Source organism: Paenibacillus sp. FSL R5-0912 (assembly GCF_000758605.1).
Taxonomy (GTDB): domain Bacteria; phylum Bacillota; class Bacilli; order Paenibacillales; family Paenibacillaceae; genus Paenibacillus_AQ.
On record NZ_CP009282.1, the window covers coordinates 1,672,475 to 1,787,817 of the forward strand.

The 115,343-nt window shown below is 45.0% G+C and carries 72 protein-coding genes and 4 pseudogenes (2 of these 76 running past the window's edge); 58 read left to right on the forward strand and 18 right to left on the reverse strand.

The genetic code is table 11. The annotated features are described in order from the left end of the window. The 3 genes from R50912_RS07235 to R50912_RS07245 form a co-directional block, all read right to left on the reverse strand. Window positions 1-290 carry the 5' end (the start) of a tyrosine-type recombinase/integrase gene (locus R50912_RS07235; protein WP_042233534.1) on the reverse strand. The gene continues 805 nt to the left of window position 1, outside the view, so the window shows 290 of its 1,095 coding nt (coding positions 1-290); it begins with the start codon at window positions 288-290; its stop codon lies off the left edge, out of view. Window positions 291-294: 4 nt separating this feature from the next. Next, window positions 295-1,824: a tyrosine-type recombinase/integrase gene (locus tag R50912_RS07240; RefSeq protein ID WP_042233536.1), complete on the reverse strand. Its 1,530-nt coding sequence runs from the start codon at window positions 1,822-1,824 to the stop codon at window positions 295-297. A 733-nt stretch (window positions 1,825-2,557) separates the two neighbouring features. Next, window positions 2,558-3,172: a hypothetical protein gene (locus R50912_RS07245; protein WP_042233537.1), complete on the reverse strand. Its 615-nt coding sequence runs from the start codon at window positions 3,170-3,172 to the stop codon at window positions 2,558-2,560. Window positions 3,173-3,409: 237 nt separating this feature from the next. Here R50912_RS07245 and R50912_RS07250 point away from each other — a divergent pair, with 237 nt between their 5' ends. The 23 genes and pseudogenes from R50912_RS07250 to R50912_RS07360 all read left to right on the forward strand — a co-directional run bounded on the left by R50912_RS07250 (window position 3,410) and on the right by R50912_RS07360 (window position 43,070). After that, the gene (locus R50912_RS07250; protein WP_042233540.1) at window positions 3,410-4,360 is read left to right on the forward strand and encodes a helix-turn-helix transcriptional regulator; all 951 of its coding nucleotides are present in this window, start codon (window positions 3,410-3,412) and stop codon (window positions 4,358-4,360) included. A gap of 60 nt (window positions 4,361-4,420) precedes the next feature. Then, window positions 4,421-7,330, forward strand: a complete 2,910-nt coding sequence (locus R50912_RS07255; protein ID WP_042233542.1) for a PD-(D/E)XK nuclease family protein — start codon at window positions 4,421-4,423, stop codon at window positions 7,328-7,330. After that, window positions 7,323-10,562 carry a UvrD-helicase domain-containing protein gene (locus tag R50912_RS07260; protein WP_042233544.1) on the forward strand — a complete coding sequence of 1,080 codons (3,240 nt, stop codon included), beginning with the start codon at window positions 7,323-7,325 and terminating at the stop codon, window positions 10,560-10,562. The genes R50912_RS07255 and R50912_RS07260 overlap by 8 nt, the downstream gene beginning before the upstream one ends. A gap of 209 nt (window positions 10,563-10,771) precedes the next feature. Then, entirely contained in the window at window positions 10,772-12,835 is a 2,064-nt protein-coding gene (locus R50912_RS33150; protein WP_052416081.1) for a DUF4145 domain-containing protein, read from the forward strand. Window positions 12,836-12,869: 34 nt separating this feature from the next. After that, on the forward strand, window positions 12,870-14,441 hold the full coding sequence (locus R50912_RS07270; RefSeq protein WP_042233546.1) for a type I restriction-modification system subunit M: 1,572 nt from the start codon (window positions 12,870-12,872) through the stop codon (window positions 14,439-14,441). Further along, complete coding sequence (locus R50912_RS07275) at window positions 14,425-15,648, forward strand: restriction endonuclease subunit S (RefSeq protein WP_052416083.1); 1,224 nt, start codon at window positions 14,425-14,427, stop codon at window positions 15,646-15,648. Before R50912_RS07270 ends, R50912_RS07275 begins: the two co-directional genes overlap by 17 nt. Further along, window positions 15,645-18,794, forward strand: a complete 3,150-nt coding sequence (locus R50912_RS07280; protein ID WP_042233548.1) for a type I restriction endonuclease subunit R — start codon at window positions 15,645-15,647, stop codon at window positions 18,792-18,794. The genes R50912_RS07275 and R50912_RS07280 overlap by 4 nt, the downstream gene beginning before the upstream one ends. Window positions 18,795-18,920: 126 nt before the next feature. Further along, window positions 18,921-20,117 carry an exonuclease SbcCD subunit D gene (locus R50912_RS07285; protein ID WP_042233551.1) on the forward strand — a complete coding sequence of 399 codons (1,197 nt, stop codon included), beginning with the start codon at window positions 18,921-18,923 and terminating at the stop codon, window positions 20,115-20,117. After that, entirely contained in the window at window positions 20,074-23,166 is a 3,093-nt protein-coding gene (locus tag R50912_RS07290) for an AAA family ATPase (RefSeq protein ID WP_042233553.1), read from the forward strand. The genes R50912_RS07285 and R50912_RS07290 overlap by 44 nt, the downstream gene beginning before the upstream one ends. 350 nt (window positions 23,167-23,516) lie before the next feature. Continuing rightward, window positions 23,517-26,087 carry a UvrD-helicase domain-containing protein gene (locus R50912_RS07295; protein WP_042233555.1) on the forward strand — a complete coding sequence of 857 codons (2,571 nt, stop codon included), beginning with the start codon at window positions 23,517-23,519 and terminating at the stop codon, window positions 26,085-26,087. Window positions 26,088-26,408: 321 nt separating this feature from the next. Beyond that, a complete protein-coding gene (locus R50912_RS07300; protein WP_042233557.1) occupies window positions 26,409-26,936 on the forward strand; it encodes a hypothetical protein in 528 nt (175 codons plus the stop codon). Window positions 26,937-27,243: 307 nt separating this feature from the next. Then, the gene (locus R50912_RS34820; RefSeq protein ID WP_063840065.1) at window positions 27,244-28,044 is read left to right on the forward strand and encodes an NERD domain-containing protein; all 801 of its coding nucleotides are present in this window, start codon (window positions 27,244-27,246) and stop codon (window positions 28,042-28,044) included. Further along, entirely contained in the window at window positions 28,028-28,237 is a 210-nt protein-coding gene (locus R50912_RS07310; RefSeq protein ID WP_042233558.1) for a hypothetical protein, read from the forward strand. The genes R50912_RS34820 and R50912_RS07310 overlap by 17 nt, the downstream gene beginning before the upstream one ends. Further along, window positions 28,238-28,618: a hypothetical protein gene (locus R50912_RS07315; protein WP_042233560.1), complete on the forward strand. Its 381-nt coding sequence runs from the start codon at window positions 28,238-28,240 to the stop codon at window positions 28,616-28,618. A 1,689-nt stretch (window positions 28,619-30,307) separates the two neighbouring features. Beyond that, window positions 30,308-30,536: pseudogene (locus R50912_RS36410) on the forward strand (MrcB family domain-containing protein); the annotation flags it as partial. 381 nt (window positions 30,537-30,917) lie between these two features. Then, the gene (locus R50912_RS07325) at window positions 30,918-32,414 is read left to right on the forward strand and encodes a DUF2357 domain-containing protein (protein WP_042233562.1); all 1,497 of its coding nucleotides are present in this window, start codon (window positions 30,918-30,920) and stop codon (window positions 32,412-32,414) included. A gap of 190 nt (window positions 32,415-32,604) precedes the next feature. After that, window positions 32,605-32,844, forward strand: coding sequence for a hypothetical protein (locus tag R50912_RS07330; protein WP_042233564.1), 240 nt, complete (start codon window positions 32,605-32,607; stop codon window positions 32,842-32,844). Between the two features lie 119 nt (window positions 32,845-32,963). Beyond that, window positions 32,964-34,025, forward strand: coding sequence for a restriction endonuclease-related protein (locus R50912_RS07335; protein WP_042233565.1), 1,062 nt, complete (start codon window positions 32,964-32,966; stop codon window positions 34,023-34,025). After that, window positions 34,022-37,105, forward strand: a complete 3,084-nt coding sequence (locus R50912_RS07340) for a pPIWI_RE_Z domain-containing protein (RefSeq protein ID WP_052416087.1) — start codon at window positions 34,022-34,024, stop codon at window positions 37,103-37,105. Before R50912_RS07335 ends, R50912_RS07340 begins: the two co-directional genes overlap by 4 nt. Then, window positions 37,102-39,588 carry a pPIWI_RE module domain-containing protein gene (locus R50912_RS07345; protein WP_042233569.1) on the forward strand — a complete coding sequence of 829 codons (2,487 nt, stop codon included), beginning with the start codon at window positions 37,102-37,104 and terminating at the stop codon, window positions 39,586-39,588. The genes R50912_RS07340 and R50912_RS07345 overlap by 4 nt, the downstream gene beginning before the upstream one ends. 144 nt (window positions 39,589-39,732) lie before the next feature. Further along, window positions 39,733-41,634, forward strand: coding sequence for a DUF262 domain-containing protein (locus tag R50912_RS07350; RefSeq protein WP_042233572.1), 1,902 nt, complete (start codon window positions 39,733-39,735; stop codon window positions 41,632-41,634). Continuing rightward, window positions 41,621-42,280 carry a hypothetical protein gene (locus R50912_RS07355; RefSeq protein WP_197073048.1) on the forward strand — a complete coding sequence of 220 codons (660 nt, stop codon included), beginning with the start codon at window positions 41,621-41,623 and terminating at the stop codon, window positions 42,278-42,280. Before R50912_RS07350 ends, R50912_RS07355 begins: the two co-directional genes overlap by 14 nt. 118 nt (window positions 42,281-42,398) lie before the next feature. Beyond that, the gene (locus tag R50912_RS07360; protein WP_042233578.1) at window positions 42,399-43,070 is read left to right on the forward strand and encodes a uracil-DNA glycosylase; all 672 of its coding nucleotides are present in this window, start codon (window positions 42,399-42,401) and stop codon (window positions 43,068-43,070) included. A 226-nt stretch (window positions 43,071-43,296) separates the two neighbouring features. Here the strand turns inward: R50912_RS07360 and R50912_RS07365 are convergent, their stop codons facing one another. Next, on the reverse strand, window positions 43,297-44,829 hold the full coding sequence (locus tag R50912_RS07365) for a hypothetical protein (RefSeq protein ID WP_042233580.1): 1,533 nt from the start codon (window positions 44,827-44,829) through the stop codon (window positions 43,297-43,299). A gap of 350 nt (window positions 44,830-45,179) precedes the next feature. On the opposite strand from R50912_RS07365, the gene R50912_RS33160 reads away from it, so the two are divergent. The 13 genes and pseudogenes from R50912_RS33160 to R50912_RS07430 form a co-directional block, all read left to right on the forward strand. Continuing rightward, complete coding sequence (locus R50912_RS33160; protein ID WP_156122994.1) at window positions 45,180-45,515, forward strand: helix-turn-helix domain-containing protein; 336 nt, start codon at window positions 45,180-45,182, stop codon at window positions 45,513-45,515. Between the two features lie 45 nt (window positions 45,516-45,560). Continuing rightward, the gene (locus tag R50912_RS33165) at window positions 45,561-46,355 is read left to right on the forward strand and encodes a hypothetical protein (RefSeq protein ID WP_197073049.1); all 795 of its coding nucleotides are present in this window, start codon (window positions 45,561-45,563) and stop codon (window positions 46,353-46,355) included. Continuing rightward, window positions 46,352-47,284, forward strand: a complete 933-nt coding sequence (locus R50912_RS07380; protein WP_052416092.1) for a zinc metalloprotease HtpX — start codon at window positions 46,352-46,354, stop codon at window positions 47,282-47,284. Before R50912_RS33165 ends, R50912_RS07380 begins: the two co-directional genes overlap by 4 nt. 220 nt (window positions 47,285-47,504) lie before the next feature. Continuing rightward, window positions 47,505-49,049: a hypothetical protein gene (locus R50912_RS07385; RefSeq protein WP_042233581.1), complete on the forward strand. Its 1,545-nt coding sequence runs from the start codon at window positions 47,505-47,507 to the stop codon at window positions 49,047-49,049. A 30-nt stretch (window positions 49,050-49,079) separates the two neighbouring features. Continuing rightward, window positions 49,080-50,375 carry a hypothetical protein gene (locus tag R50912_RS07390; protein ID WP_042233583.1) on the forward strand — a complete coding sequence of 432 codons (1,296 nt, stop codon included), beginning with the start codon at window positions 49,080-49,082 and terminating at the stop codon, window positions 50,373-50,375. Window positions 50,376-50,395: 20 nt separating this feature from the next. Further along, a complete protein-coding gene (locus R50912_RS07395; RefSeq protein ID WP_042233585.1) occupies window positions 50,396-52,723 on the forward strand; it encodes a dynamin family protein in 2,328 nt (775 codons plus the stop codon). A gap of 15 nt (window positions 52,724-52,738) precedes the next feature. Then, on the forward strand, window positions 52,739-55,093 hold the full coding sequence (locus R50912_RS07400; RefSeq protein WP_042233587.1) for a dynamin family protein: 2,355 nt from the start codon (window positions 52,739-52,741) through the stop codon (window positions 55,091-55,093). Between the two features lie 17 nt (window positions 55,094-55,110). Further along, window positions 55,111-57,522, forward strand: a complete 2,412-nt coding sequence (locus tag R50912_RS07405; protein ID WP_042233589.1) for a dynamin family protein — start codon at window positions 55,111-55,113, stop codon at window positions 57,520-57,522. Then, window positions 57,510-58,703, forward strand: a complete 1,194-nt coding sequence (locus tag R50912_RS07410; protein WP_042233591.1) for a hypothetical protein — start codon at window positions 57,510-57,512, stop codon at window positions 58,701-58,703. The genes R50912_RS07405 and R50912_RS07410 overlap by 13 nt, the downstream gene beginning before the upstream one ends. A gap of 23 nt (window positions 58,704-58,726) precedes the next feature. Beyond that, window positions 58,727-59,641 carry a coiled-coil domain-containing protein gene (locus R50912_RS07415; protein WP_042233593.1) on the forward strand — a complete coding sequence of 305 codons (915 nt, stop codon included), beginning with the start codon at window positions 58,727-58,729 and terminating at the stop codon, window positions 59,639-59,641. 1 nt (window position 59,642) lies between these two features. Continuing rightward, complete coding sequence (locus R50912_RS07420) at window positions 59,643-59,966, forward strand: hypothetical protein (protein ID WP_042233595.1); 324 nt, start codon at window positions 59,643-59,645, stop codon at window positions 59,964-59,966. A 199-nt stretch (window positions 59,967-60,165) separates the two neighbouring features. Then, window positions 60,166-61,671: a recombinase family protein gene (locus tag R50912_RS07425; RefSeq protein ID WP_042233597.1), complete on the forward strand. Its 1,506-nt coding sequence runs from the start codon at window positions 60,166-60,168 to the stop codon at window positions 61,669-61,671. 18 nt (window positions 61,672-61,689) lie between these two features. Continuing rightward, window positions 61,690-62,097 (forward strand): annotated as a pseudogene (locus R50912_RS07430) (sigma factor-like helix-turn-helix DNA-binding protein); the annotation flags it as partial. Here the strand turns inward: R50912_RS07430 and R50912_RS34100 are convergent. Then, entirely contained in the window at window positions 62,033-62,881 is an 849-nt protein-coding gene (locus R50912_RS34100; RefSeq protein ID WP_081956410.1) for a helix-turn-helix domain-containing protein, read from the reverse strand. The pseudogene R50912_RS07430 and the gene R50912_RS34100 sit on opposite strands and share 65 nt — an antisense overlap. A gap of 139 nt (window positions 62,882-63,020) precedes the next feature. On the opposite strand from R50912_RS34100, the gene R50912_RS07435 reads away from it, so the two are divergent. Together R50912_RS07435 and R50912_RS07440 are read left to right on the forward strand one after the other, a co-directional pair. Continuing rightward, entirely contained in the window at window positions 63,021-66,104 is a 3,084-nt protein-coding gene (locus R50912_RS07435) for a glycoside hydrolase family 2 TIM barrel-domain containing protein (RefSeq protein WP_042233601.1), read from the forward strand. Between the two features lie 157 nt (window positions 66,105-66,261). Further along, on the forward strand, window positions 66,262-66,915 hold the full coding sequence (locus tag R50912_RS07440; RefSeq protein WP_042233602.1) for a hypothetical protein: 654 nt from the start codon (window positions 66,262-66,264) through the stop codon (window positions 66,913-66,915). A gap of 356 nt (window positions 66,916-67,271) precedes the next feature. On the opposite strand, the gene R50912_RS07445 is transcribed toward R50912_RS07440, so the two are convergent. Then, on the reverse strand, window positions 67,272-70,436 hold the full coding sequence (locus R50912_RS07445; protein WP_081956412.1) for an amidase family protein: 3,165 nt from the start codon (window positions 70,434-70,436) through the stop codon (window positions 67,272-67,274). Between the two features lie 237 nt (window positions 70,437-70,673). Between R50912_RS07445 and R50912_RS07450 the strand changes: the two are divergent. Further along, window positions 70,674-70,903: pseudogene (locus tag R50912_RS07450) on the forward strand (RNA polymerase subunit sigma-70); the annotation flags it as partial. 416 nt (window positions 70,904-71,319) lie between these two features. On the opposite strand, the gene R50912_RS07460 reads toward R50912_RS07450, so the two are convergent. Next, window positions 71,320-72,285, reverse strand: a complete 966-nt coding sequence (locus R50912_RS07460) for an NAD(P)H-dependent flavin oxidoreductase (RefSeq protein WP_042233606.1) — start codon at window positions 72,283-72,285, stop codon at window positions 71,320-71,322. Between the two features lie 348 nt (window positions 72,286-72,633). Between R50912_RS07460 and R50912_RS07465 the strand changes: the two genes are divergently transcribed. Further along, window positions 72,634-75,705 (forward strand): ATP-binding protein, encoded by a 3,072-nt coding sequence (locus R50912_RS07465; protein WP_042233608.1) that lies wholly within the window; start codon window positions 72,634-72,636, stop codon window positions 75,703-75,705. Between the two features lie 31 nt (window positions 75,706-75,736). Beyond that, entirely contained in the window at window positions 75,737-75,949 is a 213-nt protein-coding gene (locus tag R50912_RS07470) for a LytR/AlgR family response regulator transcription factor (protein WP_042233610.1), read from the forward strand. A gap of 437 nt (window positions 75,950-76,386) precedes the next feature. Here R50912_RS07470 and R50912_RS07475 read toward each other — a convergent pair whose 3' ends face one another. Together R50912_RS07475 and R50912_RS07480 are read right to left on the reverse strand one after the other, a co-directional pair. Beyond that, complete coding sequence (locus R50912_RS07475) at window positions 76,387-76,590, reverse strand: hypothetical protein (protein WP_042233612.1); 204 nt, start codon at window positions 76,588-76,590, stop codon at window positions 76,387-76,389. A 129-nt stretch (window positions 76,591-76,719) separates the two neighbouring features. Next, window positions 76,720-77,127 carry a MerR family transcriptional regulator gene (locus R50912_RS07480; protein ID WP_042233614.1) on the reverse strand — a complete coding sequence of 136 codons (408 nt, stop codon included), beginning with the start codon at window positions 77,125-77,127 and terminating at the stop codon, window positions 76,720-76,722. Between the two features lie 120 nt (window positions 77,128-77,247). Between R50912_RS07480 and R50912_RS07485 the strand changes: the two genes are divergently transcribed. Together R50912_RS07485 and R50912_RS07490 are read left to right on the forward strand one after the other, a co-directional pair. After that, a complete protein-coding gene (locus R50912_RS07485; RefSeq protein ID WP_042233616.1) occupies window positions 77,248-78,297 on the forward strand; it encodes an NAD(P)-dependent alcohol dehydrogenase in 1,050 nt (349 codons plus the stop codon). Window positions 78,298-79,030: 733 nt separating this feature from the next. Continuing rightward, window positions 79,031-80,181: pseudogene (locus R50912_RS07490) on the forward strand (IS110 family transposase). A 300-nt stretch (window positions 80,182-80,481) separates the two neighbouring features. Here the strand turns inward: R50912_RS07490 and R50912_RS34825 are convergent. After that, entirely contained in the window at window positions 80,482-80,718 is a 237-nt protein-coding gene (locus R50912_RS34825; protein ID WP_156122999.1) for a hypothetical protein, read from the reverse strand. Between the two features lie 310 nt (window positions 80,719-81,028). After that, the gene (locus tag R50912_RS07495; protein WP_042233618.1) at window positions 81,029-81,484 is read right to left on the reverse strand and encodes a GNAT family N-acetyltransferase; all 456 of its coding nucleotides are present in this window, start codon (window positions 81,482-81,484) and stop codon (window positions 81,029-81,031) included. 146 nt (window positions 81,485-81,630) lie between these two features. On the opposite strand from R50912_RS07495, the gene R50912_RS07500 reads away from it, so the two are divergent. The 3 genes from R50912_RS07500 to R50912_RS07510 all read left to right on the forward strand — a co-directional run bounded on the left by R50912_RS07500 (window position 81,631) and on the right by R50912_RS07510 (window position 84,998). Continuing rightward, on the forward strand, window positions 81,631-82,083 hold the full coding sequence (locus R50912_RS07500; RefSeq protein ID WP_042233619.1) for a MarR family winged helix-turn-helix transcriptional regulator: 453 nt from the start codon (window positions 81,631-81,633) through the stop codon (window positions 82,081-82,083). Between the two features lie 68 nt (window positions 82,084-82,151). After that, on the forward strand, window positions 82,152-83,558 hold the full coding sequence (locus R50912_RS07505) for an amino acid permease (protein ID WP_081956413.1): 1,407 nt from the start codon (window positions 82,152-82,154) through the stop codon (window positions 83,556-83,558). A gap of 159 nt (window positions 83,559-83,717) precedes the next feature. Further along, window positions 83,718-84,998 (forward strand): bacillibactin exporter BcbE, encoded by a 1,281-nt coding sequence (locus R50912_RS07510; RefSeq protein ID WP_042233621.1) that lies wholly within the window; start codon window positions 83,718-83,720, stop codon window positions 84,996-84,998. A gap of 11 nt (window positions 84,999-85,009) precedes the next feature. On the opposite strand, the gene R50912_RS07515 is transcribed toward R50912_RS07510, so the two are convergent. Further along, the gene (locus R50912_RS07515; RefSeq protein ID WP_231637799.1) at window positions 85,010-86,878 is read right to left on the reverse strand and encodes an ATP-dependent DNA helicase; all 1,869 of its coding nucleotides are present in this window, start codon (window positions 86,876-86,878) and stop codon (window positions 85,010-85,012) included. A 398-nt stretch (window positions 86,879-87,276) separates the two neighbouring features. On the opposite strand from R50912_RS07515, the gene R50912_RS07520 reads away from it, so the two are divergent. The 4 genes from R50912_RS07520 (at window position 87,277) to R50912_RS07535 (ending at window position 97,392) form a co-directional block, all read left to right on the forward strand. Next, on the forward strand, window positions 87,277-88,563 hold the full coding sequence (locus tag R50912_RS07520; RefSeq protein ID WP_042233625.1) for a hypothetical protein: 1,287 nt from the start codon (window positions 87,277-87,279) through the stop codon (window positions 88,561-88,563). A 77-nt stretch (window positions 88,564-88,640) separates the two neighbouring features. Next, on the forward strand, window positions 88,641-90,056 hold the full coding sequence (locus tag R50912_RS07525) for a PAS domain-containing sensor histidine kinase (RefSeq protein ID WP_081956414.1): 1,416 nt from the start codon (window positions 88,641-88,643) through the stop codon (window positions 90,054-90,056). Between the two features lie 401 nt (window positions 90,057-90,457). Further along, a complete protein-coding gene (locus R50912_RS07530; RefSeq protein ID WP_042233629.1) occupies window positions 90,458-91,660 on the forward strand; it encodes an ATP-binding protein in 1,203 nt (400 codons plus the stop codon). A gap of 17 nt (window positions 91,661-91,677) precedes the next feature. Beyond that, window positions 91,678-97,392 carry a HAMP domain-containing protein gene (locus R50912_RS07535; RefSeq protein ID WP_042233631.1) on the forward strand — a complete coding sequence of 1,905 codons (5,715 nt, stop codon included), beginning with the start codon at window positions 91,678-91,680 and terminating at the stop codon, window positions 97,390-97,392. A gap of 63 nt (window positions 97,393-97,455) precedes the next feature. On the opposite strand, the gene R50912_RS07540 is transcribed toward R50912_RS07535, so the two are convergent. Beyond that, complete coding sequence (locus R50912_RS07540; protein ID WP_197073050.1) at window positions 97,456-98,505, reverse strand: LacI family DNA-binding transcriptional regulator; 1,050 nt, start codon at window positions 98,503-98,505, stop codon at window positions 97,456-97,458. Window positions 98,506-98,849: 344 nt separating this feature from the next. Between R50912_RS07540 and R50912_RS07545 the strand changes: the two genes are divergently transcribed. From R50912_RS07545 to R50912_RS07560, 4 genes are all read left to right on the forward strand, one after another. After that, entirely contained in the window at window positions 98,850-100,355 is a 1,506-nt protein-coding gene (locus tag R50912_RS07545) for a DUF5605 domain-containing protein (protein WP_042233636.1), read from the forward strand. A 14-nt stretch (window positions 100,356-100,369) separates the two neighbouring features. Then, window positions 100,370-101,413 carry a Gfo/Idh/MocA family protein gene (locus R50912_RS07550; RefSeq protein ID WP_042233638.1) on the forward strand — a complete coding sequence of 348 codons (1,044 nt, stop codon included), beginning with the start codon at window positions 100,370-100,372 and terminating at the stop codon, window positions 101,411-101,413. Window positions 101,414-101,601: 188 nt separating this feature from the next. After that, the gene (locus tag R50912_RS07555) at window positions 101,602-102,813 is read left to right on the forward strand and encodes a sensor histidine kinase (RefSeq protein ID WP_042233640.1); all 1,212 of its coding nucleotides are present in this window, start codon (window positions 101,602-101,604) and stop codon (window positions 102,811-102,813) included. A 70-nt stretch (window positions 102,814-102,883) separates the two neighbouring features. Next, complete coding sequence (locus R50912_RS07560) at window positions 102,884-103,519, forward strand: serine/threonine-protein kinase (protein ID WP_042233642.1); 636 nt, start codon at window positions 102,884-102,886, stop codon at window positions 103,517-103,519. A gap of 22 nt (window positions 103,520-103,541) precedes the next feature. Here R50912_RS07560 and R50912_RS07565 read toward each other — a convergent pair whose 3' ends face one another. Together R50912_RS07565 and R50912_RS07570 are read right to left on the reverse strand one after the other, a co-directional pair. Then, window positions 103,542-104,015, reverse strand: coding sequence for a hypothetical protein (locus R50912_RS07565; protein WP_042233644.1), 474 nt, complete (start codon window positions 104,013-104,015; stop codon window positions 103,542-103,544). Further along, window positions 104,008-104,541, reverse strand: a complete 534-nt coding sequence (locus tag R50912_RS07570) for a hypothetical protein (RefSeq protein ID WP_042233646.1) — start codon at window positions 104,539-104,541, stop codon at window positions 104,008-104,010. The genes R50912_RS07565 and R50912_RS07570 overlap by 8 nt, the downstream gene beginning before the upstream one ends. A gap of 368 nt (window positions 104,542-104,909) precedes the next feature. Here R50912_RS07570 and R50912_RS07575 point away from each other — a divergent pair, with 368 nt between their 5' ends. Next, on the forward strand, window positions 104,910-106,433 hold the full coding sequence (locus R50912_RS07575) for a glycoside hydrolase family 43 protein (protein WP_042233648.1): 1,524 nt from the start codon (window positions 104,910-104,912) through the stop codon (window positions 106,431-106,433). A gap of 92 nt (window positions 106,434-106,525) precedes the next feature. Here the strand turns inward: R50912_RS07575 and R50912_RS07580 are convergent, their stop codons facing one another. Together R50912_RS07580 and R50912_RS07585 are read right to left on the reverse strand one after the other, a co-directional pair. Further along, on the reverse strand, window positions 106,526-107,470 hold the full coding sequence (locus tag R50912_RS07580; protein WP_042233650.1) for an NAD(P)-dependent oxidoreductase: 945 nt from the start codon (window positions 107,468-107,470) through the stop codon (window positions 106,526-106,528). A gap of 57 nt (window positions 107,471-107,527) precedes the next feature. Continuing rightward, the gene (locus tag R50912_RS07585) at window positions 107,528-108,388 is read right to left on the reverse strand and encodes a helix-turn-helix domain-containing protein (RefSeq protein WP_042233652.1); all 861 of its coding nucleotides are present in this window, start codon (window positions 108,386-108,388) and stop codon (window positions 107,528-107,530) included. 129 nt (window positions 108,389-108,517) lie between these two features. Between R50912_RS07585 and R50912_RS07590 the strand changes: the two genes are divergently transcribed. Beyond that, entirely contained in the window at window positions 108,518-110,227 is a 1,710-nt protein-coding gene (locus tag R50912_RS07590; protein WP_042233655.1) for an ABC transporter substrate-binding protein, read from the forward strand. 59 nt (window positions 110,228-110,286) lie between these two features. On the opposite strand, the gene R50912_RS07595 is transcribed toward R50912_RS07590, so the two are convergent. Next, window positions 110,287-111,183 (reverse strand): AraC family transcriptional regulator, encoded by an 897-nt coding sequence (locus tag R50912_RS07595; RefSeq protein ID WP_042233657.1) that lies wholly within the window; start codon window positions 111,181-111,183, stop codon window positions 110,287-110,289. A gap of 344 nt (window positions 111,184-111,527) precedes the next feature. Here R50912_RS07595 and R50912_RS07600 point away from each other — a divergent pair, with 344 nt between their 5' ends. Together R50912_RS07600 and R50912_RS07605 are read left to right on the forward strand one after the other, a co-directional pair. Beyond that, complete coding sequence (locus tag R50912_RS07600) at window positions 111,528-114,911, forward strand: tetratricopeptide repeat protein (RefSeq protein WP_042233659.1); 3,384 nt, start codon at window positions 111,528-111,530, stop codon at window positions 114,909-114,911. A gap of 37 nt (window positions 114,912-114,948) precedes the next feature. Beyond that, a protein-coding gene (locus R50912_RS07605) for a glycoside hydrolase family 2 protein (RefSeq protein WP_042233661.1) crosses the window boundary here: on the forward strand, window positions 114,949-115,343 show its 5' portion. 1,567 nt of this gene lie beyond the right edge of the window; 395 of the gene's 1,962 nt are visible here — the first part of the coding sequence; the start codon lies at window positions 114,949-114,951; its stop codon lies beyond the right edge, outside the window.

Consider the following 115,343-nt stretch of genomic DNA (forward strand, 5'->3'; position numbering starts at 1 on the left):
AACAAATATGGAGCTTCCGGTAGTGAATTAATGAAAGAAACAAACTGGTTCAATTCAGATCGATAAGTCTTTTGAGTAGCTTCGCTCTTTCGTGCAAATTCAGAACTTTGTAAGTACCAATGAACAGCTTCTCCAAACGTTATATCTTTCGGTTTTTTAGGCTCCTCTACGAAAATAAGATTGCTTTTTTCCAAAGCTTGCTTCATATTATCATGACTGTTGGTCGCAGCAAGTTTTTGCAATTGGGCCATTAGATTAGTAACAGGTGAGAGGCCTTCTACTTTGAACATATATTCATCTCCATATAGAATCGATTTTGTGCATTGCATCATTGAGCTCTTGATCTTGTCTATGCAAATATTTTGATGTAGTCTCAAGTCTGTCATGTCGAGCTAAACGTTTGACCAATTGCGGATGAACTTTTTTTCTGAGGCTAAGTTTTGTAATGAATGTATGCCTGAACAAATGAAGACCTCCAGGGAAATTCCATCCGGAAATCATCGCGTATAACCTGTATTTATCTAACATCTTTTTATAGAAAACTTTTTCAGGGCGGGTTCTCTTAAAAACAGACCCTTCACGAGAGCTGATTTTATGCAAAGATTCAAAATATTGATAAAGTTTTATCGGTAAGTGTAAAGGTACAGGTTTTCCAACTTTACCTTTACCACGGATTTTTATTATCCTTGCTTGGAAATTAATATCATCCCAAATAAGTCGCCCGGCTTCGCAGAAACGCAGTCCGAGATGAAGAAGCGATCCAAAGAACGCCATATCAAACTCTGGTTCATCAGAGTAACTAGCTATAGTATTGAAGAAATTTGACAATTGATCATCACTGGGAATATCTCGATGTATGTACCTCTCTGCGGTAATTCCTCTTATTGATCCGATATTCTTTGGAATAATTCTGGTGTTATACAGGTACTTAAAGAAAGAGATAACACAGTAGAATTTATTGCTGACAGTTATCTCGCTATAAAGGCCTTTTAAATGGCAACGTTTTAGGTAGTTCTCAAATTCTATAATATGGTCTCTTTCAATTAACCAAACTGGTATCCCATTCGCTGAAAGTTCATAAAAACTAGCGTAATTATCAACAAGCCAATTTAAAAATTGCATCACATTTCGATTTGTTTCCTTGGCATGGCCTTGTGTATAACCTTCCGATTCAAGTTCGTCATTGAATTTAATTAAAAATGGATGTAGATTAAGTTCATTTAGTTTAGGTCTAGTTTTAGTATTGATTTTGACTACACTAAACTTCTTGTTTGGAAAAAACAACTTTGCGATCTGACAAAAGAAAGACTTTCTTATTTCCGAATCGACATATTTCAAACAATGTTGAAAGCTCTGTTCTGTAATGTCTAAATCATTCAGATTCCATACCGGTTTTTTAATATATGTAGAGATTCGGTTTTGGAATTCCAACGCTTCGGTGTAATAATTATAAAGTTTGATCGGTTCCTTTGATGTCTGAATCCGTTTCAAAAATATTTTCACTTTGTCCAATTTGATATTTGGCTGAACTCTGTTTTGCCATAACCAATCAGAGATGCTTCTTTTAGAATGGGAGGCATCAATTGAATCGTTGTAGTCATAGCTAAATAGCGTATCCATAGTGTTCCTCACTTTGCTCTTATTAACGTCCCAAACGGCGTTAGTTATAGGATGATCATCGTGAGGACTTTTTATTCCATCTGTAATTATTTCTGTAGAAGAAGTATTCCACAGAAATAATTCTGTTCCTTTCCACAATTCGTTTTCTGCTACGAAGCTACTGTTCATTAAATCATTAATCACGTTTTTTGAATCTTGATCCATCAGGAAACCTCCTCAAATTGGGCATGTTTAAATTTCAAAAAGTTATAACAGAGGTGAGGAAATGGCAAATGTGCAACCCGTCGAAATCAAAGTTAATTTTGGATACAATCATAAAAAATCACTTTGGTCAGCAATCGATCTTTTGAAGTCTAAAGCAATAGATGAGACTCCGGATACGTTAAGGAAAAGAACGAGTTCAGTTAACGTTTCAAAGCCTGTTTAGTTATTGAACTTTGCGTCTCTATTAATTTTGCTTTTGCAATGGTCTTAATCGCCGACTGAATGTTATGCTGAAAATATTCACCCTTAATACATGTGATTCGCTTAGGCGTAACAAGTGCCATAACATTACCTCTTTCAAAAGTGCATGGGAAAAACAAAAAAAGGGATCCAGAATACCACAGTTACCTGTGGAAATTCGGATCCCTTTCGCCGCATGGCCAGAGACTTATATTCATTAACAGTTGAACTATTAAGAATTCAGCAGAAAATTATACCAAAACACTGCTTATAATTTAAACTATAAAATAAATTAGGGCTTGATGTCAACTTATATTGAAGTATCAGCATTCCACTCGAGTCATACCTAATCATAATCAGTAAAACTTACATAACCTGATTCCTTTCCTCGTACATAGCGAGGAGGATTCGGGTTTTTTATATCGACCAAGGCACATGTGATAGAACCACCGATAGGGCATCCATGTAAGTTAATCCACATTCAACATGATTTTTAATCTCGGTGCATGAAAAATTCCGGTTTAATCAAGTATTCAACTGGATAGACGTCTTTGCGGGAAGAAAGTAAACCTTTGAACAAGGCGATGGGCTGCATCTCCGAGTCATTTGAATAGCGGATTCCAAGATCTTCAGCTTTTCTGAGTTGCACAATTACAAATGCATCCTCTGCATCGGTCAATTTATAAAGGATATTCTCAGGATGCAGAACATTCTCTAAATGGTCGAGAGTAATCAAATGAAACTCCTGACCGCTCCTTTCAGTTCGAATTACTTTGAAGGCTTGGTTGCTCACTAGATTAATAAAGTTTTTTGATGACAAGCTCAATTCGATACCGGTAATATAGCCTAGCTTATCCATGTCGTTACCATACTCAGTATCGTATGCTTTACCATAATCCGCTCTGAATGTATTCTCACTAAAAGGCATGCGAATGAGTTCTGAAGTTATATTTAAATCCGTTACATAGGGTATATATAGATTTTCGTCACTAATATATTGGCTTATTTCGTTTCTATTGCTATGTACGTCATTGTACTCAGTTTTTGGTGGGGTAAGATAAATGTATCCCATATCAGAGTAGTCCCCGTGGAAGCAAGTAATTCTCATATATTGTGCTCCTTTAAGCTTAATGGTTATTAGACGCAATGATTATATAAAGGTTTCTATTTATTGGATGACGATAAAGGAATATATTAACAAACGTACGTTCCCTGACAAGTTATAGCGTTAATGATTAGGTATACTGTGTAAAAGAGCTTTTCAGTAGGCCATAGAGTGAAAGCTGCAGTAAAGCAGTGGGTAGACATCATAGGAATTCGAATTCTTATTGTAAGGAGACTAATCATGATCGAGAAATTTATACGTTTATTCAATATCATTAATGCGATCCAATCAAACCCTGGTATCTCCGCAGCCGATTTAGCTTTTAAATGCGATGTAGACATACGGACGACTTATCGGGATCTGCGCTTATTAGATGCCATCACTCCTATAACGAATACAGGCAAAGGGACTGGCTACCGATTTATGGGCAATTTCTTTATGTATCCTCTTAATTTTTCAGAACAAGAAGCGCTAGTATTCTCCCTGTTGCCCTCAATGGTGGACGAGGACAAATTGCCTCCCGGATTCCATACAGCTTACGATAAAGTTATGGCCACACATCACAAAGAAAAATCCAAGCAAAACAATATCATTGAGGACATATCCAATATTATTCAGATGGGTACACCAGCTTACCGTAAGGAAAGCCCCAATTATCTGCAGCCGATTATTCAAGCGATTTTAGAGCAGAAGACAATTGAAACCACATATCATACCCAGTATCGGAATGAGACTTCTGAGCGAAAGATTGATCCGTTCTACCTTGTGCCTCGTGATCAGCGCTTCTATTTAATCGGTTTCTGCCATACCAAGCAGGACATTCGGACGTTTCGAATCAGTCGCTTCCTCAAAGTGGAACCTACAGCCGAATCGTTCGACAAGAGTGATTTTAATATCAAAAAGTATCTAAAGAACACGTGGTCAATTGAACAAGGTGAGAAAAATATTACCTTTAAAGTGCGGTTTAATGCTGAGGTTGCCAGGTACATTAGGGAGGAAGAATTGTTCGTTCATCCGCGTATGACAGACAACAAAGACGGCAGTATGATTTTTGAGGTGACTGTAAATAACGAAAAAGAGTTTATCCGCTGGATTCTGCAGTACGGGCCAGCCGCTGAAATATTAGAGCCAGCTTCTGTGCGTGAAACAATTAAGAGTCAATTAGCTGAGTGGACCGAGATGTATAAATAAACTAAGCAGGAACTGATCATAATTACTCGAAATATACAAGGTAGGAAGGATGTGGGTCTCTTGAACCATAATTGGTTTGCGGATTTGTATGAAATATGCAATAACGATCCCTTTCGTAGAAAGATCCTCCTTGTGGATCATTATGATCAGGGTGAGCAGTGGCTGAATCGGATAACAATGGAACACGGCCCTCTTTTAGGTGTGGAAACAGAAACGTTGAGGTCTCTCGTTATGAAGCGGACAAAGCTGGAACTGGTTAAACGAGGGCTTCGTCTTGTAAATAGTAAACAGACGTTCTGGGTTGTCCAAAATCTTATGGTTGATATGGCAGAGCGTGACGATAAATATATACCAGCCGTGATGATTACCCCAGGTATCGTTCAAAGCTTTCACCACGCGATTGAGGAACTCCGAGGGGCGGGGATTTGCGCTTCAGAGCTTTCTATTTCTGTTTTTGAACATGAGCAAAAAGGTCTCTACATAACTGAACTGCTCGTTTTATATGAACAATGGCTGGAACACAATCACTTTACTGATTTTGCAGGTCTGCTTGATTACATACCAGAAGGTGATAGATCAGCGGATAACCATCTCTTCATCCTTAGAGATTGGGAGCGGTTCTCTTCAGTGGAGAAAGAAATGCTGAGACGCATCGCTGGAGATGGACTGCTCATTCTTCCGCAAACTGGAGCTTTCCCGTCAACCCTGCAGAATGGTGATCATGTTGCTGTTCAGTTGTACCATGCCACAGGAATCTTAGCTGAGGTTCGTGAAGCATTCCGTCGTATCTGCAATACGGATTCTTCCTTCGATCACGCGGAGATCGTAGTCTCTAATTATGAGGCTTATAGTTCAACGATTTATACCCTCAGCCAAACTCTCGATATTCCTTGTACATTTTCCCAAGGTATGCCCGTTACTTATACAAAGGTCGGAAAGGCTGCGCTTGTTTATCTCGAATGGCTGGAATGCAACTACGATGTAGAGTGCTTACTTAAGGCTCTTCGGCACGATTATATATCATTTCATCCTATTGGAAACTCTGTGGACCAGGCTGATCTCATCCTTGCTTTGGAGCAAAGCGGAATCGGCTGGGGGAGACAACGGTATTCCATGTTAGAGGCCGCAGGTAATGCTGAGTTAAAGGGACGACATGCTGAAGCGATCAGGCTGTTAAACCGGGGGTTTAAAGGATTGTTTCAAAGTCTGCCTGATGCGCATCAAGTGACGTGGACTCCTATGATGATTCTGCATTCATTAATAAATCTTCTTGAAAAGCACACTGTTTCGTCCAGTGAGGCTGACTCACTCGTTATCACTGAACTGATTGATCAAATGAAGCTGCTGGAAGTTGTCTCTCCTCGTACGTTCTCCAGCGAGACCGCGCTGCGTTATGTAAAAGACATGGTAGAGGGTATTCGTATCTTTGGAAGCGGACCATCTTGCGGAAAGCTGCATATCTCTTCGCTTCAAGATGGCGGCATATCGGGAAGAACTCAGACGTACATCCTGGGCATGAGTAATGAGGCTTGGTCCTTACAGCTTCGGCAGGATCCTGTATTACTGGATATGGAACGCAAGAGTCTTGATGGGTTACTCTTATCTACTGAGTGGACAGAGAATATTATTCGTGAACGTGAGACCCGATTAGGATTGCTGTCAGGACAAGTTACGCTGAGCTATTCCAGCTATGATCCGGCAGAGCAGAAGGAAATCATTCCGGCTTTTGCGTTATTACAGGCTGCTAGAATCGTAACGGGCGATAGTCAGATGGATCTGACTGGACTAGGACAGGTACTGGGTAGACTGGTTGGATATATGTCGATTGATCCGAATGGAGAGCATTTGTTGGATGGGACGGATCGCTGGCTTGGACGGTTCCACACTGAGGGGGAACTGAAAGATGGCTTTTCATCACTACGTCAATCCTTTCCATTCGCCGCTAAGTTGGAACAAGCAGAGATGCGTATTAGTGAAGGAACCCTGTCAGAATATGAGGGAGTGCTCTCTACGGATACTTTTACGGTTAGTTATCTAAACAATCCTGAGGCGTACCTGAGTGTGACGCAACTTGAAAGATATGCGGAATGCCCAAAGAGGTTCTTCTTTTCTCAGATTCTGAAGCTCAGGGCAAAAGAGACTGCTGAATTCGATCGTTCCAAATGGCTGGATGCAGCTAGCAGAGGCAGCTTGCTTCACAGTATCTTTTACCACTATCTGAAAGAAATGTCCGCAGGTTCTATAAATGAGAATAGGCCTAAACATGATGAACACAGGCTTCAGGAAATCACAGAGCAGGTCATCCGTGAGTATGAAGCGAAGGTACCGCCGCCAACTCCCCATATCTTTCATAAAGAATGTGATTCGCTGCGGAGGGATGTCGCCATTTTTTATCAGATGGAGCAAAAAGCCGAGGGACGGCCACGTTTTTTTGAACTCGAATTGACAATAGATGGTCAACCTATGAGTGTTAATCTGGATAATGGTCTTGTCATAAGAATGAAGGGATTTGTGGACAGGGTTGATGAGATCGGGCCGCACAAGTACAAGATCTATGATTACAAAACAGGCAGTCCGGCGAAGTATGACGAGAATGAGTATTTCTCACAGGGGACGCAGCTTCAGCATGCATTGTATGCTGTTGCGGTTGAACAGTGGCTTAAGCATACCGGTATGGATACGGAGGCGCGTGTTGTAGAGGCAGCCTATTACTTCCCAACGGAACGAGGCAAAGGCGATGAGGTATCCCGGGTTCAAAATAAGACGGCCGAACTCTCGGAGTTAGTGGGACATTTATTAGCTTCGATGGAGTCAGGAACATTTACCGCAACAACAGAGTTGAAACGATGTTCCTATTGCGATTATGGAGCGGTATGCAAGGATGAATCAGAACGTACGAAGGCAAAATGGGATTTAGAACCCAATACTCCATTGCTTCACCATATCAAGGAGGTAGAGCGTTTTGGTTGATGATAGGGCGGCCAGAGAGCGAATTGCAGAGATACTAGACCGGACATTGATGGTGGAAGCAGGGGCAGGATCGGGGAAGACGACATCACTCGTTGGCCGAATGATAGCTCTGATTGAGTCAGGGAGCGCCATGGCCGAGCAGATTGCAGCCATTACGTTCACGCGGAAAGCGGCGGATGAGCTGAAGAGTAGGTTCAGTCTGGAGCTGGAGCGGCTGATACGTAAGGCGATAGAGCCGCAGAAGGCTCTGCTGCAGCGGGCATTACAGGAGATCGATCGGTGCTATATTGGCACGATTCATTCTTTTTGCGGCAGACTGCTTAGGGAGAGACCGATTGAGGCGAGACTGGATCCCATGTTCCGTGAGATTGAAGAAGATGAAGCTAGCTTATTGCAGGACCAATGCTGGGATGAGTATCTGGCGAGCTTGATCGAGAAGGGTAAGGAAGATGAGATGGCGGACCTTGCGTCCTTGCAAGTAAACGTGGAGGATCTGCGCCAGGTATATAAACGGGTATGCGGCTATACCGATGTACACATTGAGACGGTTGCCTCTCCTAGACCTGACTTTGACCTTATTCGCTTATCTCTGCCGCAGATGATAGAAGAAGCGGGTCGTTATATTCCAACACAGAAGCCAGCACAAGGCTGGGATACGCTGCAGCTACTAGTTCGTGATGGCAAGAGAATGTTGCAGCTACACGGACTTGATGATGATATGCGTATACTGCAGCTCGCATTGATGTTTGAGCGAAAAATCAATGTTACCTTAAATCGATGGACAGATAGTGCTATGGCAAAGGAATACAAAGTTATGTTCCTGGAATGGCAAAGCCGCGTCTTGTTTCCCTTCCTTGGTGCTTGGCGCGAGCATCTATATCCGCAGTTGATTGATTTCGTCAGTCCTGCTGTTGATTATGGCGCACACAAGCGAAACGAAATAGGCGTTCTGGACTTTCAGGATCTGCTGATGCGGGCAACAGCTTTACTCCGTGAGCATGAGCATGTACGGCGTTTTTTTACTGCTCGTTATACACGTCTGTTCATAGATGAATTTCAGGACACCGATCCCATTCAGGCAGAGCTGATGTTTCTGCTGACAGGTGATGACCCGAGAGAGGCGAATTGGAGACGGATTACACCTAAACCGGGCTCCTTATTTGTTGTTGGAGATCCTAAACAGTCGATCTATCGGTTCCGGCGCGCGGATATTTCTACCTATAATTGGGTCAAGAACAGGATCAGTTCCTGTGGTGAGGTCCTGCAGCTAAGTGCGAACTTTCGCTCAATCCACCATCTTGGTCAATTTACAAATGATGAGTTTCAAAGTCGCTTTCCGGAGGCTGAATCTGAACATCAGGCGGCTTTTGTACATATGGATACACGAACGGCTAATCCGGAGAATGGTGTACAGCATGGAGTCTACACAATGACTCATGCGAAAATGGCTGGAGGGCAAGCGGCGATTGCCGAAGCAGATGCAAACCGGGCCGCTCGTTATATTGCCTGGGCTTGCAGCGGCAAATTGAAGATTCAGGAGAAGCAGCCGGGAAGTGACGGTAGTTATATTTTTAGAGACGCAACTCCGAGTGACTTTCTGGTACTGCTGAAACGAAAAGATTTCCTACATCTCTACGCTGCAAAACTGGAGCAGTATGGAGTTCCTTCTATTACGGCTGGAAGCTCGGCGATATACGAAGAGATCGATGCGCTTGCTGTGCTGGCAAGTTGTCTTAATGACCTTGGAGATCCAGTATCCCTGCTAGCTGTGCTGAAGGGGATGTTATTTAGTTGCAGTGATAATGCACTCTTCCATTATAAGATGCAAGGGTTTCCGTTAACCTATACTACTTTACCGAATCAGGCAGAGGTCGGGACGATAGCACTGCCAGTATATGAAGCACTGGTACGACTCGCTGAATATGCGGATCTGATCCGGAAGATGCCGGCATTACCGGCACTGTTACATATCATAGAGAATCTAGGGATGATTCCCCTCGCAGCAGTTAGTAAGACCGGCCGGGCGCGTGCCGGCACATTGATCAAACTGTTACATCTGCTGCACAAGGACAGCCTAGTTGCAGCAAGTTGGCCGGAACTGAGCTCGTATCTGATGCGGGTCGTAAAAGAAGCGAAGCTAGAGTGTGGAGATCTGTTCGTAGGTGAGCAGGATGCTGTTCGCATTATGAACCTACATAAGGCCAAAGGGCTTGAGGCACCAGTTGTACTGCTGGCTTGTCCTTGCGGAGAGTCTGACCATGATGCCGCAGAGCATGTGGACCGGATGGGAGATTCCGCGCGCGGATATTTCAGCATCACACGGCGAAGAGGATATCAAGAGGATGTGATTGCTCATCCACCAGGCTGGCAAGAACTGGCTGAGCGGGAGCGATTGTATATGAATGCGGAAAAGGAACGGCTGCTATATGTCGCAGCTACCCGCGCCAAGCAGCTTATGATCATTAGTCGATATCCGGACAAATCGGCGATCGATCCATGGAGCAGCTTCGATAGTGGGATTCAGGAAGATAGAGAGCTGGATGATCCTGAAGTTATGCCAGAGGTGCCTTCACGTTACGAAGGGGTACATGATGAAATGGCTGACGAAGATAAGGGCCGTCAGTGGCGAAGCCGGCTGGCACACCCAACGTATCAGACGACTTCGGTAACGAAACTGGCGAAGTCCGGAGCCGTTCAGCCACCTCGACCGCTTACGGGCAGAGGCATGGCGTTCGGCAGCGTGGTTCATCGCTGTATTGAGCTGCTAGGGACGGGCATCGGAGCCGAGGAGATGGAACTGAGCATCGGGATGATCGCTGAAAAAGAGGGTATGGATGAAGCGCTGATATCGGATGTTAATAAGATGCTGGAAGATGTTGTGAATCATCCGTTGTGGATACGTGCGCTGGCGGCGAAGCGGCGGATTCATGAGTTGTCGTTACGTACGGTGAGGACGGATATGTATCTGGAGAGTGAAGCATCGACAGCAGGCTCCACAGCAAAGACACTATATTTGAAAGGCGTTATTGACTTCCTATTTGAAGAGGAGGACGGCTGGGTAGTTGTAGATTTTAAGACGGATGTATATGAAGAGGGACAGCAGGCGGCGTTTGTGGGATTTTATAAGCCGCAGGTTAGGGCTTATGTGGGAGAGTTGGAGAGAGCGTTTGGAATGAAAGTGAAAGAGGCGGGGCTTTATTTTTTGAATGGTAATGAGTATGTGATATTATGAAAAAGCCTTTGTTCGATATAATTTGCATAAATGGATATATATTTCTTCCTCAAAATAGTACTATAGAAGTATAGATATAGACTTATGCCGCAGAAGAAAAGTAACAATCTTTGTACGCAGATTATATTGCGTGTATCTTTGGAGCTGCGTAAGATGGCGACCAGTGATACACGTTTTTCTATTTTATACAGGAGGCGATCAACCAAGTTATGGTGTCATTATTCTCCTTTTTGGAAGAGGCCCATAATGGGCTCTCCGTCTTAGCTGTTGAAGCGGAAGAAGCGGTGTGGAGCAATCCACGTGCTACGCTAACGCAAGGCAGGCTATTCAGTGAAGAATTGGCCGCTATCGTATCCAAGCAAGAGAATCTGGAAAATGTATTTGCCTTAAAACATCACGAGCGAATACATAAGCTGTCTCGGGAAGGGATCTTGCCTGAAGAGATCAAGACTAGTTTTGAATGGCTGCGTTTGAGTGGAAATCAGGCCTCCCACGATGTCAAATCAATTCCCATTGAGCTCGCATTTACAGCCCACAGACATATCTTCGCGCTGGCTTCGTGGTATGTAGAATCCTATGGATCCTTGGAGATTGAGACACCAGCCTATCAGATGCCCTTGCAGCCTTCGAAAAGCAGACCCGATCTCGCTCCAAATGAATTTGTAAGTGAACAATTGGGTCAGCTATTGAATGAGCAGATTGAGACGAAGCTGCTTCCGACATTGACGGAACAGTTCAAATTTCTACATGATAGCATCTCCAAGGTGGCAGGCAGTCTGGATGAATGGACACGGCAAAAACCGGTGGCAGTAGAAGAGAGCAATTTAAACGGCGGAATGCCAGCTCCAGCAAAAGTGTCTAATGTAGCTGAGTTAATCGAATCTCCAGATATAAAAGTGAGGCTGGAAATCGGTAACTACCTGGTCAGCCGCGGGCTTTCCACCATTGACAAACGGCCAAACAATGGAGCTCTGTGGGTGATCGGTGGATGGGAACTCAAAGATGAACTATTTCCGTTGAAAGATCAGGGTCTTTATTTCAAATTCGCCAGAAACGGTAGCCAATCAACCAAACGGCAGCCGGCTTGGTTCTTGACCGGGAAAGACCCTTCCGCTGAGCGCAACTTGAGTTTAAATGGGATTCAGGTGCAAGAGACGGTTCGAGTTCTTGAGGACCATAGATTTGCACTTGAACTGGTTAATGATGATCTGTCGATAATTGATCAAACTGAGGGGCTATTCGAACCGTCAGTTGAATTATTGAATGAAACGAACCAGCGGGAAGTTGAGAAAACTCCTGATATACAGGGAGCGAAAGAATCGAGCGCAGAGGTAGTTTTGGAAGAACTGCTTACAGATAGCTCACCTGCTGACACTGAAGATATCGTTCGTACCTATCATCAGCGCGAAATTCGTTTTCCAGCATCTATGTCCGATCTTACACTGGACGAACTGCAAATCACGGGCTGCGATGCGCTACTTCGTTGTATGAGCGAAGAATGCGGATGGTTATCAATCCATGATCTTCCACAGGAGCTTTCGAAAATCACAGAAGGTGTTAGTGGGGCTGGGGAGAAGACCATTGCCAAATTCATTAAGCAGCTGGAACAATCGATCCAGGATGAGAAGAAACTAATCGGTTCCGGTAACCGCAAGGCCAATCTGGTTATTGCGTATAGAGCGCAGAAAAAGAAACTGGGCAGACGCCCAACGTACATGGAAATGCATCAGCAGGGCACTTGTGACAGTAAGGAGTTTCGCCAACTGTTTGGCTCATACTACATGTTTCTGTTGAAGGCCAAAGAAATGGACAAGCAAGAAGCCGCAGCGGCTCAGCGCTATGAGAAATGGCTGCTTGAAGTAGAGTCGACGATCATGCGGAAAAGCTATAAGATGGTTGTTCTGCTCAGTATGTTGGAGCGCGGACTGGAGGGCTGGATGCAGCCGATTACAGCCGAAGAATCTGCTCCCTTTTTCTATGCCTATTATATGAATGACCCGGATAAGAAGAGCATTGATTTCTCGGATGATGAGTCGCGTAAGCTTTGGGACGAACCGCTTGACAGAACAGCTCGCCTTATTGCGCGGATGCCTATGGGTACCTGGAGCAGCAGCTCCGATAAGGTGGTAGCCTACGCGAAAGGGCAGTTCAAACTGTTGTTTAATATCCGGGAGAATGACCGGCAATTGCTTTATGTGTGGACGCGTGAGATTTGTGATTATCGGCTTGCTAGTTATTTTGAGCGTAAGTCTGAGCTGTTTAGAATGTTATAAGAGATTTCTATTAAACACAAGAGGAGAATATATAATGGCTATAAAAAAACAAACCAAACAAGTCAGTATCGAAGAAACCCTTTGGGATTCTGCTAATAAGCTACGTGGCTCAGTTGAGTCATCAGAATACAAACACGTCGTTCTCGGGCTTATATTTTTGAAATTCGCTAGTGATAAGTTTGAAGAACGCAGAGCAGAACTGGTCACCGAAGGAAAAGAGAAGTATGTAGAAATGGTAGAGTTCTACACCATGAAGAATGTGTTTTACTTGCCCGACATTTCACGATGGAGTTTCCTGATTGAAAATGCAAAACAAGAGGACGTTGCTCTAAAAATTGACACTGCGCTCTTTACTCTTGAAAAGAACAATCCGTCTCTTAAAGGTGCTTTACCTGATAACTATTATTCGCGATTAGGTCTGGATGTAAGTAAACTTGCTTCCTTAATTGATACAATCAATAATATTGACACTCTAAAAGACAAACAGCAAGACATTGTGGGGCGTGTTTATGAATATTTCCTTAGTAAGTTTGCACTGGCAGAAGGAAAAGGCAAGGGAGAATTCTATACCCCTAAAAGTATCGTAAACCTTATTGCTGAGTTGCTTGAACCTTATAAAGGTAAAATCTATGACCCTGCTTGTGGATCGGGTGGTATGTTTGTTCAATCTGTAAAGTTTATTGAAGCGCACCACGGAAATACAAAGGATATTTCTATTTATGGACAGGAGTACACCTCTACTACTTACAAACTGGCTAAGATGAATCTTGCTATCAGGGGGATTTCTGCCAACCTTGGTGATACGGCTGAGGATACTTTTTTCAAAGATCAGCACAAGGATTTAAAAGCTGATTTCATAATGGCAAACCCTCCGTTTAACCAAAAACAATGGAGAGCTGATACTGAGTTGACAGATGATCCGCGTTGGGCAGGTTATGAAGTCCCCCCCACTGGAAACGCCAATTATGCATGGATTTTAAATATCGTTTCTAAATTGTCTGACAATGGTGTGGCTGGATATTTGTTGGCGAATGGTGCACTAAGCGGCGGTGGAGATGAATATAAAATACGCAGAAAGCTTATTGAAAATAATCTGGTGGAAGCCATTTTGGTTCTACCCCGAAACCTGTTTTATACCACAGATATCAGTGTTACACTTTGGATACTTAATAAAAATAAAAAAGCCCGGACAATAGAGCAAAATGGAAATCTTAAAAAATATCGTAACCGCGCAGATGAAATCCTCTTTATGGATTTAAGGCAAATGGGCGTTCCGTTTGAAAAGAAATACATCCAATTTTCAGATGCAGATATTAAAAAAGTGGCCACTACTTACCATAATTGGCAACAAAGTAATTACGAAAATACCTACCAGAATACCGCGGAGTTTTGTTACAGTGCAAAGTTGCATGAAGTAGTGAAGAAAGATTTCTCTTTAGTACCTAGTAAATATATTGAGTTCGTTAACCGTGATGAGAGCATTGATTTTAGTGAGAAGATGGCGGCTTTGCAATCAGAATTTGCTGAATTACTGAAAGCTGAAGAAAATTCTAAGAAAGAATTACTTACCGTTTTTAAGGAGCTAGGTTATGAAATCAAATTATAAGCGACTCGGTGATTATATCCACAAGGTCGATAATCGAAATACTGCTCTATTAGTAGATAAACTATGGGGTCTAAGTATGACCAAAGAGTTTAGAGAAACTACTTCAAACACTGTCGGTACAGATATGTCTCTTTATAAAGTAATGAGTAAATGGCAGTTTGCTTGTGATTTTATGTCTGTTATTCGGGTTAACAAATTGCCCGTCGTATTAAAAACAGACGATGAACCGAATTTGGTATCGCCTGCGTATCCTGTTTTTGAAGTGAATGACATTAATGCACTTCATCCTGAATATTTAATGATGTGGTTTAGTAGACCTGAGTTTGATAGGTATGCTGTCTTTAAATGCGACAGTGCAATCCGTGGAGGATTTGATTGGGAGGAACTCTGTGACACATCTCTTCCAGTTCCACCCATTACTAAGCAAAAAGAAGTTGTAAAAGAATACAAAGTGTTGGTGGATAGAATAAATCTGAACAACCGTGTCATTCAAAATTTAGAGGAAACCGCACAGGCTATATACAAACAGTGGTTTATTGATTTTGAATTTCCCGATAATAATGGAAAACCATATAGATCATATGGTGGGAAGATGGTAGAAAGTGAATTGGGAGATGTTCCTAAGGATTGGGAAGTGATTTCTATCAAAGAACTTTGTGTAGAAATGAAATCAGGCGGAACTCCAAGCAGAGATAATGTAGAGTATTGGGATAGCAGAGATGTACCTTGGTTGAAAACTGGAGAAGTTAGCAATAAAGTATTGGTTGAAGCCGAAGAGTATATTTCTTTCAAAGGGTTAAAAAATAGTTCAGCAAAAATTTTACCAATTAATTCAGTGTTAATTGCTATGTATGGTGAAGGAAGAACAAAAGGGCAAGTAGGTTATTTGAAATTTGAAGCGTCAACAAATCAGGCATGTTGTGCAATGATTTGTGAAAATGAATATATTTCTTCATACCTATATTATTATCTTTTAATAAACCGAGACGAGATTTCAAATATGGCTAATGGTGGAGCTCAACCAAACCTCAGTAAAGCGCTTATTGAAGAGTTGAGAATTATAAAGCCAACAAGAGAGTTACTTTTAAGGCACCCATTCATAAAAATTCTCAATTCAATAGAAAGTATAACAAGAGAAAATATAAGTCTTGAAAAAATCAAAGGCTTGTTGCTCTCCAAACTTGCAACAATGGAGGATAAACTATGAAATTCACAGAAGAATCCTTAGAGCAAGCAGTTATAGAGTTGTTTGAAGCTGAAAACTATCAACACCAAAGTGGTATGTATATTCACAAGGAAATGAGCGATGTACTTCTTCGTGATGATATAAAAATATATTTGCGCAATCGTTATTTAGAAGATGAGATTACAGTAAATGAGGTAGAAAGCATCATTCGCCAAATGGAAGTGATGCCGTCTTCTGCCTTGTACGATAGCAACAAAGCCATTATGAAAATGATTTCAGATGGCTTTGTTTTAAAACGAGAAGACCGTAGTAAGAAAGACTTATTTATTCAATTGATCGATTTTGAAACTTTAGATAATAACCTATTTAAAATAGTCAACCAGTTAGAAATACAAGGTTATGAAAAACGCATTCCTGATGGAATTGTATATGTGAACGGTTTGCCTTTAGTAGTATTAGAGTTTAAGAGTGCCGTCAAAGAAAACACTACGATTAAAGATGCCTATACACAGCTTACAGTTCGTTATCGTAGAGATATTCCTGAACTTTTTAAATATAATGCTCTTTGTGTTATTAGTGACGGCGTAAATAACAAATCAGGTTCGCTATTTGCTCCTTATGATTTCTTTTATGCCTGGCGTAAAATTGAAGGCAGCGATTTACTGGATAAAGAAGGAATTGATTCGCTTTTTACGATGGTAAAAGGTCTGTTTAACCAAAAACGTCTGCTCGATGTAGTTCGACACTTTGTATATTTTCCAGATACAAGCACCAAAGAAGAAAAGATTGTCCCTCGCTATCCGCAATACTATGCCGCTAACAAATTGCTTGAAAGCATTAAGCGGAATATGAAACCACACGGAACTGGTAAAGGTGGTACTTATTTTGGGGCAACAGGATGTGGCAAGAGTTTTACAATGCTTTACCTCACAAGGCTTTTGATGCGTAGTGTGCATTTTCAAAGCCCAACAATTGTCCTGATAACTGACAGAACTGATCTAGATGATCAGCTTTCAGGACAATTTAACAACGCTAAGAGTTTTATTGGTGATGACTTAGTAGTAAGTGTAGAAAGTCGTGCCGATTTGAAAATCTATTTGCAAAGCAGGAAGAGTGGTGGAGTATTCTTAACTACTATTCATAAGTTTAATGCAGACACTGACTTGCTTACAGAAAGAGCAAATGTAATTTGTATTTCAGATGAAGCACATCGTTCGCAAATCAATCTCGATCAGAAAATAAAAATCACAAAAGATGGTGTAGAGAAGAAATATGGATTTGCCAAGCATTTGCACGACTCCTTACCCAATGCCACTTATGTAGGTTTCACAGGAACTCCAATTGATGCCACAATGGATGTTTTTGGTGAAGTAGAAGATTCATATACAATGAAAGAGTCGGTTTATGACGAAATCACTGTTAGGATTGTGTATGAAGGTAGAGCTGCCAAAGTGAATTTGAATAATATCAAGTTACAAGAGATTGAAGACTATTATAAAGTATGCGAAACAGCTGGCGCCAATGAGTATCAGATAGATGAAAGTAAAAGAGCTGTAACTCAAATGGATGTTATTCTGGGTGATCCTAAACGCTTGAAATTAGTGGCAAAAGATTTTGTCGAGCATTACGAGAAGCGACTTGAAGAAGGTGCAACTGTAAAAGGTAAAGTAATGTTTGTGGCTTCCAATCGTTCGATTGCTTATGAACTATATAAACAGATAATTGCCTTGCGCCCACAATGGGCAGAGATCGGGGAATGTGATGAAGGTGTAGAGCTTACAGAAAAAGAAAGACAAGAAATAAAGCCAATTGAAAAGATTAAAATGGTCATGACTCGAAACCAAGATGACCCCAAAGAGTTGTACGATTTACTGGGTACAAAAGATTATCGAAAAGAACTAGATAGGCAATATAAAAACGAAAAATCAAACTTCAAAATTGCCATTGTAGTAGATATGTGGCTTACTGGTTTTGACGTACCTTTCTTAGATACAATCTACATAGATAAACCTATTCAACAACATTCCTTAATTCAGACCATATCGCGAGTAAACCGTGTATATGAAGGGAAAGAGAATGGTTTGGTGGTAGATTATATTGGCATTAAGAGTAATATGAACGTGGCGTTAAAAAAATATGGTGTAGTAAATGGTGAAAACTTTGATGGCACTGACAAGGCTGTTGTTATTGTAAAAGACCAATTAGATTTGCTGGCGAGGCTGTTCCACAAGTTTGATAGTTCCGCTTATTTTAAGGGAACTCCATTACAACAATTACATTGCTTAAATCGAGCAGCAGAATTTGCACAGCAAACAGAGGAAGTAGAAAAGAGATTTATGGCAATTGTTAAGAAACTTCGTTCCGCATATAATTTATGTTGCTCAAGTGAAGATATTAACCAATCTGAGAGAGACCACATCCACTTCTATTTTGCTATCAAATCCATCATTCATAAATTAACCGTAGGAGAAGCCCCTGATACATCTCAGATGAATGAGAAAGTAAGACAGATGATACAGGAAGCATTGATTAGTGAAGGTATTGAGGAAATATTTAAACTCGATAAAAATGACCCTAATAATAATGCGGATATATTCAGTGATGAGTACTTGGCGAAAATTGATAAAATCAAATTACCAAACACTAAGATCAAGCTCTTACAGAAGCTATTGGCCAAAGCCATTGAGGAGTTTAAGAAAACCAATAGAATCCAAGGTGTGGATTTTTCAAAGAGATTAAAGAAACTGATCGACGTTTACAATGAAAGAAAAGACTTTCAAGCAATGCAAAGTGATATATTAGACGATGTCGCGGACCAGTTTGCAAATTTGTTTGAAGAACTTGTAAGAGAACGAAACTCATTTAAAGATCTTGGGATTGATTTTGAGGAAAAAGCTTTTTACGATATTTTGAAGGCAATTGCCGAAAAATATAAATTTGAATACGCACATGATAAACTGCTGAAACTCTCGCAAGAGATTAAAAAAATTATTGACGACAAAGCTAGATACACTGATTGGTCGCACCGTGAAGATATCAAGGCAGAATTGAAAGTGGATTTGATTTTAACACTTGCTGATAATGGATATCCACCAGTTCCAAAAGATGAAATATTTAAAGAGATTTTTGAGCAAGCAGAGAATTTTAAGAAGTATAGAGTTGATTGAAATAAGAACAAAAGTTCGCTGACAACCTCCTGTCAGCGAACTTTTGCTTATAATAGACTTACACAATAGCAAGGAACCCAGTAGCGGCTACGTTTGGGAAATGACAATCCGAAAGGACGGAGAACCATGAAAATATTCCACACAGCAGACTGGCATCTCGGCAAGCTGGTGCAAGGCGTCTATATGACAGAGGATCAGCAATACATCCTTGAACAATTTATCAAGGATATTGAGTCAGAGCAGCCCGATGCCATCATTATCGCAGGCGATCTATACGATCGTGCGGTTCCACCTACGGAAGCGGTGCAGTTGCTTGATCGGGTGCTGCAGAAGATTATATTGCAGTTGAAAATTCCTGTACTGGCGGTGGCGGGTAATCATGACAGTCCAAGCCGTCTTGACTTCGGCAGCACCATTATGAGAGCCTCGGGGCTACATATCGCCGGAGAACTTACTACCTCCATGGAGCCCGTGGTATTGAGTGATGAGCATGGTGAAGTTCACTTCCATCTCATCCCTTATGCTGAGCCGGGGAAAGTACGTTATTTACTTGGTGATGAGAGTATTAGAACACATAATGATGCCATGCAGAAGATTACGGAGAATATTAAAAGAGCGATGGACCTGAGCGCCCGCCATATTTTTGTGGGACATGCTTTTGTAACTCCTGGTGGTGTAGCACAGGATAATACAAGTGATTCTGAGCGGCCGTTGTCAATCGGTGGGGCTGAACATGTGAGTTCCGAATATTTTGAAGGATTCCATTACACTGCATTAGGTCACTTGCACCAGGCACATCATGTTGGAAACGAAACAGTCCGGTATGCCGGCTCACCGCTTAAGTATTCGATTTCGGAAGAACATCATAACAAGGGATATTTAATTGTCCACCTAGATCAGCATGGAAACACAACGATTGAACGAAAATTGCTGACCCCACGACGTGATATGCGTACAGTCGAAGGTTTTATCGCAGATATTGAGCGGCATGTCATCAATGAGGATTATGTGTTCGTCCGCTTGCTGGATGAAGTGTTGGTGTCATCGCCAATGGAACGGGTACGCTCTGTATATCCTAACGCAATGCATGTAGAACGCAAGATGACGATCCCAGGGTTGATTGGGGAGCCACTGATGGTTGAAGGACGAGCAAAGATGGATGGACTTTCGTTGTTCAAAGCTTTTTATAAAGATGTAAGAGGAACAGAGCTATCGCCAGAAACAGAGAAGTTGTTTATCGAAACGCTGCAGGAGATCTTGGAGAAAGAAGGAGAGCGTTATGAGACCGTTGAAGTTGACAATGACGGCGTTCGGGCCGTATAAGGATACAGAGATTATTGATTTCTCTGAACTTAAAGAGCATCGCTTATTTGTGGTATCAGGAAATACGGGTGCTGGGAAGACATCGATTTTTGACGCGATCTGTTTCGCTTTGTACGGAGATGCAAGTGGTGAAGATAGAAATGATAACAAGATGCTCCGGAGCCATTTCGCCGATGACCAGGTCCACACGTCAGTTGATTTGGAATTTGAGCTGAAAGGTCGGACGTACCGTGTATTTCGGCAGTTGGCCCATGTGAAGACCGGAAATAAAGGTGCGACAGGAGATAGTTATGAACTGTACGAAATTAGCAGTGGAAAGGCTGTCCCCATTGTCGATCGTTTTATCGTGTCGCAGGTAGATGAGAAAATTCGCGGACTTATTGGACTCACCAAGGAGCAGTTTAGTCAGATCGTTATGCTGCCACAGGGTGAATTCCGCAAGCTGCTCACCTCAGAGACAGAGAACAAGGAAGAGATCTTGCGCCGGATTTTTAAGACAGGGTTATATAAACAGGTCACGGACCATTTGAATGAACAACGCAAGGACATACAGCAAATTTGCTCGGAGCAAGCGAAGATGCTGGAATATCATATCGGTAATGTGAAAGGTGCTCTAGGCGGGCGTGAAGTCTCTGACTTATACAAGGTTTTTGAGCAGGAGAACTACAATACTTATCAAGTGCTTGAAGCATTGGATAAAGAGATTGAATATTATACTGTGCAACTGAAAGAAAAGAAGCTGCTGTTGCAATCTGAACTCACCAAATTCCAAGAACATACGGCTATTTATCATCAAGCACAAGCGGTGAATGGACAATATGATCTGTTAGATCAGAAATCTGAGGTGAAGCAACAGCTAGTAGCGAAAGAGGATGTTATCAAGCAGCAAACAGTGCAGCTGTCTCTGGCGGAGCAAGCGGTTCACCTTCAGGTCTATGAACAACATAATATTAAAATGACGGATGAACTAAGTCGTAAAAGCGAGTTGCTCGAAGCTGCGCTTATAGAATGCCTGCAGGCTGAAACTGCCCTCAATACGGCTATTGCTCTCTATAAGCAGGAAGAGGGAAAGGAAGAATTACGGAATCAATCTTTACGTGAACTGGATCGGCTTCAAGGATATCTCCCGACAGTAAAAGAGATTGATCAGAGACAGCAACGAGTCATGAAGCTTACGATAGAAGTCGATACCTTGTCTAAGCAGCTGAACGGCTCAATTGATGAGCTGGAGAAGAAACAGAGGCATCGACTCTCTAAGGCAGCGCAAGTTAAGGAACTGGAAGATAAGGTTCTTCATTTGCCGGCAAAGACTGAGAAGCTTAACCAGTTAAGACAGCAGGCTGTAACTATGAAAGAATATCTCGGCCTGTTAGACAAACTTACAATAGAACAAGCAGAAGAAAGAGAGAATAAAGGGTCATTTGAACAAGCGGATCAGGCGTATTCTGCAATTGAGGAACGCTGGATTGAAGGACAAGCAGGATTGCTTGCAAGTCATCTTCATGATGGTGAGTTATGTCCAGTCTGCGGAAGTCTTGATCATCCCCAAAAAGCTGCTGCCACCGGCGACATTCCTACCAAAGAAGAGCTTGAACGGATGCGTAAGGAGAAATCTTCATTTGAAAAAAAATACCTCGAAGTAAAGGCGAAGCTCACAACTACTGAACAGCAGATTAAAGAGAAGCAGCAACAGTTGCTTGAACTGGGATATCCGTTAGAAGGGATTCAGAGTGTCTATGCTGATCTGCAGATAGAGGGAAAGGCACTGGTTGAAGAGGAGAAGCAACTGAAGGAAGAGAATTCTATGTTGACTCCACTCAAGCAAGCACTAGATACACTGGACAGCAAATTGGAGGAGTTACGCAAACAAAAGGAACATACGCTAAATCTGTTCAATAGCAAAAATACAGAATATGTAACTGAGAAAGCATTATTTGATCAATCGTTATCCAGCTTGCCTGAAGATGTCCGTAGTCTCGAGAAATTGGAGCAGCATATCAAGATTGCAGAGAGTAACAAAAGGCAGCTGGAGAGTGCGTGGAAGCAAGCACAGAGTCAATACCAGGAAGCGAACGAACGGAATATAAAGGCATCAGCAAGCCGAGTCAATGCTGAGAATGGAAAAAGTGAAGCAACTACCAATAAGGACAAGGCTCTTCAAAGTTACCTCGGAGCGTTAGAACAAGCTGGGTTCGCTTCAGAAGAAAGCTATAAAGCAGCGAAGATGAGCAATGAGGCTCAGGCTGATCTGAAGAGTCAGATTGAAATGCACAAGGCCTCACTGGCATCGGTAACCAAGCAAATTGAGGAATTAAGTTTCACGCTGGCAGGCAAAGAACGTCAAGATCTTGCCATCCTGCAGAAGCTTCTAGATGATCTGGAACAATCTATTGATATCGTTCGCGCGGAGTCTATCCAAGCCGGGAATAACTTTGATAAAGGCTCGGAATTTAAGGCGAATATTCTTGAGGCTGAGCGTAGCTGCCAAGAGGCTGAACGCGAATACCTAGTCGTGAAAGATTTGTATGATGTTGTGCGCGGAGAGAATAGTAGTAAGATCTCCTTTGAACGCTATCTGCAAATTGAGTTTTTAGATAAAATTATTCACAATGCAAACCATCGGCTACAAAAGATGTCCGGAGGACAATACTATCTTGTCCGTAGCGACCGTATGGAGAAACGCGGCAAGCAAAGTGGCCTTGGATTTGATGTGTATGACAATTATACCGGTCAACTGAGGGATGTGAAGACATTATCCGGTGGAGAAAAGTTTAATGCTTCGCTGTGTCTAGCGCTTGGAATGGCAGATGTTATTCAAGCTTATGATGGCGGCGTTTCACTAGAAACCATGTTCATCGACGAGGGTTTTGGTTCACTGGACGAAGAGTCTCTGAACAAAGCCATTGATACTCTGATTGACCTGCAACAGTCCGGCCGAATGATTGGTGTGATCTCACATGTTCAGGAGCTGAAGAGCGCGATACCGGCAATCCTGGAGGTGAAGAAAACGAGGGAAGGGTATAGTTATACTAACTTTTATGTGATTTAGATGAATCGATGGTACATTTTTTGTAGTGATGATTATAGGGAATCTCTATAGTCCGTATGCTAGTCAAAATTTATAAAAGAAAAGAGATGGATTTCCGATAACGGTAGTTCGTCTCTTTTCTGCATTAATCACAGGAACTAGCTAAAAAATAAACCAAAGGGAATATTTGGTCGACAGGCTACTTTTTTTGTCGTATTGTTTATTTACAGGAGAATGTGCCGCAAGAACTACATAATAAAAAATGTGCATTATCAATAACGATTAAATAATATAGCCCTAAAACATGTTTTCGGTGCCCAGTTATTAACCGAGCAAACGATATCAAAGACGAAATATTTGAGGGAAGCATTATGACGATTAATAATGAACAATTAAAGTCAGGGACAAACATTAGATTTATTAATGCTGTTTTGAATCGTGAATTTGAGGAAGTAGAAAGATTCTTAGAAATACCCGAAATTTCGAGGAACTTGAATGCTGAGGATAATGGGAGAACCGTATTGATGTATGCTGCAGAGCGTGGGCTTGAAGACATGGTGGAGATGCTTATACTCCGTGGAGGGGCAGAACCTAACTATATCAACAGTTATGGAAAGACGGCGCTAGATTACGCCAAATCAAAGAATAATATTAGTGTAGAGCGAATTTTACTCCAATATACTGCAGTGCCTAGTAGTGATTTCAACTCAAAGTCTAATGCAGCGCCAGTAGCCGGAAATAAAAGATTGAAGCAAAAATCATTTAGCGTCTCTCCGTTGTTCCAAGAAGAACAACGGTATTTAGATGGAACTATTGAATTAATCAATCATCGGCTGAATGAGGTGAATAACCTGCCGAATGCAGGTGTTGACCGATCGACTCGTCGTGCTCTTCAACGACATTTTGCTGATAGCAGTGATAATCTAAAAAACAGCCTACAATTACCTTACTTTGGAAGGATAGATTTCAAACAAGAAACTAGCCAATCAAATGAGTCGTTATATATTGGAAAGTTTAGCCTGGCTGATGGGAACGATAAGCTACGGGTCATCAACTGGTCGACCCCAGCAGGTGCTCTCTTCTATAGCAGGAGACTAGGACGTATAGAGGATCATAGTCTGGGAAAAGGTGAAGTTAAGCTGATTCGAAATATTACAATTAGAAATCAGCAGATTAAGGATATTCATGATGTCGGTGAGGAGAGTATGTTTGATCCCTTATTAGTTTCGCGGTTACAAGGAAATGCTAAAAAGCAGATGCAGGACATCGTAGAAACCATTCAAGAAGAACAAGATCGAATTATTCGACTCCCCAAAAATAATCCAATAATTGTGCAAGGGTCGGCGGGGTCGGGAAAGACAACGGTTGCTTTGCATCGACTTGCCTACTTGTTTCATAACCATCCTGAGCTGTTGCCAGAACGGATGATTATATTTGGACCCAATCAGATGTTCATGTCTTACATCGCTGAGGTGCTGCCAGGGCTAGGGTTAGAGGGTGTTGAACAAGTGTCATTCGATGATTGGGCTGTAAAGCGTTTAAGTCATACTGGTTATAAGATGAGTCGAGTTAATCCTTATCAAGCTTATGAGAATCCTCAATTTTTTAAGTGGTGTGCTTGGCGAGGGTCTATGTTATGCAAAGATAAATTACAAGGTTTAGTCGAAAGTTATACCTATGACATGGCTCCAGTGATTGGTGTTTTAGCTGAGACAGAGATGTTTCGCTTTGAAGCTGGTAACATTGAATTGCGACGCTGGTATTTCGAGGATTTCAAGTACGATAAACCATGGACCCGTCATGAGAAAGTTTTGAAAAATATTAAGTATCGGTTTGATTGGTATGTTAAGCAGCAGATGAGAGAGTTGGAAAGAACTAATCGTGATATATTACCAGAAACGAAGGCTTCGCTTGCTGAGTTGAATCGTCGATTTGACGATTCATATGGGCAACTGACAAGAGAGTGGCGCAAAATTAATGAATTTGAAATATATTTCGAGGCTTTTTCTGATTTTAAGCAGATGACCAGTCTATTAGAAGGTTGGTCTGAAGACGAGATAACACGAATTTGTGACTATGTTAAGAGACAAAGTGAGCACAGACAATTTTCGTATGAGGATCTTCCTGCGCTTCTCTATATTCGAAATGCACTTTCTGATGGTATCGGTGTGATAGAAAAGAATAGCCCCACTTCGGCAAAATATCAATATACAGTAGTGGATGAGGCACAGGATTTTTCTCCTTTTCAACTATGGTTAATCAGTGAGTTAACAGTAAACGGGGGGTTAATGATTTTAGGTGATCTTGCTCAAGCGGTCCATGCTTATCGTGGATTAGATAACTGGTCACAGGTTCAAGAATTATTTGATGGCGTTTGTGATTTATGTATGTTAACTGTCAGTTACCGCTCGACTATTGAAATAATTCAGGTAGCAAATGCAATAATCAAACCTTGGAGTGATGGAAAAATCACACTTTCGAAGCCGATTCTACGCAATGGAAATAAGCCAAGTCTCCACATCTTTGAAAATAGTATAGAGCAAGTGAATGCATTACCCAGCTTAGTGAAACAACTTCGGAATGTGGGTCATTCAAAAATAGCTATAATTACGAAAACCAGTAAATGGAACTCTGATATTGCTAGGACTTTGAGAGGCGCTGGGATTCAGTCAAAAGCTGTAGAAAGGCCAAATCAATTTCATTCCCAAGATTCCCAAGATGAAGATATCATCCTAATCGATGCGGCCCTTTCAAAGGGCTTAGAATTTGATGCTACTATTGTATTTGATGTTTCTTGCAATATATATGATGATTCAGAATTTGATCGAAAGCTTCTTTATGTAGGTTGTACTCGTGCTCTTCATGAAATGTATCTAACCTGTACTGTGCCTTCGACTCTATTAAATGGTATAGAGGGGAACTTGATTAATCCTATTGATTGAGTAGATCTTTATCATAGAAAACACTCATGTACTTGCTATTACTTGTATCCTCCCCCAACGGAGGATTTTTTTTATGCGAACATACACTCGCTGACAGAGTATTGCTTTCACTGATAAACAAATTAGCTAAGGAACAGGTCTTAATTGATGGTTTCAAAAAACACTCGGAGTTAGCGAAAAACAAGTTAACTTGCGAAAGCAGCGAGAGGATTTACTGTTATTACAGTTTAAATAAGGAACTGAACCGAGCCCTCGAACCGTATAAATGCAAAGTTAAGTTAGTCCCTCACATTAAACTAATAAGAATGGGTGATGACATTGATGGTAAATATGGAACTGACTGAAGGGATGATGAGATCTGAGGGTTGGGCATACTTGTTTGATCTTTCATTTTTGGAGCACACGGAAGATGAGGATGCTATCGATAAGCATATACGGAGCATCTACAAAACAGCAATTGATGGTTTACTAAACCAAAGATCTAAGAAGCTGAAAAAGGGTCCTATTGTATTCTGGAATTGTCTGAAAAGAGTAACAGGTGATCAAAATCAACTGGTTGATGGCTATATTCTGATGATCACTCCTTATTATAGACAGCTTACTGGTAGAGACTCCGACCCTATTGTGGAATCTATGTGGAAACATAAGGGATACATTCGAGCAAGCTCAGCCATACCACTATTAGAAGGCGCGGTCCCCGCGTGTATTTTAACTGAGGGGGAGGTTTATCCGTTAGATATTGATGAGACATTCTTCGAGAATTTGTCTGAACTGTTTGAAGAGCATCAATATGTGCTTTCGCTTGTTAATCCGGGGATGGCTTTGCGATCCAATCCTTATCAGAATTAATCTACATTAAAGAAAGGTGATATAGTTCATCGCCCCCTTCAGAGAATGGCGAATCTCTTACCGCCAAGATTTTCACACCGAAACTGCTCTCTTAGACGACCTCACGGCCGTCTTTTTTTGATTTCACAAGGACTTCAGACCCAACTCGTCGAAATGAGACGGATATGGATAAGGAATAATTTCCAGATGAACATACGTTCGCTGACATGTGGTGGTCTAGGCAGTATGGTCTAATGGAAATAGGTAATAGAGAGTGTAGAGTTAAATGTGATTGTCAGAATGAATGCGTATATAAGGAAGGGCTATATTGGAAGGAAGTGCAACTTTGATTGCGGAAATTCACAATAAAATCTCAAAAACGGGCAGCAACTTGTCTGACCGGCTTGAGGACAAGTTAACGGGTGATTTTTTTGGCTCGATTCGGTACCTTCCTATAGAAACTGCTTTGCAGCAAGTATTGATGGCAGTTCGTTTCGAGATCAATGATCAGGAATCGGAGTGGGAGCAAGCTATACTATCGACTCAAGGATTTGACTATGAGATCAAGTTCTGGGTTCGACATGCAGAAGGGGAAATCGATTTGATTTTGAAACTCCCCACTGCCGTTATTGGTATCGAGGTTAAATACTATAGCGGGCTCTCATCAGAGGACGAAGAGTCAGAGGAAATGGTCACACCGGGAGAAAGTATCAACCAGCTAGCTCGTTATTCCCGGTTGCTTCAAGATATTAGGCAAGAACAACCCGCGTATCTTATATTCTTAGCCCCTTTAAATATTTTGCTGCCGGTCGAACGAGATATGAAAGGGCGTTCTATCATATCACAAGATATCAAGTTGGGTTTTCTGGCTTGGCAAAATGTATTGGAGCAACTGCAAGGCATTGAATTACTGAATTTGGATATTGGTCAGAGGAGGATTTTACAGGATTTGATTGACCTCTTGCTTCAAAAAGGCTTTGATCGTTTTAGAGGATTCAGCTCTGCCGGCAAAGATAGTTTTATGAATGGGCAGTCCTATACATTCTACAAGAAAACAAAGTCATGGCCTAATTTATCATGGCCAATCCACCAAAATGTTCAGGAGGGAAACTATGTCTATATCAAATGATCTTGGCGGTAATATCAGTCTCGCTGTAAAGGTGCTGCGGGAAACGTACAAAAACTTAAATCTGCTTTTCGGTGAGATGGATATGATCGGTAAAGAAGTGGGGTTCGTTCCATTAACTCCACGATTTTTAAGATGGAAGTCAGATAGCTATGAGGATGGCTGGCTACTCAATAATTTCATCAAGATTTATTAATTGGATGGAGCTACTGCCGGTAACGAACAAGTGCCTGATTTGAAGGAAGGCGCTGTTTATGTAGTCGAGATTGAACTGGCCGGGGAAGACGCGTATCCCGAAATTACCTTATCTCGGTTTCATTATGATCTTTCCTGTTGGGAACGCATGCCTGCCATCTCGGATCATTGGCTCTTTAATGACCCATACCGAATAGAGAATCATTTTGAGATTGATTGTGTCGATGAGATCTGGACTAGTAAAGTTAAAGAAAAATCATCTAAAAAGTATTGGGGTTTTAAGCAGGCAATTGGTAAATCTATTCCGCTTGTAACAGTAAATGATGCTGAATCTATTAGAGTAGGAATATTTCAACAGTTACTAGAGTTGCCTGAGGCGTAGACTAGTATTAGCCACAGCCAGACAAAAAAAGTAACGGATAAAAACGGACTCGAACATTCAAAGGAGCTCATTATGATCAACTTATCTCAATACCAGCAAATCTTCGATATTGAAAATACCACGGAACGATGCAAAAAAGTTAATGATACCATGGATCAGTTCTGGAAATCAGAATTAGATCAGTTGGCTGGGGAATTAATTGGTCAGGATTATAGAATTGCTACATACGGTCAAACCTTAGTGACCACCTATCATGACTCGTTAAATCCTAAATATGCAGAGCAAAAGAAAGATACGAGTATAGGCAAAAAGTATTTTGCTCAAATCGTTGGCAATACAGGGAACAAAGAGTTCAATCTGCTAACACTCGAGTTTAACGGTGTTGAGCGTCAGTTTTATATCAATATAGAACTAAGTTTTTATCAAGTCTATGAGTTGATTAAGACTGGTCGTCTGAATTCGATGTTAAGTGAACTGGATAGTGAGATCAGAACATTCACCAGAACAGGTTCCTTCACGAAAAATGAAATTGAACGATCTGAATTGGAACAGACTTTAACTGCAATGATTAAACCAAGAACCAGACCTTGGGTTTATTTTGGTCTAGCACTTCCTCTGGAAGGTGAGTATCAAACCGCTGATATTGTAAATATGTTAAGAGTTATATGGGAGAAGACGGCTTCACTACGGAATTATGTAATTGAGGATAGAACACAAAGTGCTAAATCCTCGCATATTATGGCGTTGATTGCTTCGGTGGAGACGAGTTATTCGGTTTCGCTGTTTGGATATCCCTATCAGATTCATTATGGAACTCTTAAGAATGAGAAGTCGGGAACTCGGGAACAGGAATTCACATTAAAGCGGGATGGGCAGACGATTGTACAAGGCTACTTTTATTATAGTGAATACGATGTGAGATCAGCTATAAACAAACCGGTGCTTGCAGTGAATGTAGAGGGTTATAATCATATTTATGCTAATGTCTCAGGTCTTCTTGATGGTGATCGTAAGGAATGGTGGATTAAAAAATCATTTAAAATGCAAAACCAAGACAATGAGGTATTAAAGCTTCGCGCAATTGAATTACTACATCAGAATGGTATTTCGGTACGCAATGATAATGAATATCTGACAGGTACATACAACAATTCAAAGCAGCAGTTTGAAGAAGAGCTAGCCGAAATCAAAGGGAGATTCGCTTGTGCGGCCCTTTTATTCGCCCATGTTAACGGTCGTGGAGGATTCAGTTTTCTTGAACCTAATGCTCCAAGTGTTGAACCTGTGGATGACGATCCGGCAAACGATGATCATTCAACGGAGATTGTTGAGTACAACAGCAATTTTAATTTTTCAGTTATTTATGAGACGATTCAGAACTGCTCCCTGACTTTTAATAAAGAATTAATCCGTGACCTGCATCTGAATTTGACAGCTTTGGACGATAAGCATTTTGTTATTCTAAGCGGTATTTCGGGAACGGGCAAAACACAGCTAGCTAAACTCTACGCAAATGCAGTATATGGTTTGTCCTATGAAGCTGACAATCCGTATTTGTCTATTATACCTGTGCGTCCGGATTGGACGGATGCGACTGCTTTGTTTGGCTATTACAGCTCTTTTGAGAATGGATATATTATGACAGAGTTCTTAAAGGCGATCCTTCACGCTCAAGAGGAGCGGGAGAAGCCACATTTTATTGTTCTCGACGAAATGAATCTAGCCCGAGTCGAGTATTATTTAAGCGATTATCTGAGTGGGGTGGAATCACACCATGAAATCCCTTTGCATAACCGTGATGACCTAGAACTGATTCCTTCCAAAATTAAAATACCGCCGAATGTATATCTCATTGGAACGATAAATGTAGATGAAACAACACATAGTATTTCGGACAAGGTATTAGATCGTGCATTCGTTATGACGTTAAGCGAGGTGGATCTGCTAACTTTTTGGAGTCGGGTAGATGATAGTGTCAGAGCGGAACTGCAGAACGAATTTATATTTTTGAAGCTACTGCACGGGTTGTTAGCTCCCTATCACCTGCATTTTGGATACCGGACAATGAATGAGATGATTCAGAAAATGAGCAGCTATCTTGCGTTAGATGTTGAACATCAGGGCTCAAGAAAGGCTATGCTGGATCGTGTTATTGCGGAGAAGGTGCTTCCGAAACTTAGAGGTGATGATCGGATAGCAGATCTACTGAAAGAACTAAAAGAAACTTTTTCTGAACATTTGAGTGAAGATTCAGCAAGTTACGGTCATATTATTCGTATGGAGAAGGAGCTTGTGCGCTATGGAGCAACACAGTTCTGGCGGTGATTTTCTGCTCCGATTAAATGGTGAAGCATGGGTTACCTTGGAAGATGCCTACTTAATCGAAGCCACTACCTACGATTGGAAGTATGTAATGAAAGACTTGGAACCGCAGCCTTCGATCCAGTTTTGCGGGTTACAGCACTTCCCAAATCGAATCTGTGAAAGCGAAGTTTATGGTCAATTAACGACACCTTTTTATAGCGGCCAGGTCACTTTAGTGATTAATGGAGTAGTATTTGATACTTATATTTATTCGGATACCCGGAAAATAACGCAGGAGCAATATCACCTCATGTTAAGTGAGATTTTACAGGAAGCGTCGCTTTGTTTCGAGCATTCGGGGATTGAGATGGGAGTTGATGCCGATGATCGTTCGCGTGAGCTTTCTTTGGCACAATGGAGCTATATTGAAGCATCGTTCTCTTCACTTGCAACCATGATCCGGCACGTGATTGAGAACCCGACTCGGGTACTTCAAGCCCATGAACAGCAAATGAGACGGGATAGTGTCAAGGTAGTGGATGTACAAACACTGGTCTGGGTAGAACGAAATAGAGGGCGGAGCCCTAATGGAACCATACCGGAAACAGTGAAATCTTCTATGCGAGAAGATAGCTACAACACATATGAGAATAGGCTGATAAAGCGGCAACTGATGGAACTGAGAAATCTGCTGAAGCTGTACGGGAATACAAGTCCGGAAGAATTTGCAAGTAGAGCTGAAGCCTATGCTGATAAAGTAGGGTATTGGCTAAGAGATCCTTTTTTTCAGCAAGTAACTCCCTACCAAGGTGTGATCCGAATATCCCAAGTATTTCGAAAACATCCCGTTTACCGACAGTGCTATCAATGGTTTGATCGCTTATACAAGCATGGGAAAGAACGAATCGGTATGAGTTACAATTATCCACTGAGAGAAACTTTTGCGCTATATGAGATATGGTGTTATATGCAGCTTGTAAAGCTTTTTCGGGAAAAGGGCCTATTAAAAGAAAGCAGTGGGTTATTTCGAACCAGAAGGGAAGGGATTTTCCTTCATTTTGCAGAGCACAACGAGAGTGTTGTCCAGTTAAAGAATGGTATGCGACTATCCTATCAACGGGTATTCCAAAATAATTCACCGCACTTTTACACCTTTACACAGAAGATGGTTCCCGACATTGTTATTGATGCAGTTGAACATCTATATATACTTGATCCTAAATACCGCGTTGCAAGCAATTTGGGGACAGCACTTGGAGAAATGCATAAGTACAAGGATGGAATCTTGTTACGCCATAACGACGAACGTGCAGTTCAGAGCGTTTATATTTTAACTCCAGTTCAGAGCGATGAGCTTGGCTATTTCACGGCAGATTTTCACGAAAGATATAACATGGGGGCAATTACACTTATGCCGGGTGGTGACTTGATCTCACTAGAGAAGTGGGTAGATAAACTAGTTCACGAGGTAGAGGGAAAGCTTAATAATTAAAAATCAGGAGGATGCAAATGTCAATTCCGGATAAAGATCATATAATCGAACACTTAAGTAATAAGTACAGTTGTAAATTAACAACCATGGCAAGAAAACAAATCATGTACGAGGAAACAAAAATGGGGAACGCATTGTTGTATGCACTCCGGGTTCTAAAATACACAAAAAAGGTAGTGGTTGGTTCGATTTGAAAATGGCTCAAGTTGAACTTTTAGATGACGCTAATATTTCGATTTTGGCTGTAAGACTTGAGGGGAACAAAGTATATTATATAGATTTCAAAGAGCTTAGAAAATTGATGACTCATGATTACGTGGTATTTACACCTCTTATAGGTGAACACTGGAAATTTTTTGTTTGGGAATCTCATATCGAGATTCAAGGAAATCGAAATAAATATTTTACTGAGCCAGAATTGGGTTCTTGAAATAGTGATTTCACAAGAGTTCAAAAATTCAGTTTAGGAACATACATTCGCTGACAACTCATAGTCACTCCCATAGTTTATCCTATACCTAACCTAATCTTCTAATAGGATGGTGCTCTATGGCTAAAACGCATGACACTCTTCTGTCTCTGATCACAGGCATTAACAAATGGCAGGGTAACTATGGCAAGATTCCGGATGAGCTTTATAAGGGAATGCTGTTATTCATAGAACAGACAGCTGCTTCTAAAGCTCAACCTCCGGTTGATCTGTATCATCTACTGCAGATACTTCATCGTCCCTCCCAAGAATGGGGAATCCCTGACCTCCAAGACTTTTACCCCGAAGACGCTCCTTTATTGGAGGAATTCATTGGCCTGACGCCGGATGCTGATGAATTTCTGAACCGTCATGTCTCCCCACAAGATGCCGAGCAACAGATTATGTATGAGATCTTATTGTATTGCCGGGTAGAAGGTCAGCAGCTTCAGCAGGAGTATGCTCGCATTCGCACGTTTCTATCTAATCCCCAAAATGCCGTAGTTACTTCCTTTCAATTGTCCCAATTTGCCGATACTTTCCTCGATATTCAACTAACGAATCTGATCAAACAATGCTATGAAGAAATAACACCTAAGATGGCTAACTTTCGGAAATGCCCCCACTGTGGCTGGACCCTGGAATATAAGAATGACCGGTGGCGTTGTAATAAGGAAGATATCTGTCATCTGCTTGCTGATTTTGAGCGCATGAGTTCTTTTGATTTTGGTAGGGAAAGAGTATTGCGGCTTGTGCCCGGAATTCAAAGATTTGTATTACTGCCTGGAATATCTGAACTTAGAATCGCCGAACGATTGATTCATAAAGGATACCAGGTTGAGCTCTATCCCAATGTGGATGAATATGATCTCTTAGTATTCAGAGATGGCAAGAGTATATTTCTTGATGTCAAGGATTTCAGAGATCCACGGACGCTTGCTAATTTCTTCAATCATCAGAGTCCTGCCTACCTGGAAAAGTACAAGAACAAATGCCTTATTGTAGTTCCGAATTATCGCAGCCAGCTCTTCGCAGCTTATCGTGAACGAAGTGTGAATCTGCTAAACGAAACTGCTAGGGCATGTATCGAAATGATTATGGAGAACGAAATTGAATCCACGCTGAAGAAGGTGTTTCTGTGAGGCAGACTTATTGGGAGCTTTCAGAAGGTATCATCAAGGCGTTTGAATCACTTCAACTGCGTAAGTCCGAAATTAACCTTCTGGTGAGCATGGAGTTACTCATTACAGGTTGTACTTTGATCGATCCTAAGCTATCTATCCATCAAGCGTGGTCAGTTTTGGTTGGTTACAATGAACCCATTCTGAAACATACAACTCGCTCGGACATCATCACCCGGCTGAGAATTCTATTTCCTGAACTGCGAACCAAGAAGAATCTCTTGAAACGAATCAATGCTTATGGGGAAATTGGGAGTGAGTATCGGTTATACGAGATCAAGGAGGATGAAGGAGCAGTTCTTATTGCTCCGCGTTATTTAATTGACCGTTCTTCTATCTATAGCAATATCCTTGAACATTCCATCCCACGCCAGTTGAATACTAAACCCTTTGCTAATGAAAAAGTGTTTACATACTCTCGAAGGATTCGAGGTGGGCAATGGATTACCTTCCAGGGGGGAATCCCTGAATCTATGCTCTCCAATGAAGTCAAACCTCTGCCAGCGTATCGGCCTAAAAGAATATTTAAGCTTACGGTCCCATATAACGGAGCTGTATTAGCAACTGAGATGGATCAACTCCTAGGAGCATCGGCCATGTGGGTAAGTAGGGCCAAGTCTGTGCTTTTGGAATCGCTTGATGGTATGGATCTAGAATTTGTGTATCAAGGGAATCAACACATTGGTGGGGGGCTTGGAGCAGGGAAGTCGACTTTTATGATGATGGAAGCCTACCGGCTGGTAAAACATGAGGGTGCAAGGGTAGGCTTCATTGAAGGTAGTGTTATGCAGGCCCTTGAACGTGTCAGAGAACTACGTAAGCTTGGAATACATGCAGTTCCTGTTATTGGGAGAACCTCCAGAGAAGATCATCTCAATAACTATTTGTTTGCGAATAGCAGTGGCATTCAAGAGGTTAGTGATTGGAAGAGCCAGCAGCATGAGTCACTTATTCATTTATCTGATGTTTGTATCATTAAAGCGTTGGCTGAAGATTATGATCGGAGTAGTAGATATCCTTGTGTCCAGTTGCAGCAAGATGATACATCTGTGAAATGCCCGCTTGCGCATGCCTGTGGTGTATATAAAGATTTATCTTCCTTGCAGAATGCTGAAGTATGGGTTGCCACTGCGCCGAGTGTTCTGAAGACACGTATATCAGCAGTGATTGATCCCTTGGAGAGAACGATTTACGAAGCCATGTATGACCTGCTTGATGTTGTTTTTGTAGATGAAGCGGATCAGGTGCAGAAGCAGTTTGATGAGACCTTTTTGACACAATACAATGTGTTCGGGGCAGCTGACGATATCTTTGAACAGCTGAGATATGAGTCTAATGAGCTAACCAGTGGATATTATGGTCAGTATGCTGGTGATCCTGCCTTTATTGAGTGGAACGATAGGCTTCGTATGCTGGATCAGATGATCTGGCGAATTTATAACAAACTGGAATTGTCTCAGACGCTTAGGAAGGATATCAGGAATAATCTGATTCGGGTGGCAGCACTGGCTGGCACACTAAGTGAAAAACTCTCTGGCAATGCTCAACTACAGTCAAGGGTATTCAAACGTTTCAGCGAATACGCCTCAGACCCATACAAGGATCCAATACTCTCAAGAATCGTTGATGAGATTGTAGATGCAGATAGCTCTGAGCAGAAGCAGAGACTCCTGGAGCAGATTATTACCAAAGTAAGCGGAGTCCTTAAACCAAAAGTGAAAACAGAACTGCTCTTTGCACAGCTTGAATTCTTCCTGTACTTATGTAGGGCAGAGGAGAGTATCAAATACATTTTAACTACGTTTCCTATGATTCAAGCTAAACTTGGCCTAACGATTAATTTCTCCCCGTTGTTTACTATGCAGAGGGATTATCAGGCATTTATGAAAGAAGCGATGACCGGGATTACCTTGGGATATAAATATGAATTGCCTGACAATGAAAAGACCGGAAAGTTCAAGCTGATTGAATACACTGCAGTGGGCCGTCTGCTGCTTCATGATTGGCATAATCTGTATCAAGAATGTGACGGGAAAGCAGGTCCTGCGGTTGTATTTCTCTCTGGAACCAGTCATGCTCCGAAGTCAGCTCATTATGACTTGAAGACACCTTCAGAATGGTTGCTGCGAGCCAACCGCCAAAGCTCAGTTATTCAGATGAATTATAAGCCCGTGCTTGATGAGGTTCGTGGAGAATTTTATTCGGTGTCAGGCATTCGTGATCCAGAACAGAGAGATCAATATTTAAGAGGGATGGTACAGCATCTAAAGCCAGATATTGAATATGAACTGAATCACTGGAGGACTGAAGGTAACAACAGGAGAGTATTGCTGGTTGTGAACTCTTATGATGATGTTGAAACAGTCAGCAGTATTTTTCGGAATGATCGAACTTGGACGGGCAGATATAAGGCGCTCTCAAGGGGTGATGGTCATCAAGAAGATCAGTATTCCAGAGTATTGATCGAATCCTTTTATCGGGAACGGGCTGAGGTATTGATTGTACCCCTATTGTCTGTTGGTCGGGGATATAACATATTAGATAGGCAGGGAGAGGCCCTCTTCGGTTCAGTATTCTTTCTGGTTCGTCCTTACCCCATACCCAATGATTTGAATTATCTTGTTCAGGTCCTGCATGCGTATTTGCCAGAATATTTGCGTCGCATAGAAGGAAAGAACCTTGTTTACGATAAGGCGGTTACCAAGCTACGGCAAATCAGCAGCGGTAAGCTGGAACATATGTATATGAAACCGGATTTCTGGTCGATCTTAAGTCCGAAAGAAAGAGAGATTATGGGCTGGTACACTTTTGTTCCGATATGGCAGATGATCGGTCGTTTGCTGCGTGGAGGGTTAGATGCCCGTGTCTACTTCTGTGATGATAAGTTTAATGCTAAACCAGCAGGTAACCCTGAAGGATATTCGATGCTTGAAGTATGGGCAGCAATTATGCGCAAGAACAAGAAGGATGCTATTTTCCAAAGTTTATATGGGCCCTTTAGCGAAGCGATTAATAATATGAATATGGGAGGCAGTCTATGAACAGAATGGAGCTCTTTGCACTAGAAGTAAATGAAGCGGTATTCTATCATGAAACGATTCATGTCATGCATATGCCGGACAGCTGGCGCAATTTTTTCATTACACAAACGACAGCTCAAAACCACAAGCTTGCTTATAAGGTTGAACCTCTTTGCAAGAAGCTAAAGAGTATATTCCCGGAGATTATTCATGTGGATTTAAATAATAAAGTACTGCAAAAAGACTTGCCATGGATTGTATCTACTGTTGAAATTCCAGAGTCTCATATTAAAAAGCTCACTCTAGGCTGGTTTGCACATTTGAAAGGATATTTAGAAGCGAATCTCCCGGAAGAGATTAAAGAGGCTGAGCTGGGATGGGAAACTTCTACTTTTGGTGAACTTCATGAAGCTATAGATAAATACCAATGGATCCCTGGCTTGTCAGCTCATAAGTTCTGTGAAGAACTGCGAACTGTTGAGTTAGGACAAGGTATTGTAGAGGTGCTCCAGTTTCATCATACGATCTTTAATAATCAGCATGAATGTGTCTCCACTCCGATCAGGAAATCACCGAAACACGATCCTTTTTCGTATGTACTGAAGGTTGAACTGAAGAATCGTGGTGGGGATGCTGATCGACCGCTTATTCTTGTAACTGTAGGTACAAGGCGGTATTTGAAGAACGCACAAATTAAGGAAGGTTACTGTTATTTAAAAGCGGATCATGCCTGTTCTGTTCTTGTGTCAGTCCGTAATCCGTATACGTTGCAAGAGAAGCTTTCTTTCTCACAGCTTCAGTTTGAGCGTCGTGCTAGTAGTGGACAGGGAACACCGCCTTTTGCAGTCTGGAAAACAGCCCTGGATGGTTTGTATTGGGATGTTCTGTATGGAGAATCCTTCGAACCGGATATGTTGCTCTCTAATCCTGCTGCATTCCTGGACGGAAATGGTGAAGTTACTGCCTATGTAGTCAATCATCATTCGTTCAATGGCAAAGGTAACTTTGTGAATTCAGGACTCGGGTTGTCGGAGAAAAGTGGTCTGTTTAATAAGTTTAAAGAAGTACTTGCTATGTATCATCTAACACCGTTATTTCATATTCCGGAGATCCCTCGTAAGCGTATGAATGACATTCGGTTCCCCATTGTCGCGCATCAAGCAGAAAAGCTTATTATTGAGGTTTATAGTAGTGAAGCAATGTTTACTGCAATGAAAGAAGTTTATACGACTGAACAAAAATCACTGGAAAATAAATCAATAATCTTTAATCGTCAAATTTCAGAGAATGTTTATGGTCTCAATTGCGATAAGGATGTAACCGTAGAATTCGTACACTGCAGTCCTGTAGAAATTGTAAATGAACTGGAAGTTGGAACATATAAATCTGATGTTGCCTTTATCAAGCGAGTGAATCAAATTAACAAGCTGCTTAATGAAGAACGCTCTCCCGGGGATCAGCGGACATTGGCATTAGTAGAGATTGCGCCTAAAGAAAACTGGAGCAAAGACGGTGATCCTAAGAGAGCTATAAGGGAAGGGATGAAAAAGGCAAGACGTCTTACTCAGTTCATACATCCTCTTAGAGGAGATGAGAAGGGGGATACTGCTCGCATAATTAATGCAATATTTGATTTGCTTAATGATGCAGGCTTCCTAAGCAACAATGTATCTAAGCTAGATTCATACGGTCCAATTCTGTCATTCAATATTTTAAAAGCAGACAACAAACATTTACCTGTCATATCAAAAATGGACGGTACAGAAATAATGTTAAAGATATTCGGAATTGAGTCATGGTTACCATTAGGAGAGGCACCTTTTTATCTGGAACAGGTCAAAATGTTGGACAATCCGGGCAAATGGAATCAAAGCAAACAGGTTTTTCTAGATTTTATAGTCAGAGCTATTGAGAGTGAGCTTGGTCAAGATGTAAAGCAGCTAACGGTAATGATCAATGCGACGCTGAGAAAGGACTGGCTTCCAGTAATTCGAAATACTGATCTTCAATACGATAAAGTTCCTTATCTGAGTGAGCGGCTAGTAAACGATGCTCGTCTTAAGTCTATACGTGTCAATATGACGGATGATGTGCCGCAATATAGGATTATTGAAGATGATGCTGAAGAGAAATTCAACAAAGCTTCGGGGATTTTCAAAGATCCACTAGGGATATATTATGGTGTTGGTGGAAGGCCAAGAGCGTGGTCTGGTGTGAGAAATGAAGATATCAAGTTCCTGTCTCCTAGCAAACATTTGCTTCAGCAGAAAGCAGTCGAGTACATTCCTCTGGGCGAGCTGGATGAGATAGAACGTGATAATCTGGCTAATTTAGTTGATCAATTGCGAAGAGTAGGTCTGAATTACGATAAACATACAATATATCCGTATGGCATACGGATCACAAAAATTCTGTCGAAATATTTAACTGGGGAAGAGAAAAATTATGATCCGGAATTTGATGAGGAAGTGGAGTTTTGGGAGGAGGCTGAGGAGTTGGTGTAGTGTGTGTCCAGAATATAAAGCTGGATACCAGACGACTTCACTGTCGTCTATTTTTACAAGGACTTAAGATATAGAATGTCGAATTATAACAAACAGGGGGATTTTCCCAAACATATAAATCGTTACTAACAAAGGAGGCACCGTATGCAACATCTTCAATCTGTACAAGATATTTTTCAGCACAAGCTGTTTCGCATTCCCGATTATCAGCGCGGCTATGCTTGGGAGGAGGAGCAGTGGATCGACCTGCTGGAGGACCTCGAGCTACTTGAGGACGACCAAGAACACTATACTGGTACGCTTGTCATTCATGAGGTACATGATGAAGGTGATGTTAACGACGATGAAGGCAGTACATTACGCATATACGATGTAGTGGATGGGCAGCAGCGACTTACGACATTATCCATTCTTCTTCATGAAATTTCTTCTCAGTTTAGAAAAATTGAGGGGAAGAAAAGCTTTGCGGATGGAATTCTAAAGAAGTACATTGCTACCACCAAGAACGATGATACTCTACCTAAGTTGTCGCTCAATCGAGATACTAATGTATTTTATAAACAGCATATCATTTCTACAAATAAAGCCATAACGTCAACCAAGATCGCATCAGAGCAGAGACTACTTAATGCTAAGCACTATTTTGAACAGTACTTGGAAATTAAGTTGAAAGAGCTAGGAGAGCAGTATCCGCCATGGCTGAATAAGACATATAACAAAATCAGCAACAAGATGAAACTGACCGTTTATTTAGTCCCGAAGGCTACTGATGTAGGCGTGATCTTCGAGGTCATGAACAATCGTGGTAAGAAGTTGACAGAGATGGAGAAGACAAAAAACTATTTACTTTACTTATCATCCAAGTTAACGTGCGACGGTGGTAAGGAACTAGGTGTAGATATCAATCGGACTTGGACATATATCTACGAGAGCCTAATGTCTGCGGAGGCAGCGGATTCTGACGAGAACCAGTTGCTGCGAAGCTGCTGGCTAATGTATCATAACTACAACTCCAAGCAATGGGACGGCAGTAATTCAATTAAGATGGCGTATAATCTGAAGGTTTATCAGGGACGACATCCTCAGTTGCGCAATGATTTACGGGTTTATGTAAAGACACTGAAGGAATGCTGTACAATCTACTGTGATCTGATTCATGCTAAGAGGCCAGGAGCTTTCTACGGTTCGAAGAATGAATCAGTAAGGAAGGCGTTAGTAGAATACACGGCCAAGCTGCAACGCATCGGTGTCATTGCGTCTTTTATTCCTTTGTTTATGGCCATCAGGCTGAAGAGTGAAAATTTGGACATTTATCTGGATCTTCTAAAGTTGTGCGAGAAGTTCACATTCCGTGTATACCGATACATGGGTAAACGTTCTAACGCCGGACAATCGAACTTGTTTAAGCTCGGATATGATGTATACCATGGGGCAGTAACCCATCAGGAGGCGTATATCAGTGTTCACCGATTATTGCTATACTACTCTCCTAATAAGGAGTTCATTGAAGAGACGAGAGCAGAAAGCGACTGGTATGGATGGTATGGTCTCAAATATTTATTGTACGAATATGAGCTTCATTTGGCGGCTGATAAGCCGGTGCTAATGGACTGGGTATATTTGCAGAAAAAGGATAAGCAGGACTCGATCGAACATATTTTACCGCAGACTCCAACTAAGCCTTACTGGCATTCGAGATGGACGAAGGAACAAATTGAGGAGGCAACACACGATATCGGTAATCTAGTTATTACATTTGATAATAGTACATATAGCAACAAGGGCTTCGACGATAAGAAGGGGGGAGCCGGGCAGAAGGGCTGCTATGCCGGATCTAGCATGTTTTCTGAGCGCGAGTTGGCTTGTTATGACGATTGGACCTATGCGGAGTTCATAAATCGAAAACAAAAGCTTGCAGAGTGGATCATAAACCGCTGGCATGTAGATGAAATTGAAGCTGATTTATCGATCACAGATGATGAAGCAGAAGCAGAGGATCAAAGATTTAGAAAGAAGGGAGTGATTGTTGAAGATGGAGATTTATGACGGCATTGTAGAATTAGCTTATCAGAAGATGAGGCTGCGTGATCAGCGCAATGACGATGAGGCAGGAGAGACTCTTCGGCAATTTCATAAACAAATAGAGGATTGGGATGGATCGGTTAATCGTTTGTCGTTTATTGAAGACTATTTAGTTGGGGCACATATGAACAAAATTATTGCTAAGGGGATGGCTCAGGCGAGTCCAGAGGGGTTCGTTCGTATCATAACTCAGGAACGGACAATCTTGGAAAAGGTCGCCCAACTGTTGAAGCTTCGCAAATTAGGCCCTGTTGATGAGCGGTTAACAAATCGGATTAAGAATGTACAGTTTGAGCATGCTGTCAAAATACATCCAAGCCTTGTTGGCCCCGCACCGGATCAGTATATCCACCGCTTTTTGTGTTGCTTGTACATGGAAATCATGACGCCAGTGGCAAATAAGAGTGATCTAAAGAAAATCGCAAAGATTCTTGATGTCGGCGATGGGAACGTGTCGTTCGTCCATCTGCAGGTCAGAGTCAGGGGGAAGGTGGAAGCTGCGCTGCAAAGGTTGCAACTGCACCATGAAGTGAGCAAACTGGACGTATTCCGAAGAGCGGTGATTTCTTATCATATCCTTGACGCACAAAAAGAGTTGAACGTTATGTAGTCAGAACCTTCAAACCGAAGCTTTCCTAGACTGGAGGGAATGAAATGGACATACATCACAAGCCGCTTAAACTTAAAGCAATGATAAAGGGTAATAACCAAATGGGGATGGATGTTCTATGAATGGAGACGATTCATGGCTTCATCCAGAGGTTTCAGTTGAAGAAAAATTCACCCATATAGTCCAAGAGATTATACGATTAATAGTCGACAAGCAGGATTTCCCCTCAGTAAATAACATCTATGCAGACTCCATGGATCGCCAAGCCAATCTTACCAAGTATTTTGAGGCTCTGTACGGGATTAACCCGAAGATAATCTTCATCGGTGAAGCCCCAGGAGTACATGGCTGTTCGCTGACTGGGATTCCTTTTACTTCAGAGCGTATTCTCCGTCAAGGTCGTCTGGAACGTCATTTTCCGGGGACTAACTTTCATGTAGAGGGAAATTCCTATGAGGGGTCGGCAAATTATTTTTGGGAGATCATTGACCTCATGGTGTCGCCGCCCATTCTCTGGAATGTCTTTCCCCTGCATCCGTTTAAGATGGAAAATGGCGTAATGAAAAATCGTACACCTAAAATTGCCGAGAAAAAATGGGGCCATACAATCCTACAGCTTATCATTGAACTTTTCCCAAATATACGAATTGTTTCTGTCGGTAATAGCGCCAAAGATACCTGTTTAAAGTTAAGCATCGACACCGCAGATCATATCATTCATCCTGCCTATCATGCTAAGGAGTTCCGGGAACAAATGCGAAGCTATTATATCGGGTTAGACAGTATTTAATCTAGACTTGAAACCGATCATTGTAGGTTACTGGATCCTAGTAATACTAGAAAGGCATGGGAATCTGAAAAAGCGTTGGATAATGTCCTGGAGATATTACAATCATCCTTGGCTAGTTGTAGGGTACCGGAAGGTCGCTTTTGCAAGGAATTTGGAAATAGTATGAGTTAAAAAAAGCATCACATAAGTTCAAAATGAACTCATGTGACGCTTTTTTAATTGATACCTATATCTCTTTCAACCATTTTTCAATATCCACAGCACCCAAATCTTCTGGTTTGATCCGCGTGAAATGTTTGAATTCTTCGTCGAAGAGAGCTAAACGTTCCACATTAGTGCCGGCACTGCTTACAACTCTATGATTGCTCTGTCGGGCAAATTGTTTCCATGCCTCAGGAAACAATTTGCCTGCAGTATAGGCCTTATTTACATTATAGACCCACTGATATACAGAAGCGTATGTACGGTCGGAAGCGGCTTGGTATGGTCCAGTATCTAGGGTATAAGGCCTTGAGGTAAATAAACTTGTAGTGTCTTCGTTCTGCCTCTTTTGCATAAGTGCTACCAGAATCAGCTTCCGCTTCAATTGTAACAATTCTTCTTCCTCTCCAAGATCCGGAATTTGCGAGGAATCCATGGCAGAAGCTCCGAAATAAACAGAAGCCTCAACAAGCTTGTCTTTCACAAATGCTTTCAGAGTGATCTCCGCGATGAAAATAATTGTTAGGTACAATGCCGCACGTCCCTCACGCGCATCCTCGGAATCCAACATTTCCTCTTCTACATCCTCGTAGTTCAACCCGGGCTTCGATTTCTCATCAGCAAAATTAAAGGGAGGATTTCCGGGCTCTTTTACCAAGTTATCGAATAAAAAGACTCGGAGCTCAGGGTCCTTGACTAGGGTAAGAAGCGCGGTCAATTTCACAATAGCTTCGCCCTTCCGCTTTTGACCAGGAAGATCCAGCAGTCCAGCCGCCTCGATTTTGGCACTTGTATAATTCACATAGGCGGTATGCAGTTCACTTTCATATCTCCGCATATCTCCGGTAATCTCTTGATGAAACGAAACGTCCTTCAGAATACTTTGGAACATTCCATATTGCTTATGTATTCTCGTTCTCCGGTGATTAGTCAGTATATCATTGGGGTGAGGATGCAGAAATTGATCCTGCTTGAGATATCTACTGAAAAAAAGGAACGCAGCACCTGACTTGCTTCCGTGTTCGCTCCAGTCTTGTCTGACAGTATCCATTTCAAAGCCATCCGTATCCTCCGGGTTGTCAAAGGTGAGCGGACTGCGGCCAAAAAGGCGCTCAATGATTAGGATTTGTTCTTCCGCAGATAAGGAGGATGCAGAAACAGCCCTTTTTTCCGAAGGAATCTCATCATTCAGATATAGAATGGAATTCTCGAAGGTCTGCAGCCAGGCCTGAGGGTCAAGATACATAAGATCTTTGAGGATATCGCCAAGAGTCCGGTCAAACACTGTGTGATCGTGATATTGATTCATTAATTCTACTTGTCTGGGCGTGAGATGACGTTGTTCTTCATAGATCGCTTGAAGGGAATAGGACTTAACCAACTTCACCGTATGCTCAACATTAAGTCCCAAATGGAGGCAGGCATCGTGAAGAGGCTGTCCCGTATCCAGAGCCTTAATCAGGCTGTCCAAGCTCCATTCCCGATGAATCTCGGATAAATCAAAGTCGAAATCGCACTCCTTGTACAAAAATCGCTTCAGTGTTCTGCTCCTGTTCATTTCAGGCTCCTTTATATAACTCAAATGTGTCTATTGTGCAGCTTGCTTTCGGGTATTCTATTTCATATTTGTCTTTCGTGTGAACTTAAGTCTAGAGAGATTTGAAATATTGAGTTGTTAAGCGGGAATACGAAGATTTGACTCTCTTGAAAAACGATTCTACTTCTGCCAAGGCTCTATCTGAGACCATGATACTATAACTTCAGACAGAGGAGTAGGGATAATAGTGACTAAGATCCTCCTTAATCAAGGTTATCTTCTGTGGGTAAATTTCACTTTCTATTCTATGATCGGGGCAGAAGGAGCAAAAACAGGTGGTGAGGGGGATATCAGATCAGCGGGAAATACAAATGGGAGAGAAGATTCGTGAATTACGGAAGCAATTAGGGTGGACGCAGGAAGAACTAGCCTATAGGGCCGAGATTGACACCTCCTATCTGGGACAGATCGAACGTGGGAAAAGGCGTTCACCCACCATTCGAATGATCGGGAAAATCGCCGATGCCCTTTCTGTAGACAGAAGCTTGCTATTAGAGCAGCCTGAAGCCGAGTTATTAAGTAATGAAGAAGAGATGTCAGTATTCAATATTCCTGAGCGGATTGCTCATGAATTGAAGCAGAGGAGTCCGAATGAGCAACTGATGTATTTTAGGGTCTTTCAAGCGCTTCAATATTTTTTAAAGTAGGATGTTCTTCTGTACATATTCAATATAAGAAAATAAGGAGCAGTGATGATGATGTCAGCGTTGTTGATGATACTAGTTATTATTTGTATTCTATCTATTATTATTGGTTTAGTTAAACCTGGGGCTGTTGTGCGCTGGGGAAAACAGGAGAAAAGAGGTCGTGGAAGGGTCCTGTTATTGTATGGATCAGCACTAGTAGTTCTAATGATAGGAATAGGAATAACCTCTGAAGATCCGGAGACTCCCCAGGTGTTAGCCTCGCAAGAGGAGCAAAGGCCAGCCGAGGCATCTAACACCGTGTCGGAAGAGACTGCTGCCTTGAATGCGGCGCAAGAAGCTGAGCCCTCTCAGCAGGACGATACAGAGGCTGAAGTGAAACCAGTGAAGGAAGGACTGAACCATCCTGAATGGAACACTGATGAGCCGGATGCGATGGAGAACGGTAACGTAGAACTGGCCATTGATATGCTTAAGACTATGGAGGTAATTTCTCAAGGTGAACCAGCTGTCCCAGGGGAAGTTATTAAAGCACCTTGGAGCTACTATGGTACACCGATTATTTTTACGGGAGTGGTTGCGATTGCTGAGGATTACCCTCCGGGTAGCGATACCGGTAAAGCAGGTGTAGCATCAGATATTGTAATTGAAAGCGAAGATGGGACGATCGTGGAGTTCTTCTGTATGGTCCCAAGCGGTACGGTTAAGGTGGGAGATGTAGTGAGTATTACAGGATATACCGTTGGACGAACTGAAGTAGAGAATCAGCTCGGTGGGAGTTTCACGCATCTGGTGGTTATAACGAATAATCTGGAGAATACTGAAGGGGACGGTTCTTTATGATGGGAGAGATGGTATCTATTATCGACAAAATAACACTTACAGAACATCTCGAAATTAAAAGTGGAAAATGGAAAACGTTGAGTTGGTTTCTGTTAGCAAATGCAGCTATTCTATTATCTTTATCGATTATTTCTGGAGGTGCGTTGATCGGCATCTTTCCTTTCGTTCTTTTGGCAAGCTGTACTTTGCCTTTCATTTCTTTATGTTTGTCCCGTTGGATGGCTAAGCGTGCACACCAAATGTATATAGTGGATCAGGAACATTTTCAAAGCGATGCTGAACACCATCTTTTCACTCTCGTTGAGACGTTAAGTATGAAGGCAGGTCTCGGGAAAACACCCCAAGTCGGGATATATAGAAGTGATGATATAAATGCTTTTGCTACTGGAGTCACAAGGAATCGTTCCTTAGTCGCATTCAGCTCGGCAATCTTGGAGAACATGGATGAAGAAGCACTTGCTGCCGTTGCCGCACATGAAATTGCCCATATTGCGAATGGAGATATGCTAACCCTTACACTAGTTCAAAGTGTTATCAACTCTGTGGTTATGTTGTGTACTTTGCCTTTGCAATTGCTAGAATGGTTCTCCCGCTTCTCGGAGCAGGGTTCCCGGATGATGATTTGGGTAATTACTCTCACAAGACTTCTGTTAACAGTGATACTTATGTTTTTGGGAAGCTTGCTGGTAAAAGCCTTTTCAAGACATAGGGAATTCAAAGCAGACCATCTGGCTGCTCAATTGCTGGATAGCCATTCGATGATAAGCGCTTTGGAATATTTAAAGCATCAAACGCCGGTTACCCCACCGAATCAAAAGGCATATGCTGCCTTCAAAATTCACACTTCAAGCAGTTGGCTTGATATTTTATCCACACATCCTTCAATTGATCGAAGAATTGAGGCTTTAAGGAGCCATTCATTAATGTGATTTTTGAGGTGTGCAGATTTCAATTACACTACTCTAAGAGACTCTGTACATAGAGTCTCTTTTACCTGACATTTTTCTAGCTGATTCTATTGAAATCAACATTTACAGACATTTCTAATTACTATAGAATAATAGTACATTGGAACCGATATTTATAGAAAATTGATTCTTGAGTCCGGAATTTATTCTCAGAATAGCATGATAAGGAGGCTCAAAATCATTGAATGGTCGGATATTTGGACAAGCTTTATTCTCACTGCATGGCAAAGATTTGAGAATCATATATATACTATGCTGTGATACAGGAATTATGGATTTATTAGGCTCAAAAATTCAAGATCTGCTTCCAGGAGATACCAATCATTTCATACAGAAGCTGGAGGAGAAAGTGACTGCTCTTCAGTATAGATCGGATGAAGATCTTCAGCTTCAGATTGTTTTGGAGATGGCGAAGAGAATGGATCTAAGGGGAGCCCATCTCAGTGCAGATCAGGAATTAGAGGAATATGTTGGGCAAATAATTATAATCGCAGAAAGACGGATGGCTGAGCAAGATTCTCACTATAAGGGTTATAAGAATAATAATGCTGATGCGGGGCCGCTTCAATCCATGGTTCACTTCCAACTGGATCAGTTGCTTCAACTGGCAGTGAAGGAAATAGACAGTGCTTCCGCAGATGCACGATCAGAATATGTTCAAAAAGTAGAGAAGTTTATTCAAGCCATGCCTGAAGAAAAGCAAACACAAATCAAGCAGCAGCTTGGAGTGGATAAACTGACCAATGAGATGCTGCAAAGGATTGTTGCGACCAGCGGTGCCAGTGTCTTATTTGCAGCTATCGTGGAGGTGAGCGGATTTGCTTTCTACACCACTGCTACCTCCTTATTAGCTTCACTGGCGGGATTATTTGGTGTTACTTTGTCTTTTGGAACTTATACAGCACTAACCTCTTTTGTAGCCGTGCTTGCGAGTCCAATTTTCCTCCTCCTTCTTTTAGGCGGTGGGGGTTTTTTCCTATATCGTTCCCAGAATCAAAAGCTGCAAAATAAGATGCTGCCTATTCTGATCCTGCAAATCACACTGCCATTTCTAAGTGGGCAGCAAGAGATTGTTTCCTATACCCCACTCATAACTCTCTGGAAAACATCCCACGATCAATATCAAATCCTTAGAACTAAAATCAGGGATATTGAAAGAACGTTGGAGGATGGGAAGAAGCAGATTGCTTCATTAACGGGCGAGATTCGAAGTAAGGAGCAGACCATCTTCGAGAACAATCTGAGCATCGAGAATGCTAAAGCTGCATTGAAGACTAAGCTGATCCAAACTGATTTGGAGCAACTGCAAGTGTCGAATCGCTTCACAGTGCTTGCTGCTCGATATATCGAAATGAGACGTGAAGCGGGCAGTATTAGGCATAGTAAGCAGTACAATGAGGCTGGATTGATGGGATGGATAAGGGATCAGGTGAAATCCGTTTCTAATCACATGGATCTTTCGGAGCTTCAACGTAGACAAAATGAGCTGCTGAACAAACTTCTGAATGAGGTTCTTGCGGGAACTCAGGAGTGGGGAAGAGAAGAACGGGAGCGTATTTACATAACCAAACAGCATAACCAAGACCTGCGCCATCATATAGTGAAGCTGCAACGAGAGCGGGCTGATTATGAATTACAGCAAGAGCGTCAGCAAACAACACTAACTGATTTAAGAAAAGAACAGAAGAGCTATGAGCTGAGAATATATGGATTAGAACACATCTAGTGCTTAATTCAGAATTTAATGAGGTGCCTCGTGAAAGGAATACCTAACCCCAAGTTTTGGTCATTGTGGAATCAGCACAAATATAAGGAAGCACTCCAAGAGCCGCTGCAACCCTTGAAGAATCAACAAACGCAAAACCCTATGCAGTCATTTTTATTTGGCAACGCGGAGGAATTGAAGCAAAGCTTTAGTATCGGTGTCATAAGCACCGGTGAGTTTTTGTTCGATTACTTTCGAATAGATCCGCTGGTGATGGAGGGGGTCGACTTCTCCAGGGCAGAAGATTTATCCTCCTTCTTTACATACTCTGAGTTTGCGGACTCGGTGAATATACAATTAGACACGGGAGATATTGCACAGATGCAGGGCTACGTAGCAGAGCGGATGGTCGCTGCAGAGCTGCAGGCCAAAGGATATGACGTTGAATTTCCGGAGACTTCCAATCAAGCTGGTTATGATCTATTGGTGGACGGAGCACCTTTTCAGGTCAAGAATCTGTTAAGCCCTGAAGGAGTAAAAGAACATCTTCAGAAGTATCCTGATATTCCTGTTTATGTAAATGAAGAGCTGGCAAATACCTTTGAGAACCATCCTATGGTGTATGCAACGCATGTTCAGCATGCCGAGGTGGTTCAAGCAACTAAGGATTCTTTATTGGCTGCGGAGGATCTGACTGATTTTGAAATTCCGTACATCTCACTGCTGGTATCAACTATTTCGCAAACCAAAAGGCTCATCTTTGATGAGACCTCTTTGGGTCAAGCTGTGTTCAACGTGTTCAGCGATACTTCCTCCAAGGTAGTGATGGGGACGATTGGCCAGCATGCTGTATCAGCCGCAGGTTTGTTTTTGTTCGGTCCTGCCGGCGGATTAATTGGCAGCGGAGTAGGTGCAATTCTTGGAGCCAGCCAAGGATGGAGATTATCAATGAAGTTCAAATCGTTGCTGGCCAGGGAAGAGGAAGCAGCCTTAATTCATGCTATTGAAGCATTAACTGAGCAGGTTCGTACTCAAGTGGATAGAAAAATAGACTATAAACAGAACAGGTTGGGACAAATCCTACGAGGGCTCGATCATAGCGAAGCCGGTCATGTATTGGCAGAGGACTTGACGAAGAGAGCCAATGCGCAAATCGTATACGTACAAAATAAGAAGCTGGAGCTGCAAGTGCTTTTGGAAGCTGTGAGAACAGGAGAACAGCCAGTTCTCACAGCTATTGAACCCCTTCTGGGAAAAGTAGCGCAAAGTGGTGTCCACCCTCCACATTATCAGCAGGAGTTAAGAACGGTTACAGAATTAATGAAGGTTTATCTTAAGAAACAATGACAAAGGAATGAAAACCGAGAATGAATGTAACAGTGTCAGACACTTTTGAAGAGCAGATGCTCAGATTCCTGGAAAGGTTCGAAGCCTTGGATCTAAGTGATACAGCTTCGGAGAGCTATTATAAAACCAGGGCCAAAGTAATCGCAAAGCAATTAGAAGAGAAGGAATTTCGCATTACGGTAGTAGGTGAATTCAGTGCAGGAAAATCAACATTCTTGAATGCATTGATTGGTAAGGATATCCTTCCCCACGCGCTTACGGAAACTACAGCAACTGTAACATATATTCGCAATGTACCCGCCGGACATCCCAGCGCAGATACGATTGTCGTGCATTTTAATGATAAGCAGAAACCGGATGTTGTGCTGGATCTCCAAGAAAATCCAAATGCTCTAAAAATGTATACAACCACACAGTCTAATTTAAATGTGGTCCAGGAGATTTCGCATGTAGATGTATATGTGAATTTTAAAAGTACGGATGAAAAGGTAGTTTTCATTGATACACCCGGTCTGAATGGTGTGGCGGACGGACACCGTGATTTGACAATGCACGAGATCAAGCAGGCTCACGCTAGTATCTGTTTGTTTCATCTTCGCAGCCTGGCGCACAGTAATCTGGAATTTTTAAGAATTCTCCAAAAGCATCAGAGTTCATTTCTGTTCGTCTTGAATTTCATCGATGAAATCAAGAGTTCAGAAGGAGATAACGTAGAGCACATGCTGCATTCGTTTCAAGATCAGCTGTTTGTTAATTTGGTTGACGGGGAAAAAGGTAGGGATACCTCCCTGCGGACCTTTGGTGTGTCTGCACTTAAAGCGCTTGTGGCCAAAGATGCTGCCATCCCGAGACTTTACAGTGGGGATTTAGTAGACTTAACACCGGATGACCGTGAGAGACTTTTGCAGGACTCCTTATTCCAGTCTTTTGAAACTTATTTATGGAATGATGTGTTGAATGGAGAGAAGAACCGGATATTTCATACTTCGTTATCCGCTGCTTTTCAGAGCTTGCTAGAGGAGCTTACAGCGGAATTGGAAAAGGCGCGGACGTTCACTGAGATACAGCTGGATGCCAAGGAAACAAGTGATATTGAACAAAGATTAATTCAGCTTGCTGAGTTCTCTAGCAGGAATTGGGATAAGTTAACTCATTATATGAACAGCCGTCAATCAGGCCTGGAGAAGTTATTAAAAGAGAAAACTGCCCAGGATGTTGCCCTTATCCTAGAGCAGGTTCGTGAGAAGGTGCAACTGGATAATTTTGAAGCGTTTGAATTATCTATGCAGCAAAATACATACAGCAATCTGTTGCAGAACAAAATGAGTACGCTCTCCTATGAATATCACTACTACATTTCCTCAATATTAGAGGAGATTTATCAGACCTCGATAATGAGAGCAAAAGATTATGCACCTTCGGTGGAAATAAGCACGGAAGGCACTCTAGTGATCAAGGCTGTACAATTTGATGGAAGTGACTATAAGTTCGAGAAGCAGTTGGACAAACTGCAGGAAAAGAAGATCGCCTATTTAATTAAGACAAAAGAGATCGTGGACGAGAAGCAAGGGATGGTTAAGGAGCTTCAGCAGATAGAGCTAAAGGTGAAAAAGGTACAGGCAGGGATTGCACAGGCCGAAGTTACTCAGGCAACGGAGCAAAATAGAATAGGAAATGAGCCAAGTATTCGCCAGTATGAAGAGACTCGTTATCGGACTAGAGAGAGGAGTAAAGTAAGTCTATTTCGTTTATTTGGCAGCAGCACTTATGAGGAGGCCTACACGGCAACTGTAACGGATACGAGTGCAAGGGATCAATGGCGCAGAAACAAGGAGCAGATTCAGTCGAAATATGCCAACCTCAAGAATAGCCTGCAGCAGGAAAGTACGGAACTACGGTTAAGAAAAAAGCAATTTGAAACCAAGGCTGCGCAGTTTGCTGACTTACTGAATTCACTTGAGACCAAGTTGCTCCACGTTGAGGAAGACATCCGCCGCGGGCAGCTTGAGTATGATGAGATTTTAATGAAAGCGAAGAACGAGTTTTTGCGCTCGGAGAAGCGGAGACTTATGGAGCAGATCGAAAAATTCTTAAATGAACAGGTATATTATGTTCTAGTTGAGACGTCTAAACAAAACGTTGAAGACAATATGATGAATATTCGGCAACAGGTGCAGGATTTTTACGAGAAGAATCAGGCAGAGGCAAGGCATAGGCTAAATATGATGCTGCAATCCAGCAAGGAAGAAATACAGCAGCGGATCGCGCCTCTTGAAGCCCTGCAGGAAGCGATTTCGCAATTATATCAAAATACATTGGATATTAAATTCACCCAGGCGGGCAGCTAAAAGGAGGAATGTTTCGTGGATACTGAATGGATCAAGGAGCAATATGAACATAGAAAGCAGCGAGTGATGTCACTGCTGGGACAGGCACGGGATTATTTTGCAGCTATTGATATGCAGGATCAGGTGCAATCTTTTGAAACCTTATACACTCATCTGGAAAAAGGGTACTTCTCTATTGTAGTGGTAGGAGAGTTCAGTGCGGGCAAATCAACCTTTTTAAATGCACTTATGGGAGATAAGTACCTTCCTTCTTTTACAAACGAAACTACGGCTACTGTTAATTTTCTGCGGCATAAGGATGCTGGGCCGGAAGGATACGGATCGGCAATCTATTATAAGGATTTAAATAAGCAGCCGCAATATTCGGATGCCACTGCCAAGACTATTGAACGGTTTGTAAGTACCAAGAGTGATCTTCATGTAGCGGATGAAATCGATCGGGTAGAACTTTTCCTGGATTCCAAGTTTCTAAATGATGGTGTGATGCTCGTTGACAGTCCTGGGCTCAACGGTGTGGCTGAGGGTCATAAGGAAATTACAGAGAGACAAATTGAAAAGTCTCATGCTTGTATCTTCATGTTCTCTGCGGAGCAGCCAGGTCGAAAGACGGATTTCGAATTCCTTACAAATCTAAGATCTAAGGTAGATACCATTATACTGGTCCTAAACAAAATTGATGTAGTGAAATCCAACGAACAATCTGTAGAAGATGTTATGGATAATCTGCGGGCTAACTATCGCAAGTTTTTCCCGGATCAGCCGCTGCCAGAGATCTGGCCTGTTGCCGCGTATCCAGGATTGGTCGCAAGAAGTAGCCAGCCTCTGACTTATCAGGGGAAGGACTCCCATTCCTCAGTAGAGAAGCAGCACTATCTTTCCATTTCGAGAATGGAGGCGTTTGAGCAGCGCCTATGGCGTTTTCTTATACAAGGAGAGAAAACACGCCAACAGCTCTACGCGCCAGTGGACCGGGTGAAGACGCTTTTTGTTGCACGGCTCACGGAGCTGAATGAACTTAGGCAGGACTTGCTTCAATCCGCGGATACTCAAAATATCGTATTGGAGCTTGGAGCTCTCGAAGAAGAAATACGACAAGTGGAAGAGAAGCTTACCGAGAAGAAGCAGGTTCTTTTTGAAGAGATCAATCAAATCGTGAAGGATACGCGTATTCTACTTACCAGCCGCACTCGTGATATGAAGCAACGGCTTATCAGTGATGTGCAGGAATGGACAGATCTTGATCAGGTGCAGCAGGATATCGAGCAGTTCAACAAAAAAATAGTTAAGCAATACAATCAAGTTGCCACACAGGTGTATCAAGAGTTCATGGACGAGTTCACAGAATTGCTTCACGGCCGTTATAAAGAGTACCAGCAGCAGATCGAAAGCGAAATTTCGGCCAAGCATGAAGGGGTTAAGTTTCAGTTGCAGGGCCAGCTTGAGGCGGATTCTTTTGATTTCTATTTTGGGCTGGATGAATACTGCACTCGTAAGGACAGTATTGAGCAGGAGCTCGAAGAACTAGAGGACCGGAGTAATAAAGCGATCGATGACAGACTACATGCTGATGAGCAACGGAACCGGAAATTTGAGCTAGAGCAGAAGTTGGATGATCTGAAACAACGGGAACAGACCTACTTGGCTTCCTTCGGTCCCCGTCCCACTGTAGATCGGATAGCAGAGGAGTATACTGAAAAGAAAAGCCGTGGTGGGATTTTTGGGTGGATTGGAGACGGATTAGTTGGAAAAAAAGAAGTGACAAGAACGGATTACGTCACTGATGAAAGTGCCCGTCGCGACTATGATGCTCATATTGCCAAGATTGAGCAGAAATTCGAACAGGAATCAAACGAATTTAAGGAGAAATTACAAGCGATACCTGACCCGCAGAAGAGTCCGGAGCAATATCGTCAAGAAATGTTGCAACTGGAGAGGTTGAACCTGAAGAAGCGGCAGGAGCAGGAGAAGATCGAGAAGGAGTTCAAGGACCAGTTCCAGAAGAAGCATGCAGCCGCTTTGCGGAAGGTTCGCAATGAGATTGAGGATTTTGTCGATAGTATGGAGAAAGAGGCCGAGGAATTATTCGTTAAGGAGCTTCGTAATCAGCGCAACCAGTTATGTAATATTGCAGTGGATATTATCCAAAATAATCTTCAACAGCTGATCGAACAGAAGCAGAACCGGTTAATGCTTCGCAAACAGCAGTTGGAATCCTCAGTGGATGAGAAGGAGATCCTGATTCAGGGCTGTGATCAAGAGATTGAATCCATTCATGCGATATTAGCGGATGCAGTAACGCTTGCCACAGAACTGGAAATGATAGAGGTCGACACCATTTCTTCAGAAGAATATCAGTATATAGCGGACTAGGTAGGAGGGAACCAAGCATGAAAGATTTAATAAATGCCCATCAGGAAATCGCCTCCTATTTAGGAGATGAGAGCAGCCTGCATTTGCTTAAAGAGTTATCATCCAGACATCTTAATGGGGAGTTCTATTTGCCCGTGATCGGCCAATATTCTGCCGGGAAGTCGAAGTTTATTAACACTCTTCTGGGTATGGATTATTTACCGACAAAAGGAACTGAAACTACCGCCATTCCGACCTTTATAGCCTATGGAGAAGAGGAAGGTGCGTTCATAGAACACCATAATGGCTCCATTTGGTCCATAGCCCCTGAAGCGCTTAAATCCTACCGACACACGGGGGATGGAATGGCTCTAGAAGATATAAAGGCACTTCATTTAAAATTGAATAACCCTTTGCTGGAACAGGGTTTGATTATCGTAGATACCCCGGGCTTTAACACACTGGTTCGCGCTCACGAAGATGCTACTTTATCGATCATTCCGCAAGCACAATTTCTAATCTATGTAATGGGGAAATCTCTGACAGATTATGATGTGAAATTTCTTCGCAAAATTGAGGGAATGGGTATTGAGCTGATTTTTGTGAGAACTAAGCTTGATGAGATTAAAACATCGGAAGAATCTCTCGAAGATTTACTTGAGTTGGAGAATACAAAACTCCAAAAATACTTTGAGCGGAAACGCCCTTTTTTTGCTATAACCAGTGACGGAGAATCTCTGAAGCAATCACAGTGGCAGTGGCGAATTGAAGCCATACAGGAGTATATCGTCAGACAAATCAATCCTCGTCTACAAGATTTATGGAATCAAAGTTTGGGCCAACGGCTCCTTGTCTTAGGAAGAGGTTTTCATAGTCATTTGAAGGAGAAACAAGAGTTGCTCCGATCTGCAGGCAGTGTAAACGTAGAAATGCTGCAAGAGCAAGTGGCATATCTGGAGCAGCAGATTCAAATCATTACTAAATCGCATCATACCAGCAGCAATCAAATTCAAATGGAATTGACTCCCTTTCTTTTGAGAATCAAGAGTGATGCCAATCAATATAAAGAAGCTTGTGCATTGAAATTTGCGCGTGATATTTCACTTCAATCCAATATAGATGCTATGCAGAAATGGACCCAAAACACCTCCCTGGAACAGGTTGAAGCCTACATACAGCATGTTCAATTGATGTTCACCGATTACAAGCAGCAAATGATAGAAAAGGGATTTAAAGGTGCGCAAAGCCGTATTCAAGAAATATCTGAACAATTAGAAAGTACATTGAATTTAAAAACACCCTTCAAGCTTAATCTTCCGAATACGGACCGAATGAATCAGCAGCGGGAGTATGCTGTTGATCAGCTTCAGGAGGAGTTGGAACTCATAGCTGAACTATTACAGCAAAATGATGACGAACTCAAAAAGTATAATTTGACCTCAGAAAAGGTCCAAGCTATGGCACAAGAGATGGGCCGTTTCGTTTACGAGGCTCGAAGTGAAGTAGAGGGTATTGAACCGTATTCTCCTCAAATGAAGTTTGTTGAAGGAAACCAGAATGCATCAGAGACAATGGGGAAAATCGGCAATGTAGCCGATTGGCTGACCCTGTTTATCCCTGGGAAAAATACAGCGACGATTGCGACAAAGGTAGGAAAAGTTGCGAAGGTTACTCAAATTACCCAAAAGTTAAATGTATCTGCCAAAACTCTGCAAGCTGCAACTAAGACGATAGAAACCGTTGCAAAAGGGAATGAACTGCTAAGAAAAGTGAATAAAGCTAAGGATATTATGGTTAAAGCTAAGGACTTTCAGACTCTGGCTCGACAAAAATTCCCCAAAGAACAATCCGGTTTGCTGGATTTGATCACCCTGGAATATTGGTTTAGTAAGGCGGGAACATTGTTTGATACCCCTCCCCATTATGAGTTGGATAAAGTTGCCGAAGCGGGGTACCTCAATCGAAAACGGGAGCTGGAGCAGCGACATGTTCAGGCGATTCAGAAGGAAATAAATCAGTTGGACGAACTGCAGCTACTTCGCAAGAAAGAAGAAAGAGTGAAGAAGGAGAAAGAGATCCAGCTCAGAAATCAAAAATCCCTTGAGAAACAGCTTGAGGTGGAGCGGGAAAGAGCTGGGAAAGAGGCTGCAGCAACGTATGCCCAGCAGTTGGCAAGTCTGTTCGAGGAGGAGCTTTCCAGAGTTCATGCCATGCTTCTACTTGAAATTGAACAAGCTTATCGTCATCAGGTGCAAGCGATCATTATTTCGGCGACCGTCGAGAGCAAGCAAAGGATGGAATCCATGCAAAATGATTTGCAGAGACTCTTGGAGGAGAAGCATCATCAGACCACTGATCAGGATCAGGCCGTTCAACAAGTTGATGTTTTTTTGGAGTATCTTGTTGCGACCGCTGCAAGACTGGAAGGTAATGAAGTATGCATCCATTAAAACGCCTATTGCAGGTTCATCGGCCTGTCTTTGTTGCAGGTATGTTAGGTACGGAGCGATATGATTGGTTTCGTAACCTGCTCGATCCTGCATTTAGAGGTTTGATTCCATCCCGAGAGACAGACGAGGAAACAGAGATTCCTCTTTTCTTATTTCCAAGCCAGCAAAATACAGCCTGGGCAGAATTGGAAACTGGAGAATTCATATCTATACCGTCCAGCAGTCCGGGTTCTTTATGTGTTATCGCCAAATATTTCCCTGTATCACAAGATTTAATTCCACATGGATTTATTTTCATTATATTGCCGTCCTTCGGAAAGTCATTTGATCTGAACTTGTCATTCATGGCACAGTTTCGGGAGCAGGCTTGGTTAAAGCCTGATTCACGGCTCTTATGGGTGGACAGTTTTCCATTCGAAGAAAAAAACGCAGTAGATACATTGACAGAGCTTCGTTTGAATCTTAAGCCTCTGAATACGACAGTAGGTTTGCTTCGTGGCGGACGACGGTATGGCTATTCCGATTTATCAGGAGAGGATACGGCCATAGAGCAAGCAATACAAGGATGGTCGAGTCTGGGAATATGTGATGAGACATTAGTGGTAGAATCTGCTGCAGATCGCAAACTGTTTACGTCACTGCTATATACAAGGCGCTCCTATTTCGCTCCTATTCAGTCTCATATCAAACTTAATGTACAAGCAAAACATAGGCTCTTTCGCAAGTATTTTCATGAAGACTATCAATGGATGGTATCCGGTGAGGTTACAGCAGATCTTTTGGACCCTGTTTTTTCCTATGAGAATTGGGTCAATGAATCATCCGGTTTAATTGTGGGCTGGAACAATCAAGTTCGAAAGCATCTCCTCCCCAAACTAAATGAGCTGATAGCGAAATTCGTGAAAATTAAAATAGATGAAAGCGAAGTCTATGATTTGGACTCACTGTTGAAGTCTAAGCTCGATACGGTATGGAAAATGAGCTTTAAGCACATTAGTGCCTCTTTTCAGAGGGGGGATTTAATAGCAGAGGGCCTTTCGGAAATCCAGTATATGGCTGCCATTAAAACCTATAAAGCTCAGTTTATTGAAGCTTTTACTCATGTTGCGCAGGTTATCCTATGTCAGGCGGTAGAAGAAATAATTGAGAAGCATTATGATCTTTGGAATAGATTGGCTTAATGAAATATAGGAGGAATATACAGATGAAGATCAAAACTATGGCAGGCGTTGGCACATTGGTATTCGTGGGCGCACTGCTGATACCTTTATACACTACGTATGGCGTTATAGGTTACATCATTGCAAGTGTATTATCACTATTGGTTGCTTGTTTTTGCTATTTTGCGGCAGGAATAATGGATGAACGAAGAGCAGAGCTACAGTCAGCAACTGTACAGACACAGAATGCTGTACAAGACAGCATACGGCAGCTAACTGAACAGCATGAGCGATTTGTCAGTTATTCAGACAGTGTTCAAGCTAAATTGCTGCAGGCTGCGGAGGATATGAAAGCTTTTCAACAAGGCTCCTTGCAGCAATTAGAGGGTGCGAAGAACGAAATGATATCGATCGCTATAGATCAGCAGGCACAAGCCAAACGGGTAACTGAGCAATTAGGAGAATTTACATCCCGTATTGTGAATTTATTCGAGGTTCGCCTTACAGAAGAATTCGAATCGATTCAGGCAACCAAAATCATGACCGGAGAGACGCTAACTGCTCTAAGAACAGAGGTAGCACAATCAGAAGATCGTCAAGCAATGTACCTAAGTAAACTGGAAACTACCTATACTGCTATAGCGGGTCAATTGGCGGTTAACCAAAAGGAATGGACTACATATTTAAACAAGCATATGTCTGAGATGAAGTTGGCTATTGCGGATACCCTTGATGATACGAAAACCGTAGTGGAGGATATCCTGAAATCCCAAAGAAGGGATGCCCGTGAGGTGCTTGGGGAAATTCAAGAAAATCAAGAATCTGTATTAAGTGAGCTTTCCGCTCAAGGGAAACTTCAACAAAATAATCTTGAAGTCCTTCAAAGGCTGCAAGAGGAAATTCTTGATCTTAACCAGCAGGATATGAAGTTGATATCGAAGCTGATGCAGAAGGTGTAATATGGATTTGATCTCAGAGCCTTCAGTCCTTCAACTGTATAAAAAGTCGTTTATTTTGGAGTTGCTGCAGACTAAAATTCAGGAGTTTTATTATAATTCTCAGAATCAGCATAAATTAAGCTTGCTTAGTCTTCATCCTTCGAATCTAGCCAGGCAGATTGAAGAGGATCTTATCATAATTGATGAACTCATTATAGGTATTGAACGAAACGTAGGCTGTGGTAATTTAAAAAGAGCTCTTCATTTTCTCTGGATACTGCAGGATCTGATCATTCAGTCACAAGAGCAATTAAATAAATTAGATTATTTGGAATTAGTAGGGTGACAGAAATATGTCTCAGATGACCTTAGACATGTGTGTTTGAGGTCATTTTTTATTTTATCAAGTGTCCAAGCAGTAACCGCATATCCTTCTACAAGGAGGGGATGCCGGGTGCATGTGAAACTTGTGGTAGGCGATTCCAATGACAGAGCACGCATTGCCTGTTATGATTACCTTCTAGAGAAGTTCAGGAGGGAAAAAAGTGATAGCTGTATATGCCAGAGTGAGTACGGAGGAGCAGGCGAAGCACGGGTTCCGCCTGAACGATCAAGTTCGTCAATGCCGTCAGAAAGCGGGAACGAATAAGGTAAAGGAATATGTGGACGATGGGGTTTCTGGTGAATTTTTGGATAGACCGGCATTAACCAAATTACGGGATGATATTCGAGAAGGAATTATTACTAAGATTATTTGTCTTGACCCGGATAGATTGTCTCGAAAGTTAATGAACCAACTGATCATAACTGATGAATTTGATCGGCGAGGGATAGAACTTGTTTTTGTTAATGGTGAATATTCTAAAACTCCTGAAGGAAATTTGTTTTATTCTATGCGTGGAGCTATAGCGGAGTTTGAGAAGTCAAAGATAACAGAACGTATGAGCCGAGGGAGAAAAGAAAAAGCAAGGCAAGGAAGAGTACTGCGTGATTTTCAAGTTTACGGTTACAGTTTTGATAAGGAATCAGAACAGTTTCTTGTTGATGAAGATGAGGCAGCTATAGTCAGACTAATATTTGATTTATTTACACAACCCAATACAATTGTTCAAGGATTGAATGGTATAGCGTTATACTTAACCAGTAAAGGTGTACCTACAAAAAGAGGGGCTTCGATGTGGCATCGCCAAGTAGTAAGGCAAATCATTATGAACCGAGCCTATATCGGTGAATTTTATCAAAATCGCTGGAATACAGAAGGTATGTTAGGGAATAAGCACAGGAAAGATGAAGAAAAGATTCCTATGAAAGAGAGACCTAAAGGCGAATGGATTCTTCTTCCTTGTCCTCCTCTCATAGACGAGGCTCAATTCGAACATGCACAAATATTATTATCGGAGTCTAGAAGGAGATGGGCTCAAAAAAGCAAACACCCATATTTATTGAGCGGTTTGTTAAGATGTGGGGACTGCGGTAATACCATGACGGGACGATTGTCAAACAATTGGGGAAAGAAAGTACCGGAATATACAGACATTAAGAACACTGCAGGAGCCAAATCAAAAGGATGTGGACGAAGAATTAAGGCTCACCTGATAGAAGAACAGGTTTGGGACCAAGTGACAACCTGGTTAAACAATCCCGATGAAATCGCAGCAGCTTTGCAGGAGGAGAAGAGTAAGGAACCTTTTGAAATTGCTGAGATTGTGAGGATGGAAAAGGAAATTGAGAAAACCAAAAACGCACGAAAGAAGCTAATTAAACTCTTTGCAGTTAGTGAAGACGGTATTGCTGAAGAAGATATTCGTCAAGAATTGAAGGAGCTTTCGCAGAAAGAAGAAGGTCTAAATGCCCAATTGATTGAACTAAGCCATATGTTGAATTCTGCTCAAAATACAGAGTACAACATTCATGTCTTGATGGAAGCCGTTCAACATTACTTATCTAAAGGTCAGGCAGAACTTACTTTTGAAGAGAAGCGTGATTTGATTCGTCAGGTCGTTAGAGAAATCAGGGTCTACGAAGATTCGGTCGAGATATTTACCTTTTAAAATATGCGCACTAATGACATTAAGATGGAAATCCTGATGCACCTACGTTCACTCAAAAAAACTCGCAAGGACGTGTCCCTGTACGATCCGATTGGGACAGACAAGGAAGGCAATGAGATCACGCTTATCGATATTCTTAGTTCCGAGGCAGATGATGTGATTAAAGAGGTGGATCTCAAGATAGAGAAAAGCAAGATTTACCGTAATCTTGATATATTGGATGAACGCGAGAAAGAGGTCGTCGTTGGCCGCTTCGGCCTGGACACTGGCGGGGAGGAGCGGACGCAGCGGGAGATCGCGAAGGATCTGGGAATCTCGCGGAGTTATGTGTCGCGGATGAGTTGCTTTTTATTTTTCAAACTTATTTTTGAACAGGTTTTGATTTACGAATATAACGTCCTGGAGATACCCCTTCTGACTTCGTAAATTGTTTGGTGAATGAATATATATCCCCGTAACCAAGACTAACGGCTACGTGTTTGATGGGAAGTCCAGATAGCAGCATCATTTTTGCCTGTCTCATTAAATGTTCAGTGTGATATCGCTTAGGGGAAATCCCCGTAGTATCTTTAAAAAATTTCCGGAAGTTCTCGTAGCCCATATTCACGGCAGATGCCACTTCCTGAATATCAAAGTGAATATCATTGGAGACACTAATCAGCTCGCAGGCTTTTGTTATTTTACTATCATTTTCATTGCTATGAGCATTATGAATGCTACTGTGTAATCGGATAATCAAATCCTGAGACTTCATTAGCAGGGAGGGAAGACTTTCATCTGTTGCACTTTTCAAGGCTTTCAGCAAGGAAACAAAATCAAAGAAAAAATCATTCGTATGCAGTGTCGATTGGACTACCTTATCGGAATTAATAATTCCAAGTGTCTTTAAATATGAATAGACAGGATACCCGACACTGATATAGAACTCGATCCAATTCCCATCTGGTTCAATTGCAGTAGAGTGCAAACGTTCAGGTAGACGTTGAACAAGATCACCTGCTTGCATAGGAGTAACGGTACCATCCGTCGAAATAAACGTTCCACTGCCTTGCAATACTACAAAACAGCTGTAATAGCCTATCTTAAAATCATATTGAGAACGCTCTGCTGATCTTTTCCGCATAAAGCCGCAAGATAAAATACCTTGATTAAAATCTTTGCCGATACAGCGGTAGATTACATCATTTTCATTAATGTCTTCAAAATTCATGTATTCACACTCCTACCAAAATGGATAAATGAAATACCATACTCAACATTTAATATAAGGTATTTTCCTTATATTATAAGGTTATCTACATTGAAAGATCAACCAATCAGAACAATGGATGGGAGTGTTATTTAAGCCTATGAAGCTAAGCAGAGATTGGGAAAATCAATATGTTACTCAAAAAAACCGTTATCCCATGCATGAGCCCTACGGAGTATACGAAACCGTTGAACAGGCTTTAAGCGGAGACCGGAGAAAGTCTAAATACGTAAATAGCCTGAATGGAATGTGGAAGTTTAAATGGTTTGGGTCTCCCGATGAAGTAACGGATGAATTCTATAGTCCTGAACATGATGTTTCCCATTGGGATAATATTTCGGTTCCTTCCAATTGGGAACTTTCGGGGTATGGAAAACCTGTATACACCAATATGTTGTATCCCTTTGTTCAAAAAGGGGAGGGTTCTCATCACGAAATTCAACTCAAGAATAATGAATACATTTTGAATCCGCCTCATGTGCCGGATAGTAACCTTACCGGTTGTTACGTCCGAACGTTTGAAGTTGACGAACATTTTAACGAAAGGGATATATTTATCGATTTTGGAGGTGTAGAATCGTGTTTTTATCTTTGGTTAAACGGCAAAATGGTTGGTTATTCTCAGGACAGTAAGCTTAACGCTTCTTTTGATATCACGGATTACATTCAAAAGGGACAAAACCGTATAGCGGTTCAGGTGATGCGGTTTGGAGCCGGGACCTATCTGGAGGATCAGGATTACTGGCATCTCTCGGGGATCTACCGAGATGTTCTCATTTATGCAAAACCACGTATGCGCATTCATGATTATAAGATCGAAACCCTCTTTTCAGGGAATTACAACAATGCCGAATTAAAAGTGACGGTTGCACCTAATAATCAAGTGAATGGTTATGGTGAGGCCCATGTGCGGTTGTCCCTGTATGATAGCGATCAGCAATTGGTTACTGAGTTTGAAACGCCAAAATTTGCGGATTGTGATTTCTACCTGCAAGAAAAATATGTAGCAAAGGTTACGAAAAGCATTTCAAATCCTCAATTGTGGAGCGATGAGAGCCCTTACCTCTATAAATTGGTGTTAGAAATGATTGATTGTTCTGGAAATGTAATTGATATTGAGAGCGCGAATGTCGGCTTCCGTGAAGTGAAGATCGATCGAAAAGGGGTCCTGAGAATTAATGGGAAGCGTCTCATTATACGGGGAACCAATCTTCACGCCTTTTGTCCTGAAACCGGACGAGCCGTAACAACAGAATATATGCGCGAGCAAATCAAGGTCATGAAATCGCTGAATATCAATGCGGTAAGAACAAGTCACTATCCGCACGCAATCGAATGGTATGACCAGTGTGATGAACTGGGCATTTACCTGGTAGATGAAGCTAATATTGAAACACACGGTCTTGGCGGCCAGTTAAGCGCATCCCCCGAATGGACACATGCGTATATGGAACGGGCTACACGGATGGTTCTGAGAGATAAAAATCATCCATCCATTATTCTCTGGTCTCTGGGTAATGAATCCGGTTATGGAGCGAATCATGCTGCGATGTACGGCTGGATTAAGGAGTATGACAAAACAAGGTATGTTCAGTATGAATCTTTGAATCCTCCGGCAAATATCTCCGATATTGTGGCGCCTATGTATCCTCAGAAAGATTGGATCTTGGATGTCATGGCTGAAAGCGAAGATTTGCGTCCTTTTATTATGTGTGAATATGCGTACGCGAAAAGTAACAGTAACGGAAACTTTAAGGAATTTTGGGATCTCATTCATAAATTCCCGCGGTTTCAAGGAGGATTTATTTGGGATTTTCAGGATAAAGCGCTTGTTAAGCAAGATAAAGACGGAAATAAAAAGTATGTCTATGGCGGGGCATTCAATGAAGAAGTTACTGATCCTGCTCCTGATATGTGCCTGAATGGTATTGTTTTCCCTGATCTAACTCTCAAGCCGGCTGCGAATGAAATAAAAAATGTACAATCTCCTATCCAAATGGATTACATGCCTGGGAATAATGGCTATCGAATTTATAATCATTACACGCATCGGGATTTAAGCCATTTGAATATGGTTTGGGAGCTGGTTTGCGATGGAAATGTGATTGAAAGCGGTAGTTTGCCTAGATATCACACAGCACCCGAATCCGTTGATAAGCTTCAAGCGCCATACGATTCGTCTAAAGTCTCCGGGGAAGCTTTTCTTAATTTCTATGCTTATTTGGACGAGGACACCTTTTATTCTAAGAAGGGAACCTGTATTTATGCATGCCAGATAGAGATTAAGGATTCTGTGAATAAAGTGCATACCGGAGATATAGAAAAGGATAGCTTGAAGTATGATGAAACGACAAATGAAATTCATATCTATAATGAAAATACAACGGTTCTTTTCTCGAAAGAAACCGCAGAGTTCATCTCTGTAAAATACAATCACAAGAATTATTTCACGGGAGGAACCAATAACTTCTATCGCCCTCCAACAGGAATTGATGCAGGTATTCATCTCGAATCGTCCAATTATGCAGATGAATGGAAAGCTCTCGGGCTTCATTCCAATGAGAAAGAAATCAAGAATATTCGGGTATTTGCAGCACCTGCTGCTGTTATCATTCAAGTTCATTGTATCTATCATGGATGCATTGAAACCAAAACCAATTATACCGTCGGCGGCAAAGGGATAGAAATCACAAATACAGTTGTGAACAATGCCAAGGTCGACACCCTCCCGAGAATTGGACTGAGCTTTAAGTTCTCTGATGCTTGGAAGAAGATGAAATGGTATGGCCGTGGGCCATGGGAGAACTACGCGGATCGTAAATCTGCCGCATTCGTGGGAGTCTATGAGAGCACTGTAGAACAGCAGCACGTACCCTATATCTTACCGGTAGAATGTGGTGGTAAAGAAGATGTCCGGTATTTATATTTGTCATCCAAAGAACAAGCAGTAAAAGTATCGGCAGCGGGACATTTCCATTTTGATATTCATGGGCACAGTATTGAGCAATATGACAACGCCGCCTATGAAGACGAGCTGGGAAATTCAGATTCTGTTTATCTTCATATTGATCACAAACATGCAGGTCTTGGCGGGGATACCGGCTGGACCAAAAATATTCACGATCCCTATCAAATTAAGAAAGGTATCTATGTTTATACGGTAACTATAGAAATCATTTCTTAAGAAATCGTAAAAGAATACAAGTGGTTATCAGTTAGAACAAAGTGCATTTGCGGCAGAATTATCTGATGATTCCTACTGACTATATTATGGATTGTGATACAATATTTTTTAAATGGGGTTTTTGCTTGTTAATTTTGATATTCAAAGGAGAATTATAATGAAGCGCCTTGGCTGGAGCATTTTTATTTATTCCGCGCTGTTCGTGGTTGTCTTATTCCTGGCACTCAATGACTATTCACCAATCCTGATAGTAGGGGTAACTGTGGTAGCTGGCCTTATTGCTTTTATAACCCAATTCTATTATCCTGCAATTTTGGAAAAACGTGTGGACCGCATAGAGTCCTTTTTACGCAGCCAGAAAAACAAGCCTTCCGTTTATATTTATTATATTCTTGCGAACAGACTTGAGGATGAATCAAGAACGATTATGGAGCAGCTGATGAGCAAATATAAGCGGGTAACGGTACAGGCGACGTACAAGGCGGCGTATGGACTTTACCGCAAGGATATGGCTGCTGTTCAGGAAGCCGTGCCGTATATCCGCTATTCAGATTACCGGGCATATTACGAAACGGTTCTGCTGCTCCAGGACGGGAAGAGCGTTCAGGCGCGGGAACATCTTGAGTCAATCAGGAAGCAATGGATGAGATCAGCGCTGCTCGCGGAAATTGAACTCAAAGCAGGCAACAGCGAAACCGCTATCAAGTATGCCAGGGAAGCAGTAGACGCTTCGAGAGGCGTCCAACGTTATGTGTTACATAAGGAATACGAAAGAACGTTACCGCAAGCTGTTGAAGCCTTGAGTTATTAAATGCATACATTTATTGAGATCAAACCCAACTGGAAGTTACTATACAGATGCAAATGGTGATAGAAAAGCGAAAACGCATACTGTGTGTAGGAAATGCTTTAAAGCTTAATCGGACGGAAGTCTTCGAAAATCACAAATTAAATATAAAAAGAAAAAGAAAAAGTAAATCAATTCGATTTGGGATAAATCGTAATTGGTTTATTTTTTGAAGAGCAAGATCTATCGTAATTCCATTGGTATCGCTCGGAATTAGGAATATTTGTAATCTTCTGATTCAAACACAAAAGACCCGCAAGAAGGTCACTTTTTTCAAAGTGTCTTTCTTGCGGGTCACAGATCAAAGGACTATGCTTCTTTTAATTCACAGTCTCCAGTAATCTGGATACCATGGTTGCAAACTCTGCTCGGGTAATATCTTTTTCAGGCTTAAAGGTGCTGTCGGCGTATCCGGTAATAATCTTATTGGAGGCGAGGGCATCAATAGAAGCATAATACCATACATTTCTGTTAACATCTGCGAAGGATGTATTTCCGGTTCCTGTCAGCTTAAAGGCTCTAGTGATTAGTGCTGCTAATTCACCACGGCTAATCTTCTTGTCCGGACGGAAGCTTCCATCGCTGTATCCGTTCATCAAGCCTGATCCGGCCGCTGCACCAATGAACTTATTCGCCCAGTAAGCCCCAGATACATCTGTAAAGCTACTTGCTTGCCCTTCAAGTCCCATGTACGTTGCAATGACCTTGATGGCTTCAGCACGGGTTAATCCTGAATTTGGACGGAAGGTTCCATCGGAATAACCTGTTAGTAGTCCCTTAGCAATAAGCGCGTCAATGCTTGCTTTTGCCCAATGATTCGTTGTATCTGTAAAACTGACCACTTCCGGCTTAGGGGTTGGTGTTGCTGTTTCTGCAGGTGCTGTAGGAGCCGGTGTTGGTGTGGGCGTTGCTGTTACCGGGGGAGTTACGGTACCTCCTCCAGGACCTGGATTACTTGGTTCATTATCTACTGGATCAGGATTAGTAGGGTTTGAAACGTATTTAAGTGCTGGAGCAAATGCGGTAAGCAGTCTGGCTTGACTTTGTTGCTCAAGAGCATAGCCCATACCTAATACTTTTGCATCGTCCCATGCTCTGCCAACAAGCTGCATAGAGATAGAATATCCGCTGTCGTTCGTTCCTACAGGAACCACTACCGTAGGGAGACCCACGTTAGACGTTAATACCCCTGTGTTGCGGTCCGAACTTAATTGAGAGGCTGATGCGTCATTGTTATATACGTCACTAATGAAACCTGCATAAACAATAGCATCAACGCCATTCTCATCCATCCAGCCTTTGATAACTTCCTTATAGTCAGTTCTATACTTGATGTAATCTTGTACAGCCTGTTCCGTCATCCGCGTAGGCGCAGTATATGATCTCTGATTATAGATAAGCACCTTATCTGAAGCGAGTACACTTGCTCCATCCGCGTAAGGGAAGGCCTTATGAAGCTCGATATAGCGCGCCCAGCCTTCCGTAGATCCGTTAATGCCTTGAGGACGGGTAGGGGCTGCTGGCATTTTTGACATTTCAACCATTTCCGCTCCCGCAGCTTGCAGCTCAGAGAACTTATTCTTTACTGCCACTCCGGTATCATCATCTGCGTAGCTGGAGACAAAGGATTCGGGGATGTATCCGATTTTCTTTCCTTTCAATGCGCCGGCATCCAGCGACTCCTTCCAGTTCTCCGGACGTTTATGATCTGCATCAGCAGTTACGGTGAAAATATCCTGCGGGTCCGTACCCGTTGTAGCATTCAGCATAATAGCCAGGTCCGTTACGGTTTTGGCAATGGGTCCCGCATAATCCTGTCCCCAAGTGAGCGGGAGCACACCTGTCGTACTCGCCATGCCGTCTGTACCACGGAAGCTTTTTAGACTGGCGCCTGTTGTAGGTGCATAGAGAGATACCCCGGTCTGCGATCCCATTGCTGCTGCTGCAAAATCAGCTGCAATAGATACTGCCGATCCGCCGCTTGAGCCAAAGGATGTTTTGGATGGATATAGCGCATTCCATGTTTGCATCCAGCCGCTTTCACTAAAGCTTCCGCTATTAGCAAACTCCGAAGTATTTGTCTTACCAATAATTACAGCTCCAGCTTCTCTTAGCTTAGCGACCTGGAATGCATCAGAATCAGGCTTCCAGCCTTCAAGCGCCTTACTGCCGCCTGTAGTAGGCATATCCTTGGTATCATAAATATCTTTTATCGCAATTGGAATACCCAGCAAATCACCTTGAGCGCCTTGTGCACGGGCATCGTCAGCAGCTTTGGCTTGGGCTAGCGCAGTTTCAGATACATGCAGGAAGGCATGGAATCCTAATTGACCCTCATCGTACGCCTTGATTCTATCTAAATACGCTTGTGTAATTTGTACAGAAGTCGTTTTACCATTCGTCATATCCAGCTGCATTTCTGCAATTGATTTATTCGTGACATCATAGGGGGATGAAGTTACGAATGTTTTGGCTGCAGGAGCATCTGGAATAACCAGGCTATCTCCAGTATCAAGCCCCTCTATAGCAGAGATATCCCAGTTACTGATTGAACGGATTTGTGCATTGGTTAATCCAGATACATCCAGCTGACGATTGAGTCCATCCAGAATAGTAACCAGATTGTTCAGCCCTTCTTCGCCAGCTTCACCGACTTGTACAAAATGTACCAGGGATTTTGACTGACCCGGCTCGATATTTAAGGTGTTAATGAAACCGTAGAAATTCGCCTCATTTCCGGACCTGGCTAATGGTGTGGTAAATGGATTCTGCTGCTGATTGCCTAGTCCGGTTAATCCATTCTCAAATGGATGTGGAGATCCGACTGCAACACCTAGGGGTTTATTGTTTTTGGCACTGCTGTCGACAACAATCCATGAATCGTCTGCAGTCACCTCCAGATCATCGGAGTAAGTTGCCTTGACTACTGAAGCATTTGCCGCTGTTCCATACCCTAAAGAGCCGCCGAAAGATACATCAACCTTTACTGCCATATCATTCTTATTAGTAAATGTATCAAAGAATCTCGTTCTATTATTTATTGTATCAATATACACATCACGAGTGACTGTTACATTTCCTAGATTTACAGATTGAGTTGAAGTGAATCTATTCACGCCATCGTATTTCAGGTCAAACCCGCGCATCATTTGTCCATTCATCAGGGAAGCAGAAGGCGATGACACTTTAACAAAGATATTACCGAAGCCTTGTACTTGTGTAGTCCCAACGGTACGTAAGCTTCCTGTGTCTAAGCTAGGCGCAAAGACATCATGAATCTCCCATACTGTGCCGCTTGCTGAAGTAACCCGGGTTAAAGCATCAGCGGTCTGAAACGGAATGACACTCGAAGCGATAACAGATAACGCAATGGACGTAGCTATAAATTGCTTTTTACTCCAATTATTTTTTGCTGGTGAATATTCGGAGCGGGGGGAACCAGAATGATTTCTTTTAGTTTTACTTAGACGTTTTAGCTTATTCATTTCAGTAATCTCCTCTTCCTGTATGTATATTTATTAATATTTGTTAGGAAATATAACACCGTTATTCCTATCAGTCAATAAATATTAAAAATTTAATATATTTTCAGAGTTTTGATATAGAATAAACACTATATTTATTAAAATTTGTGATATATATGGTAACTATCAGATACATTAACTAACATAATGTGATATGTATGGTTCTGGATACCGATGCACCTCCGTTCGCTATAATAAACCCGGAAGGACTTGTCTCTGCATGATCCTATTGGGACAGACAAGGAAGGGAACGAGATTACGTTGATTAATACTCTCGGCTCAGAGGCAGACGATGTGATAAAGGAAGTGGATCTGAAGATTGAGAAGAGCAAGATCTACCGAAATCTCTATATTCTGGACGAGAGAGAAGGAAGTCGTGGTAGGGCAGTTTGGTTTGGATACATGCGGGGGAAGAGCGGACGCAACGGTAGATTGCGAAGGATATGGGGATATCGAGGAGTTATGTGTCGCGGATAGAGAAAAGCGGTGAGCAGATGATCTAAAGCTCAGACAATACAATATTTGAAATGGGATTTTTTTTGCTTGTTAATTATGATATTCAAAGGAGAATTAGTATGAAGCGTCTTCGCTGGAGAATCTTTATTTATTCCATGCTGTTCGTGGTTGTCTTATTCCTGGCACTCAATGACTATTCACCAATCCTGATAGTAGGGGTAACTGTGGTAGCTGGCCTTATTGCTTTTATAACTTTACTAAGCAACTTGTCTACGGATGAGTTGCTTTTATTATTTTATAGAACACAAAGCGAAATAAATAACCACTTACTCTCGGAAATCCCAAGCCTAAGTGGTTAATTGTGCTTGTGTACCTAAGAGCAGTAACCTTAAATTGCTTTGTTCAATGCCCCTTGATACTCATTCATTAAATTGTCGATAATCTGCTGTACGGACAAAATCTCTTTAATCTCATGAACTCTGGACCCGGCAAAAACCAATCCGTTCTTAACATCTCCTCTAAGGGAAGTGAGCAAGGATTCCATTGTACAGAAGCGATGTGAACAAACCTTTAGACAATCATAGCATTTGACTATCTTTAATCTGGCATCATTACTGATCCGGTCCGTAAATTCATTCCGAATCGCTCTGCCTTCTAGACCCACAGTAGATTTGATCAGGACGGTATCTCCTTGCTGAGCATCTACATACTTTTGCTTGAAGGCTAAGGGAGCATCACATTCATGGCTAGCCACAAAACGGGTACCCATTTGAACACCAGATGCGCCAAGCCGAAGGGCTTTTGCGATATCGTTCCCTGTCAGAATTCCACCCGCAGCAATAACCGGAATCGAAACGGCCTCTAAGACTTCAGGAAGGATATCAAACATGGATCTGTCTGTACCTAAATGTCCCCCGGCTTCGAACCCTTCCACAACGACTGCGGAGGCACCAAGTCTTTCGGAGATTCGGGCTAATTTGGCGGATGAAACAATAGTTACCACAGGAGTATCATATTCTCTACCCCAAGCATAAATATCTCTGGAAATTCCCGCTCCGGAAATAATGAAGTCAACCTTTTCCTCCAAAGCAACCTTCATTTTTTCGGCAAAGTCCTTCACTGCGAAGAGTACATTCACACCGATATAGCCAATCCCTTTAGAGAGTTCTCTTGTTTGGCGAATATGCATTCTCAGCTCTTCAGTAGTGATCCCTGTACCAGAGATGGTGCCGATCCCGCCTGCATTGGCTACAGCGGCGGCTAATCCACTTAAGGATATGCCCACGCCCATTCCACCTTGAATAACAGGAACTCTCGACTTAATATGTCCGAATTGGATTGTTGGAAGTTTCAATTACACACCTCTTTCGCAAGTTGTTGACAATATAAGACTCCTCTTGAGGAATAAGATATATCGTAACACAGTTAAGTCTTTCCCGGATGTGACTGTAAACATGCTCAAACTATGTTAAATGTCATGTCTTTCAACTGTTTTCTTTAAGATGTTGATATCAAGTGGGAGAGTGACATCATACATAATCCCATACCAGTAGGTAAGCAATAATAATTTGGACTTAGGAGAATCGTCATAGATCATGCGCAAGAAAAGGACATGCCTCTAAATGGTACAGATGATATGATGGAACTAAACCTGCATTGAAATGAATAAAGATAGGGCTGAGAAACGGAGTAGATCCTCAAGATGAGAAAAATGCTGATGGGCCTGATTATAGTGGGCCTCGGATGTTTTGCTATATTATTCGGCCTAGTGAAGGCCTCTGATCATAAAGCCCAGAACCCCGCTCCCGCCCGGCATGGTGTTCTAGATTTGAGTGCATGGGATTTTCAGGGAGAACAGGTGGTTTCGCTGGATGGACAGTGGGAATTTTATTGGGATCAGCTGCTCAGGCCGGGGGGAGCACCTTCTGTTTCCCCTGGATATATGCAGGTACCCGGTTTTTGGAAGCATGCGAATGAAAACGGGGACGTAAACAGCCAAGGAGCCGTTACCTACCGTCTAAAGGTTAAGCTTGAGCCTTCGGCAACGATGTATGGGCTTAGAATATCTAACATCCGCATGGCCAGCGAGATCTATGTGAACGGGAACAGGGTGGGCGGCAGCGGTAAGCCCGCGGAATCCGAAAGCCTGTATACGTATGAGAATAAACCGTTTAATGCTTTTTTTACGGTACAGGGAGATACGGCGGAGATCATCATCCATGCAGCGAATTATGAGAATTCGCAGGGCGGGATTCCTTATAGCCTTTATTTCGGGAGCGCCGGGGGAATTCTTAAGCTGAATACCCATACAACCATTCTTAATTTAATTCTGATTGTATCGCTCCTTATGCTCGGGTGCTATCAGCTTAGTGTGTTTATTATACGGAGAGAGGAAAGAGGACTTCTTTATTTCGGACTCAGCTGCATCATTATCGCCTGGTCTTTTGCCAGCAACGGTGACCGGATTCTGGTTGAGTATGTGAATCTGCCGCATGAGATTTATTATAAGATTCAAGCTGTATCGCTGTATCTCTCTCTGATCACGATGGTCATGTTTATTAAGACTATGTGTAAAAGCATGATTCCTGAGTGGTTAATTAATAGTGTTGTCGGTGTGACGGCATTGTATATCGGCTTTGTGCTGCTCACGCCGTTTCAATGGTATTCGCGTTTCAATGCGGCATTCAGCTATCTGCAGCTATTCATCTATGTCATCATTCTGGGGTTGATGCTTCATTCATACCTGAAGGGCAGGTATGGAGAATTCAGCAAACGGACACTGCTCCTCTTTATATTGGCCTTAGCCGGATATGTAATAGGGCTGTTCGATTACGGGTTGTATCTGAGCAGCCTGACGCCCAGTTACACCCTAGGATACTGCTCTATACTGATTTTTTGTTTTCTGGCCTCCTTCCTCCTGTCTTACCGGTATTCGGAAGCGTATAAGACGATAGAAGGAATGGCTGTAATGCTACAGCAGGCGGATAAGCAGAAAGACGAGTTCCTGCTGCATACCTCTCACGAATTCCAGACTCCGCTTCACGGAATTATTAATTTATCCCAATCCATGCTGGAGGCAGGAGCCGGAGCAGAAGCAGGAGAACTCAGCGCAAGTCATATCCAGAATCTGTCCCTGATCAGAGATACCTCCAGAAGGCTCTCGGGACTGGTTCATGACATTCTGGATCTGGAGAAAATCAAACGCAACGAGCTAAAGGTTCAACTAACCGGTGTGGATGTCCGTGTGTCCGTCTCCCTCGTGTTCGATTTATTCCAGGGTTTGATTACTGGTAAAAAAATCAGATTTGTTAATGCCGTACCGGAGCATCTGCCCCTCGTCTATGCGGATGAGAACCGGCTCAGGCAAATCCTCCACAATCTGGTCGGCAATGCGGTGAAATTTACTCATGAGGGTATGATTACGATTCATGCCCAGGTGATAGAGGGTCAGGTCAAAGTTGTGGTGGAGGATACCGGAGTGGGGATGAGCTTATCTGACCGGGAGGATATATTCCAGCCCTTTGAGCAAGCACATTCTCCCGAGGAGTACGGGGGAACAGGACTGGGGTTGTTTATCTGCAGGAAGCTGCTGCATTTGATGGATGGAACCATTAAGGTAGAATGGTCAGAGCCGGAGCAGGGGACGGGCATCGCTTTTACACTTCCGGTTGCCGAAGCAGTCCGGAATTCACTCCCGGATTACGAAGCAGCCAAGGAATCTGTCTCCATAAGCGAAGCATGGGGCATGGCGGAATTACCAGGCAGGGACAAGAGCACCTTCACGCTGCTGGCCGTTGACGATGAACCATCCAATCTTCAGGTCCTGTCCCGGGTTTTTGCCAATGAGCCTTATCAGGTCATCTGGGCGACCAACGGGCTGGAGGCCTTGGAAATGTTGAAGAAACGCTCTGATATCGACCTGGTTCTGCTCGATGTAATGATGCCTAGGATGTCGGGGGTTGAAGTCTGCACAGAGATCCGCGAGCAATATACCCTATTTGAGCTGCCTATTGTATTGCTGACGGCGCGTTACGGCAATAGCGATATTGCTGCCGGCTTCAAGGCAGGGGCGAATGATTATATCATCAAGCCGTTTGATGCTGCAGAGGTCAGGGCCAGAACGGAAACGCTCCTGAAGCTTAAGAAGTCAGTGGAAGACGCCTTGAAGGCAGAGGTGGATTTTCTCCAGTCGCAGATCAAACCGCATTTCTTGTTCAACTCGTTGAACTCGATTATTGCCTTATGCCGGACAGACGGCGCGCGTGCGGAGAAGCTGATTATGCATTTAAGCTATTACTTAAGAAGAAGCTTTGACCCGAAGCCTGACAGCTTTGTCCGGATCGAGGACGAATTACAGCTGGTCGATGCTTACGTGCAGATCGAGGAAGCCCGGTTTGAGGAGAGGCTTACGGTTGTATATGATGTGGACCCGCAGGTTCTGAAGCGAAAGATTTTGCCGCTGACGATACAGCCTTTGGTAGAGAACGCTATCCGGCATGGGGTAACGAAGAAAATGGAGGGAGGAACGGTCAGAATCTCCATTTCCCTGGACAAGGATACGGTTTATGTGGAAGTGTGGGATAACGGGGGCGGTATCAGTGAGACGGGGCTCCAAGCCTTATGGACGAGCGAGAGTGCTTCTTCCGAAAGACGGGGAGTTGGACTCGTGAATATTCAGCGAAGACTGAAGCATTTCTATGGAGAAGCATTACAGGTATCCAGTGAAGAAGGGGAATGGACAAGCGTTCGGTTTCATTTCGAAATTCAGCATTAGCGTAAGCTTTTAGAAGAGGGAAGGATCATTCATGAGAGTTGCAATTGTTGACGATGAACGGCTGGCGGTCCAGCGGCTTGTACAAATCCTGGAGTGCCCTAACGATGTCGAAGTGGTTGGGGCGTTTACCAAATATACAGACCTATTACATGACTTCACCTGTTTAAGACCTGATGCAGTCTTTCTGGATATTGATATGCCCGGAATGAACGGGCTGGAATTCGCTGCTCCACTCCGCATATAGAATGTTTCGGACATTTTCATGTTCACCATTCAAGTGGAACCGGGCCGGTAGACTTTCCGACCGCTAAGGCGGAGGAGCTGCTGGCTTTTCTGCTCATTCACAGGGATGATACGAATGTGTCAAAATGGGTCATTTGTGAGAGCTTATGGTCGGAGCATGATCCCCATAAGGCAGAGCAGAATTTACATACGACTGTATTCCGGATGAAAAAAACTTTGCTGGAAAGCGGACTCTCCATCAAGAAAAGCGGGCGGTTCAACGCCGACTTCCTGCTGCAAGGCTGTTTTCATATTTCCCAATATAACGTACGGTATTTTAAAATAGTGCAAGTGCAGAAAATCACAAAAGGAAGATTCCATTTCGCTGAGTTAACCTTAAACAAGGGTAGCCCGGACTCTGCAAAATATTGCAAGCCCGGCTACCCTTTTGTCGTATACTCAGCCCTTGGGTTCCCGCTTCTCCTTGTGATCCGGTGCAATACCGGGAGCCGACACCTCCGGATCATCACCCATCAGAGCACCCACAATTTCGTCCAGCTTGCCGGCGGTCCCTTTTTCATCGTTCAGGCTAGAATCGGCTTCAGGTATAGGGTGAACGCCCGGGCTGCGTCCGTCAAGCGGAGCCTCCTTATTGTCCTTCATCTGTCCATCTCCTTTTTGTATGCAGCGTCTGTGTTAGAATGCGTCAATAAAAGTCGTTCTATGTAACGATAACCGCCGCCCGGCGGGGTGAACCACCAAATCCTGCTTTTCCCGATTCACATCCTCCCCTTAAAAGCTTGTCACCTTCTTGGATTTATGAATATCTTCCGTACCGCTGTCTAAGGCAGTCTTATAATAAGAGCATTTATGATCGATGACTTCCATCGTTTTCTTCAGCTCCTCCATCTGTGCTTCTACGGAGGCTTTCCGCTCCAGGAACATGTCATATCTCTGCTGCAGGGTGGAATCTCCCTCAGAGCACCACTCAATGAAATGTTTGATTTCCTTAATCGGCATCCCTGATGATTTCAAACATTCAATTATTTTTAGAGCTTCCATATCCGCTTCCTTGAACACACGTCTTCCGCTGGAGGTCCTTTCGATAAAGGGCATCAGACCTTCCTTGTCATAGTAACGCAGAGTATGGGGTGTCATATTAAAATGTTCTGCAGCCTCAGTTATAGAGTATGTCTTCATCACGAATCTCCAGTCTCAATTATATTTTGTGCTTGACTTAGAGTTAACTTTAAGTAATATCATATGGTTTGTAAAGTTGGGCTTATGGATTCTACTATGAACAAGAAGAGAGGTTACACCATGATACAAGTTAATGCACGCGCTACATTCAGCCAGGAAGGCCCGTTCAAGCTAACGACCATTGAGCGCCGGGAGCTTCAGCCGCAGGATGTTCTGATTGAAATTAAATTCGCCGGGATCTGCCACTCGGACATTCATACCGCCCGCGGGGAGTGGGGTCCAGTCAAGTATCCGCTCGTTCCGGGCCATGAGATTGCCGGGATTGTCAGCCAGGTCGGTTCCGGAGTTACAAAGTATTCCGTTGGTGACCGGGTGGGAGTAGGTTGTATGGTTGACTCCTGTGGAGAGTGCAGTAGTTGCCATAAAGGCGAGGAGCAATATTGCCTGCATGGAAATACGGGTACCTATGGAGCTACCGACCGGTATGGTCACTATACACAGGGCGGGTATTCCACCCATATTGTGGTGACCGAAGACTTCGTGGTCCGGATTCCAGATGCTATTCCACTAGACGCCGCTGCCCCGCTGTTATGTGCCGGAATCACAACATATTCACCGCTTCGTCATTGGGGAGCCGCTCCAGGCAAAAATGTAGCTGTAGTGGGTCTTGGCGGACTTGGACACATGGCTGTGAAGATCGCTCATGCCATGGGGGCTGAGGTTACGGTTCTGTCACAGTCACTGAAGAAGAAGGAAGACGGTTTGCAACTAGGGGCGGATCATTATTATGCGACTAGCGATGCGGAGACATTCAAGCGGCTTGCCGGTTCGTTCGACCTGATCATAAATACGGTAAGCGCGCAGATTAATATCGATGCTTATCTATCTCTCCTGGCGCTGGATGGTACCTTAGTCAATGTCGGTGCGCCTGCTGATCCGCTGGCTGTTAATGCATTCTCGCTGATCGGCCACCGCCGTTCATTTGCCGGATCGATGATTGGCGGAATCCGTGAGACGCAGGAGATGCTTGATTTCTGCGCTGAACATAACATTGCCTCTGAGATCGAGGTTATCTCTGCCGACCAGATTGATGAAGCCTGGGAACGAGTACTCGCTTCTGATGTCCGTTACCGGTTTGTCATTGATATCAGTACGATGGGTAAGGAATAAGGGACGTATTGTTTAATAATATGTATCTTTTCTGCTTCAGTTAATCTAGCGGCTGTATCCTTGCTTAGCAAGGATGCAGCCGCTTTTTTTGTTGGGCGTGCCCAGAAAGTACGCATCTTCTAGCCGGTGAAAGTCCGGTCGCGGGAGGGGCTAAGCCCCCGTGTAGTGTGGACTAAAAACGCTATTGTAATCTGCATGCCCATGAATGACAAACATCGGAAAGCCGTATGAGGGAAAACCTCAAGTACGGTTTGATGAGGAGGGACAGGGTTAAATCCAGCCCTTTACTATAGTATAGGAAATTATGATATTCGTCTGTTGTGGATAACTAACTTTCAGAGTTGGACAGGCTAGATTTTTGTAAGAAGCGATTTGGAGCCTTCGACCTGGGTGCAATCTACTGCTTCGTACGCCTTGATTAGTGGGCTTAAGAGAACGAGAGTGGAGGTGGGCCTGAATGTATGCGAAAACAATCATGTCTTCCAAGGCACAACTCCAGCATGAAAATGAGCAGCGTGCGTTTATCGCAGGTTGTGCCATCCCATACTTTTAGTACCATGGTGAACACTACGCTACGGTTAATGGTGGTTTACCCCTGTGCGAAAACTGTAAGGATCGAACTCTGTGTACAACTCCTTGCTAGCTTCAAATCGCCCGTTTGGAGAACTGCGAACAGAAAAATGGTTAAGCTCGAGTTCATCCTCACCATGGAATTTAGGTTGGAGCTGATGATATGGAAGTCATGTATTCACGATGCGCCGGAATGGACGTCCATCAAGAAACCATCGTAGTATGCGTCCTCACGCCCGGTGAAGAGGATCAAGTCGAGAAGGAAACACGTACGTTTGGCACGATGACGAAACATTTGTTTGAGCTCTTAAAATGGCTTGAACACAAGGCGGTCACCCATATTGCCATGGAAAGCACGGGGGTGTATTGGAAGCCGGTGTATAACATCTTAGAAGGTTACTTTGATGTTACGGTGGCTAATGCACAACGAATCAAGAATGTCCCGGGCCGGAAAACGGATGTATGCGATGCCGAATGGATTGCGAAATTGCTTCGTGTAGGATTAATCGAGCGGAGTTTCATTCCTTCCGAGGATGTGCGGGAACTCCGTGATTTATGCCGGCTTCGTAAGAAACGCCTGGGCCAACTCACGGCGGAAAAGAATCGTATCCAGAAATACCTCGAATGCTCGAATGTGAAATTGGGAACGGTGGTTTCGGATGTATTTGGGGTGTCCGGCCGGAACCTGCTGGAAACCTTGATTACGAAAGGCTATGTCGATGCGGAGGATGTGGAGGAAAGTGTAAAAGGCAAACTTCGAAGCAAGAAGGAAGCCATTAGAGACTCCATGCTCGGCACGATTACTCGCCACCAAATGGATTTGATCCGCGACTGCTGGGACCACATCGAGTACCTGGAGAAGTCGCTCAGCCAGTTAGAAGAAAAAATCGATGCTCATCTAGAACCGTACCGGGAAGAATACGAGCTGCTTCAGACGATCCCCGGGGTGAGCGAGGCCACAGCAGCTGTTCTTATTGCAGAGATTGGAGTCAATATGGATCAATTCCCATCGTCCGATCATCTCTCTTCATGGGCAGGGTTGGCCCCCGGTAACCACGAAAGCGCTGGTAAAAAAAAAGTACAAAGAGTTTAAAAGGAAATTCACATACAAAAGTAGCATTATGCGAAGCGGCTTGGGCAATCGCTCGTACAAGAAACAACGGTTTATCCACAAAATTTTGGAAGATCGCCTCTCGGCGGGGAAAGAAGAAAGCTTGCATTGCGATGGCACGAACGATACTGGTCATAGCCTATAGCATGCTAAAAAACAAACAAGCTTACCTCGAAGGCGGACCCCAAAAACGAGCAAGTTAATTCGTGTTACCAACTCATTGATTGTCTAAACACGGACTCATGGAAATGGAGATCCCGGGCATTGTATTGCCCAAAAACAGAAATTCGTTCATTCGCCTGGTTACCTTTATTTTCACAGAAAAACCGAATACAATGGGCAGCGTGCAGGCAAGTGGGCCGAATGTATGCGAAAAACCGAATACAATGGGCAGCATGCAGGCAAGTGGGCCGAATGTATGCGAAAACAAACATGTCTTTCAAGGCACAACTCCAGCATGAAAATGAGCAGCGTGGCTAAAAAACAGAACATCGTCTTTTCATTTATTTAACATATTTTAACGGAAAACCGAACACAATTGGACTGGGTAAGCCACGTAAGCCAAATGTAATCGAAAAACCGAACACAATTGGACTGGGTGCACCGCGTAGGCCAAATGTAATCGAAAAACCGAACACAATTGGACTGGGTACGCCGCTTAAGCCGAATGTAATCGAAAAACCGAACACAATTGGACTGGGTGCGCCGCGTAGGCCAAATGTAATCGAAAAACCGAACACAATTGGACTGGGTGCACCGCGTAGGCCGTGCGTTTATCACAGTGCCAGACGTATTTTCACAGAAAACCGAATACAATGTGCTAATTGATAGGGTAGTTGAGCCACTTACGTTAAATAGGTCCGTCTGAAGGACGACGTGGTTCTGGTGCCAGCAATCCCACAGCATCCCCTCATTCCCGCTGGAGGCTGCTCCAAACAAAAATAGTCAGAATAGAGCAATTTGAGGTGCCCTTAAAATCTGCATAAGTTGCATAGCTCCAGCTTAATTCAATTGTTAGGGTGATTTTGTTCTGCGTTGAAGCAGCAGTATTCACAATGTCTTGGTCATAAACACACTGTAAGGATCTTCAATGTAATCCGCAAACGGGCTGCAGGTCTCAAATCCGAATCGCTCGTATAATTTCCGGGCCGCCTCGAAGCCTTCCGTCGATCCGGTTTCCAGACTCAGCCGCGCATAGCCCTGCGCTCTAGCTTCCTTAAGGATGTGGGCAAGCATTGCAGAGGCGACACCCTTTCTGAGGTGCCTGGCAGAAGTCCGCATGGATTTGATTTCACCATGATGGTCCCCAAGGTCTTTAAGCGCCCCGCAACCTAACAATTCGCTGTGTTCCCAGACACTCCAGAAGGTGATTTCCGGTGTCCGTAATTTGTCCAAATCCAGTGCATGTACACTTTCCGGCGGGGATTGCTCAAACATGCTCTGTAAATGCTCGCTGATCAATGCTATGATTTCAGTTCCAGTCAAATTATCGATTCTAATCTCCATGTTATTCACTCCTGAATGTAAGATGACGATTCATTCTGCATTTGTTTTTTGTGCCAAAAACGCCATAATGAAATAACGATATTCATTAGTATATATAGATTCATTATTGTTGTAAATACAACATTATTGGACGGACAGGTGATGAAGTGAAAGAGATACTTCGTGAGGTTGGAATGATTGCGAGGGCACTGGATTCTATAAGTAATATAGAATTCAAGGAATTAAATCTTACTAAGGGGCAGTATTTATATCTCATCCGTATCTATGAGAACCCGGGAATTATTCAGGAGAAGCTGTCCGAAATGATCAAGGTAGACCGGACAACTGCCGCACGTGCAGTGCAGAAGCTTGAAGTCCAAGGCTTCATTGAGAAGAAGGATGATGAATCAAACAAAAAAATAAACAGGCTGTTTACAACTGAAAAGGGTGAACAGGCTTACTCTTTTCTGAAGAGAGAAGGGGATCATACGGACAGGGTAGCCTTAGCCGGATTCTCCGGACAAGAATCAGAACTATTGTATCAGCTTCTGCAGAGAGTCCGGAAAAATATTGAGGTCGAATGGGAGTATGTGAAGAAGGGGAATAAAAGAGAGTACTAATTTATCCGCCCGAGGGGAATTGTAGAGATGAGAACTCTCAAATTCTAATCAGGATGAGGACAGAATTCATGAAGCAAACTTCCAGTAAAACCGGAGAAGACAAGAAGCTTAAATGGTGGCAGCTTAGTTTATTGGGCATAGCAGGGACTATAGGAACCGGATACTTTTTGGGCTCGGGACTGGCCATCTCCATTGGCGGTCCTGCTGTGCTGCTGGCCTACATTTTAGCGGCTGGCGGAACCTACGTTGTATTTGATGCGCTGGCAAGGATGACGGCGGAACATCCGGAGCAGGGCTCCTTCCGGTCCTATGCCAAGAAAGCCTTCGGCGGCTGGGCAGGGTTCGGAAGCGGCTGGGTATATTGGTTCTCGGAGCTGCTGATTATGGGAAGCCAACTCACAGCGTTATCCATCTTTTCGCGTTTTTGGTTTCCGGCCGTACCGATGTGGGTTTTTGCTGCCGGGTTTGCCGCAGTGAGCCTGTTGATTGTGTTTTTTGGGAATAAGGGATTTGACCGGGTTGAAAATATACTGGCTGTCATCAAAGTGGCGGCGATTCTAATGTTTCTTGTGATTGCTGCTGCGCTTCTGGCAGGCTGGATCGGCGGCGGGAAGTTCACACCGAAGGTACCCCTTGGGTATAAGGCATTGTTTCCGTCAGGGGGCATCGGACTTTGGTCTGCCTTTATTTTTGCTTTTTATGCTTACGGCGGCATTGAGGTGCTGGGGATTATGTCCTACAGGCTCAAGAAGCCTGAGGAGGCTCCAAAAGCGGGGAAGGTCATGCTGCTCGGTCTGGCTGGGGTGTATGTCCTGTCGATTGGACTTGCGGTGATCATGGTGCCGTTAAGCGCCTTCAACCCGAAAGAAAGTCCTTTTGTTCTCGCACTCCGCAGTGATCATCTGGCCTTTGTGCCGCATTTGTTTAACGGGGTGCTGATCATTGCCGGATTCTCTACGATGACAGCCTCGCTGTATGCCATTACCTCGATGATGATCACTCTTGCGCAGGAAGGCGATGCACCGAAGTTATTCTCGAAGAAATGGAAGGATAAATATCCGTTCTATGCCCTATGTCTGATTGCTGCCGGTCTGATAGGCGCTATCATGATGTCATTGTGGCTGCCGGGAAAAGTATATGAATACATTACCACGGCTGCGGGCCTCATGATCCTGTATAACTGGTCCTTTATCTTGCTCTCAGCCGGCCGGCTGCTTAAGCCCAGTTTTCTCAGCGGTGTGAAACGCTGGACAGGCCTGGTGCTGATTGCGGCTGCTGTAGCAGGGACACTGTTTCATACGCTCAGCCGCCCGGGCTTCTACATCAGTCTGCTGATTGTTTCACTGATTGCGCTGAGTGACTGGATGGTTCAACACTTTCGCGGCAAAAAAGGCGGTACCCGTGAATCCCATTCTCTGCAGGGCGGTCCTGAGTTCCAGATCACAGGGATCAGGCTGCGCAAAAACAAGATTTAATAATAAACGGTAAAGATGGATAAAGGACAGCCACCAAGAAGGCCCGCGAAAGCTCGCGGGCCTTCTATATATGTGGAGTGTGCTTTAAACTTAGGTGTATTAAATAATGCCGTAGGAACCACAATAAGCAGGATGTGATTACAAAGAAGGTGGTTCGCCATGAAAGGTTCAAAAGGAGCATTAATTGCACTTGCTTCCATTCCGTTAATCATGACACTTGGCAATTCCATGCTGTTGCCTATTCTGCCGCAGATCTCCAAAAAGCTTGGTATCACTGCTTTTCAGGTCAGTATGATCATCACGGTGTATGGCCTGATTGCGATCTTGATGATTCCGGTTGCCGGTTACTTATCGGATCGCTATGGGCGAAAAATCGTTATCTTACCCAGTCTTTTCCTTGCAGCCATAGGCGGAGCTATTTGTGTTGCCGCTGCCTGGTTCTTAACCGGAGTCACTGCTTACTGGGTCATCCTCGGAGGGCGTTTAGTCCAGGGGGTTGGAGCCGCAGGAGCCTTTCCGATCGTCCTTCCCTTTGTAGGCGATCTGTTCAAAGATGAGAAAGAGGTTAGTAAAGGATTGGGAATCATTGAGACCTCCAACACCTTCGGTAAAGTATTAAGTCCAATCCTTGGTGCTTATCTCGGGACATTGCTATGGTATGCACCCTTCATCGCGATTCCAGTCCTGTGTATGATTTCCTTTGCGCTTGTTGTATTTCTGGTGAAGAAACCCAAGTCGGAGGAGAAGGCCGAAAAGAAAAGCATTGGGCAATTCTTAACCGGCATCAAAGAAATCCTGCATGAAAGGGGCCGCTGGCTGTATGCCATATTTGCGATAGGCGGAATCTGTATGTTCGCAACCTTCGGCGTGCTATTCTATTTATCGGAGACGCTGGAGTCGGAGTATAACCTGCATGGGGCCTCCAAGGGGTTTGTACTGGCCATCCCCCTTGCACTTCTGTGTCTGGCCTCCTACGGAAGCGGCAAAATCATCGGCAAAAATAAGCTGTTAATGAAATGGATCGGTTTCGGAGGTATGGCGGTGCTTACTACAGCCATGCTGATCACAGGCTTTAGCCAGAATATATATTTCATGGTAGGCTTCTTAAGTTTAAGCGGAGTTGGGATTGGTGTGGTTCTGCCCTGCATGGATGCGCTGATTACGGAGGGAATAGACAAAGAGAACCGTGGAACAATCACTTCCTTATACAGCAGCATGAGGTTTATCGGGGTTGCGCTGGGCCCGCCGGTCGTGTCCCTTCTAATGAACCGGGGGCATTGGGTCTTATTTGGCACTATGGCAGCCGTAGGGGCAGCTGGCGGACTGTTGTCCTTTTTCGCTGTTACTCCAAGCAAAGGGGAGGCTGGAGGCGAGAACAATTTGAAGCAAACCAGCATGAAGCTTAAAAAAGGAAATCCGATGCGCCAGCGTGTCCGTTAGAGCGGTTGATATCAAATTTTATCAAATTTCTCCTGTACAAACTTCTCCAGCACCCTGAAATCCTCGGTAACACGCTTGAAGGGTAAAGCTCCCAGCACCTTATCCCGGTAGTCCTTATGGGCTGCAGCGGACAGACGGGAATCGAGGATACTGAGCACACCCAGGTCCGTTTCACTGCGGATCAGACGCCCGGTGCCCTGTCTCAACCGGAGCAGCATGTCCGGGACGAATACGTCTTTCAAGGGGTCCCCGGCCAAGGAGGCCTTATATTCATAGACCGGATCGGCAGGAACCGGGAAGGGGAGCCTGACCACAATTAACTGCGATAAATCGGAGCCTGCGATATTTACGCCCTCCCAGAATACCCCCGTACTCAGCAAAACGCCTTTACTGGCCCGGAATTCAGCGATTATCCCGTCCTGGGACGAGCCTTCCCTCTGCACATGCAGCGCCCAATTAAGCTTCTCGGCGCTTAGCTTCTTATGAATGTACTTCATATCCTCTTTTGCCGAAAAAAGCACCAGTGTCCGCCCGTCCGTCAAATTACAGAGTCTCAGCATCTCCTTGTACGCTGCTTCCAGATAGGCTTCCCGGTTGTTGTGGTTATAGTAGGGAACGTTCCTGGCAATGTACATCAGGGTGTGGTTATCGTAATCAAATGGTGAAGCCTGGCGCTCCATATAATCTCCCCGGTATCCGAGAGACTCTGTCAGATAAGCGTATTGTTCCTCCAGCGTATCTCCGGACTGGCACAGGGTTGCTGACGTTAAGATGACAGAGGTCTTCCCGTTAAACAAGCTGTGTTTCAGGAACTGGCTTATACCTTTGGGACAGATACTGACCGTGCTCTCCCCCCGCGTATGGCTTGCCCAGATCAGATAGTTGTCCTCCGCTCCGGCGAGTACAGCAAAGAGGTCGATAAGTCCGTTTATGGCTTCAAAAGCATTGTCAATCTCCCGCTCACGCCGGGAAGTGAAGACGGACAGGCTGAGACTGAACTCTTTCAATACCTGAATTCCCCGCTGCAGCGGGACTCCTGTAATCTCCGATACTTTGATCCGGTCATTGTCCTGCTTGGCTGTGTGCAGCAGATCCGCCTCTACCTGTCTGAAAATATCTCCGGCGCATCTTTTTATGAATTTATACTGTGCCATTAGCCCCTTATCTGCGGATTGCCTGAAAAGAATCTGTAGGGCGTCCTCCAGTATGCGGCAGGTTCCCCGGAAGGTGAATTCGAGCGTTCTTGCATCTCTGACCTTTGCTTCGAGATTATGCGCTTCATCTATTATGATCAGCGCCGGCCGTTCCGTAATTAAGCCCTTGGTTCCTTCCTTCTTCTTAATCAGGTCACGGATAAGCAGGTCCTGATTAACGATAATGAAATCCATGTCGCCGGGGCCGGCATTAATTTTGGCCCTCATCTCGTAGAACGAACAGGTGCTACGGTAATGGCATTGCTCAAATTTGCAATCATTCACACAAACACCGGACCACACCGCGTCGCTAACACCGCCCTCAATATCTGCCCGCTCATCGATCCCGTAATTCACAATACGTTCGGCAAGCGCAGACAGGGGGGAAGCGGCAGCATCCGGCTTGTATAGTTCAGCAGCCCTATACCGGCAGGCATATTGCCCCATCCCTTTCCCTACTACGGAGCGGACCGAAGTGAACCCGAGCCGGCTGCCGATGAACCGCAGATCTTTATGGATCTGTTCGGAGAGCTGGATGGAGGAGGTGGCAATAACGACCGGCTGCCGGGAGATCTGGTTAATGAGCAGGCCGGGTATAAGGTAGGCGAAAGACTTGCCGATGCCGACTCCGGCCTCAATCATCGCATTGCGGCTATGTACATAAGCATCCGCGATATCCAGAGACATATCCTGCTGGCCGAGCCTCTCTGTGAGGCCGATCCGGGGAAACCGGTCATACATCCGGAAGATGGCATTGACCAGAGCGGGTTCGATGTCCTTTTTCAGCTCCCGCTTCTGTAATTTATAGAGATCATTTAACCAGCTGATAACGACCGCCCCTTTTCTATAATCAATGATGTGCCTGTCCCGTATCTATTTGGGTGAGGTTGTTATTATCATAGATGAAGCGCTAACAGTCAAGGGTTAGAATGTAATTTAATGGATTTTGGACACCTTTAACCTTTTCAGATACACTACAAGAAGTAGATGTTTTGCACACTTGAAGGGCGATTATATTTCGGGTATTAACATATAATGGGACAAGAATCTAAGTCTGCGGACTTATACAGAACAGGAGAGATACAATGAGTGAGCGTCTGCCCTGTCAGACTCCGGGCTGTGAGGCGACCATTCTTCCTGCAACGGCGCATAAAACAGGTGGAATCTGCATGCCTTGTCATCAGAGGAAGCTTACGCTTGCGGAGAAGGCATATATTGAGCAAAACCGCAAAGAGGTTAATTTGTATGCCGGTGTAGGGGATTTGGTTGAAATTCTTAAAATCATGCACCAGCCGCGGAAATACAACCCTCTTATCCAAGAAGTACCCTATCCCAAGACCGCGAAGGAGCTCTATCATCAGCTGACGGAAAGCGGACGGGAGCGTCTGGTGGCTTACGCGGTTACCTTAATGGAGGAAGAGGATTTTGACCAGGCGGAAACCATTCTATTGTCGCTTACCTGTTATACAGACACCCGGATTGGGCGGGGGCTTGAGGTGTTTTTTCGCAAAGGCAAGTATTATCCTGCAATTCTCTATAAGGACGCAGGAGCCGTTATACGTGATCAGCTCATGGATCAAGTGGAACGCGATCCGGTAAATCGTAATCACTTGCTGCTGGCGCTGGCCTGGATTGGCGATGAAGAGGTGGCCCGGCTGTTTGCGAAATGGAGGCAGTCGCCGCCGGAGTGGGCCTCAGAGTTATACCAGTCTCCGGAAGCCTATGCTCACGAAGCGGGCTGGGAATTAGATGCCGGAGGCAGAAAGAGGCTGTTGTTTCACCCGGAAAGTTACCTTTTTAAAGTGTGCGGGGAAGACAATAAGGGAGTATCCCGGGATCTTTCAGCGGTGAAGACTTTACAGACAGGAGCCTATTCCTGCCCATGGTGCAGAAGTAAGTTGACAGTTATTTTTGATTACGACTTGCACAATTCATTAGTCCAGTTTATGGAGCTCTCCGGCCGATATTTGAGAATTGCCGCCTGTTTGCACTGTAATTGTTACGGCACCGTGTTTATGAAAGTGGATCTGGATGGCGGCTATGCATGGAGCGAATATAATACTGTTCCTGACTACTTGCCTGATAACGAAAGCGAGTTGGAAGAACCGGCATGGCATTGTATGCAGCTGTCGGAACAGCCGGCAGGCAGCTATGAAAATGCACATTGGATGCTTGAGGCGCCGGCATCACAAATCGGGGGACATCCGACCTGGATTCAGGATGCGGAATATCCCGCATGCCCATGCTGCTCGGAGACCATGGAATTTATCGCGCAGATGGATATGGAACAAGCAGAGGACAGCGAGGGAATCTATTATGCATTTCTGTGCAGGGATTGCCTGATCACAGCTGTGAATTATCAGCAGACATAGGCCTGCTTTTGTCACAGATAAGTTCCAGACAACATGTTACCATGGATGGAAAATAAACTGGCCGCGGGAGCTGCTATATGAGTTGTTTTTCCGTTCATCACAAGATGCATTATTCGCTGTATTCCTTTGCCGAACACAGTCCGGATCCGATTTACATTCTAGGCACTGATAAAAAGGTGAGTTACGCCAATTCAAACTTCGTCGAGCTATACGGCTGGACAATGGAGGAGCTGAACCAGTACGATTTCCCGCATGTCCCTATGGTGCTTAGGAACGAGCTTGCACAGATGTATGTTTTCATTGACCAGGGGCAGCGGCTGTTTGCCCTCGACACCTTTCGGATTAAACGGAACGGTGAGCTGATCAGTGTCAAAATAACCATCTCTCCTGTAAAAGATCTGGAAGGGCGCATTACGGCTTATGTATGTGTGCTGCGGGATGTAACGGAGATCAAATTCTCAGAGCTGAAATATTATAAACTTTTTAATGAAGCGAATGATCCTATCTTCATTTATGAACAGGATGAGGGGGGCAAACCCTCGAAGTTCCTGGATGTGAATGAAGCAGCCTGCCGGATGCTGGGCTATACACGCCGCGAACTGCTGGACAAGACTCCTTATTCCATCGCTGCGGAGGTGCTGGTGCCTGAGGTGGACAAGACGTTTGGGTGTATTCTTAGCGGAGAAGGGATGTTCGTCGAATGGGTTCAGGTAACGAAAGACGGCAAGGAGATCCCGGTGGAGATCAGTGCAAAGCCGTTTAAGCTGAATGGCCGGGAAATGGTAATTTCGATTACCCGTGACATGACAGAGCGAAAGAAAACCGAAGAGTTCCTGAGGTATAACGAGAGCTTGTCCATGATAGGTGAGTTGTCAGCAGGCATTGCACATGAAATCCGCAATCCGCTGACCAGTATCCGGGGGTTCGTCCAACTGCTCTATTCCCAGTCTAAGATGAATAAGGAGCTGCACGAGATAATTTTATCTGAAGTGGACAGGATTAATTCTATTATCAGCGAACTGCTGCTCCTGGGCAAGGAGATGCCGTCAGAAATGTCAGACTGTAATCTGGTCCAGCTGTTAAGCCAAGTAGTCGTACTGCTGAATGCCCAGGCGCATTTGACAGACAACGAAATTATTATGCACACGGACCTCGACAGACTGCTTCTTAGATGTGCGGACAACAAGCTGAAGCAGGTCTTTATCAATATGCTGAAAAATGCGATAGAAGCAAGTCCGCACGGAGCAGAAATTACCGTAGAGCTGAGCCGTGAGGGGAATATAGGAGTTATTCGCATCACGGATAATGGGCCAGGCATACCGGCAGAGCTTATTAGCCAGATCGGTTCGCCGTTCTTTACGACCAAACCGGGAGGCAATGGGCTTGGTGTTATGATCAGCAAGAAAATCATACATAATCACAAGGGGACTCTCCAATTCTTGACGAACCTGCCGGCAGGGACGATAGTTGAGATTATTCTGCCTGTGCTTTAATGATTAGAGTGTACATACATAGCATCCCCTAAGAGCAGGAGGTCAGGAAATAGACCTCACTGCTCTTTTGATTTTACTGACACCTTTGGTGATTCCAAACTGACGGAGATTCTCTAGATCTTTGAGCCGGAAGTTACACCGGGATTAACCCGGCTGACATGTTCAAGTATTCCGACGTTGACGATCCGGTCAAAGATCTGGCTCCTCCAAAGATATATTCAAAAAAAGTCCCTTCTTTTCTGGAAATATAGATTGATTAGACAAAACGCCGGGAAACATACATGTGACCGGCGACAAAGGCTGGGGAAAGTCGAGTTTCGTTATTTGAAATTAGGGGTATATAAGCTATATTTTCGAAATATAAACGTCAGCAAGCCACAAGTCGGAAAGTGAGGGTCCTCATGGATTTCCCAGTCAACATCCTTCTCGTAGACGATCACCCCGAAAACTTGCTTGCCATTGAGGCCCTTCTAAGCGGAGAACCCTACCATCTATTTCGGGCATATTCCGGGGTAGAGGCTTTGCGCTGTTTATTGGAAGAAGAATTTGCCGTCATCGTCATGGATGTGCAAATGCCGGGAATGGACGGGCTGGAGACGGCACGCCTCATCCGGACCCGGGAGAAAAACAATTACGTGCCTATCATCTTTGTGACTGCGACCAGCAATGCAATGGAGGATATCTTCGCAGGCCATTCAGTCGGAGCTATGGACTATATGACGAAGCCCTTCGTCCCGCAGCTGTTCAAATCCAAAATCGAAGGGTATGTCAGCATGTATGAAGCTAACAAAACCCTGCAGATCCAAAGCGACATGCTCAAGCAACAAGCGAAGCAGATGGAGAAAACGAATCAGGAGCTCAGAGAGGCCAAGGAAGCGGCGGAAATCGCATCCCGTGCGAAATCAGAATTTCTGGCCATGATGAGCCATGAAATTCGGACTCCGCTGAATGGAATCATAGGCATGTCTGATCTGCTGCTCACCTCCGATTTGCCGGAAGAATATGCTGAGATGGCGGGAATTATCCACACGAGCAGCAATGCACTGCTTTCGGTCATCAATCCTATTCTCGATTATTCCAAAATTGAATCCGGAAAGATGGAAGTGGAAGCGGCGCCGTTCTCCCTTCAGGACTGCCTGACTGAAACGATTGATTTGTTCACAGCCAAAACCAGGGAACGGAATCTGGAGATGGCTGTGACCGTAGATCCTTCGGTTCCGACTTATATAATGGGAGATATGACCCGCCTCCGTCAGGTATTGAATAATCTGGTGGGCAATGCAGTGAAATTCACCCATGAAGGCAGTATATACATAAGGGTTAACAAGCTGTCCGAAGAGGCGAATACGCTTACGCTTGAATTTATAATTAAAGATACGGGGATCGGAATTCCCCCGGATAAGATAAACGAACTGTTCCAGCCCTTCTCCCAGTTGGATGCCTCTACAACACGCAGGTTCGGAGGCACGGGGCTGGGATTATCGATCAGCAAATCTTTAGTTGAATTAATGGGCGGCAGCATCCGGGTAGAACCGTCGATTGAACCTGGCGCCACCTTTGTTTTTACCATTTCAGTCAAACAATTCCAAGTAAATAATGCATAAGGGGCAGGGTTGATACTATGAGCGATCAGAACCAAAGCAAAGAGATAAGCGGGGATCAGATTGATGCCGGCGAATTGCTCAACGCCTTAATGGCGATGAAGAAAGGAAACTTCTCCCACAGAATGCCCTATGACCGCACAGGAATAGCCGGTAAGGTAGCGGATACCTTCAACGAGATCATGGATATTCAGGAAAGTCTGGTGAATGAAGTCCAGACAGTAGCCAGAGTGGTCGGTAAAGAAGGTAATCTGTCGCGCAGATTCGTGCAGAAGAATCTGGGCGGCTCCTGGGAGACCATTACCGATTCGCTGAACGGGATGGTTATTGACTTAATTCAGCCGACCAGCGAGATGGTCCGGGTAATTAACGCCGTAGCCAAAGGCGATCTGTCCCAGAAGGTGGAGCTGGAGATTGAAGGACGACCGCTCACTGGTGAATTCCAGCGGACGGCAAGCAATATTAACATGATGGTGAATCAGCTCAGCACATTTGCCTCCGAGGTCACCCGGGTAGCACGCGAGGTCGGCACGGAAGGGATTCTGGGCGGCCAGGCAGATGTCAAAGGGGTATCGGGAACCTGGAAAGACTTAACTGACAGCGTAAATTACATGGCGACTAACCTCACGGATCAGGTACGTAATATTGCGGCGGTAACGACTGCTGTGGCGAACGGTGATCTGTCAAAGCAAATTACAGTAAATGCACGGGGAGAAATCCTTGAGCTCAAAAATACGATCAACACCATGGTGGATCAGCTCTCCATGTTCTCTTCCGAGGTTACTCGTGTAGCACGAGAGGTTGGCACGGAGGGTAAGCTTGGCGGGCAGGCAGACGTGAAGGATGTATCGGGTACATGGCGGGATCTAACCGAAAGCGTAAACTACATGGCCTCCAACCTGACCAACCAGGTGCGTAACATCGCGGTTGTGACCACAGCGGTCGCAAACGGCGATCTGTCGAAGAAGATTACTGCCGATGTCCAGGGCGAAATTCTGGAGCTCAAGAACACCATCAACACGATGGTGGATCAGCTGTCGACCTTCGCTTCCGAGGTTACCCGGATGGCGCGTGAGGTCGGTACGGAAGGGATCCTTGGCGGACAGGCGGATGTCAAAGGCGTATCCGGCACCTGGCGGGATTTGACGGAAAGCGTAAATTACATGGCCTCGAACTTAACCAATCAGGTGCGCAACATTGCCGAAGTAACAACCGCCGTCGCTAAGGGCGACTTATCGAAGACAATAACCGTTGATGCGAAAGGCGAGATTCTCCAGTTGAAGAGCACCATCAATATTATGGTGGATCAGCTCAGCAACTTCGCCTCCGAGGTGACGCGGGTAGCGCGGGAGGTCTCTACGGAAGGAATCCTCGGCGGTCAGGCAGATGTGAAGGGGGTATCCGGCACCTGGAAGGATTTAACGGACAGTGTGAACTTTATGGCGGGTACCCTGACCGATCAGGTACGTAATATCGCTGAAGTGACAACGGCGGTTGCCAAGGGCGACTTGTCCAAGCAGATCACGGTAAATGCGACCGGAGAAATCCTGGAGCTCAAGAACACCATTAACACGATGGTAGAGCAGCTCTCTACCTTCGCTTCCGAGGTTACCCGTGTGGCACGTGAGGTCGGTACCGAGGGCATGCTGGGCGGACAGGCCCAGGTTAAAGGCGTTGCCGGGACCTGGCGGGATTTGACCGAGAGTGTAAACTATATGGCCTCGAACTTGACCAATCAGGTGCGTAACATTGCTGTTGTAACGACGGCAGTAGCGAACGGGGATCTGTCCAAGAAAATCACTGCCGATGTCCAGGGCGAAATCCTGGAGCTCAAAAATACCATCAATACAATGGTGGACCAGCTCTCGATGTTCTCCTCTGAGGTGACGCGTGTGGCCCGCGAGGTAGGTACAGACGGCAAACTGGGCGGACAGGCGCAGGTGAAGGGCGTCGGCGGAACCTGGAAAGACTTGACCGAAGGCGTAAATAATATGGCCCGGAATCTGACGGACCAGGTGCGGAATATTGCGGACGTTACGACGGCGGTAGCCAAAGGGGATCTGTCCAAGAAGATTACCGTAGATGTCAAAGGTGAAATCCTGGAGCTCAAGAATACGATCAACACCATGGTGGACCAGCTCTCGATCTTCGCTTCTGAGGTTACGCGTGTAGCGCGCGAGGTCGGCACGGACGGCAAGCTCGGGGCGCAGGCAGAAGTTAAGGATGTTTCTGGTACCTGGAAAGATCTGACCGATACGGTCAACTACATGGCCAGCAACCTGACCATTCAGATGCGCAACATTGCCGGTGTTACGACAGCGGTAGCGAACGGCGATCTGTCCAAGAAGATTACGGTAGACGTTAAAGGCGAACTGCTTGAGCTGAAAAATACGATTAATACGATGGTGGACCAGCTGAATTCATTCGCTTCCGAGGTTACCCGTGTGGCCCGCGAGGTCGGTACAGACGGTAAGCTGGGCGGGCAAGCCCAGGTGCGCGGCGTCGGGGGGATCTGGAAGGATCTGACCGACAACGTTAACATTATGGCGACCAATCTGACGGATCAGGTGCGCGGGATCGCCAAGGTTGTGACGGCTGTTGCGAACGGTAATCTGAAGCAAAAGCTGACCGTGGAAGCCAAAGGCGAAATCGCCGAGCTGACCGATACCATTAATAATATGATCGAGACGCTGGCGACCTTCGCCGACCAGGTGACCACGGTGGCGCGGGAGGTAGGCGCCGAAGGGAAGCTGGGCGGACAAGCCAGTGTGCCTGGAGCAGCAGGAACGTGGCGTGACCTGACCGACAACGTTAACTACATGGCGAGTACGCTTACCACGCAGGTTCGAGCCATTACGAATGTTGCCACGGCGGTAACGAATGGCGATCTGTCACGGGCCATCGACGTATCCGCCTCCGGAGAAGTCGCGACACTCAAAGACAATATTAACGAAATGATCCGGAACCTGAAGGAGACGACCCGTATCAATACTGAGCAGGATTGGCTCAAAACCAACCTGGCCAAATTCTCAAGGATGCTGCAAGGGCAAAGAGATCTGTACGCGGTGAGCCGCATGATCCTGTCCGAGCTGGCTCCGCTTGTATCTATGCAGCATGGGGTCTTCTACATCAATGAACCGTCCGGCGGTGAAGCGGTTCTGAAGCTGTTCGCCAGCTATGCTTACCAGAGCCGCAAGCATCTGGCGAATGAATTCCGGGCCGGGCAAGGGCTGGTCGGCCAGTGCCTGATTGAGAAGCAGCGCATCCTGCTTACCAACGTACCGGGTGATTATGTAGTGATCTCGTCCGCACTGGGAGAAGCCACACCGCTTAATATTATTTTGCTGCCGATTATATTCGAAGATCAGGTGCTGGCGATTCTGGAGCTGGCTACCTTCCGTCCATACAGTGATATCGACATTGCCTTCCTGGATCAGCTTACCGAATCCATCGGCATTGTGATCAACACCATGCAGGCAAACCAGCGTACGGAGGAATTGCTGATCCAATCACAGTCGCTCACCGAGGAGCTCCAGAAGCAGCAGATGGAGCTGCGGAGTACGAATGACGAGCTTGAGGATAAAGCGAAGCTGCTGGTGCTGCAGAAGGCGGAAGTCGAGAGCAAGAACCATGAGGTAGAGGTAGCCAAACGTTACCTGGAGGAGAAAGCGGAACAGCTTGCCCTCACGTCCAAGTACAAATCCGAGTTCCTGGCCAACATGTCTCATGAGCTGCGTACCCCGCTGAATTCCTTGCTGCTCCTGGCAGAACAGCTGGCCGAGAACCCGGATGAGAATCTTCATGAGATTCAGGTGAAGTTCGCGAAGACCATTCAGGACTCCGGACTTGAATTGCTTAACCTTATCAACGATATTCTGGATCTGTCCAAAATCGAATCGGGCACGATTACGCCGGATTACAGCGAGGTTTCTCTGGCAGAGCTGACAGACGGGCTGGACCGTACCTTCCGCCATATGGTGGATGCCAAGAAGCTGGACTACCGGATCATCATTGATTCCGGTGTGCCGGCCAGAATAGCAACGGATTTCAAGCGGCTGCAGCAAATTCTGAAGAACCTGCTGTCCAACGCCTTCAAGTTCACGGAGCAAGGGCAGATCATGCTGCAGATCCGCAAAGCAGGCGAGGGCTGGCATCCGGAGAATGAATCGCTGACGCGGGCCAAAACAGTGATCTGCTTCTCTGTAAGCGACACAGGAATCGGTATCCCGCCTGAAAAGCAGCAGATTATCTTCGAAGCCTTCCAGCAGGCGGATGGCAGCACGAACCGGGAATACGGCGGGACAGGCCTGGGTCTTGCCATATCCCGCGAGATTGCCGAGATGCTAGGCGGAGAAATCACCCTGTACAGTGAAGCGGGCAAAGGGAGCGTCTTTAATCTGTACCTGCCCACTGAAGCGGAATTCACCGAGCCGGAGATCCCCAAGGCACATGTTCCGGAGGTGATCGATATCACCCCATCCAAACGCAGAAGTACTCTGGCTAAGCCGGCAGATGACACGTTCCTTGATGACCGGGATCAGATCGGGCCGGGAGACCGTGTCTTCCTGATTATTGAGGATGACCAGAAGTTCAATGAAATTATGCTGGATCTGCTCCACAAAAAAGGAATCAAAGCCGTGATTACATCCAGCGGCTATGATGTGCTGGAGCTTGTTCATAAGTACCAGCCGATTGCTATAACACTCGATCTGCATCTCGGCGGAGACGCCGACGGCTGGCTGGTACTCGAGCAGCTGAAGAACGATATTGAGGTGCGGCATATTCCGGTCTGTGTGATGACGGTCGATGAGGATGAGGTACTGCTGTTACAGCGGGGCGCTCATGATTACTTCCGCAAACCGGTAACCAATGAAGAGCTGGAGAATGCGCTCGACCGTCTGAACCAGTTTGCAGATCAGAAGACCAGAAATCTGCTGGTGGCGGTCCAGAATGAGGAAGAGCGCAAGCAAATCATTGAGCTGTTAAGCAACGCTGATATCAGTCTCACGGCAGTGGACACGGCACGCAAAGCATTGAACCAGATCAACACCAAAGAATTCGATTGTGTGGTGCTGGACAGCGGCCTGACGGAGATGAATCTCATCCGGTTTATCCGGGATATGTACAAGAACGCCAAGAACAAAAGGATTCCCGTCCTGGTCCACATGAGCAGGAAGCTAACACCGGCGGAAGAAAGTGAGTGGGATGAGCTGGTCAAAATGGCGGTGCTCAAAGAGGTGAAATCGAATCTCCAGCTGATCGATGAAACGACCCTCTTCCTGCACCGCAAGGCGGAGAACCTGCCGTCCGGTTCAAAGGATAAGCTGGTTAAGCTGCATCACTCGGATGAAATGATTGAGTCTAAAAAAGTGCTTGTAGTGGATGATGATATCCGGAACATCTTCGCACTCACTTCCATTCTGGAACGTCATCAGATGAAGGTCATCCCTGCGGAGAACGGCCAGGATGCCATCACTCTTCTGGAACAGACACCGGACATCGAAATTGTCCTGATGGATATCATGATGCCGGGGATGGACGGCTATGAAACGACTCGTGCCATCCGGCTCAAGCCGGAATTCAAGGACCTCCCCATTCTTGCGCTGACGGCGAAAGCGATGAAGGGAGACCGGGAGCTATGCCTCGAAGCAGGCTGTTCGGATTACATTACCAAACCGGTCAACAGTGCGCAGCTGTTATCTATGATGCGTACATGGCTGGATAACGATAACTAAGACTTATCAAACAGGAGCCGATTCCAAAGCCATGAAAAAGGCTGCTTGGATCAGGCTCCTATTTTATTCAAAATGATGGGAGGGTTCAAGCCGCAGGCAGGATGATCTTTCGATAAACAGCGTATCGACCTTGACCTTGGTGGTGACGGCAGACGGCCTTTGAATGGCAGCGGTTAACAGATCAACAGCCCATGCAGCCATCCGCTCTTTCTCTACATGAACAGTAGTCAGCTCCGGTGTCACGATAAGAGCTTCGTTGATATTATCAAATCCGATGACAGACACATCATCCGGAATCGAGAAGCCCAGTTCGCTGAGCGCCTTCATGGTGCTGATGGCAATATAATCACATTCACAGAAGAAAGCTGTGGGGAAGGGCTGTCCGCTCTCCCGTAAGTGCTGCAGCTTGTCCAGCAACGGCCCCTGGGAGGAGAACATGGTTGGGGGCACCGCCAGAATGTTGCTCCGGGATATCTCCACATGATATTCAGCCATTGCTGACATGAATCCCCGTTGCCGCTCATCGAAGTTATGTATCCGTTCCTCGGAAGCGATATAACCTATTCTCTGATGTCCCCGCTCTGCCAGATAGGTCCCTGCCTGATAAGCCCCCATGTAATTATTGATTTCCACAAAATGGACAGGGAGCGCATCGAAGCAAGTGTCCAGGACGACCAGGTGTGGCAGCTTGTCCGCAATATCGGCAATTCTGGAAGCCCCTAAATTGGTGCCCAGAAGAATAACTCCGCTGGTCCGTTCCTCCATAATCGTCCGGATTCCCTCCGCATAGTGCTTCTCTTCGATCGCTGAGAAGATCAGGCTGTAACCGCCCATACGGCAGCGCTCTTCAATATGATGAATGAGCTCCCGGAAAAAAGGCTGCTGATAATATTGCTCATGGACAAGCCCGGCATTGGTGAACACCAGGAATCTCAAGGATCTGCCGTTCGGATCTGCAGGCGCCGCCCGTCCTTTACCTGAATATCCTAATTCTTTGGCCAGGCGGAGAATACGCTCACGTGTATCCTGTGAAACCCCTGGTTTCCCGTTCAGCGCCAGAGAGACGGCTCCTTTGGAGACCCCGGCCAGTTTAGCAAGCTCCTCCATATTCAACGGATATTCCTCCATTCTGAGCATGTTAAGTATGTTTAGTGTAAGGGAAGATATTAAATTTAGCAATTGGACAGATTTCTTATGGGATCGATCGGGCGAGTTGATAGAAGCTCATAGGTTATGGTGGAGTGTTTAGCTTTGTTTAGTTGATCTTAGAGCTGATTAAACCACTTTTCATAGTGAGAAATAACGTTATTGACGAAGTTTGCTTGCGTAGTGTAGGATTATTTTATATAAACAATATTGGTTTATGTTAAATTTGTTTAGTATTTGTTTAGTTCTTTTTTTGTTATTTATATTGATCGTTATTTATCTAATGTTTCATGCTGAAGGGAGCAGGTATTATGACTATTCAAGGGAGTGTCTCTATTTCGGTCCCAAACCCGGTCCTCCAATGGGGAGTATGTGAAATTGTACTGCATGGAGGGCCAGTACAGGGAAATCCGTTTACGGATGTTTCATTACATGCACAATTTACACTCGGAGAGCGCTCAATTCAAACTTCCGGGTTCTATGACGGGGAGGGTGTGTACCGCATCCGGTTCATGCCAGGCAGCCCAGGGAAGTGGGGGTTCCGGACAAGCAGCTCAGAACCCTCTCTTCACGGAATTGAAGGAGCCTTCGAATGTTCTGCGGCAAGTGCAGGGAATCATGGGCCGGTCCGCGTCAGGAATACCTTTCATTTTGCCTATGAAGACGGGACGCCGTATCTTCCTGTCGGAACCACGTGCTACGCATGGACCCACCAGGAAGAAGAGATGGAACAGCAGACTCTGGAAACTTTGAAAGCGACTTCATTCAACAAAATAAGAATGTGTGTCTTCCCTAAGTCATATTCCTACAACTCGAATGAGCCAGTGTATTATCCGTTCGAAGGCTCGCCTCAGGATGGCTGGGATTATAGCAGATTTAACCCGGCATTTTTCCGGCATTTGGAGGAGCGGATTGCCGACCTCGGCGCACTTGGCATCGAAGCAGATCTTATTCTATTCCATCCCTACGACCGCTGGGGATATGCTGATATGGGCAAGGAAGCGGATGACCGTTATCTTCATTACCTCGTGGCAAGACTCTCGGCTTACCGCAATATCTGGTGGTCTCTTGCGAATGAATATGATTTCATGGGAAACAAGACGCTTGAGGACTGGGAGCGATACGCCAGAATCGTGACAGACAATGATCCTTATCAGCATCTGATCTCTAACCACAATGGCTCGATATTCTACGATTTTGGCCAACCCTGGGTTACCCACTGCAGTATTCAGCGTGTTGACGTATACAAGACATCTGAGAATACAGACGAATGGAGACAACAATGGAACAAGCCGGTAGTGATCGACGAATGTGCTTATGAAGGCAACATCGAACACGGCTGGGGGAACATTACCGGAGAAGAAATGACCCGCCGGTTCTGGGAAGGATTCGTCCGCGGAGGATATGTGGGGCACGGTGAAACCTATCTGCATCCGGAGGACAAGCTTTGGTGGGCCAAGGGCGGCCAGCTCTACGGAACCAGTCCTGAGCGTATTGCGTTTTTGCGGCGTGTATTGGAAGAAGGACCTGCCGGGGGCTTGAACCCCTTGCCTTCCCAGTGGGATCTGCCTTGTGCCGGGGTTGAAGATGAATATTATCTGTTCTATTTCGGGTTTAATCAGCCTATGTTCCGTGATTTCAAGATGAACCCTGGTATCCGTTATACGGTTGAGCTGCTCGATACCTGGAACATGACCGTGGAGACACTGGAGGGCGGCTATGAAGGCACTTTCCGGATCGGCCTGCCCGGGCGGACTTACATGGCGGTGAGAATGACGCGTCTCTATGGAGACAATCAGCAGTTAGGGACATCTTAGTAGAGGTGAAGGATATGTGGAAGATAGGTGTTGTGGGTGCGGGGTATTGGTCCGATAAGCATTTGAAGGCTTGGCAGCGTATCCCCGGGGTTCAGATTCAAGGCTTGTGCGATATAGATACGGAAAGGCTGCATAGAAAAGCACAGGAATACGGTATTCCCACCGGTAAGTTGTACGCTACGCTGGATGAGATGCTGGCTGCTGCAGATGTAGATGTGATAGATATAATTACTGCGCCTGGTACCCATCCGGAGTTAGTTGGTTCAGCTGCCCGGGCAGGCAAACATATCATGTGCCAGAAGCCGTTTGCCCGTTCCATCGAAGAAGCCCGTGGCATGGTTGAAACCGCCAAGGCTGCGAAGGTGCGGCTGATGGTCACAGAGAATTGGCGCTGGCTGCAGCCGGTCCAGATCCTCAAGCAATTGCTTGCTGACGGTGCAGCCGGAGACTTACAGATGATCCGCTATATTCATACCGATTATTATTCGCCGCGGTTTGCACCGGAGAATGAGCTTCCGCAGCCGTTCTTCCGGGAGATGCCGAAGCTGCTGTTCTATGAGATGGGCGTTCACTGGTATGATACATGGCGGTTCCTGTTTGGAGATCCTAAGCGGTTGTATGCGGAGATGAGACGGATCAGCCCGTACATTACAGGTGAGGATGCGGGACTGATTACCCTCGGATATGAGGATTATATGGGCTTAATGGATATGAGCTGGGCGACCCGGCAGAATCTGCAGGGCAAGCTAACGGCACCTGTGCTGCCTAATCATCTGGAGCAGCTGATCATCGAGGGAGATAAGGCAACAGTGAAGCTATACAGCAGCGGCACCATCAGCGTGATTGATAACAATGGTGAGGAGACTATAGCTTCGGAGAATAACGGTCTTGATTTCGAAGAGAGCCACTACCGCCTGCAGTCTCATTTCATTCACTGCCTGAACACGGGCGGGGAATTCCAGACGAGCGGAGAAGACAATTTGAAGACGCTGGAGCTAGTATTCGAAACGTACAGAAGCGCTGAGGAACATAGGGTTATACATTTTAAGCAGCTTTAGCGCCGTGATGTGTTCATGATAGATTATTGCCAACACCCCGAACTACTCCGCCTAAGCGGAAGGCTTGGGGTGTTCTATGTTTATACAAATAGATATTTTGAAATTGAAGTAAATATAGATTTGCTCTATTTTGAAGCAGGAAAATATAAACACATATTGAATACATCAAGCAAAGAGGGAGGATGGAAATGGGATACAGTGAAAATCAGTTACGCTCGTCATTAACACCGGCAGTTTCAATGATTCTGAACACTCATTATCACTCTGTAATCATGAAAAACCCCCAATCCGCCTGGTTCATAGAGACGCATAAGGAATTATTAGATGCAACCTTCACTATGACCTTAATGTCTATAATAGAAGCATTGTTCCTGGGGCCTTCTGATTATGAGCAGTACCTGCACACACAGGAGCAAGAGGGGTTTGCGCAAGGGGCTTATACTGCAGAGATATTTGGCGACCATTTTGATATTCTGCTTGAAATGAGCAAAGATTTGAACTTAACCGCACAGAATATGATGTTTCGGACCATTGAAGCGCTTGTGGATGATTCGGCGAATCGGCTTTTTTTCTATAATCGGCTGATGGAATCCAACTGGACCCGGTTTACCGGCTTCGCTCAAGGTTATTTGTCTAATAAAAATCAGCAGATCGACAATCTGCATGAACAAAAAATCACGGTTATGGGACAGATGGCGGCAGGCATGGCACATGAAATCCGTAATCCGCTGGCTTCAATTAAGGGCTTCGCCCAGCTTGTGAATAATAGGCTTAACGAGCCTGAGATCAAAGCTAATGAACTGCGGGCCTATATGGATATTACAATTAAAGAGATCGATACGCTGAACGGCTTAGTTACAGACTTCCTGATGCTGTCGCGGAAAGGGGATCATGCGAAGAATAGCGGCGAAGTGTTTAATGTAATTGAGGTTATACATAGAGTAAACAATATTGTGAATCAGCTCATACTTAGCGGCGATATTATTCTGGCTGTGGATTATTCCGATGAAACTATTCTGACTTTCGGAAATGCCTCACAGCTGGAGCAGGTCTTCCTGAATATTTTGAAGAATAGCTTAGATTCCTTCACCGCATGCCAAGGCAAGATAGATATTACAGTAACCACTGCGGATGAGACCCATGAAGTCATGTTGATCTTCAAAGACAATGGCGAAGGGATACCGCCGGATAAATTAAAAAGGATCTTCGATCCGTTCTTTACCACCAAGCCAAAAGGGACAGGCATCGGCTTGTCCATCTGTAAACAATTAATCGAAATGTATGGCGGACAGATTAGGGTAGATTCAGAACTTCAGGCAGGAACCAGCGTGAGGGTTACTTTGCCGTGGGTGTGCGAATCCAATGAGCGTGTGAAGAGTGGTCTGTTGAATGCCCAGTAGGGAGCTTTGGTGTTTTCACGTACACTAGAAGGATAGAGCAATTTTCGAACTGAGCTGCGGGGTGAGTGGAATGGAGAAGCTGATCGAACGGATCAAGGGTGAATTATTGGCAAAAGCAACGATAGAGAGTGTTGATCCACTGGAACCCGTGAAGGTCCGTAGCGTGCCGAAGCCCTGGAGGGTGCTGGGAACAGGGAATTACGCCGCCGTATTCTATCATCCGGAAGCTCCCGATTATGCAGTGAAGGTGTACGCCCCGGGCAGGCCGGGCCTTGCGGAAGAAGCAGAGGTGTACCGCCGCCTCGGCCGTCATCCGGCATTCTCCGAATGCAATTACAGCGGACCGGACTTTCTGATCCTGAAACGGCTGCAAGGAGTTACCTTCTATGACTCGATGAAACGGGGAATTCTCATCACCGCGCAGGCCATAGAAGATATTGACAGTGGGCTGGGTTATGCCCGTTCCCGCGGACTCCACCCGCATGATGTCCACGCCAAGAATGTGATGGTTCAGGACGGCCGCGGCCTGATCGTAGATATATCCGATTTCCTGAAGGATGAGGACTGCAGCATGTGGGAGGATTTCAAGAAGGCGTATTATCACCTGTACCGGCCTGTTGCCTCCCGCTGGATGTTTCCGGTTCCCCGGCCCATTCTGGAGATCGTCCGCAAGGGCTACCGGTTGTGGCGGCGGTTGAAGGAATAAGCTGGGCGGTCACTTATTTCTATTACCGGAGGATGGAATAGTAGGCGACCGATTCGTCGATTAAGCGGGATAACGTCAACTCACGGAAGCGGCTGTTTACCGGGTATGGAGTAAAGACGGCATGAGAGTTTCCCTGATGCGCATGTTCTCCGTGCCCCGCGGTAACGGGAACCCTGACCTGAAGAATGCCGGATAAGGCGGATTGCAGCAATCCAAGCTGACCTGTTGCCCACTCCTGCTCCTTGCGGCGCAAGGTTACCAATATCTCCTCCACTGTTGAATGGTGAATACATCTCAGAGGAGCCCCCCATCTCGTCAAATCAAAGGATTGTCCACTTCTTGTAATCTCGATCTCGCATGCCCCGTAATGAATTTGTTCTCCCCAAGTGAGCCGCAGCAGCAGATATAATGAACCGGCCCGGACCGGTCTGTCGGCGAACGAAGGAGTGGTATCAAATGCAAAGAGTTCAATCTGTGACAGCTTGTTACTATTCATGGATGCTGCCCTCCTGAAGTTCCATAGGCACTATTGATGTTAAATGATGGGTTTGTTTCACCCGGGCCAGATAACCGGTAAGCTGGGCTTCATTCTCGCAAACGGCCGCATGCTCCAGCCAGATACTATATTTAGTTTTACGGACAACAGACAGATGCAAGGGGAAATTGTCACGGGACCGGAGGACATACCAGCCGCAAGGCATACTTTTCCAGGGTTCCTTGAAGGCTGTCCAAAAAGCCAGCCGCTTGCGCGTCTGCCAGTCACGTTCCTGCTGCTTGACTCGGATGCTAGTGTAAATATTGTACAGCACCTGTTCATTCGAACAAGTGAAGTAGGCTGAGGATCTGCAAAAGTGAAACAGAGTTTCAATCTGGTCTGTCCCAAATCCGTAACCCACAACATACCGTTGCTTGCCCTCTTCGTACCACAGTACCCCAAAGCTCGAAAACTCCAGACTTACCGGATCCAGCATATACGGATGAATGCCCAAATAATAGGTTTTCGCTGTCTGTATCTCTGCCACTCTTCAAGACTCCCTCCTGCTTACAGGAACTCAGCATAGTTGTTAAAGGGAATCATACACGCAGTTCTATTCCTTGTAAAAAGCGCAACCGGCGTTAAAAGTCTGCTATGGCACATATCCCGCCAGAATGTGAATATAATCCTGCTTAATCTTGGTGCCTGCATGTTTTTTCTTCTGTATACGTTAGTTTATTACGTTCTTAACGGGATCTTAACTGATGGCAGAATAGTCTTATAAGTTCTTAATCCCGGGGCAATGTCTATATTCTCCTAATCGGGTGACTTGAAAATTAAGGTTTGATATAGCCGGGTCCATTTACAATGGTAGGGATAGTTACAGCTAATTGAAAATGGACAGGAGCGCGGCCCATGCAATATACCAACCCCGTAATACCCGGATTTCATCCCGATCCCAGCATCTGCCGGGCAGGTGACGATTATTATCTGGTGACCAGCACATTTGAATATTATCCGGGAGTACCCATTTTTCACAGCAGGGATCTTGTTCATTGGCGTCAGATTGGACACTGCCTTACAACGGCCGGACAGCTACCTCTGGAGAATGCAGGGAGCTCCGGCGGAATATACGCCCCGACGCTCCGCTATCAGAACGGCTGGTTCTATATGGTGACAACCAACGTTAGCGGAATGGGCAATTTCTTCGTTAAGACACAGAACCCGGAAGGTCCCTGGTCACAGCCGTACCCGGTTGCGCAGAGCGGCATCGATCCCTCCCTGTTATTCGATGAGGACGGACGCGTCTACTTTCAGTCCGCCCGGGACGGTGAGCAGGGGAACGGTATCTACCAGTGTGAGATTGATATCGATACCGGGTGTATGCTGACAGAGAGTGTGCTGATCTGGAAGGGAACCGGCGGCGCTCATCCCGAAGCTCCGCATGTTTACCGGATTAACAGCTGGTACTATTTGATGATCGCCGAGGGCGGAACGGAATACGGGCATATGGAGACCATCGCGAGAAGCCGCCAGCCTTACGGGCCTTATGAAGCTTGTCCGCATAACCCGATTCTGTCCAACCGCAGTATGCACAGCAGCATACACGCTACGGGTCATGCGGATCTGATTGAAGCACAGGATGGCAGCTGGTGGGCATTTTGCCTGGGGATCAGACCGGTCTCTTATCCGATGGGGCATCATTTGGGCCGGGAAACCTTTCTGGCTCCGGTGACCTGGACGGCTGAAGGCTGGCCGGTGATTGGAAACGGCGGCCACATTGAGCCGGTTATGGACTCGCCGCTGCTGCCGGAAGTTTGCTGGCCGGAGAGGCCTGTGCGGGACCACTTTGACGGCACCGGGCTTGGCCTGGATTGGACTTTTTTGCGCAATCCAACAGAGGGAAGCTGGTCGCTGCTGGAACGGCCGGGGCATTTGGTGCTGCATGGCCACGAGGCCACGCTGAATGAGGCTGCTGCGCCAGCTTTTGTAGGCCGCCGGCTTAGTCACTTCACAGCCAATATAGCCGCAGCGCTGGATTATGAGCCGCAGCATGAAGGAGAAGAAGCCGGGCTTACGGTGTATAAGAATGAGAGGCATCATTATGAGCTGGTCCTCCGCACTGCAAACGGCCGGAGAGTCGCCGTGTTCCGGCGGACGGTCGGTTCGCTTCGGGTGGAGCATGTAGAGGAATGTCCGGCCGGACCGGTTATTCTGAGGATTAAGGCGCTGCCCGGGAGCATAGAAGCCTCGGTTCAAAGCCCGGAGTCCGGGGTGATAGAACTGGGCAGCGGAGAGACACATCATCTCAGCACAGAAATCTCCGGTGGATTCACAGGCGTATTCGTTGCGATGTATGCAACGTCAAGGGCGGGGCTGGCCGCTCCGGCAGCGTACGACTGGTTCGATTATGAGCCGCTGGATCAGCCCGCGGTATAGAGTACGGCGCAGGGGTCCATGCAGACCTGCTGTATGGACCCCTGCAACTGCTGCCCTGGCGGCAGGATCACCCGTCCCCGCTGGAGTTTAAATTATAACTGATTGAGCTTGCTTTCTGGCTCTTCCCCATTTTCTACACGTTTTATATTATTTATGAAGAAATCATATCTTTTTTTATGAAATTTTCGGCCATCAGGCATCCCTGCTGTATGGGGAGTAAGGATCACATTACCCAGCTTCCGGAGCTCACTGTCAATGGGAAGCGGTTCCGATTCAAACACATCCAGGCATGCGCCTGAAATATCCCCGTTTTTTAAGGCATCAATCAAATCTCTTTCATTGACAATCCCGCCGCGGGCTGTATTGATAAAAAGACTGGTATTCTTCATTTTGCTCAATGCCGCTTTGTTGATCAGCTGTTTGGTTTGCGGAGTCAAGGGTACATGTACACTGACTATGTCCGATGTGCTTAGAAGAGTATCGAAATCTGTCATTTTCACAAAACCGTCTGATTGAGGAGCAGCATGTCTAGCATAAGCCAGTACATTCATATCAAAAGCCCCGCAAAACGCAGCTACTTTTTTTCCGATAGCGCCCAAACCGATAATTCCAATCGTTTTGCCGTTCAATTCACTCCCTGCATAGTCCAATTGATGTTCATCCAGCTTGTTTTTCATGAAATTATCAAGAAACGGTATGTTTTTATAATAAGACAATATTAGTGCCATTACGTGCTCGGCCACTGCCTGTGCATTCACTCCTGCAGCATTGGCCACCCAAACGCCGAGCTGTGTACAGGCAGGGATATCTACATTATCAAATCCTGCACCCGTCTGTACCAACTTTAATTTCTTTGCGTTAGAAAGCAGGCTGTGATCCACTTTAATATGTTCAGGGATGAGTACCTGGCAATCTTCAATATGATGCAGCATTTCTTCTCCGGGCGGGACAATTACAACGTTCCAGTCTTGCGGAAAATACCTTACAATATTTGATTTTGCGGTCTCGTTAAAATAGCCAACTATGAGAATCTTCATTACTAAACCACCTTTCATATTTTTAAACATACTGAATAATTTTGTAAAACTCAAATATTACTGCTGACTGCGGTAAGCCTTCGGGGACCTGCCATACGTTTTTTTGAAGAGGCGGGTGAAGTAGTTGCTGTCATTAAATCCGCAGCTATAGGAGATTTCGGTTATGGGTTGTCTGGTTTGCTTGAGCAGTGAGCAGGCCTGTTCCAGCCGGAGGCGCTGAATATAAGCAATCGGTGTAGTCTGATAATACGCCTGGAAGATCCGGTTCAAATGCCGGACAGAGATATCTGATTTGGCGGCAATGGTATCAAGGGTCACCGGTTCATGATAGTGATCCTCAATATAGGAGATCGCACTGGCGAGGTGCATCAGGCTGTTGTCCACGCCCTTCTCCTGAGTATCATAATGTCTGGACAGATAGACGACAAGCTCCATGAATCTGGAGGCGAGCATAGTCTGATAGCCGTGGTGCTTCTGCTCATATTCGCTAATCATGCCGGCCACAAGCGATGAGACATACTCCAGGCTGACGATGGGGAGGTTCATTTTGCTTTTATAGGCGTTAATGCTGCGGTAAAAGGGTTCTAAGACAAACAGCGCCTGATAGCCGTTCAGCGTTCTTAAGTCCGGTCCGGCCAGCTTGAGCATATCGGCTTTGTACATAATGTTGCAGATCTTGAAATCATACGGGTCCTTATAGGCATGCGGAGTACCGCCGTTAATGACGAATACATTGCCTTTTTTGATAAAGGCTTCCTCATCATTGACGATATGCGAAGCATGCCCTTTCAGCACAATAACAAGCTCCGAGAAATCCGCATGCATATGCAGATCCATATCTTCCTCATGGCCGCCGTATTGAATAAAGAACGGGAAATGCTCATCGGTCGTGAACCAGTTCAAATATACATTGCTCATAAAGCTCCCACCTCTGAAATACGTGTTTGTCTATATAATGCTAGTCTGCGACTCGAAAATCAAGGTTATCCGCCAACATCGGCGCTAAAATGAGACTGTAAACGCATTCAACAAAAGGGGATGAGAGAGATGAAAGCAATACTTTCAAGAAAACTAGGCACAGCGCTTCTGACAGGCTCACTGCTTATTTCGGCAGGCTGCAGCAGCAATGCGGGCAATAACGCCGGGAATGCTGCGAACGGGAATACCAGCGGAAACGATACAGATCCGGTCACCTTTACTTTTTTTGGTGCCGATGCCAGTCCGAACTGGAACAAGATGCAGGATGATATCGGCAAAGAGATTACCGCTACAACAGGGGTTACCCTGAATGCGGAATTCGATGTCGGCAGCGGCGGCGGTCAGGACAAAATTTCAATGATGGCAGCCAGCGGGGATTATCCCGAACTCATCTATGCCAAAGGCGAGCTGGGCAAGCTGGTGGATGCGGAAGCCGTCCTTGATCTGACCGATCTGATCGACAAATACGCGCCTAATATCAAAAAAGTAATGGGCGATAATATGAACCGGATGAAATACAGTAATGACAACCAGGCCATTTACTCGATCCCGACCAATGTCGGTGTGGATAACCAGAATTTTGATGCAACCAACGGCTTTCAGATTCAGCACCGCGTATTGAAGGAGCTTGGCTATCCGGAGGTCAGAACGGTGCAGGATTATGAGAATGTGCTTAAGGAATATGCGGCCAAGCATCCGACCACGGACGGGCAGCCGACCATCCCGATGACGGTGAACGCGGACGGCTGGAAGGTTATGATTACCGTCACCAATCAGGGGGATGTCACTACAGGCGGAACCAATGACGGCGAATATTATGTAAATCCGGAAACGTATGAGACGATGCTGCATTATAAGAAACCGGAGGAGAAGGAGTACTTCCGCTGGCTGAACCATATGTATAATGAAGGGCTGCTCGATAAGGACTCTTTTGTCCAAAAGGATGATCAATACAAGGCCAAAATCGCCAGCGGCCGGGTACTGGGTCTTACTTCTGTAGAATGGGAATATCAGGATGCGGAGAATGCCCTCAAAGCGGCTGGCAAAGATGAGTATACGTATGCGCATTTCCCGGTGACGCTGAGTGAGGAGTATAAGGATCATGCGATGCAGTCAGTAGGAGTGGACGGCTATGGCATCAGCATCACCACTGCCTGCAAGGATCCGGTCCGCGCAATTAAATTCCTGGACTGGCTATCCTCGGAAGAAGGCCAGGTGCTGAGAAACTGGGGCATCGAAGGCAAACAATACAATGTGGACAATGGACAACGTGTCATTTCTGCTGATATTCTCGACCAGAAGGTTAACGATGCCGCGAACTTCACCAAGAATACAGGGATTGGCTTATATTCCATCCTGGGTGTCCGCTACGGTGACGGGGTGAAGGATTCCACGGATAATTACTATACCACGAACTTCACGGAACAGATCCTGGCCGAATATTCGGATGCGGAGAAGGAAAGCCTGGCCGCGTATAAAGCGGCAACCTGGAAGGATCTCTTCCCAGCGGAGGATGAATTCCCGGTCAAAGAGTGGGGCGCGCTGTACAACATGCCGGTGCCAACCGATGGAGACTACCAGGTCATCTATCAAAAAACACAGGATATCGTCCACAAGCGCATACCGGAAGCCATCCTCGCCAGCACAGCCGATTTCGATAAAATCTACGATGATTTCATTGCCGAACTGAACAAAGCCGGTGCTGAGAAGATGGAGAAGGAATATACCGAGCTGGTAAAAGCGAGAGTATCGCTGTTCACCGGGAAGGATGTTGAGTAAACGGAGGGGGAGGAAAGCTCTGCAGAGTGCAGGGCTTTTTTGCATGGTGTTAAGGCGGATCAGCCCTTCGGAATATTGCGGTAACTGGAGGGCGAGAAGCCGGACATTTTCTTGAACAGCCGGGAGAAATAATAGGGATCGTTAATGCCTACGGCCGAGCTGACTTCCTTAATGCTGAGCTCGGTAAGATCGAGCAGATGACCTGCCCGCTGGATCTTGAGCCGCAGGAAATATTCAATCGGAGAGACTCCGGTTTCAGAATTAAACAAATAGATCAGATGCTGTTTCGATACCCCTACATGATTAGCCAGCTCAATGAGTGAAATAGAGCCGTCCATATGTCCATTCATGTATTGAACCGCCTGCTCCAGATAAGTTTCGCGTTTCTTCTCTTGTGCGGATTTCCCGGCGCTCAGGCCAATTCCGGAGAGCAGCTGCCTTACGGTCTGCGCAACATGTATATGTGTAGTCAGGGCATAAGTCCGCTCGGCCAGCATCTCAAAGGCAGGGACGAACCATTCAATTAAACGGGCTTTACCGCTTGGTGATAATGAGAAGGGAGCATTAGATAAACCGAACAGCTGCACCAGTCTATTTGCGTGGCTTCCTTTGAAATGAAACCAGTAGATGCTCCATGGGTTCTCTTGCATTGCTCCATACCTGTGTGCAGTTTCGGGAGGGATAATCATCATATCTCCCTGCTGGAGGTGCATGCGTTCTCCATGATTCAGCTCGATCCAGCCCGCTCCGGCTTCGCAAAAGATAAAGATATGCGACGGGCTGCCTTCCAGGCGTTCCCTGAAATGATACTGGGCGTTAGGGAAATAACCGATGTCCGTAATAAACAAGGAAGCAGTCAGCTCCTCCTGTTCCAGCTCCTTCATCCAGTATTCCGGAAGCACATATAGCTTCTCCTCGACAAACCCTTCAGGCTTGCGAATATGGTCATGACTCATTTCTGCTGCCCCCCTAATAAATACTATATAGATTGAATGAACTAGTGGTTTTATAAATGGGAAAAAGTGACGGAGGAAAAGTTTGGAACTGTAGGAGCGATAGCGACCGCCTTTGTCACCGGATTTCAACCGCGAAAAGCGGCAATAATCAAGAAATCTGGTGACAACAGCGGCCGGAAGTCCAAACATTTTCCGCAGTCGCGACCCTTGCCCATTATAAATAAAGTAGTGTTCAATCTATATAGAATAAGAATATAATCCATCACTTCCCGCATTTCGTCAATTGGAACCTTCCTCGCCAGACGCTAAAGTATAACTATCAAGACTAGGGAGGCAGTTTAAGCATGAAGCAAGAAGCTGTAGGGCATACATTGGAGGCAGCTCCAGCCGGATCTGGCCAAATCCAAGTTAAGGTGTGGGGGACAAGCGTGTTGATTCCTACGTATGAGGCGGGAGAAGCTGACCCCAATCCTATGTTTCTGGAGAAAAGAGTCTATCAGGGAAGCTCCGGCCGCGTGTATCCCCACCCGGTAATCGAGTCCATCTCGGATGTGAAGTCCGATAAAAACTACAAGCTGGTGATCCTGGAGAATGAATATATCCGGATTGAAATCATGCCGGAGATCGGCGGCAGAATCTACCGGGCACTCGACAAGACCAATAATTACGACTTCGTCTACTATAACCGGGTCATCAAGCCGGCACTGGTGGGTCTGGCCGGACCGTGGATTTCCGGGGGGATTGAATTCAACTGGCCGCAGCATCACCGCCCGAATACCTTCGGTCCGGTAGAATACCGGTATGGGCAAACCGAAGATGGAAGCGCTACAGTATGGGTCAGTGAAATTGACCGGATGTACGGCACCAAGGTTACCGCCGCCTTCAAGCTGTATCCGGGCAAAGCTTATCTGGAGATTAATGCTCAAGTTTACAACCGGACATCTGAGCCGCAGACCTTCCTGTGGTGGGCGAATCCGGCGGTGGCGGTCAATGATCATACGCAATCGGTGTTTCCTCCGGATGTAACTGCCGTATTCGACCACGGCAAGCGCGATGTATCCCGTTTCCCGATCGCGACCGGAACCTACTACAAACAGGATTATTCGGAAGGTGTAGATATTTCCCGCTACAAGAATATCCCGGTTCCGACTTCTTATATGGCTTATAAATCCGATTATAACTTCGTCGGCGGCTATGATCACGGCGTAGAAGCTGGGCTGCTGCATGTGGCGAATCATCATGTTTCGCCTGGCAAGAAGCAATGGACCTGGGGCAATGGAGAGTTCGGCCAGGCGTGGGACCGTCAGTTGACCGATGAGGATGGCCCGTACATTGAGCTTATGACTGGCGTATACACGGACAACCAGCCTGACTTTACCTGGCTGCAGCCTTATGAGGAGAAGACCTTCACGCAATATTTCATGCCTTACAAGCAAATTGGGGTCGTGAAAAATGCTTCAATTGAAGCAGCTGTCAATTTGGAAATTGATGTTGAATCCGGTCAGGCCTTGGTTAAGGTGTATGCGACCTCGAAGCTGGAGCAGGCAGTTGTAGAACTGAGCGGGGGAGCCAACTGCTACCTGCGTGAGACGGTAGATGTGTCCCCGGTGGATGTGTATCAGACAGTTATAACACTGGAGAACGGTGAGCAGGAGCATGACTTGAAGCTGTCTGTCCGGAATGCGGAAGGCAGACTGCTTATCGCCTATCAGCCGAAACGTCCTGAGATTGAGCGTATCCCCGATGCTGCCAAGCCGCTCGCGGCGCCGGAAGAGCTGCGTTCAGCAGAGGAGCTGTATCTGGCAGGCCAGCATCTGGAACAATACCGGCACGCTACGTTCGAGCCGGAAGCCTACTATCTGGAAGGCTTAAAGCGGGACAGCGGAGATATCCGGCTGAATGTTGCATATGGAATCCTGCTGATGCGCCGCGGACTTTACAAGGACGGTGAGCAGCATTTCCGCAAAGCGATCGAGCGGTTGACCTGGCGGAACCCTAACCCTTATGACAGCGAGGCTTACTATCAGCTGGGTGTCGCACTTCGCGGCCAGAACCGTCTGGACGAAGCCTATACTGCTTTTCACAAATCAGTCTGGTCGGCAGCCTGGCAGGATGCAGGTTACTTCTCTCTGGCGCAAATTTCCAGTCACAAGGGAGAGTACGCGGAAGCGCTTGACCAGGCGGAACGTTCGCTGATCCGCAATTCACGCAATTACAAAGCCCGTAATCTGAAGGCAGCTATGCTCCGCAAGCTTGGACTATTGGAGCAGGCCAAGGCATTCGCTATGGAAACTATGGGTCTGGATATCGCTGATTTCGGAGCCTATAACGAGCTGGCGCTTGCACTACGTGCACTGGAAGACACTGCTGGTGCTGAAAAGGTTCTGTCCGAACTGCATCTGCTTATGCGCAGTGACGCATACAACTATCTCAATCTGATCTCGGACTATATGGGCTGCGGCCTGCTGCCAGAAGCCATTGAGATTGGCGAAAGAGCTGTTCCTGCCGGAAGCTCCGTGTATCCGGTGCTGCATTACGCTCTTGGAGAGCTGTATGCACGTACAGGTCAGCTTCAGAAGGCGGAAGAGCAGCGCAGTGCCGGCCAGTCTGCTGACCCGGCCTATTGCTTCCCTAATACCTTATTTGAGCTTGCCCTGCTGGAGAGCACTGTCGAGGCCAGTCCGGAAGATGACAAGGCGTATTACTATCTGGGCAACTTCTTTTATGATAAAAAACGTCCGGAGGAGGCCATCGCAAGCTGGGAGCGTTCACGGGAGCTTCGCGGAGATTACGCAACGGTTCACCGTAACCTAGGACTCGCCTATTTCAACAAGCAGGATAACCCGCAGGCGGCCATGGCTTCGCTTAAGCAAGCCTACGCCTGCTCACCGGAAGATGTGCGGATTCTGTTTGAACTGGACCAGCTCCGCAAGAAGCTGGCCTGGACCTCAGCGGAGCGCCTCGCCCTTCTTGAAGCGAAGCGCGGCCAGGTGGAGCGGCGTGATGATCTTTTCGTCGAATATGTTACGCTGCTTAACAATCTTGAACGGTATGACGAAGCTCTCGCAGGCTTAAGCTCACGGAATTTCCACCCTTGGGAAGGAGGGGAAGGCAAAGTAACCGGACAATACCAATTCGCCCATACGGAGCTTGGTAAACAGCATCTGCAGGCTGGACGTTACGAAGAAGCGGTTGTCCGCTTCAAGCAGGCTCTTGTCTATCCGCTGAATCTGGGTGAAGGCAGGCTGGAGGGTGCCCAGGAGAACAATATCTACTATTACCTCGGGCTGGCCTACGAAGCTCTGCAGCAGCAACAAGAAGCCATCGCCAGTTATGCCATAGCTTCACAGGGGCTGGATGAACCGGCAAGCGCGATGTTCTACAACGATCAGCCGCCGGACATGATTTTCTATCAGGGGCTGGCGTGGCTGAAGCTGCATAATGAGAAGGAAGCCAAACGCCGCTTCAATAAACTGATTGATTATGCGGAGAAGCATATATTTGATGAGATCAAGATGGACTACTTTGCGGTGTCGCTGCCGGATTTCCTGGTGTTTGAGGATAACCTGGACCGCCGCAACGTGATTCACTGCCGGTATATGCGCGGACTGGGATTGCTTGGACTCGGACGTACCTCAGAAGCTGCTAAGGAACTGGAAACGGCTCTATCTATGGAGCCTAATCATCAAGGTGCGATGATTCACCGCCGCTTATGTGTACAGAAGTGAAGGGTCAGATCGGGTTAGAATACACAGGTGAAAGGACGTGGGTATCTTGATCAATGAAGGACGTTACACTACCAGACTGGAAGAGGGCTGGAAGTTCCAGCCCGGCCCTGTAATCCGAGGCGAGCAGGAAGGATGGCAGGCTTCAGGCTTGCCGTCCCCGGTTACGGTCTCCGTGCCGCATACATGGAATGTACAGGACGGTCTTGAGGATTACCGCGGGGCAGGCTGGTATGAACAAATGTTAACAGTTCCTGACGAGTGGAAGGATTGCCGGATACGGCTTTCCTTTGAAGGGGCTTACCGCGATACGGATATCTGGGTGAATGGTGTAAAGGCAGGCTGCCACTACAATTCCGGCTATACCCCATTTGAAGCAGATCTGACTCCATATATTCATGCGGGAGGCGGGAACCGGCTTGTGATTCGAGTGGA

Bases quoted from the DNA above. Each gene is read 5' to 3' on its own strand.
- R50912_RS07600 (WP_042233659.1), top strand. From the start codon at position 111,528: ATGAAGCAAGAAGCTGTAGGGCATACATTGGAGGCAGCTCCAGCCGGA.
- R50912_RS34100 (WP_081956410.1), bottom strand. From the start codon at position 62,881: ATGAATTTTGAAGACATTAATGAAAATGATGTAATCTACCGCTGTATC.
- R50912_RS07405 (WP_042233589.1), top strand. From the start codon at position 55,111: ATGAAAGATTTAATAAATGCCCATCAGGAAATCGCCTCCTATTTAGGA.
- R50912_RS07345 (WP_042233569.1), top strand. From the start codon at position 37,102: ATGAACAGAATGGAGCTCTTTGCACTAGAAGTAAATGAAGCGGTATTC.
- R50912_RS07435 (WP_042233601.1), top strand. From the start codon at position 63,021: ATGAAGCTAAGCAGAGATTGGGAAAATCAATATGTTACTCAAAAAAAC.
- R50912_RS07475 (WP_042233612.1), bottom strand. From the start codon at position 76,590: ATGAAGGACAATAAGGAGGCTCCGCTTGACGGACGCAGCCCGGGCGTT.
- R50912_RS07335 (WP_042233565.1), top strand. From the start codon at position 32,964: ATGGCTAAAACGCATGACACTCTTCTGTCTCTGATCACAGGCATTAAC.
- R50912_RS07580 (WP_042233650.1), bottom strand. From the start codon at position 107,470: ATGAAGATTCTCATAGTTGGCTATTTTAACGAGACCGCAAAATCAAAT.
- R50912_RS07525 (WP_081956414.1), top strand. From the start codon at position 88,641: ATGAGTTGTTTTTCCGTTCATCACAAGATGCATTATTCGCTGTATTCC.
- R50912_RS07395 (WP_042233585.1), top strand. From the start codon at position 50,396: ATGAATGTAACAGTGTCAGACACTTTTGAAGAGCAGATGCTCAGATTC.
- R50912_RS07250 (WP_042233540.1), top strand. From the start codon at position 3,410: ATGATCGAGAAATTTATACGTTTATTCAATATCATTAATGCGATCCAA.
- R50912_RS07415 (WP_042233593.1), top strand. From the start codon at position 58,727: ATGAAGATCAAAACTATGGCAGGCGTTGGCACATTGGTATTCGTGGGC.
- R50912_RS07360 (WP_042233578.1), top strand. From the start codon at position 42,399: ATGAATGGAGACGATTCATGGCTTCATCCAGAGGTTTCAGTTGAAGAA.
- R50912_RS07520 (WP_042233625.1), top strand. From the start codon at position 87,277: ATGAGTGAGCGTCTGCCCTGTCAGACTCCGGGCTGTGAGGCGACCATT.
- R50912_RS07270 (WP_042233546.1), top strand. From the start codon at position 12,870: ATGGCTATAAAAAAACAAACCAAACAAGTCAGTATCGAAGAAACCCTT.
- R50912_RS07380 (WP_052416092.1), top strand. From the start codon at position 46,352: ATGATGGGAGAGATGGTATCTATTATCGACAAAATAACACTTACAGAA.
- R50912_RS07480 (WP_042233614.1), bottom strand. From the start codon at position 77,127: ATGAAGACATACTCTATAACTGAGGCTGCAGAACATTTTAATATGACA.
- R50912_RS07595 (WP_042233657.1), bottom strand. From the start codon at position 111,183: ATGAGTCATGACCATATTCGCAAGCCTGAAGGGTTTGTCGAGGAGAAG.
- R50912_RS07310 (WP_042233558.1), top strand. From the start codon at position 28,028: ATGTCTATATCAAATGATCTTGGCGGTAATATCAGTCTCGCTGTAAAG.
- R50912_RS07510 (WP_042233621.1), top strand. From the start codon at position 83,718: ATGAAAGGTTCAAAAGGAGCATTAATTGCACTTGCTTCCATTCCGTTA.
- R50912_RS07530 (WP_042233629.1), top strand. From the start codon at position 90,458: ATGGATTTCCCAGTCAACATCCTTCTCGTAGACGATCACCCCGAAAAC.
- R50912_RS07275 (WP_052416083.1), top strand. From the start codon at position 14,425: ATGAAATCAAATTATAAGCGACTCGGTGATTATATCCACAAGGTCGAT.
- R50912_RS07565 (WP_042233644.1), bottom strand. From the start codon at position 104,015: ATGAATAGTAACAAGCTGTCACAGATTGAACTCTTTGCATTTGATACC.
- R50912_RS07505 (WP_081956413.1), top strand. From the start codon at position 82,152: ATGAAGCAAACTTCCAGTAAAACCGGAGAAGACAAGAAGCTTAAATGG.
- R50912_RS07575 (WP_042233648.1), top strand. From the start codon at position 104,910: ATGCAATATACCAACCCCGTAATACCCGGATTTCATCCCGATCCCAGC.
- R50912_RS07290 (WP_042233553.1), top strand. From the start codon at position 20,074: ATGAGACCGTTGAAGTTGACAATGACGGCGTTCGGGCCGTATAAGGAT.
- R50912_RS07420 (WP_042233595.1), top strand. From the start codon at position 59,643: ATGGATTTGATCTCAGAGCCTTCAGTCCTTCAACTGTATAAAAAGTCG.
- R50912_RS07495 (WP_042233618.1), bottom strand. From the start codon at position 81,484: ATGGAGATTAGAATCGATAATTTGACTGGAACTGAAATCATAGCATTG.
- R50912_RS07325 (WP_042233562.1), top strand. From the start codon at position 30,918: ATGGAGCAACACAGTTCTGGCGGTGATTTTCTGCTCCGATTAAATGGT.
- R50912_RS07550 (WP_042233638.1), top strand. From the start codon at position 100,370: ATGTGGAAGATAGGTGTTGTGGGTGCGGGGTATTGGTCCGATAAGCAT.
- R50912_RS07300 (WP_042233557.1), top strand. From the start codon at position 26,409: ATGGTAAATATGGAACTGACTGAAGGGATGATGAGATCTGAGGGTTGG.
- R50912_RS07245 (WP_042233537.1), bottom strand. From the start codon at position 3,172: ATGAGAATTACTTGCTTCCACGGGGACTACTCTGATATGGGATACATT.
- R50912_RS07410 (WP_042233591.1), top strand. From the start codon at position 57,510: ATGCATCCATTAAAACGCCTATTGCAGGTTCATCGGCCTGTCTTTGTT.
- R50912_RS07585 (WP_042233652.1), bottom strand. From the start codon at position 108,388: ATGAGCAATGTATATTTGAACTGGTTCACGACCGATGAGCATTTCCCG.
- R50912_RS07485 (WP_042233616.1), top strand. From the start codon at position 77,248: ATGATACAAGTTAATGCACGCGCTACATTCAGCCAGGAAGGCCCGTTC.
- R50912_RS33160 (WP_156122994.1), top strand. From the start codon at position 45,180: ATGGGAGAGAAGATTCGTGAATTACGGAAGCAATTAGGGTGGACGCAG.
- R50912_RS07535 (WP_042233631.1), top strand. From the start codon at position 91,678: ATGAGCGATCAGAACCAAAGCAAAGAGATAAGCGGGGATCAGATTGAT.
- R50912_RS07285 (WP_042233551.1), top strand. From the start codon at position 18,921: ATGAAAATATTCCACACAGCAGACTGGCATCTCGGCAAGCTGGTGCAA.
- R50912_RS07465 (WP_042233608.1), top strand. From the start codon at position 72,634: ATGAGAAAAATGCTGATGGGCCTGATTATAGTGGGCCTCGGATGTTTT.
- R50912_RS07515 (WP_231637799.1), bottom strand. From the start codon at position 86,878: ATGTCTCTGGATATCGCGGATGCTTATGTACATAGCCGCAATGCGATG.
- R50912_RS07240 (WP_042233536.1), bottom strand. From the start codon at position 1,824: ATGGATCAAGATTCAAAAAACGTGATTAATGATTTAATGAACAGTAGC.
- R50912_RS33150 (WP_052416081.1), top strand. From the start codon at position 10,772: ATGGTGTCATTATTCTCCTTTTTGGAAGAGGCCCATAATGGGCTCTCC.
- R50912_RS07545 (WP_042233636.1), top strand. From the start codon at position 98,850: ATGACTATTCAAGGGAGTGTCTCTATTTCGGTCCCAAACCCGGTCCTC.
- R50912_RS07555 (WP_042233640.1), top strand. From the start codon at position 101,602: ATGGGATACAGTGAAAATCAGTTACGCTCGTCATTAACACCGGCAGTT.
- R50912_RS33165 (WP_197073049.1), top strand. From the start codon at position 45,561: ATGATGATGTCAGCGTTGTTGATGATACTAGTTATTATTTGTATTCTA.
- R50912_RS07295 (WP_042233555.1), top strand. From the start codon at position 23,517: ATGACGATTAATAATGAACAATTAAAGTCAGGGACAAACATTAGATTT.
- R50912_RS07365 (WP_042233580.1), bottom strand. From the start codon at position 44,829: ATGAACAGGAGCAGAACACTGAAGCGATTTTTGTACAAGGAGTGCGAT.
- R50912_RS07355 (WP_197073048.1), top strand. From the start codon at position 41,621: ATGGAGATTTATGACGGCATTGTAGAATTAGCTTATCAGAAGATGAGG.
- R50912_RS07350 (WP_042233572.1), top strand. From the start codon at position 39,733: ATGCAACATCTTCAATCTGTACAAGATATTTTTCAGCACAAGCTGTTT.
- R50912_RS07440 (WP_042233602.1), top strand. From the start codon at position 66,262: ATGAAGCGCCTTGGCTGGAGCATTTTTATTTATTCCGCGCTGTTCGTG.
- R50912_RS07590 (WP_042233655.1), top strand. From the start codon at position 108,518: ATGAAAGCAATACTTTCAAGAAAACTAGGCACAGCGCTTCTGACAGGC.
- R50912_RS07560 (WP_042233642.1), top strand. From the start codon at position 102,884: ATGGAGAAGCTGATCGAACGGATCAAGGGTGAATTATTGGCAAAAGCA.
- R50912_RS07280 (WP_042233548.1), top strand. From the start codon at position 15,645: ATGAAATTCACAGAAGAATCCTTAGAGCAAGCAGTTATAGAGTTGTTT.
- R50912_RS07445 (WP_081956412.1), bottom strand. From the start codon at position 70,436: ATGAATAAGCTAAAACGTCTAAGTAAAACTAAAAGAAATCATTCTGGT.
- R50912_RS07470 (WP_042233610.1), top strand. From the start codon at position 75,737: ATGAGAGTTGCAATTGTTGACGATGAACGGCTGGCGGTCCAGCGGCTT.